Annotated in this window: 85 protein-coding genes and 2 tRNA genes (1 of these 87 only partly in view); 27 read left to right on the top strand and 60 right to left on the bottom strand. The window is 71.1% G+C overall.

Features of this window, described 5'->3' with window-relative positions:
- The 5 genes from QFW77_RS10925 to QFW77_RS10905 form a co-directional block, all read left to right on the top strand.
- Positions 1–2769: type VI secretion system Vgr family protein (locus QFW77_RS10925; protein ID WP_280574693.1), on the top strand; the 2769-nt coding region annotated here is incomplete at its 5' end.
- Positions 2766–4370 (top strand): hypothetical protein, encoded by a 1605-nt coding sequence (locus QFW77_RS10920; RefSeq protein WP_280574692.1) that lies wholly within the window; start codon positions 2766–2768, stop codon positions 4368–4370. The genes QFW77_RS10925 and QFW77_RS10920, both read left to right, overlap by 4 nt.
- Before the next feature lie 5 nt (positions 4371–4375).
- Complete coding sequence (locus tag QFW77_RS10915) at positions 4376–5497, top strand: hypothetical protein (protein WP_280574704.1); 1122 nt, start codon at positions 4376–4378, stop codon at positions 5495–5497.
- Between the two features lie 178 nt (positions 5498–5675).
- On the top strand, positions 5676–6647 hold the full coding sequence (locus QFW77_RS10910) for a hypothetical protein (RefSeq protein ID WP_280574691.1): 972 nt from the start codon (positions 5676–5678) through the stop codon (positions 6645–6647).
- Between the two features lie 212 nt (positions 6648–6859).
- Positions 6860–7663, top strand: a complete 804-nt coding sequence (locus QFW77_RS10905) for an NRDE family protein (RefSeq protein ID WP_280574690.1) — start codon at positions 6860–6862, stop codon at positions 7661–7663.
- 64 nt (positions 7664–7727) lie between these two features.
- On the opposite strand, the gene QFW77_RS10900 is transcribed toward QFW77_RS10905, so the two are convergent.
- Positions 7728–8243, bottom strand: coding sequence for an NADH-quinone oxidoreductase subunit E (locus QFW77_RS10900; protein WP_280574689.1), 516 nt, complete (start codon positions 8241–8243; stop codon positions 7728–7730).
- Between the two features lie 138 nt (positions 8244–8381).
- Here QFW77_RS10900 and QFW77_RS10895 point away from each other — a divergent pair, with 138 nt between their 5' ends.
- Entirely contained in the window at positions 8382–9785 is a 1404-nt protein-coding gene (locus QFW77_RS10895; RefSeq protein ID WP_280574688.1) for an alpha/beta hydrolase family protein, read from the top strand.
- 544 nt (positions 9786–10329) lie between these two features.
- On the opposite strand, the gene QFW77_RS10890 is transcribed toward QFW77_RS10895, so the two are convergent.
- The 6 genes from QFW77_RS10890 to QFW77_RS10865 form a co-directional block, all read right to left on the bottom strand.
- Complete coding sequence (locus QFW77_RS10890) at positions 10330–10782, bottom strand: hypothetical protein (RefSeq protein WP_425603317.1); 453 nt, start codon at positions 10780–10782, stop codon at positions 10330–10332.
- Positions 10778–10972, bottom strand: a complete 195-nt coding sequence (locus tag QFW77_RS10885; RefSeq protein WP_280574687.1) for a PspC domain-containing protein — start codon at positions 10970–10972, stop codon at positions 10778–10780. The genes QFW77_RS10890 and QFW77_RS10885 overlap by 5 nt, the downstream gene beginning before the upstream one ends.
- An 85-nt stretch (positions 10973–11057) precedes the next feature.
- Entirely contained in the window at positions 11058–12128 is a 1071-nt protein-coding gene (locus QFW77_RS10880; RefSeq protein ID WP_280574686.1) for a class III poly(R)-hydroxyalkanoic acid synthase subunit PhaC, read from the bottom strand.
- Between the two features lies 1 nt (position 12129).
- Positions 12130–13257, bottom strand: a complete 1128-nt coding sequence (gene phaE, locus QFW77_RS10875) for a class III poly(R)-hydroxyalkanoic acid synthase subunit PhaE (protein ID WP_280574685.1) — start codon at positions 13255–13257, stop codon at positions 12130–12132.
- A gap of 60 nt (positions 13258–13317) precedes the next feature.
- Complete coding sequence (locus tag QFW77_RS10870) at positions 13318–13935, bottom strand: CDP-alcohol phosphatidyltransferase family protein (RefSeq protein WP_280574684.1); 618 nt, start codon at positions 13933–13935, stop codon at positions 13318–13320.
- Positions 13936–14009: 74 nt separating this feature from the next.
- Positions 14010–15833, bottom strand: coding sequence for a 3-hydroxybutyrate oligomer hydrolase family protein (locus QFW77_RS10865; RefSeq protein ID WP_280574683.1), 1824 nt, complete (start codon positions 15831–15833; stop codon positions 14010–14012).
- 87 nt (positions 15834–15920) lie between these two features.
- Here QFW77_RS10865 and QFW77_RS10860 point away from each other — a divergent pair, with 87 nt between their 5' ends.
- Entirely contained in the window at positions 15921–16586 is a 666-nt protein-coding gene (locus QFW77_RS10860) for a response regulator (RefSeq protein WP_280574682.1), read from the top strand.
- An 11-nt stretch (positions 16587–16597) separates the two neighbouring features.
- Here QFW77_RS10860 and QFW77_RS10855 read toward each other — a convergent pair whose 3' ends face one another.
- From QFW77_RS10855 to QFW77_RS10845, 3 genes are all read right to left on the bottom strand, one after another.
- Positions 16598–17086, bottom strand: a complete 489-nt coding sequence (locus QFW77_RS10855) for an NUDIX hydrolase (protein ID WP_280574681.1) — start codon at positions 17084–17086, stop codon at positions 16598–16600.
- Positions 17087–17151: 65 nt separating this feature from the next.
- Positions 17152–20499: a PAS-domain containing protein gene (locus QFW77_RS10850; protein WP_280574680.1), complete on the bottom strand. Its 3348-nt coding sequence runs from the start codon at positions 20497–20499 to the stop codon at positions 17152–17154.
- A 196-nt stretch (positions 20500–20695) separates the two neighbouring features.
- A complete protein-coding gene (locus tag QFW77_RS10845) occupies positions 20696–22927 on the bottom strand; it encodes a TonB-dependent receptor (protein WP_280574679.1) in 2232 nt (743 codons plus the stop codon).
- A gap of 154 nt (positions 22928–23081) precedes the next feature.
- Here QFW77_RS10845 and QFW77_RS10840 point away from each other — a divergent pair, with 154 nt between their 5' ends.
- The gene (locus tag QFW77_RS10840) at positions 23082–24479 is read left to right on the top strand and encodes a GntP family permease (protein WP_280574678.1); all 1398 of its coding nucleotides are present in this window, start codon (positions 23082–23084) and stop codon (positions 24477–24479) included.
- Positions 24480–24502: 23 nt separating this feature from the next.
- Here the strand turns inward: QFW77_RS10840 and bglX are convergent, their stop codons facing one another.
- From bglX to tpiA, 26 genes are all read right to left on the bottom strand, one after another.
- Positions 24503–26746 (bottom strand): beta-glucosidase BglX, encoded by a 2244-nt coding sequence (gene bglX / locus QFW77_RS10835; protein ID WP_280574676.1) that lies wholly within the window; start codon positions 26744–26746, stop codon positions 24503–24505.
- 257 nt (positions 26747–27003) lie between these two features.
- Positions 27004–29112: a polyribonucleotide nucleotidyltransferase gene (gene pnp / locus QFW77_RS10830; protein ID WP_280574674.1), complete on the bottom strand. Its 2109-nt coding sequence runs from the start codon at positions 29110–29112 to the stop codon at positions 27004–27006.
- A 263-nt stretch (positions 29113–29375) separates the two neighbouring features.
- Positions 29376–29636 (bottom strand): 30S ribosomal protein S15, encoded by a 261-nt coding sequence (gene rpsO / locus QFW77_RS10825; RefSeq protein WP_280574673.1) that lies wholly within the window; start codon positions 29634–29636, stop codon positions 29376–29378.
- A 150-nt stretch (positions 29637–29786) separates the two neighbouring features.
- Positions 29787–30746 (bottom strand): tRNA pseudouridine(55) synthase TruB, encoded by a 960-nt coding sequence (gene truB, locus QFW77_RS10820; protein WP_280574672.1) that lies wholly within the window; start codon positions 30744–30746, stop codon positions 29787–29789.
- 123 nt (positions 30747–30869) lie between these two features.
- The gene (gene rbfA / locus QFW77_RS10815) at positions 30870–31244 is read right to left on the bottom strand and encodes a 30S ribosome-binding factor RbfA (protein WP_280574671.1); all 375 of its coding nucleotides are present in this window, start codon (positions 31242–31244) and stop codon (positions 30870–30872) included.
- Positions 31245–31382: 138 nt separating this feature from the next.
- Positions 31383–33977 (bottom strand): translation initiation factor IF-2, encoded by a 2595-nt coding sequence (gene infB / locus QFW77_RS10810; protein ID WP_280574670.1) that lies wholly within the window; start codon positions 33975–33977, stop codon positions 31383–31385.
- Positions 33978–34111: 134 nt separating this feature from the next.
- Positions 34112–35623, bottom strand: a complete 1512-nt coding sequence (nusA, locus tag QFW77_RS10805; RefSeq protein ID WP_280574668.1) for a transcription termination factor NusA — start codon at positions 35621–35623, stop codon at positions 34112–34114.
- Positions 35624–35630: 7 nt separating this feature from the next.
- Positions 35631–36266, bottom strand: coding sequence for a ribosome maturation factor RimP (gene rimP / locus QFW77_RS10800; protein WP_280574667.1), 636 nt, complete (start codon positions 36264–36266; stop codon positions 35631–35633).
- A 165-nt stretch (positions 36267–36431) separates the two neighbouring features.
- Positions 36432–36508: transfer RNA gene (locus QFW77_RS10795), tRNA-Met, on the bottom strand.
- A 71-nt stretch (positions 36509–36579) separates the two neighbouring features.
- On the bottom strand, positions 36580–38046 hold the full coding sequence (nuoN, locus tag QFW77_RS10790; RefSeq protein ID WP_280574666.1) for an NADH-quinone oxidoreductase subunit NuoN: 1467 nt from the start codon (positions 38044–38046) through the stop codon (positions 36580–36582).
- Positions 38047–38074: 28 nt separating this feature from the next.
- Positions 38075–39586 carry an NADH-quinone oxidoreductase subunit M gene (locus QFW77_RS10785; protein WP_280574664.1) on the bottom strand — a complete coding sequence of 504 codons (1512 nt, stop codon included), beginning with the start codon at positions 39584–39586 and terminating at the stop codon, positions 38075–38077.
- A 13-nt stretch (positions 39587–39599) separates the two neighbouring features.
- Entirely contained in the window at positions 39600–41717 is a 2118-nt protein-coding gene (nuoL, locus tag QFW77_RS10780; RefSeq protein ID WP_280574663.1) for an NADH-quinone oxidoreductase subunit L, read from the bottom strand.
- A 143-nt stretch (positions 41718–41860) separates the two neighbouring features.
- Positions 41861–42184 carry an NADH-quinone oxidoreductase subunit NuoK gene (gene nuoK, locus QFW77_RS10775; protein WP_280574661.1) on the bottom strand — a complete coding sequence of 108 codons (324 nt, stop codon included), beginning with the start codon at positions 42182–42184 and terminating at the stop codon, positions 41861–41863.
- Complete coding sequence (locus QFW77_RS10770; RefSeq protein WP_280574660.1) at positions 42181–42837, bottom strand: NADH-quinone oxidoreductase subunit J; 657 nt, start codon at positions 42835–42837, stop codon at positions 42181–42183. Before QFW77_RS10770 ends, nuoK begins: the two co-directional genes overlap by 4 nt.
- A 3-nt stretch (positions 42838–42840) precedes the next feature.
- Complete coding sequence (gene nuoI, locus QFW77_RS10765) at positions 42841–43329, bottom strand: NADH-quinone oxidoreductase subunit NuoI (RefSeq protein WP_280574659.1); 489 nt, start codon at positions 43327–43329, stop codon at positions 42841–42843.
- The gene (gene nuoH, locus QFW77_RS10760; RefSeq protein WP_280574658.1) at positions 43326–44405 is read right to left on the bottom strand and encodes an NADH-quinone oxidoreductase subunit NuoH; all 1080 of its coding nucleotides are present in this window, start codon (positions 44403–44405) and stop codon (positions 43326–43328) included. Before nuoH ends, nuoI begins: the two co-directional genes overlap by 4 nt.
- Positions 44402–46708 (bottom strand): NADH-quinone oxidoreductase subunit NuoG, encoded by a 2307-nt coding sequence (nuoG, locus tag QFW77_RS10755; RefSeq protein ID WP_280574657.1) that lies wholly within the window; start codon positions 46706–46708, stop codon positions 44402–44404. The genes nuoH and nuoG overlap by 4 nt, the downstream gene beginning before the upstream one ends.
- Positions 46705–48075: an NADH-quinone oxidoreductase subunit NuoF gene (gene nuoF, locus QFW77_RS10750; protein WP_280574702.1), complete on the bottom strand. Its 1371-nt coding sequence runs from the start codon at positions 48073–48075 to the stop codon at positions 46705–46707. Before nuoF ends, nuoG begins: the two co-directional genes overlap by 4 nt.
- Before the next feature lie 14 nt (positions 48076–48089).
- Positions 48090–48617 (bottom strand): NADH-quinone oxidoreductase subunit NuoE, encoded by a 528-nt coding sequence (nuoE, locus tag QFW77_RS10745; RefSeq protein WP_280574656.1) that lies wholly within the window; start codon positions 48615–48617, stop codon positions 48090–48092.
- Between the two features lie 4 nt (positions 48618–48621).
- A complete protein-coding gene (locus tag QFW77_RS10740) occupies positions 48622–49851 on the bottom strand; it encodes an NADH-quinone oxidoreductase subunit D (protein WP_280574701.1) in 1230 nt (409 codons plus the stop codon).
- Positions 49852–49928: 77 nt separating this feature from the next.
- Positions 49929–50690, bottom strand: coding sequence for an NADH-quinone oxidoreductase subunit C (locus tag QFW77_RS10735; RefSeq protein ID WP_280574655.1), 762 nt, complete (start codon positions 50688–50690; stop codon positions 49929–49931).
- A complete protein-coding gene (locus tag QFW77_RS10730; protein ID WP_280574654.1) occupies positions 50687–51271 on the bottom strand; it encodes a NuoB/complex I 20 kDa subunit family protein in 585 nt (194 codons plus the stop codon). The genes QFW77_RS10735 and QFW77_RS10730 overlap by 4 nt, the downstream gene beginning before the upstream one ends.
- Positions 51272–51317: 46 nt before the next feature.
- Entirely contained in the window at positions 51318–51674 is a 357-nt protein-coding gene (locus tag QFW77_RS10725) for an NADH-quinone oxidoreductase subunit A (protein ID WP_280574652.1), read from the bottom strand.
- 341 nt (positions 51675–52015) lie between these two features.
- Positions 52016–52100, bottom strand: a tRNA-Leu gene (locus QFW77_RS10720).
- Positions 52101–52149: 49 nt separating this feature from the next.
- Complete coding sequence (secG, locus tag QFW77_RS10715) at positions 52150–52611, bottom strand: preprotein translocase subunit SecG (RefSeq protein WP_280574651.1); 462 nt, start codon at positions 52609–52611, stop codon at positions 52150–52152.
- A gap of 15 nt (positions 52612–52626) precedes the next feature.
- Complete coding sequence (gene tpiA / locus QFW77_RS10710; protein ID WP_280574650.1) at positions 52627–53379, bottom strand: triose-phosphate isomerase; 753 nt, start codon at positions 53377–53379, stop codon at positions 52627–52629.
- Between the two features lie 357 nt (positions 53380–53736).
- On the opposite strand from tpiA, the gene QFW77_RS10705 reads away from it, so the two are divergent.
- Positions 53737–54930 (top strand): trypsin-like serine peptidase, encoded by a 1194-nt coding sequence (locus QFW77_RS10705; RefSeq protein WP_280574649.1) that lies wholly within the window; start codon positions 53737–53739, stop codon positions 54928–54930.
- 53 nt (positions 54931–54983) lie between these two features.
- On the opposite strand, the gene QFW77_RS10700 is transcribed toward QFW77_RS10705, so the two are convergent.
- The 12 genes from QFW77_RS10700 to prmB form a co-directional block, all read right to left on the bottom strand.
- Complete coding sequence (locus QFW77_RS10700; protein ID WP_280574647.1) at positions 54984–55928, bottom strand: isopenicillin N synthase family dioxygenase; 945 nt, start codon at positions 55926–55928, stop codon at positions 54984–54986.
- A 74-nt stretch (positions 55929–56002) separates the two neighbouring features.
- Entirely contained in the window at positions 56003–57397 is a 1395-nt protein-coding gene (glmM, locus tag QFW77_RS10695) for a phosphoglucosamine mutase (protein ID WP_280574646.1), read from the bottom strand.
- An 83-nt stretch (positions 57398–57480) separates the two neighbouring features.
- The gene (gene accD, locus QFW77_RS10690; protein ID WP_280574645.1) at positions 57481–58371 is read right to left on the bottom strand and encodes an acetyl-CoA carboxylase, carboxyltransferase subunit beta; all 891 of its coding nucleotides are present in this window, start codon (positions 58369–58371) and stop codon (positions 57481–57483) included.
- Between the two features lie 107 nt (positions 58372–58478).
- Positions 58479–59282, bottom strand: a complete 804-nt coding sequence (gene trpA / locus QFW77_RS10685) for a tryptophan synthase subunit alpha (protein WP_280574644.1) — start codon at positions 59280–59282, stop codon at positions 58479–58481.
- Positions 59283–59284: 2 nt separating this feature from the next.
- Entirely contained in the window at positions 59285–60499 is a 1215-nt protein-coding gene (gene trpB / locus QFW77_RS10680) for a tryptophan synthase subunit beta (protein ID WP_280574642.1), read from the bottom strand.
- A complete protein-coding gene (locus QFW77_RS10675; protein ID WP_280574641.1) occupies positions 60486–61166 on the bottom strand; it encodes a phosphoribosylanthranilate isomerase in 681 nt (226 codons plus the stop codon). The genes trpB and QFW77_RS10675 overlap by 14 nt, the downstream gene beginning before the upstream one ends.
- 76 nt (positions 61167–61242) lie before the next feature.
- A complete protein-coding gene (gene truA / locus QFW77_RS10670; protein ID WP_280574639.1) occupies positions 61243–62025 on the bottom strand; it encodes a tRNA pseudouridine(38-40) synthase TruA in 783 nt (260 codons plus the stop codon).
- Positions 62026–62081: 56 nt separating this feature from the next.
- Complete coding sequence (locus tag QFW77_RS10665; RefSeq protein ID WP_280574638.1) at positions 62082–63944, bottom strand: motility hub landmark protein FimV; 1863 nt, start codon at positions 63942–63944, stop codon at positions 62082–62084.
- Positions 63945–64000: 56 nt separating this feature from the next.
- Positions 64001–65026, bottom strand: a complete 1026-nt coding sequence (locus tag QFW77_RS10660; RefSeq protein WP_280574637.1) for an aspartate-semialdehyde dehydrogenase — start codon at positions 65024–65026, stop codon at positions 64001–64003.
- Positions 65027–65194: 168 nt separating this feature from the next.
- Positions 65195–66193 (bottom strand): 2-hydroxyacid dehydrogenase, encoded by a 999-nt coding sequence (locus QFW77_RS10655; protein ID WP_280574636.1) that lies wholly within the window; start codon positions 66191–66193, stop codon positions 65195–65197.
- Complete coding sequence (gene aroC / locus QFW77_RS10650; protein WP_280574634.1) at positions 66186–67304, bottom strand: chorismate synthase; 1119 nt, start codon at positions 67302–67304, stop codon at positions 66186–66188. The genes QFW77_RS10655 and aroC overlap by 8 nt, the downstream gene beginning before the upstream one ends.
- A 5-nt stretch (positions 67305–67309) precedes the next feature.
- Entirely contained in the window at positions 67310–68278 is a 969-nt protein-coding gene (gene prmB / locus QFW77_RS10645) for a 50S ribosomal protein L3 N(5)-glutamine methyltransferase (protein ID WP_280574633.1), read from the bottom strand.
- 101 nt (positions 68279–68379) lie between these two features.
- Between prmB and QFW77_RS10640 the strand changes: the two genes are divergently transcribed.
- From QFW77_RS10640 to QFW77_RS10625, 4 genes are all read left to right on the top strand, one after another.
- Entirely contained in the window at positions 68380–69024 is a 645-nt protein-coding gene (locus QFW77_RS10640; RefSeq protein ID WP_280574700.1) for an SCO family protein, read from the top strand.
- A 21-nt stretch (positions 69025–69045) separates the two neighbouring features.
- On the top strand, positions 69046–69903 hold the full coding sequence (gene asd, locus QFW77_RS10635; RefSeq protein WP_280574631.1) for an archaetidylserine decarboxylase: 858 nt from the start codon (positions 69046–69048) through the stop codon (positions 69901–69903).
- A 308-nt stretch (positions 69904–70211) separates the two neighbouring features.
- Positions 70212–71954 carry a LysM peptidoglycan-binding domain-containing protein gene (locus tag QFW77_RS10630; RefSeq protein WP_280574630.1) on the top strand — a complete coding sequence of 581 codons (1743 nt, stop codon included), beginning with the start codon at positions 70212–70214 and terminating at the stop codon, positions 71952–71954.
- On the top strand, positions 71944–72693 hold the full coding sequence (locus QFW77_RS10625; protein ID WP_280574629.1) for a hypothetical protein: 750 nt from the start codon (positions 71944–71946) through the stop codon (positions 72691–72693). Before QFW77_RS10630 ends, QFW77_RS10625 begins: the two co-directional genes overlap by 11 nt.
- A gap of 7 nt (positions 72694–72700) precedes the next feature.
- Here QFW77_RS10625 and QFW77_RS10620 read toward each other — a convergent pair whose 3' ends face one another.
- The gene (locus QFW77_RS10620) at positions 72701–74212 is read right to left on the bottom strand and encodes a transglycosylase SLT domain-containing protein (protein WP_280574628.1); all 1512 of its coding nucleotides are present in this window, start codon (positions 74210–74212) and stop codon (positions 72701–72703) included.
- Positions 74213–74342: 130 nt separating this feature from the next.
- Between QFW77_RS10620 and QFW77_RS10615 the strand changes: the two genes are divergently transcribed.
- Together QFW77_RS10615 and greB are read left to right on the top strand one after the other, a co-directional pair.
- On the top strand, positions 74343–75845 hold the full coding sequence (locus tag QFW77_RS10615; protein WP_280574627.1) for a helicase HerA-like domain-containing protein: 1503 nt from the start codon (positions 74343–74345) through the stop codon (positions 75843–75845).
- A 12-nt stretch (positions 75846–75857) separates the two neighbouring features.
- Positions 75858–76364 (top strand): transcription elongation factor GreB, encoded by a 507-nt coding sequence (gene greB, locus QFW77_RS10610; RefSeq protein ID WP_280574626.1) that lies wholly within the window; start codon positions 75858–75860, stop codon positions 76362–76364.
- A 12-nt stretch (positions 76365–76376) separates the two neighbouring features.
- Here greB and QFW77_RS10605 read toward each other — a convergent pair whose 3' ends face one another.
- From QFW77_RS10605 to QFW77_RS10590, 4 genes are all read right to left on the bottom strand, one after another.
- Positions 76377–76904: a type 1 glutamine amidotransferase domain-containing protein gene (locus tag QFW77_RS10605; protein ID WP_280574625.1), complete on the bottom strand. Its 528-nt coding sequence runs from the start codon at positions 76902–76904 to the stop codon at positions 76377–76379.
- Positions 76905–77258: 354 nt separating this feature from the next.
- Positions 77259–77693 carry a hypothetical protein gene (locus QFW77_RS10600; protein ID WP_280574624.1) on the bottom strand — a complete coding sequence of 145 codons (435 nt, stop codon included), beginning with the start codon at positions 77691–77693 and terminating at the stop codon, positions 77259–77261.
- Positions 77690–79048, bottom strand: coding sequence for a 30S ribosomal protein S12 methylthiotransferase RimO (gene rimO / locus QFW77_RS10595; RefSeq protein WP_280574623.1), 1359 nt, complete (start codon positions 79046–79048; stop codon positions 77690–77692). The genes QFW77_RS10600 and rimO overlap by 4 nt, the downstream gene beginning before the upstream one ends.
- A 104-nt stretch (positions 79049–79152) precedes the next feature.
- Positions 79153–82020: a S8 family peptidase gene (locus QFW77_RS10590; protein ID WP_280574622.1), complete on the bottom strand. Its 2868-nt coding sequence runs from the start codon at positions 82018–82020 to the stop codon at positions 79153–79155.
- A gap of 255 nt (positions 82021–82275) precedes the next feature.
- Here QFW77_RS10590 and QFW77_RS10585 point away from each other — a divergent pair, with 255 nt between their 5' ends.
- The 5 genes from QFW77_RS10585 to QFW77_RS10565 all read left to right on the top strand — a co-directional run bounded on the left by QFW77_RS10585 (position 82276) and on the right by QFW77_RS10565 (position 86929).
- Positions 82276–83451: a thiolase family protein gene (locus QFW77_RS10585; protein ID WP_280574621.1), complete on the top strand. Its 1176-nt coding sequence runs from the start codon at positions 82276–82278 to the stop codon at positions 83449–83451.
- A gap of 125 nt (positions 83452–83576) precedes the next feature.
- A complete protein-coding gene (locus tag QFW77_RS10580; protein WP_280574620.1) occupies positions 83577–83939 on the top strand; it encodes a hypothetical protein in 363 nt (120 codons plus the stop codon).
- Between the two features lie 213 nt (positions 83940–84152).
- Complete coding sequence (locus QFW77_RS10575; protein WP_280574619.1) at positions 84153–85760, top strand: carboxyl transferase domain-containing protein; 1608 nt, start codon at positions 84153–84155, stop codon at positions 85758–85760.
- Between the two features lie 249 nt (positions 85761–86009).
- Entirely contained in the window at positions 86010–86555 is a 546-nt protein-coding gene (locus QFW77_RS10570; protein ID WP_280574618.1) for a bactofilin family protein, read from the top strand.
- Complete coding sequence (locus QFW77_RS10565) at positions 86552–86929, top strand: hypothetical protein (RefSeq protein ID WP_280574617.1); 378 nt, start codon at positions 86552–86554, stop codon at positions 86927–86929. The genes QFW77_RS10570 and QFW77_RS10565 overlap by 4 nt, the downstream gene beginning before the upstream one ends.
- A gap of 40 nt (positions 86930–86969) precedes the next feature.
- On the opposite strand, the gene QFW77_RS10560 is transcribed toward QFW77_RS10565, so the two are convergent.
- The 3 genes from QFW77_RS10560 to QFW77_RS10550 are packed head-to-tail and all read right to left on the bottom strand — an operon-like array spanning position 86970 to position 89352.
- Positions 86970–87221, bottom strand: coding sequence for a DUF6587 family protein (locus QFW77_RS10560; RefSeq protein WP_280574616.1), 252 nt, complete (start codon positions 87219–87221; stop codon positions 86970–86972).
- A 5-nt stretch (positions 87222–87226) separates the two neighbouring features.
- Complete coding sequence (gene feoB / locus QFW77_RS10555) at positions 87227–89107, bottom strand: ferrous iron transporter B (RefSeq protein ID WP_280574615.1); 1881 nt, start codon at positions 89105–89107, stop codon at positions 87227–87229.
- Positions 89104–89352 (bottom strand): FeoA family protein, encoded by a 249-nt coding sequence (locus QFW77_RS10550; RefSeq protein WP_280574614.1) that lies wholly within the window; start codon positions 89350–89352, stop codon positions 89104–89106. The genes feoB and QFW77_RS10550 overlap by 4 nt, the downstream gene beginning before the upstream one ends.
- A 116-nt stretch (positions 89353–89468) precedes the next feature.
- Here QFW77_RS10550 and QFW77_RS10545 point away from each other — a divergent pair, with 116 nt between their 5' ends.
- From QFW77_RS10545 to rnt, 7 genes are all read left to right on the top strand, one after another.
- Positions 89469–90260 carry an enoyl-CoA hydratase-related protein gene (locus QFW77_RS10545; protein WP_280574613.1) on the top strand — a complete coding sequence of 264 codons (792 nt, stop codon included), beginning with the start codon at positions 89469–89471 and terminating at the stop codon, positions 90258–90260.
- Positions 90261–90364: 104 nt separating this feature from the next.
- Positions 90365–92371 carry an acetyl/propionyl/methylcrotonyl-CoA carboxylase subunit alpha gene (locus QFW77_RS10540; RefSeq protein WP_280574612.1) on the top strand — a complete coding sequence of 669 codons (2007 nt, stop codon included), beginning with the start codon at positions 90365–90367 and terminating at the stop codon, positions 92369–92371.
- 219 nt (positions 92372–92590) lie between these two features.
- The gene (locus QFW77_RS10535) at positions 92591–93526 is read left to right on the top strand and encodes a hydroxymethylglutaryl-CoA lyase (RefSeq protein ID WP_280574610.1); all 936 of its coding nucleotides are present in this window, start codon (positions 92591–92593) and stop codon (positions 93524–93526) included.
- A complete protein-coding gene (locus tag QFW77_RS10530) occupies positions 93523–96111 on the top strand; it encodes a sensor domain-containing protein (protein ID WP_280574609.1) in 2589 nt (862 codons plus the stop codon). Before QFW77_RS10535 ends, QFW77_RS10530 begins: the two co-directional genes overlap by 4 nt.
- 78 nt (positions 96112–96189) lie before the next feature.
- On the top strand, positions 96190–96960 hold the full coding sequence (locus QFW77_RS10525; protein WP_280574608.1) for an SDR family NAD(P)-dependent oxidoreductase: 771 nt from the start codon (positions 96190–96192) through the stop codon (positions 96958–96960).
- Between the two features lie 178 nt (positions 96961–97138).
- Positions 97139–97705 carry an elongation factor P-like protein EfpL gene (gene efpL / locus QFW77_RS10520; protein ID WP_280574607.1) on the top strand — a complete coding sequence of 189 codons (567 nt, stop codon included), beginning with the start codon at positions 97139–97141 and terminating at the stop codon, positions 97703–97705.
- Positions 97706–97760: 55 nt separating this feature from the next.
- Entirely contained in the window at positions 97761–98402 is a 642-nt protein-coding gene (gene rnt, locus QFW77_RS10515) for a ribonuclease T (RefSeq protein WP_280574606.1), read from the top strand.
- A gap of 232 nt (positions 98403–98634) precedes the next feature.
- Here the strand turns inward: rnt and dapE are convergent, their stop codons facing one another.
- From dapE to glnD, 4 genes are all read right to left on the bottom strand, one after another.
- A complete protein-coding gene (gene dapE / locus QFW77_RS10510; protein WP_280574605.1) occupies positions 98635–99765 on the bottom strand; it encodes a succinyl-diaminopimelate desuccinylase in 1131 nt (376 codons plus the stop codon).
- A 31-nt stretch (positions 99766–99796) separates the two neighbouring features.
- The gene (locus tag QFW77_RS10505) at positions 99797–100159 is read right to left on the bottom strand and encodes an arsenate reductase (RefSeq protein WP_280574604.1); all 363 of its coding nucleotides are present in this window, start codon (positions 100157–100159) and stop codon (positions 99797–99799) included.
- A gap of 97 nt (positions 100160–100256) precedes the next feature.
- Complete coding sequence (gene dapD / locus QFW77_RS10500) at positions 100257–101120, bottom strand: 2,3,4,5-tetrahydropyridine-2,6-dicarboxylate N-succinyltransferase (RefSeq protein ID WP_280574603.1); 864 nt, start codon at positions 101118–101120, stop codon at positions 100257–100259.
- A gap of 22 nt (positions 101121–101142) precedes the next feature.
- Positions 101143–103120, bottom strand: the 3' portion of a protein-coding gene (gene glnD / locus QFW77_RS10495; RefSeq protein WP_280574602.1) for a [protein-PII] uridylyltransferase. It continues 644 nt past the right edge of the window; only the last 1978 of its 2622 coding nucleotides appear in the window; its start codon lies off the right edge, out of view; the stop codon is at positions 101143–101145.

Below are 103120 nucleotides of genomic sequence, written 5' to 3'. Positions count from 1 at the left end.
GCGCTCGCCGCGCTCGCGGTACCGTCGCAACATGCGCGCCTGATCCAGCTCGACGCCCCGGTCCCGGGGCTGGTGGTGGAACGGTTCGACGGCAGCGAGGCAGTCTGCGCGCCGTTCCGTTTCGTGATCGACGTGTTTTCCACCTCGGCGTTCGTCGACACCGCCGAGCTGCCCGGACGGCGGCTCGGCCTGCGCCTGCACCGTGCAGAGGGCGGCGAGCGCAGCTGGCACGGCGTGTGCACCGCGGTGGCGCCCCTGGGCGCCGACGGCGGCCTGGCCCGCTACCGGTTGACCATGGAGCCCTGGACCGCGCTGCTGGCGCACCGGCGCAACGCGCTGGTGTTCCAGGACCTCGACGTGCGCGGGGTGCTGGAGCGCGTGTTCGCGGACTACTCGATGGCCGCGTTCCGCTTCGACATCGACGGCGCCCTGCCGGTGCGCGCGATCACCACCCAGTACCGCGAAAGCGACTGGGACTTCGTCACCCGCCTGCTGGCCGAAGCCGGCCTGGCCTGGCGCTACGAGCACGACCAGTCCGCAGGCGAAGACGATGGCGGCGACGACGGCGCCCGCCACACCCTGGTGATCTTCGATGCCCAGGCCGAGGTTCCCGACGCCGGCACGCTGCGCTTCCATCGCAGCGCCGCCACCGAGACCCGCGACGCCATCGGCGCCTTCACCGAGCTGCGCCAGCTGGCGCCCAACCGCAGCCATGCCGCCAGCTGGCACAGCGCGCAGCTGGCGAGCGTTGCCGGGCAGTGCGAAGCCGACGCCGGCGGACTGCCGGCGCTCGAGGTCTTCGTGCAGCCGCGCGCCGGCCGCTTCGAGCAGGGCGGCCAGGCCCAGGCCGAAGCCGCAAGACGCCTGGACGCGCTGCGGCTGCCGGTGGCGCTGCATCACGGCGCGGGCAGCGCGCGCGCCATCGCCGCCGGCAATACGTTCACGCTCAGCCAGCATTCCGGCCACGAGGGCCGGGCGTTCCTGCCGCTGCGGGTGACCCACGTAGCGGCGAACAACCTCGGCAGCGGCATCACCGCCCTGCTCGCCTCGCCCGACCTGGAGCGCGGCAGCTATCGCAACCGTTTCGTCGCGGTGCCCGCCGGCACGCCGGTGGCGCCGCTGCCGCGCGACCGCCCGACCGTGCACGGCCCGCAGACCGCCCGCGTGGTCGGCCTGCCCGAAGCCGCGGTCAGCCCCAGCCGCGACCACCAGGTGCGCATCCAGCTCGCCTGGCAGCGCGGCCCCCGGCCCAACCCGGGCGGGCTGCAGGACAGCGGCAGCGAGCACCCGGGCCACGCCCCCGGCGATGCCACCTCCGGCACCTGGGTACCGGTGGCGGAGTGGGTCGCCGGCCCCAACTGGGGCAGCCACTTCCTGCCGCGGGTGGGCGCCGAGGTGCTGGTGGAGTTCCTGCATGGCGACATCGACCAGCCGCGGGTGACCGGCCAGCTGTACAACGGCGAGGTCGCCCCGCCCTTCGCCGGCGGCATCGATGGCCCGTCCAACCATCCCGGCACCCTGAGCGGGCTGCACAGCCGCGCCCACGACGGCAGCGGCAGCCAGCAGTGGGTGCTCGACGACACCCCGGGCCAGCTGCGCACCCGGCTGCAGACCAGCCTGGCCGACAGCCGCCTGGAGCTGGGCTACCTGGTGCAGCACCAGGACGGCGCGCGCGGCGGCCTGCGCGGCCGGGGCATGGAGCTGGCCAGCGGCGGCTGGGGCAACGTGCATGCCGGCCAGGGCCTGCTGCTGTCCAGCACCGCGCGGGCCGGGGCCGCCTCGACCCAGATGGACATGGCCGAGGCGGTGGCCCAGCTCAAGGGCGCCGAGCGCACCGCCGAGGGCCTGCACGAGACCCTGCTGCAGCAGCAGGTGCCCGGCTTCGACGCCAACCAGCGCCTCACCGCGCTCCGCGAGGCGCTCGATGCCGAGGTGGATGGCCGATACACCGGCAGCGTCGCCGGCCAGCCGGCGATGAAGCCCGCGGGTGACGGGCGCGAACCGGGCGAGGATCCGGTCGAGCGCTTCGCCGACCCCAAGCTGGTCGTCGAATCACCCGAGTCGATCGCGTTCGCGACCCAGAAGAGCTCGGTCGCCTACGCCGGCGGCGCCCTGCACCTCACGGCGCAGGCCGACGTCCAGCTCAGCGCCGGGCAGACCTTTGCCTCGGTCGCCGGCCAGCACGCCGCGCTCTACGCCCACGCCGGACCGATCCGCGCCATTGCCGCCAACGGCCCGCTCAGCCTGCAGGCCCACACCGGCGCGCTGGAGGTCCTCGCCGACCAGTCGGTCACTCTCACCGCCACCGATGAGCGCATCGACGTGCTGGCCAAGGAGAAGATCGTGCTGCAGGCGGGGCAGACACAGGTGACGCTGGAAGGAGGGAACATCACCTTCGCGTGCCCCGGCAACTTCACCGTCAAGGCGGGGGAGCAGCCGTTTCGGGGAGGACAAGCCAACGCAGCGAATCTCTCCAACCTACCCAGCGGCCACACGCAGGCCCAAGAGCCAACGCACTGGATCGCGCTCCAATACCTGGATGTCGATACTGACGTGCCGATGGCGGGCACCGAATACGAGATCCATTTCAAGGAAGGGCCGGTGCTTTCCGGCAAGCTCGATGCGGATGGCAGGGCGCATCACGATGACGTACCCGACAAGTCCGTCGAGAAGGTCGTCTACAAGCCGCGTACGCCCGAGACTGACAGGGAGCCCAGGCCGACAGAGGACCTGCTGGCTCTGGCAGGTAGCGCGGGACGCACGCGATGAGCGTTCCCCAAACCAGCCTGCCCAACCAGGCACCTCCGGTCACTCTCGAGCAGCTTCGCGAAGCACTGGCCTTCGTCACCGAGCAATACGACAAGATCGCCGACAGTACCACCAACGTCTTCGTCTGGTTGTGGGAAGCGATCCAGGGCGACTTCAACGAGGAGCGCACCACCGGCCAGATCATCTTCGACACCGCGATCTCGATGATCCCCGGTGTCGACCAGGTGTGCGACGTCCGCGACATCATCGCCAACTGCAAGCTGATCAACGAGGACAAGACCGACACCTGGGCCTGGGTGGCACTGTGCCTGACCCTGATCGGCCTGTTCCCCACGCTAGGCTCGCTGGTCAAGGGCGTATTGAAGATCTTCTTCCTGTTCGTCCGGCGCAGCGGCGGTGATGCAGTCGTGCGTGCCGTGGAGGAGGCCATGACCTGGGTCATCACCTTTCTGCGCAAGCGCGAGGTGCAGCACTACTGGAAGGCGTTGAAGTGGGACCGTCTCTTCCTCGAACTGGCCAACGGCGTCAAGGCGGTACGCGCCCAGGTCAGTCTGGCCTATCTCCGGCGGGCGTTCGACCGCGGCATCGCGCTCATGCAGAACCTGGTGCGCTACGTGAAGCACGTGCCGTTCGCCGGCGGTCGCGCGGAGGCCGCGTTCGGGATGGTGAGGGGCATCCGTAGCGAGTTCGACCGCTACGCCAGCCGCGCCCTCCGTCCAGTACAGGACATCCTGGACACCATCATCCGCCGCCTGGAGATTGAGGACCTCTACCAGCGCCGGGGCATTCTCGATACCGGCAACATCCATTTCACTGGCGGCCTGCCGGAGGCACAGGCGGTGGCCCTGATGCGCCGAGCTGATCCGGCACCAAGCTGGTTGAGCAAGGGCAAGCCGACAAAGAACAAGTCGCTTGATCCCCGCACGAAGGGCCTTCGAAACAAGATTGATAGAGCTGCTGGCGAGGGTTATCCGAAACTCAGCGACGGCGAGATCAGGAGCTTCACTGTGGGCATGCGCCAGGCTGAACTGGTCGGCCCCATGCGCCTGTACCGGGTGGTGTCGCCTAACAACTCCGCCGCCGGCGCCGACTGGGTGACCGAGGACGTCTGGAACCAGATCATGACCGCGCCCGATCCCAAGGCTGCCTGGCGTAAGCATCTGGCCGTGTGGCCGGACTGGAATCCAGACGGGCAATTCGTCGTGTACGACCTCAAGCCGGGCGAGCGCCTCAAGGTCTGGCGTGGGCCGGCGGCGGCGCAGGTCAAGGAGGAAGTATTGCCGGATCATTTTCTCGAAGGCGGCTGGGAGCAGATCAAATTTCCCGCCAGCGGTCCAAATGGCGGCCTTGGCGACGCGGGGGGCTACTACCGCAGGAGCGCCGACGGCCGGCTCACCCAAGCGGACGACATGGACCGCACGCGCTACCACGGCCTGTCGTCGGAAGAACAAGCGCAGTACCAGTTCCTCCGCGAAAAGATCGAACACCCGAGCATTCTCGGGCCGTTCGATACCGGCTGGGGCTACACGGACTTTGATGCCCAGATGATCGACGCCAGGCTGGGGCTCCCGAGCCTGCCCGGCCAGGTCACCAACCTGTGAGCGATATGCCCATCCAGAGACTCGCACTGCCCCCCTGGCACAAGCGGCAGGCGACCCTGCTGTACCACTACGCCTCGCTGGAGTACCTGAAGGGCTTGCTTTCGCTGATCGACGAGTGGATCGCCTTCACCGACCGCCTCTTGGACGAGCGCAGCGGGCTCGATGCCACGGGGCTGGCGCATGTCAACTGGAAGCCGACGAGCACTGCGGCGCATTTTTCCACGTATGCCTACGCAGCGATGGTGGATTTCCGCGAGAGTGTAGTCCGACAAATCGCGAAACGCTCCTTCGAACGCTACAGTGGTGCCGCGGAGGGCCAATGCGAACGGATGTTGCGAGAATACGCCGGATACCCCGACAGCATGTTGTGGATGACCCATGAACAACAGGCGGAGTTCAAGGAGCGCGCGGAGGAGACGTTCAAGTACGCAGGCGAGATTACGTCGTTCATGCAGCGCCCTTGCAATGTGGATGACGGTGGTTTCTGGGAAAGATGGATGAGCAAGAGGGCGTTGTTCCCACGCTTGCCACGCTTCCGAGTGCGTACAGACGTTGAGGCAGAGACGGACAAACCGCCACCACGCACAGGTGTATATGTGCCCCAAGAGGATCCGTATGCAGCCTTGCAGTTCGCCTGGACCGGCGGCTACGGCGAGCTAGGGCCGGCATGCACTTTTAATGAGATCGGCCGTGACGCGCTGGCAGCGGTAGGGCGTGAAGGGTTGTGGGGCGACGAAGCAGGATTGTTTCGCTTTGCGAATCAGCAGGAATATAAAGGAATCATCACGAGCTTGGGCGATCCGGTCGAAGAAGCTTGGGAGGCTCCCGGCGCCGTAGCGGCCGCATCATTCGAAGAGAAACCGTGCAAGTGGTACTTCGTTGAAATGATCAACGATGAGTACGAAGATCACGACGGGACCTATGCCGGCACTGGCGAGGTCGCTGAACCCAAATCGCGCGTACCTGCCGGCGAGCCGGTGCCGCAATCTGGTTTCTGGCATACGCCAGCTAGGGCCGGTAGTCGTCGTTACTTCAAGCAGGGCGATACCTTCCCGAAGATCGAGGGCAGCGACTACGGTGCCACGTTCTGGATGTGGTCGTCGGATCAGTCCGATCCGAAGCTTTGAGCGACCCGGGCGCGAACCGTCTGATCCCCAACCGCCGCCCCAACCAAGAGCGCTTTCGTAGCGCTTCCCCAGAAGGTAGACACGTCGAAAGCGCAGCTTTCTCGGCCAGCAACTTCGGCGGCTCCGTCAGCATGGTCGGCGTGCCGACGCTGACGAACAACTGGTACGGGAACTGAGCATGCCCACTCCACTTCTTGCGCAAGAAATCCACCTCCTGGAGCGATACAGCTCGAAGGCCTATTTCGGTGCGATGCGCGACGCCTGGGAACGGATGCTGCGCCACGCTGAACGATGTCTCGAGGCGTTCGTCGCCAAGCTCCCGCCCGACTACCGCGACAGGCCGCTTCCCGAGCAGCCGGATATCGTTTGGGGCGAGAGGATTCTGCCCAACTTCAGGAACACGGCGGACAGCCTCAACAATGCCTATATCCGGTTGACCCACGGCGAGATGCAGGCACTCGGTGTCGCCGCCATGGTGAGGAGCGATTTTTCGGGCTTTTCCCGTGACTACAGCTCGGACTGGATGGACGAGCCGCAGGTTCTGGCCAGAGTCGACGGTGGAGGTGCCGCATTTTGGCGGTGGCTCGCACTTGCTTCGCAATACGCCTCAAACATCGAATTTACCGAAGGCGCGTACTGGACCCAGGGAGCCCTGACCCATCGGTACAACCCGGACGCGCGGGGCCCCCTGGACCCTCCTTCACTGTGGCGCAGGTACGTGCTCTCTGCGACGCAGACGGCCCAGACCGGCGAACCCGTCACCAGGACAGGCATCTATCTTCCGCGGGTCGACGACAGCTGCGCGGCGTTCATGATCGAAGGCCTGCCCGCCCCCCCTGCGAGCATCGGCTACGACCCCGAGACGATGCAGAACACCTCCGAGGCGGAGTGCAGCTGGAGGCTGGTCGAAGGGGCCGAGGAAGGATCGATCGAAGACGGACTTGCCGACCTCCTGTCCTCGACGGCTGCGGCAGGCCAAGGGCGGATGGAAGCTGGGCAGACCTGCCCCAGATCGGGTTGGTGGTACTCGCCCGCCAAATCCGGAGCGCGGCGCCACTTCAATCGCGGCGACACGTTTCCGAGCGTCGACAGCGACTATGGCGGCACCTTCTGGCTGTGGGCACAGGACCAATCCCCGCCCTCGCTCTAAGCCCCGGAAACCCGCGCGGAGTTCAATGCCGTCACTGACGGCCAAGCCGATGGGATCGGCAGCTTGGCGGTGGCGAGGACAACGGCCTGACGGTTAGCACATCCGTGCAGGAGGGCTGAGCCGATCGGCCGGAACGGAGCGCGGCGAACGATCGGAAGCGGGCGCCGCTTCCGCCGCGGCCCTTCCGCCGCCTGTGGGCTAGGATGTCGCGCATGTGCCTGATCGCCCTCGCCTGGAAGACCCATCCACGGTACCCGCTGGCGCTGATCGCCAATCGCGACGAGTTCCACGCGCGCCCGACCGCCGCCGCTGGGCCGGATCCGGATGCGTCGGATGTGTACGGCGGGCGCGATCTGGTGCAGGGCGGCGGCTGGCTGCAGGTCGCACGTCGGGGGCGTCTGGCGGCGGTGACCAACGTGCGCTGCGGCATTGCGCAGGAGCCGACCCGGCACTCGCGCGGGTGGCTGGTGCGCGACTTCGTGCGAAACGAGGACGCCGCTGCCACCTATGTCGAAGATCTGCAATCGCGCGCAGACGACTATGGGCGCTTCAACCTGCTGGTCTGGGACGGCGGCGAACTCGCCTTCGCCAGCAACCATCCGCGGCCGGCACATCGGCAGGTGTGCCCCGGCGTGCATGCGATGTCCAACGGCGCCTTCGATGCGCCATGGCCGAAGAGCACGCATGCGACGAAGGCGCTGGAAGCCTGGCTGGGTGCCCTGCCCCCGCACGGCGACCCATTCTCCGACCATGGTGTCCTGGTGCCGCTGTTCGACGCCCTGGCCGATTGCGCACCTGCCCCGGATGCCGCCCTGCCGGATACCGGCGTGGGACTCGCACTGGAACGGGCGCTGTCGCCGCCGTTCGTCACAGGGGCCGAGTACGGCACCCGTTGCAGCAGCGTGGTGCTGGTGGAGGCTTCGAGGATTCTGTTCGCAGAGCGTCGCTTCGCCCCCGGCGGTGCGACCATTGGGGAATCGGTCGAGACGCTGCGCGTCACCCGCGAATCGCCGTAGGCAGGAGGCGCGCAGCCGGGCGCGTCCAGGCGATCCGCGGGAGCCGCGTCTGCGGCCCAGCCCCTCAGGGCGACGACGCAGTACAGCGCACCGGCGCGTCGTTCTCCAAGGCCTGCTCCCAGCCGTTGCCGCTGCGGTAGGCCACGGTACCGTTGATGCAGGCGGCCTCGGCCTCGTCGCGCCTGGCGCTGAGCGGCCCTGGCAGCTGGTCGGGGGCGGATGGCTGGACGGCGGGCATCGCGCCGGCCTCGTCGGGAGGGTTCTGGCCGGCTCCCGGAACCGTCGGCCCGACCGGGGCGTCTTCGGTCGCGTCGCCGGATTCCTCCATCTCCGCGCCGGGCGCCTCCGCTACCGCGGCGCCCGCCGGCATCTCGGCCATCGGGGCCGGCTGCGGCGTCCGCTCCGCGGGCTCGATGGGAGGGCTGGGCCGGGGCAGATCGGCGCGTTCGGCGGAGTCGTCCGCCAGCACTGTTTTCACCGCATAGCGGATCGCATCGGCGGCCAGCACGCCGACGATCACCGCCAGCGTCACCGGGATGAAGAAGGACCAGGGTGGTGCGTCGTCGCGGAACCCGCTCATGCTTCGGCCTCCCCGTGGGTTTGCCCGAGCCTAGCGCATCCGGTGACCTTCGGCACCCGTGAATGCACACTTCCGGCATGCGCTGCCCGCTCAGGCGCTCCTGTAGGCTCGTGGATCGCTTCTCGAACGGACCCGCCAATGCACCCGGCCCGCCCTGCCCGTTTTCTGGTCGCCATCCCGCTGTTGCTGTCCGTATTGCTGGCGGGCTGCTCCACCGACGAGGCGCCGCCACCCCTCCCCGCAGAGCTGGCCTGCCAGGCCGGCGCCTGGCGCATGGACAGCGGAGAACTGCTCGCGCTCTCGCCGGTCACCGGTGGGCTGCGCTATCGCCTGATCGACGGCCGCAGCGGCGTGTTCGCGCCGCCGGGCAGCGGGGCCGTCTTCACCGCCCGCGAGGGCTGGCGCGACGAGGACAGCCCGCCAGTTGCGACGGCGACGTTCGAGCCGTGCCCTGCGGGGAGGATGCAGTTCGCCCTCGAGGGCGGGCCATCCGGCGGCGCGCGCCGGATCGCGCTGGAGGCGCACGACACCAGCTTCCGCAGCGGCGACGTCACGTTGCGCGGCCGCCTGGTGCTGCCGGAGGGGGCCGCAGGGCCGGTGCCGCTGGCGGTGCTGCTGCACGGCTCGGAGGACTATTCCGCGGTCGACATCTACCCCACGCAGTACCTGCTGCCGGCGCAGGGGGTGGCGGTGCTGGTCTACGACAAGCGCGGCACCGGCGGTTCCGAGGGCGAATACACCCAGGACTTCCACGTGCTGGCCGACGACGCCGTGGCCGCCCTGGGCGAGGCGCGGCGCCTGCGGCCGGCCGGGTTTTCGCGGGCGGGCTTCGTCGGCGGCAGCCAGGGCGGCTGGATCGCGCCGCTGGCGGCGTCGAAGGTCGACGTCGACTACGTGGCGGCGCTGTTCGGCATGGCCGAAGGCGCACTGGCCGAGGACCGCGAGCAGGTGATGGACGACCTGCGCGCGGCGGGGCACGGGCCCGAGGTGCTCGAGCGCGCGCGCGAAATCACCGATGCCACCGCGCGGGTGATGGCATCCGGCTTCACCGAGGGCTACGAACAGCTCGCCGCGGTGCAGGAGGTCTACGGCGACGAGCCGTGGTTCGCCGACATCCAGGGCGAATTCAGCGGGCGGGTGCTGGAGATCCCCAGCTGGTCGCCGCAGTGGCTGGTGCGCAGCATCGCCATGCGCTCGGTGCAGGGCACCAGCTGGGACTACGAGCCGCTGCCGGTGCTCGCCGCACTCGAGGTGCCACAGCTGTGGGTGATCGCCGCCGAGGACCGCGAGGCGCCGAACGTCGAAACCCTGCGCCGGCTGCGCGCGCTGCAGGCACAGGGTCGGCCGGTGGACCTGGTGGTGTTCCCGGGCACCGACCACGGGATCTACCAATTCGTCGAGGAAGATGGCGAGCGGGTCATGCTGCGCCACCCGGAAGGCTACCTGCGGCTGCTCGCCGAGTGGATCGCCGAGCCGGAATTGCGCGGCCCCTACGGCGATGCCCTGGTCGAACCGCGCCGTGACGGTCCGCCGTCATCGTAAGCCCGCGCGACGGTGCGATCGGCGGCTGTCGGCGAGCAGCCCCCCCGCGACGGCCAGCTCCGTTCCGACCTGGCATCGAGGCGTTGGCCTGCCAGGCAATGCGGTCGGGTCCGTACGCAAGGTCAGCGCACTAGCGGGAAAACGTCAGGCCCGATGGCAGGTCGCTGCTGCAAGTTGCTGATGCCTCGACCGGGCCAGCGTTTGAAACCCCACTTGGCTGTCCCATAGGAGCGGCCCATGCCGCGAAGGCCGCGGGTAGGGCCTGAGGATGCGGCGATCCACGGTTTCGGCCAAGGGCACCGGCTTTCGCGTAAATGCCACACCCCTCGGGGGCGCTCGCAATATACCGACTCGTCGGGACGGGGCCCGCGTCCAAAAGCAGAAGGCCCAGTCTTTCGGGTATGACCCCGATCGGCTGAGCCTTCCTTGTCGAAGCGATTGCGTCCGGCTTTCGCCTTTCGCTTTTTCTTCGACGTGCGCAGGTTAGCGCGGGCGCCGTTAGCGGAATGTCAAAACCGCCCAGCCGTTCGTCGGCAAGGCCGCATCACCCCCAGGGCCACCAGCCGCGGCCGGTGCGCGCATAGCGGTCGGCAGCGCGCTCGAAGCGGTTGCGAACGCTGATCCCGCCGCTCAGCAGGTACAGCGGCAGGAACAGCGGCCCCAGCGCCATGTACTGCAGTACATGGGCGCGCTCATGGTCGCCGATGCGGACCGCCGGCTCCACGCAATGCCCGGCACGGTGCGCGTAGGTGAAGCACGGGGCATCCAGCGACTCGGCGGTATGCAGGATCACGTTGCCCAGGGTCATGGCGCCGCCCGGCCCCCAAGGCCAGCGCTGGAAGACGATCGCGAGCTCTCGGCGGTCGAGCCGGGCCGTCGCCCCGAACGCCAGCCCGGCGGCGCCGGCGGCGAGGCCGAGCACCGTATTGGGCAACGTCCACAGCGCGCCGACCATGCACAGCGGCCAGGCGGGAGCCCCGCTCACGGCCGGCTCAATCGCCTTCCGGCATCACCAGCCACAGCACCAGATACACCAGGATCCCGGGGAAGGCCGCGGACAGGATCGACACCACCACGAACAGCACCCGCACCACGGTGGAACTCCAGCCGAAGCGCCGGGCGATGCCGCCCATCACGCCGGCGATGACGCGATCGTTGATCGAACGGGACAGGGTTGGATGGCTCATGGCGCACGCTCGCGGAAACCGAGTTGCGGCAAGTCTAGCGCGTGTCCCGCACGCCGGCGTGGAGAGCGGCGCGGGGCCGCGGCGTTCAGGCCGAGCGCGCCGCCAGCCACTCGTGGATCGCCGTGGGGACTTCCTTCTGCGCGCGCCCCGAGACGTAGATGCCGATGTGGCCGCCGCGGAACGACAGCTCGGAATAGTCCTCCGTGCCCACCAGGCCCCGCAGCGCCCGCGATGCCGCGGGCGGCACCAGGTGGTCCTGCTCGGCGAAGATGTTCAGCACCGGCATCTCCACCATGCCCAGGTGCACCTCGCGCCGGCCGATCACGATGCCGCCGTTGATGAAGCCGTTGCCCTGGTAGAACTGCTTGATGAACTGGCGGAACGCCTCGCCCGCCTGGTCCGGGGAATCGAAGATCCACTTCTCCATGCGCAGGAAGTCCTCCACCGAGCGGCGATCGTCGAGGATGTCCACCAGGCCGACGTACTTCTGCACGAACAGCCGCCACGGCTTCAGCGTGAGGTAGCAGAAGTTCATCATGTCGGCCGGCACGTTGCCGAGGGTGTCGACGAACAGGTCGACGTCCATCTCGCGGGTCCAGTTCGACAGCATGTTGTCCGGGGTGTGGAAATCCACCGGCGTGACCATGGTGATCAGGTTGCGGATCCGTTCGGGGTGCAGCGCGGCATAGCACAGCGAAAACGCGCCGCCCTGGCAGATGCCGAGCAGGTTGACCGCCTCCAGCCCGTGCGCGTCGCGCAGGTGGTCGACCGCCCCGCCGAGGAAGCGCTCGATGTAGTCCTCGAGCTCGAGGAATCGGTCCGAGCGGTCGGGATAGCCCCAGTCGATGATGTACACGTCCTCGCCCCTGGCCAGCAGGTTCCTGACGATCGAGCGGTCCGACTGCAGGTCGACCATGTAGGGCCGGTTCACCAGCGCGTAGCAGATCAGCAGCGGGACCTTCGCGGTGGGCGCCTTGTCGCCGATGAATCGGTAGAGCACGGTCTTGCCGTCTCGCCACACTTCCTGCTTCTGGGTCGCGCCGTAGTCGACATCGTCCACCTCGCGCAGCGTGTCCAGGCCGGCGCCGAGCTTCTGCTGGAAGCGCACCGCCTCCTCGGCGATGCGGGCCGGGCTGATGTTGAGCGGACCGGTCATTTCAGCGCCCTCCCTTGCCGGTGGCGGACTTGCGTACCGCCGTCCTGCTGGCTGCGCCAGCCGACTTGCCGGTGGTCTTGTTCGCGGCCCTGGGCGGGGCCTGTTTCGTGCGCTTCTTCGAGGTCTTCCGCGCGGCCTTCCCGGCAGAACTCACGGCGCCCCTGGAAGCGGGCTTCTTCGGTGCCGCCACCCGCCCGGCGGAGCGCTCCGCCGGTGCCGGCGCCGGCCGCGCTTGGTCGCGCATGCGCCTGACCGCGCGTTCCAGCTCGACGATCTTGCGGTGCGCCCCATCCAGCTCGCTGCGCGTCGGCATGCCGAACATGGCGCTGACCTGTTCGACCTCGCGCTGGATCCCCGCGCGCAGCCGCATCTGTGCATTCACCAGGCGACCGTACACGGCGCGGAACTCTTCGGACAGCGCGATCTCGGCGTAGGCCTCTTCCGCGGCGTCGATCCACAGGTCGAACAGCGCCCGCGGCGATTCGATCTGGCGCCCCGGTTCCTCGCGCTCGAGCAGGCGGCCCTCGAAGATCTCGAATGCCGACTGCGACGCCTTGAGCATCAGCGCGTTGTAGGCGTTGTTGTGCTCCTGGTAGTCGGCCTGCGCCTGGGCCAGCGCCTGCAGCCGCTCCTGGTGCTCCCGGCCGGGACCGAACGCGGGCATGCGCAGCCACGAGGCGCTCTCCCGGCGCCAGGCGTCCAGGTACGGCGAGGCGTCGTCGATCCACTGGTCCAGGCCCTGCAGCCCGTGCCCGCGCATGGCCCGGAACATCTCCGGGAACGGGTTCTCGCCGCTCGCCCCGAGCGCCTCCCGCCACGCCTTGGCGACGTCCGCGGCACTGCCCTGCTGCCCCGCGAACCGGGCCGCGACCTGCTGCATCTGCCCGAACCAGCCGTGCGCCTGCTGCTGGAAGCGCGCGACCGCATCGTTGACCCCGGCGCGGTTGCCATGGACGGACTTCGTCCACCAGTCGATCGCATCGTGCCATGCCTGCATGCCCGCCTGGCCAGGCCCCGCGGAGGCAGCCGCCGGCGCCGCGGCGCGCATCGCCTCGCCCCAGGCGCTCCAGTACTGCTGCGCCAGCTTCTCGAAACCTCCCATCGCCTCGTCCGTCGCGCCGTTGCCCATCGCTGCCTCCAGATCCTGCGGCGATCATAGCAACGCGACGTTTACGCTGCCGTGCACGGCTCAGAACTTGGGAATGCGCAGGGTCTTGCTGATCATCAGCGTGCCGGACAGGGCGAAGACCAGGACCAGGGGATGCAGCTGCCAGGGCCCCAGTTGCCACTGCCCCAGCCACAGCGCATCGCCGATCCGGCCGTACCAGACCAGCACCGCCAGCAGCACCACGATCGCCAGGCTGGTCGGGATCGGCGTGCCTTCGAAATGCCTGACCTTGTCGCCGCCGCCGGAGAGCGATTCGGCGGTGACGTTGTAGCGCGCCAGCCGGCTGACCCCGCAGCCGACGAAGTAGCTCAGCACGATCCAGTCCCAGCCGCCCTGCAGGCCACAGGCATAGCCCAGCGCCGCCGGCGCCACGCCGAAGGAGATCACGTCCGCCAGCGAGTCCAGCTCGCGCCCGAGCGTCGAGGCCACCTTGCGCCACCGCGCGACACGCCCGTCGAGCGCATCGAACACGAACGCCAGCGGGATCAGCGCCATGCCGGCGAGCAGATCGCGCACCCCGCCCTCCTGCAGGTAGCGCATCGCGGCGAACACCGCGCCGGTCCCGCAGAACGCGTTGGCCAGGGTGAACCAGTCGGCGAGGTGGAACTGGCGCAGCATCGAGAAATGGCGGTGCGGCATCGGCGGCCTCCGGGCTGGCTGGCCCCAAGCCTGCCAGAGCGCGCGTGAAGCGGCACGCAGCGCGCCAGATGCGCTCAGTGCGGCAGCGCCAGGGACTCCGCGTCGAGGGCGCCGCCGGCCGCTCGCGGCGCCGGCGAGATCGTCGCGTCGGCCGGCATGGCGGCGGCGCCATCGAGGTGCGCGTCGATCCGGTCCAGCGCCGCATACAGGTAGGGCAGCAGCGGGACGTAGCGCGCGGCGTAGTCCGGCAGGCCGAGGAAGGCATCGAAATGCTGGGCGTTGCGGACCTGCCAGAAGCTCACCTCGCGGCCGGCGGCGCGCGCGGCGGCCACATAAGGCGCGCTGCTGAAGGCCACGGGGATCAGGCCGTCGTCGAGGCCGTGCACCACCAGCAGCGGCAGGCCGCGGCGCGGCGCACCCGCGCGCGTCGCCTCGACCCCGGCGCGCACCCGCGCCGCATCCGCGCCGGCGCCGTCCCAGAGCGCCCGCAGGCAGCGCAGCCCGGGCAGCGCCGGATCGGGAGCCGCCGCTCGCGGGTCGACGATGCCGACGCCGCCACCCGGCGGGATGCCGCTGCCGTCGCTCCACCACGCGGCCCGCTCGGCGGCGGTGGCCGGGCGCGGTGCGAAATCCGGTTGCTGCGCGGCGAAGCCGTAGCCGCAGGGATGCTCGCCGGCCCGGTAGCGACCGTAGGCGGAGGCATAGGTCACCGCCACCGCGCGCCACAGGTCGAAGTCCACCGACAGCGCGCCGGCCTGCAGGGCTTCCTCGGTCCAGCCCTGTGCGCGCAGCCGCTCCCAGGCCGAGCGCGCCCGGGCGGGCGTGTCCTCACCCTCCACCAGGCCGGCCTCGGCCAGCGCCGCGCATCGCGGGGCGCGCTGCCCGGCGGCGAGCGCGCTCAGCGGCGACTTCGGCAGCGCCGCCGGATGCGCCAGCGCGCACGGCATCAGCAGCGCGGCCTCGGTGGTGTAGTCGTAGAGCGCCCGGGCGCCCTCCCCCGCAGCCAGCACGTTGGGCGCGCCGGCGACCGCCGCATCGAGCCATTCGCCCTCCAGTTCCGCGGCGCGCAGCACCGCGCCGCCGCCGTTGGACAGGCCCACGGCGATGACCCGGGTGTTGTCGAAGGTGAACGGCGCCGCCTGGGGCAGCGCCTCGTCGAGCGTGCGCAGCGCGAACTCCGCCGCCTGGCGCAGGTGGCGGCCCCAGTCGGCTTCGGGATTGTCCTGCGAATGCGCATGTTTGACGGCGACACCGGTGGCCGCTTCCGCGGCATCCGGTGCGAACGCGGCCTGGGCCGCCGCCGCCACGCCGCCGTCGGCGTCGACGCCGAGCCCGCCATCGAGGTCGAAGTAGTCGGTGCCCGCGCCCTTGTCGGTGTAGGCCACCGCGCAGCCGCGCGGCAGGCCCCAGGCGCCGGCCACCGCGATCGAGCCGTACACCCCGCGCGAGCCGGAGGAGGCCGTGACCACCAGGCAACGACGCTCCTGGTCGAAGCCGTCGGGCAGCTGCAGCATCACCCGGTGTGGATGGCGCGCGCCGGGCAGCGTCGCCATGGCATGGAACTCGCGGCCGGGCACCGGCGCCAGGCTGCCGTAGACCTCGCCATAGCCGCCTCCGGGGGCCAGGTCCGCGATGCCGCGCCAGTTGCTCCACAGCGCCCGGCGGCGCCGCTCGGCGCGGGTCGGGTTTTCCGGGTCGGCGAACGGCGGCGGCGCCATCGCCCGCAGGCCGTCCGGGCCGAGGCCGGCGCTGAGCAGGTCGTCGGCGCCGCGGTGTTCGCTGGCGCGTGGCTCGGTGAACATGGCCGGCTCCATGGCCGGGCGCCGCGGCCCGGCGGCACAGGCTACCAGCAGCAGGGCCGCTGCCAGGACGGGGACGCGCGGGAGGGGGCTGCTCATCCGCCGACCCTAGCAGCGGCGCCCGGCGCCGGCATCGTACTTTGGTACCACGGCGGCCGCGGCCGCGCGCTCGCCTACAATCGCGCAATGCCGGTCCTGCTGATCGCCGACGACCACCCGCTGTTCCGTGCCGCGCTGCGCGGCGCCGCCGTGGATGCCGCGCCGGATACCAGGGTCTGCGAGGCCGACACCTTCGAGACCGTGCTCGGCACCCTGGAAGCGCGCAGCGACATCGACCTGGTGCTGCTGGACCTGCACATGCCCGGCAACCACGGGTTGGCGGGGCTGGCGGCGATCCGCGCGCAGTTCCCGGCGGTCGCGGTGGCGCTGGTCTCGGCCAACGAGGATCCGCAGGTGATCCGCCGCGCGCTCGACCACGGCGCGGCCGGGTACATCCCCAAGAGCGCCGGATTGGAGGAGATGCGGCAGGCGATCCGCAGCGTGCTGGCCTGCGAGCAGTGGCTGCCGCCGGCGCTGCGCGGGCCGGTGCAGCGCGCCGGCTCGCTGCCGCAGGACCGCGACCTCGCCGGGCGGCTGGCCAGCCTTACCGCACAGCAGTTCCGGGTGCTCGCCCTGGTCGCGCAGGGGCTGTTGAACAAGCAGATCGCCGATCGCCTGGACGTGCAGGAGCGCACCGTCAAGGCGCACCTGTCGGCGATCTTCGAGAAGCTCGGCGCGCGCAACCGCACCCACGCGGGGGTGATCCTGCGCGAGCTGGAGATCGGCGATCCGGCGCGACGGCTCGAGCGCTGAAGCGCCGCGCATCAGAGGCGCGAGCAGCTCCAGGACACCATCCGGCCGTTCCGATAGGGCATCACCCCGTGGAATGCGCGCGGGTCGGCATCGAACACCAGCGGCAGGAACCGCCGATCGCCGTCCCACAGCGGCAGCTCCATGATCCGGTCGACCGGCACCCACTCCAGGTTGCCTTCGGGGTTGCTGTCGAACGGCGTGCCGGCATAGCGGGTGATCAGGAACACGAACCCCAGCCAGTCCTCGCCGGCCTTGCCGAAGCCGGGCCAGCTGATGGTGCCGCGCAGCTGCATCTGTTCGCAGGCGATCCCGGCCTCCTCCATGATCTCGCGGCGCATGCCGGCCACCACGTCTTCGTCGGGCTCCAGCTTGCCGCCCAGGCCGTTGTACTTGCCCAGGTGATGGTCGTCGTCGCGGGCGTTGCGGTGGATCAGCAGGACCCGGTCGCGCTCCGGCGAGAGCACGTACCCAAGGGTGGCGACGATCGGCGTGTACGGCATGCGCGGCGCGGCTCCGGCGAAAGCGCGATTGTAGGCGAGTGCGGGAAGCGCCCGCCGCCGGGCGCTCACCCGCGGCTGGCGAGCAGGCGATCGAGCACGGACTTGAGCGCCAGCGGCCGCAGCGGCTTTCCCAGCAGCGCCAGCCCGGTGTCGAGCACGTCGCGGCGCACCTCGCCGCCATCGTCGGCGCTCAGAATCAGGGTGGGCCGGACACCGAAGCGCGCCGCCAGCCGCGCATGCAGCGCGACTCCGGTATCGCCGCCGTCGAGGTGGTAGTCGAACAGCCAGAGGAAGGCGGAACGATGGGCCAGGGCGGTCTCCGCCGCCGCGCCGTCGGCAACCGCCACCACCTCGCAGCCCCAGCCCTGCAGCAGGGTCGCCAGCGCCTCGAGCGCCAGCGGGTCGTTGTCCACCAGCAATGCGCGGGCGCCGGCCAGGCCGCCGCGGCCGCCGTCCCCGCGCGGCACTTCGGCAGGCGCGAGCGACGGCAGCAGCAGCGAGAACACCGTGCCCCGGCCGACCTCGCTGCGCAGGCCCAGCGGCGCTCCGAGCAGCCCGGCGACGCGCTCGGCGATCGCCAGACCCAGCCCGAGCCCCTGGCCGGCGGCGCCCTCGCCTCGCCGAAACTCCTCGAAGATCAGCCGGCGCTGCGGCGCGGCGATGCCCGGGCCGGTGTCGTGCACCTCGATCCGCAGCCCGCCTTCGCAGCGGCGGACGCCGAGCAGCACAGCACCCGTGCGGGTGTAGCGCACCGCGTTGGCGAGGAAGTTCTGCAGGATCCGCCGCAGCAGCTGCGGGTCGCTGCGGGTCCAGGCGCCGGTGGGGCGGTGGCGGAAAACGAGGCCGCGCTCGGCGGCCAGCGCGGCGAACTCCGAGGCCAGCGGATCGAGCACCTCCGCCAACGGGAACGGCCGCGGCTGCGGCACCAGCCCGCCCGCCTCCAGCCGCGACATGTCGAACAGTCCGGTCAACAGGTCGCCGGTGGAGTCGAGCGCGCCGCGCAGCTGTCGCAGCTGGCCCAGCTGCGCGGCATCGCCGATCTGCTGCGCCAGCGCGTCGGCGAACAGCTGCGCCGCATGCAGCGGCTGCAGCAGGTCGTGCCCGACCGCCGCCAGGAAGCGGCTCTTCGCGTCGTTGGCGCGTTCGGCCTCGCGCCTGGCCTGGTCGAGGCTGGCGGTGCGTTCGGCCACGCGCTGCTCCAGCGTCTCGTTGGCGGTGCGCAGCGCGCGCTCGGTGCTGCGGAACGCGGTGACATCGGTGAAGGTGGCGACGAAGCCGCCGCCCGGCATCGGGTTGCCGCGGATCTCCACGGTCATGTCCGCCGTGACGGCGCCGCCGCCGGCGCGCCGCCGCGGGAACCTGCGCTCGGCGATGTAGGGCGTGCCGGCGCGCATGTGCCGCAGCCGCTTGCCGACCTCCTCGTCCACCGCCACCGCACCCAGCAACCCGCCGGCGAGGTTGAATCGCACCAGTGCCTCCACCGGTACTCCGACGCGCAGCAGTTCCGGCGGAAATCCGAACAGTTCGGCGTAGCGCGCGTTCCAGGCCACCAGCCGCAGCTCCGCGTCGACCACGCTGATGCCCTGGCTCATGTTCTCCAGCGCCGCCTCCAGCACCCGCTGGTTGAACCGCAGGTCCTGCGAGGCCTCGCCGACGATCGCCGCCACCGTCTCCAGATCGGGGCCGGATTCGCGCCTGGCCGCGTCCAGCAACAGCCGTGCCGAGGCGCTGCCGAGCACCGCCGACAGTTCGCGCTCCATCCGCGACTCCAGCCGCGCCGGCACCGGGCCCTCGGCGGGCGCGTCGCGCAGCAGCGACTCCACCAGCCCCTGCGCGAGGAAGCGGCGCCCGGCGTTGCCCAGGGCCCGGCGATCGATGCCGCGAAGCGGACCGCCGCGCTCGCGCCGGTCCAGCATCGCCGCCAGCACCGTCGCCAGGGTGCCGACGAACAGCGTCGCACCCACCGCGCGCCCCAGCCGGCTCCAGCCGGTCAGCCCGAACAGCGCGTCGGGCGCCAGCCAGGCGAGCCCGAACGGCCCTTCGCCCACCCAGGCCATGCGCGGCGGAGCGAACGCCGGCACCAGCGTCACCCAGGCCCAGACCGCGAACGCCGCCAGCACCCCCGCGGTGGCCGCGCGCGCCGGAGTCTGCGGCCGCCACACCGCGAACGCCAGCGCCGGCGCCAGCGTCGCCAGCGCCGAGAACGACACCGCGCCGATGTCCGCCAGCGCGTCGCTGTCGCCCACCAGCCGGCTGTAGGCCCAGGCCAGCAGCATGATCGCGACGATGCCGGCGCGGCGCAGCAGCAGCAGGCCGCCGCGGTGGTCGTCGCCCTGGCCGCGCGACCAGGCCCCACGCAGCAGCCCCGGCGCGAACCAGTGGTTGCCGATCATCAGGCTCAACGTGAGCGTGCTGACGATCACCATGCCGGTGGCGGCGCTCAGGCCGCCCAGGAACGCGAACAGCGCGACCCCCTCGCCGCCCTGCGCCAGCGGCACCGCCAGCGCGTACATGTCGGAGGGCACCTCGTCGCCCAGCAGCGCCATCCCCGCCCGGGCCAGCGGCAGGCCGGGGATGGCGATCAGCAGCAGGTACAGCGGAAATTGCCAGCGCGCGGTGCGCACGTGGCGTTCGTCGCGGCACTCCACCACCGCCATGTGGAACTGGTGCGGCAGGATGAACATCGCCAGCCCGCCCAGCAGCACCAGCGGCACGAAGCCGCCCACGTCCTGCGCCGGCGGCACCGGCACCTCGGGCAGCGGCTCCAGCGCGAACCACACGAAGGCACCGAGCGCCAGCATCGCCGCGAGCTTGAACAGCGATTCGAACGCCATCGCCAGCACCAGACCGCGGTTGTGCTCGGCAGCGCTGGCGCGGCGGGTGCCGAACAGCATGGTGAACAGGGCCATCGCCAACGCCACGTACAACGCGCTGTCGCGCCACGGCGGCACCTCGCCCAGGCCGCTGGCGGGGGTGCCGGTAAGGGTGGCGAAGCTCATCGCGACGGCCTTGAGCTGCAGCGCGATGTAGGGGATCAGCCCGAGCGCCGCGACCAGGGTGATGGTCGCGGCCAGCCACGCGTCCTTGCCCAGGCGGGTGGCGATGAGATCGGCCAGCGAGGTGGCGTTGCTCTCGCGGGCCAGCCGCATCAGCCGCACCATGAACGCGAACGCGACCGTGTAGAACACGATCGCGCCGAGGAAGGTCGGCGGCAGCGGCCAGCCGTAGCGCGCGGCCTGGGTCACGGTGCCGTAGAACGTCCACGAGGTGCAGTGCACCGCCAGCGACAGCGCGTAGACGTGGCGCCAGTGCCGCGAGAGCGCGGCCGGGTGCCGTTCGCCGAACAGCGCCGCGGCGAACATCAGCCCCAGCCACAGCGCCGCGGCCAGCACCACCGCGCCGACGCTCAGCATCGGCGCCCAGGCCCGCGCTCGGCGCCCTGCCCCATGTGCTCCCCGCCCGCGGCCGTCACGCGGGCGAGCATAGCGCAACGGCCCCGCTCCAACCCCCGTGCGCACCCTGCGGGAACGACGGAAGCCGCGACGGCTTCATCGGGTGCGGGCCGCGACTTCCGTCGCTCCCACCCGATGCCGACCTCACGCGAGCTGGTCAGAAGTCGTAGCGGGCGCTCAGGCTGTACTGGCGCGGCGGACCGTAGAACCCGGTCAGCACGCCGTAGGCGCCGATGTTGTAGCCGGTGGTGCGGTACTCGCGATCGGCCAGGTTGCTTCCCTGCAGCGACAGCGACCAGGCGTCGTCGATGCGCCAGATCACGCCGGCGCCGAGCAGTCCGTAGCCGCCCTGCCTGATCGCCGGGCTGAGGTCCGTGGTGGGCCAGACCTCCGACTGGTAGCTGTACCCCACCCGGGCCGAGAGGTTGCCGCCGTTGGCCAGGTCGGTGCGGTACTCGACGTTCAACGCGCCCGAGAACTCCGGGGCGTTGGTGAATTCCTGGGTGTCGGCGATATCGACCCCGCCGCTGAGAAACTCGTCGTACTTCGCGTCCAGCCAGGCCAGGTTGCCGCTGATCAGCCAGTTCGGCGTGGGCAGGAACTGGTACTCCGCCTCGATGCCCTGCACGGTGCCCCGGCCGGCGTTGGTGAAGTCGCCGAAGAAGCTGCTGCTGCCGTCGGGCAGCGTGTACGAGGTGAATACCGACAGCTGGATGTCCTTGTACCTGTTGTGGAAGTAGGCCAGGTTGAGGAACAGGCGCTGGTCGAGCAGCGCCATCTTGCCGCCGATCTCGTAGCTGTCGACCCGCTCGTCGTCGAACGGCTCGCCGGACCGCGGGACCGCCGTGGTGTTGGCGCGGATGTTGAAGCCGCCGGACTTGAAGCCCCGCGAGGCGAGTGCGTACACCATGATGTCCGGCGCGATCTGGTAGTCCAGGGAGATCTTCGGCGAGACGTTCTTGAAGTTCACCGTCCTGTCGAAGTTGGCGGCCGTGCCCCACGAGGTAGCGTAGGTGGCGTCGGTATAGAAGCGGTTGAGCGCGACCGCGTGCTTGTCCTCGTCGGTGTAGCGGGCGCCCACATCGAGCTTCAGGCGCTCGCCCAGATCGAAGGTCCAGTCGGCATACAGCGCGTAGCTCTCGGTGAAGACCCGCCCCTGGGTGTCGCCGAACAGCGGATTGGTCAGCGAGGGCGGCAGCAGCGGGTTCTCGAACCGGTTCAGCACCTGGCCGCCGGCCTCGCCGTCGAAATGGTAGAAACCCATCACCCCGCGCGCCCGGCCGCCGCCGTCGAAGTTGGCCTGCAGCTCGTGGCTGACCTGGCTGTCTTCGTAGAAGGCGAGCACGTCTACCAGCTGCAGGGGCGTCTCGTCGAAGTCGATGTTGGTCTCGGTGTCGGACTCGCGCTTGGCGATCACGTACTTGAACGCCCAGTCCAGGTTGGGACGCCAGTTGACGGTCGCCGAGGCCCCCTTCATCTCGGTGTCGTTGACGTTCGGCATGCCGCTGCGGATGTCGTAGCGGTCGTCGAGCGGCGGGTAGTCCGGCGCGAGCGGATTGGGCGCCAGCAGCCTGGCCCCGCGCACGCCCGACTGGTCGTCCATGTAGTCGAGCGCGAACTGCACGTCGAAGCGCTCGCTGGCGAAGGCGCCGAGCTGGAAACGCGCGGCGTTGATCTCCTTGTCGCTCACTTCCTGGCCGCTCTCCAGGTTGGTCCCGAAACCGTCCCGATTCATGCTCGCCAGCGACAGCCGGGCGCGCAGCGCCTCGCTGCCGCCGATCGGGCCGCCGATGCCGCCCTTGACGTCGAGCTGGTTGTGGCTGCCCACCGTGACCTGGGCGAAGCCGTCCAGCTCGCGCGGCAGTTCTCGGCCGACGTACTTGATCGCCCCGCCGATGGTGTTCTTGCCGTACAGCGTGCCCTGCGGCCCACGCAGCACTTCGATGCGGCCGACGTCGAAGACGTCGAGCAGCGCGCCCTGCGGGCGGGCGATGTAGACGTCGTCGAGGTAGATGCCCACGCCCGGGTCGACGCCCCACAGCGGATCGGCCTGGCCGACGCCGCGGATGTAGGCCGTGGCGGTGCTGGTGGAGCCGCGCGCGGCGTAGATGGTCAGGTTCGGCACCTGCGCGTCCAGGTCGCCGATGTCCTGCACGTTGAGCTTGTCCAGCGTCTCCGGGGTGAACGCGGTCACCGCCACCGGCACGTCCTGCAGGGTTTCCTCGCGCTTGCGCGCGGTCACCGTGATGGCGTCCAGCGTGGTCGGCTCGGCGCTGCGCGCGCTTGCCGCCGCGGGCTCCTGTGCGGGTTCCTGGGCCAGGACGGGCGATGAAAGCCCAACGGCGATCGCGATGCTCAAGGCGGTGTGCTGGATCGTGGCGCGCTTCATCGGGTCCCCTCGCGATAATGGCAATGCGTGCGGCCGGTCGCCGCCAGGCAAGCGTAGGGAAAGGCCACGGGGCGGGCATCGTACCTTCGGACAATGGGCCGTCCCCGGCCCCCCTTCCACACTGGCCGCCGGCATTTCCGGACCGGGACCCGCAATGGCCCTGCTGATCGTGCTCGGCGCGCTGAGCTTCCTCATGTTCGTGGCCTATCGCGGCCATAGCGTGATCCTGTTCGCACCGGTGGCGGCGATGGGCGCGGTGCTGCTGACCGACCCGGAGCTGGTGGCGCCGATGTTCACCGGGCTGTTCATGGACAGGATGGTCGGCTTCCTGAAGCTGTACTTTCCGGTATTCCTGCTGGGGGCGGTGTTCGGCAAGCTGATCGAGCTGTCCGGCTTCTCCAAGTCGATCGTCGCGGCGACCATCCGCCTGTTCGGCCCCGAGCGTGCGCTGCTGTCGATCGTCACGGTCTGCGCCCTGCTCACCTACGGCGGGGTGTCGCTGTTCGTGGTGGTGTTCGCGGTCTATCCGTTCGCCGCCGAACTGTTCCGCCAGAGCGATATCCCCAAGCGCCTGATCCCCGGGACCATCGCCCTGGGCGCCTTCACCTTCACCATGATGGCGCTGCCGGGCTCGCCGCAGATCCAGAACATCATCCCGACCGCCTTCTTCGGCACCGATTCGTGGGCGGCGCCGGTGCTCGGCACGGCCGGCTCGGTGCTGATCTTCGCCCTCGGCATGCTGTACCTGGAATGGCGCCGCCGCCGCGCCGCCGTCGCGGCCGAAGGCTACGGAACCGACCTGCGCAACGAGCCCGAGGCGTTCACCGGCGGGCGCCTCGCCCATCCGCTGGTGGCGCTGCTGCCGCTGGTCCTGGTGGGCATCGCCAACAAGGTCTTCACCCTGCTGATCCCACGCCTGTACGGCGACAGCCACAGCTTCGAGCCGGCGGTCATGGGCGAGGCGGCGCCGGTCGTGCAGGAGATCTCGCGGGTCGCCGCGATCTGGGCGGTCCAGGGCGCGCTGCTGGTCGGCATTCTCAGCGTGCTGCTGCTGGCCTGGCGCCCGGTCTGCCGGCGCTTCGCCGAGGGCACCCGCGCGGCGATCGGCGGCGCCCTGCTGGCGTCGATGAACACCGCCTCCGAATACGGCTTCGGCGCGGTCATCGCCGCGCTGCCCGGGTTCCTGCTGGTGGCCAACGCCCTCAACGGCATCCCCGATCCGCTGGTCAACGAGGCGGTGACGGTGAACGCGCTGGCGGGGATCACCGGTTCGGCCTCGGGCGGGATGAGCATCGCGCTGGCGGCGATGTCAGACAGCTTCATCGCCAATGCCCAGGCCGCCGGCATCCCGATGGAGGTGCTGCACCGGGTGGCGGCGATGGCCTCGGGCGGCATGGACACGCTGCCCCACAACGGCGCGGTGATCACCCTGCTGGCGGTCACCGGGCTGACCCACCGCCAGTCCTATGCCGACATCTTCGCCATCACCCTGATCAGCACGCTCACCGTGTTCCTGGTGATCGGGCTGCACTACCTGACCGGCTGGGTGTAGTTCCGCGCCCGGCCGCTGCGCCGTCAGTCCTCCACCACCTCGAAGCTGGCCTCGATGGTGTCGGCCGAGCTGCCGCCGGCGAACACGGTGAAGCTGCCGGGCTCGACCACCGGCCGCAGCTCGGCGTCGAGCACCGCCAGGGCGTCCGGCTCCAGGCGGAACGCCACGGTCCGGCTTTCGCCCGGCTGCAGGGTCACGCGGCGGAAACCGCGCAATTCCTTGACCGGCCGGGTCACGCTGGCCACGTCGTCGCGCAGGTACAGCTGCACGACCTCGTCGCCGGCGCGGCGGCCGGTGTTGGTGACCGTGACCTCCACGTCCACCGGATCGCCGCGGCCGATGCGCGCCGCGCCGACGCGCAGGTCCTGGTAGCGGAACGTGGTGTAGCCGAGGCCGTGGCCGAACGGGTACAGCGGCGTCCAGGCGACGTCCAGGTACTTCGAGGTGTACTTGTCCTTGGCGTCCGGCGGGCGGCCGGTGTTCTTGTGGTTGTAGTGGATCGGCACCTGGCCGACGTTGCGCGGAAAGGTCACCGGCAGCTTTCCGCTCGGGGCATGGTCGCCGAACAGCACGTCGGCCAGCGCATTGCCCGCCTCCACGCCCGGGAACCACGCCATCAGGATCGACGGCACGTTCTGGTCGAGCCAGTTCACCGACAGCGGGCGGCCGCCGAACAGCACCGCCACCACCGGCTTGCCGGTCGCGTGCACCGCCTGGGCCAGCCGCCGCTGCGCGCCGGGCAGGTCCAGACTGGTGCGGTTGTTGGCCTCGGCGCTCATTTCGTGGTCCTCGCCGAGCATCAGGATCACCACGTCGGCCTGGCGCGCCAGGTGCACCGCGGCGGCGATGCCGGACGTGTCGCCGTTGCGGATCCCGGTGCCCTGCGCATGCAGCACCCGCACCTCCGGCCCGAGCGCGGCGCGGATACCGTCGAGCGGTGTGACCGCGTCCGCGGCGCGGCCGGCCGCGACCCAGTTGCCGAGCATCTGCCGGGGGTCGTCGGCAAGCGGCCCGATCACCGCCACGGTGCCCTGCCGCTTCGACAGCGGCAGGGTGTCGCCCTCGTTCTTCAGCAGCACGAAGGACTTGCGCGCCAGGTCGCGGGCGGCCTCGCGGTGCGCCGCGGTGAGCGTCAGCGCCGCCTCGCGGCGGGGATCGCTGTACCGGTACGGATCGTCGAACAGGCCGAGCCGGTACTTGGCGCGCAGCACCCGGCGGACCGAGGCGTCGACGAAGGCTTCGTCCAGGCGGGCCCCGCGGACGGCACCGGGGACGTCGTCGAGATAGATGCCGCTCACCATGTCGACGTCCACGCCGGCCTCGAGGCCGAGGATGCCGGCGTCGGTGCGGGTCGCGGCGACGCCATGGGGCATCAGCTCCTGGATCGCGTTGTAGTCGCTGACCAGCAGGCCGTCGAAACCCCACTGGCCGCGCAGCAGGTCCTCGATCAGCCGGCGGTGCGCGTGCATCGGCACGCCGGCGACTTCATTGAAGGCCGGCATGATCGACTGCACCCCGGCCTCCACCGCAGCCTCGAAGGGCGGCAGGTAGATCTCGTGCAGGGTGCGCTCGGAGACGTCGACGGTGTTGTAGTCGCGGCCGCCCTCGGCGCCGCCGTAGGCGACGAAATGCTTGGCGGTGGCGAGCACCGTGTCCGGCGCGGCGAGGTCGGTGCCCTGGAAGCCGCGCACCCGCGCCGCCGCCAGCACCGAGCCGAGATGGGGATCCTCTCCGGCGCCTTCGACGATCCGGCCCCAGCGCGGGTCGCGCGCGATGTCGACCATGGGCGCGAAGGTCCAGTGCAGGCCGTGCGCGCTCGCCTCCACGGCGGCGATGCGCGCCGCACGCTCCACCGCCGCGACGTCGAAGCTGGCGGCCTCGCCGAGCGGCACCGGGAAAATGGTGCGGAAGCCGTGGATCACGTCGTGCGCGAACAGCAGCGGGATGCCGAGCCGCGATTCCTCCACGGCCACCTGCTGCATCCGCCGGCTGTACTCGGCGCCGTACACGCCCAGGAACGATCCGACCTGGCCGGCGCGGATCTGCGCCTCTCCGCCCTCGGGAACCCGCGGGCCGGTCTCGCTGCCGCGGCCCCGGTACTGGGTCAGCTGGCCCAGCTTCTCCTCGAGGGTCATCCGCGCCAGCAGTGCCTCGACCGCCGCCTCCTCGCCGGCGGCCGGATTCGGTGGCCGCGCCACCGCGGCGGCGGCCAAGGAGAGCAGCAACAGCGCCCCGAACAACGACTTGAACGGCATCGGTCTGGCCATCCTCGGATCCTGGAAAACCGGCGCCCATGCTAGCAGTAAACGTTTTCATGGCCAGCCGATCCGCTCTGGAGCAGGCCGCGAGCCGGCAGTGGTGGCCCATGGTCTCAAGGCCCGGCGCGACGCCGCTTGTGGGACCGTCCACGCGGGCCGGGGGCGGGTCGCGGCCTGAGCTCCGCCGGGGCGCGGGTTCTCCGGGGCCCGGAGCAGAAAAAAGGCGGGCCGAAGCCCGCCTTTCTCGGAGCGCTGCGTGGGCCGAGTCAGGCCGCCGGGGCGTCCTCGCCTTCCTCGACCGCCTTCATCGACAGGCGGATGCGGCCCTGCTTGTCGACTTCCAGCACCTTGACCTTGACCACGTCGCCCTCGGTCAGCTTGTCGGAGACCTTCTCGACCCGCTCGCTGGAGATCTGCGAGACGTGCACCAGGCCGTCCTTGCCCGGCAGGATGGTGACGAAGGCGCCGAAGTCCATGATCTTGACCACCTTGCCCTCGTAGATCCGGCCCGGCTCGACGTCCGAGGTGATCTGCTCGATGCGGTCCTTGGCGGCCTGCGCGGCGGCGGCGTTGACCGAGGCGATGACGATGGTGCCGTCGTCCTGGATATCGATCTGGGTGCCGGTCTCCTTGGTGATGGCCTGGATCGTGGAGCCGCCCTTGCCGATCACCTCGCGGATCTTGTCGGGGTGGATCTTCAGGGTGAGCAGGCGCGGGGCGTACTCGCTCAGCTCGCCGCGGGGCTCGGTCAGCGCGTTGCCCATCTCCTTGAGGATGAACTGGCGGCCCTGGTTGGCCTGCGCCAGCGCGACCTTCATGATCTCCTCGGTGATGCCCTGGATCTTGATGTCCATCTGCAGCGCCGAGATGCCCTTGGCGGTCCCGGCCACCTTGAAGTCCATGTCGCCCAGATGATCCTCGTCGCCGAGGATGTCCGACAGCACCACGAACTGGTCGCCCTCCTTCACCAGGCCCATCGCGATGCCCGCGACCGGAGCCTTGATCGGCACGCCCGCGTCCATCAGCGCCAGCGAGCTGCCGCAGACCGAGGCCATCGAGGAGGAACCGTTCGACTCGGTGATCTCCGAGACCACGCGGATGGTGTAGGGGAACTCCTCCATCGACGGCATCACCGCCAGCACGCCGCGCTTGGCGAGCCGGCCATGGCCGATCTCGCGGCGCTTCGGGCCCATCATGCGGCCCGCCTCGCCGACCGAGTAGGGCGGGAAGTTGTAGTGGAACAGGAAATGCTCCTTGTACTCGCCGCCGACCGCATCGATGATCTGGCCGTCGCGCGCGGTGCCGAGCGTGGTCACCACGATCGCCTGGGTCTCGCCGCGGGTGAACAGCGCCGAGCCGTGGGTGCGCGGCAGGATGCCGACCTTGGAGCTGATCGGGCGCACGGTGTCCAGGGCGCGGCCGTCGATGCGGACCTTGGTGCTGAGCACCGCGTTGCGCAGGGTCTGGTACTCGAGCTCGCCGAACTCCTTCGAAAGCGCGGCCGGATCCCAGCCGTTGGCCTCGATCTGCGCGGCCAGCGACTCGGTCGTCTCCTTCTTCAGCGCGGAGATCGCCTCGCGACGCTTGAGCTTGTCGCGGATCTGGAACGCCTGGTCGAGACGGTCGCCGATCGCGGCCTTCAGCGCCGCCACCATCGCCTCGTCGCGCGCCTCCGGCTGCCAGTCCCACTTCGGCTTGCCGGCCTCGGCGACCAGTTCGTTGATCGCGTCGATCGCGCCCTGCATCTGCTGGTGGCCGTACATCACCGCTCCCAGCATCACGTCCTCGGACAGCTCCTTGGCTTCCGACTCGACCATCAGCACCGCGTCCCGGGTACCGGCCACCACCAGTTCCAGGTCGCTGTCCTGCAGCTCGCTGGTGGTGGGGTTGAGCAGGTACTGGCCGTTGCGGTAGCCGACCTTGGCGGCGCCGATCGGCCCGTCGAACGGGCACCCGGTCAGTGACAGCGCGGCGGACGCGCCGATCAGCGCCGGGATGTCGGCGTCGACCTCGGGATTGAGCGACATCACCGTGGCGACGATCTGCACCTCGTTCCTGAAGTCTTCCGGGAACAGCGGGCGGATCGGCCGGTCGATCAGGCGCGAGATCAGGGTCTCCTTCTCGGTCAGGCGGCCCTCGCGCTTGAAGAAGCCGCCCGGAATACGGCCGCCGGCATAGAACTTCTCCTGGTAGTCGACGGTCAACGGGAAGAAGTTCTGACCCTCGCGCGCGGTGCGGGCGGCGACCGCCGCGACCAGCAGCGTGGTCCCGTCGACCGACACGATGACCGCGCCGCCGGCCTGGCGGGCGATCTCGCCGGTCTCGAGGGTCATGGTGCGACTGCCGTACTGGAAGCTCTTGGTAACTTTCGACACGTTTGGTTTCCCTGGATCTGGATTTCGATGAACCGGCGGGACCCCTGTCCCGACCGGCTGGCCGCTGCGCGGCGCAGGAAGGTGGCTGATCGAACCGGCTTCCAGCCCGCTCCAGCCCTTGACGCTGCAGACCTCGTCCGACTCCGCGGAAGCGGTCGCGTTACAACCGGTCGGCGCGCGGCATCCGTGCTGCACGATGCCGGCGACGACCGAACCGGCAAAACAAAACCGCGGCGCATCGCTGCGCCGCGGCGGGGTATGGATTATCGGCGCAGACCGAGCTTCTCGATCAGGGCCTTGTAGCGCTCGGCATCCTTGCGATGCAGGTAGTCGAGCAGGCTGCGGCGCTGGTTGACCATCTGCAGCAGGCCGCGCCGGCTGTGATGATCCTTCTTGTGGATCTTGAAGTGCTCGGTGAGATGCGCGATGCGCGCGGTCAGCAGGGCCACCTGGACTTCCGGGGAGCCGGTGTCGTTGTCGGCGCGCTTGTGCTCGTTGATGATTTCGCTGGTATCGATGGACATATCCGCCTCGTGATGCGCGGCCCGCAGGAACGCCGCACCGTGCGCGGGGCACGAGCGAGGCACCGCATGGCCCGCCGCTTGCTGATGAATGCGTAAACGCATGGGAAAAAGCAGCGGAATTGTAACCGCCGCCAGGGTCGGCAACAAGGCTCAGGCGCGCGCCGGCGGCTGGCTGCAGGCCCAGCTGAACAGCCGTTGCGGGCGCAGGCACCCCGCCGCGTCCACCTCTCCCAGCCCCAGCGCCCTGCCGTCCTGGTCGATGATCGCGACCGGGCCGCGCGTGGCGAAGCTCCCCTCGACGCGCTGTCCATGGGACAGCCGCGCCGCCTGCGCCGGACTGACGGCCAGCTGCGGCCACGAGGCCATGCCGGCCTCCACCGGCAGCAGGCAGGCGTCCAGGCAATGCCGGCCACGCGCCGCCAGCGCCTCCAGGTCCCCGGGGGTCCACAGCCGCGGATCCCTGAACGGGTCGACCCAGAGCCGCCGCAGCTCGGCGACGTGCGCGCCGCAGCCCAGCGCCTCGCCCAGGTCCCGCACCAGGCTGCGCACGTACGTGCCGGACCCGCACTCCACGTGCAGCCGCAGCAGCGGCTCGCCGCCGTCGAGCAGGTCGGCGGCCGACTGCAGTTCGAAGGCGTGCACGTCGACCTCGCGCGGCTCGACCTCGATGAACTCGCCGCGGCGCGCCTTGGCGTAGAGCGGTTCGCCGCCGCGCTTGAGCGCCGAATACACCGGCGGCCGCTGCCGGATCCGGCCGGTGAGGGCCCGCAGCGCGGCGTCGATCGTCGCCAGGTCCAGCGCCGGCACGGGGCGCTCGCGCAACGGCTGGCCCTCGGCATCGTCGGTATCGGTCACCACCCCGAGCCGGGCCACCGTGTCGTAGGCCTTGCGGGCGCCGAGCAGGCCGCCGGCGATCTTGGTGGCCTCGCCGAAGCAGACCGGCAACAGGCCGGTGGCGAGCGGATCCAGGCTGCCGGTATGGCCTGCCTTCTCGGCTTCGAACAGGCGCCGCACCCGCTGCAGGGCCTGGTTCGAACTGAGCCCGGGCGGCTTGTCGAGCAGCAGGATGCCGTCCAAGCTCCGGAACCGGTTGCGACGCTGCCGCGACATCAGCGCGCGGCCCCGGCGGCCGCGGCGCGACGCCCCATGCCGCCGCCCGCCGGCAGTCGCCTGCAGGGCGGTCGACCGGCCGACCGGCCCCCGCGCGCCGCGGCCCGCGTCGCCGTCACCGCCTCAGTCCGTCCCGTCGCCCGTGGCGCCTTCGGTGTCGGGCAGGTCGCGCAGCAGGTTGTCGATGCGCTCGCCGCGATCGACCGAATCGTCGTAGTGAAAATGAAGTTCGGGAACGTGACGCAGCTTCACCGCGCGCGCCAGTCGGAAACGGATCTCCGCCGCCAGGGCACGCAGCCCCTTGAGCGCCTCGCCGGAACGCTCGGCCTGAAGCGCGGTCACGAAAACCTTCGCGTGGGCAAGGTCGCGGCTGACCTCGACGTCGGACACGCTCACCGACGGGAGCCCGTGCTCCTGCACCGCCGCGCGCACCAGCGCGCCCAGCTCCCGGCGGAGCTGCGCGGAGACGCGGTCGGTGCGGTTGAATGACTTCGCCATTGGGTGGGTCGCGATTGGTGATTGGTGATTCGACAACGGCAACGGCGAGGCGCGGCCGATTCAGGGCCCGCGCCGTGACCCGCGCCTGCGGATCACGAATCGCCAATCCCGAATCACGCGCCTTGCAGGGCTTGGGCCCTACAAGGTCCGCTGCACCTCGATCCGCTCGAAGCACTCGATCTTGTCGCCCGGCTTGACGTCGTTGTAGGCCTTCACGCCGATGCCGCATTCGGTGTTGACGCGCACCTCGTCGACGTTCTCCTTGAAGCGGCGCAGCGATTCCAGCTCGCCCTCGAAGATCACCGTGTCGTCGCGCAGCACCCGGATCGGCTTGTTGCGCTTGACCACGCCCTCGACCACCATGCAGCCGGCCACGGCGCCGAACTTGGAGCTGCGGAACACGTCGCGGACCTCGGCGGTGCCGATGATCTCCTCGCGGATCTCCATGCCGAGGATGCCCGAAGCGACCTGCTTCACCTGGTCGATGACGTCGTAGATGATCGAGAAGTAGCGCAGGTCCAGGCCGTTGCTCTCGATCACCTTTCGCGCCGAGGCATCGGCACGGACGTTGAAGCCGATGATGGTGGCCTTGGCCGCCGCCGCGGAATTCGCGTCCGACTCGGTGATGCCGCCGACCCCGGAGACGATGATGTTGACCCGGATCTGCTCGTTGGACAGCGCGGTCAGGGCCTGGCGCAGCGCCTCCGCCGAGCCCTGCACGTCGGCCTTGACGACCAGGTTGAGCGACAGCTGCTGCTCGGCCTGGCCCATCTGCGCCATGATGTCTTCCATGCGGTTGCCCGCCGCCTGCACCAGGCGGGTCTCGCGGCGCTTGTGCTCGCGCTGCTGGGCGACCTCCTTGGCCAGGCGCTCGTCGTCGACGACCACGAAATCGTCGCCGGCATCCGGCACGCCCGACAGCCCCAGCACCTGAACCGGGATCGAGGGGCCGGCACCGTCGACCGGGTTGCTGTTCTCGTCGAACAGCGCCCGCACGCGGCCGTACTGGACGCCGCAGACCAGGTAGTCGCCCTTGGCCAGCCGGCCCTGCTGCACCAGCACGGTGGCGACCGGGCCGCGGCCCTTGTCCAGCGAGGATTCGATGACGGTGCCGGTGGCACGGCCCTCGGGCAGCGCCTTGAGCTCGAGCACCTCGGATTGCAGCAGGATCGCGTCGAGCAGGTCGTCGATGCCGTCGCCGGTCTTGGCGGACAGCTCGACCATCTGGATGTCGCCGCCGAACTGCTCGGCCACGACCTCGTGCTCGAGCAGCTCGTTCCTGATCCGGTTCGGGTCGGCGTCGGACTTGTCGATCTTGTTGATCGCCACGATCAGCGGGACGCCGGCGGCGCGGGCGTGCTGGATCGCCTCGATCGTCTGCGGCATCACCCCGTCGTCGGCGGCGACCACCAGCACCACGATGTCGGTGAGCTTGGCGCCACGCGCGCGCATCGAGGTGAAGGCCGCATGGCCCGGCGTATCGAGGAAGCTGACCACGCCGCGGTCGGTTTCCACGTGGTAGGCGCCGATGTGCTGGGTGATCCCGCCGGCCTCGCCCGAGGCCACCTTGGTGCGGCGGATGTGGTCGAGCAGCGAGGTCTTGCCGTGGTCGACATGGCCCATGATCGTGACCACCGGCGGACGCGGCTCGCCCTCGCCCTGCCCGGTCGCGACGTGGGCGATCAGCTCGCTCTCGGCATCCTCGCTCTCGGCGCGCACCGGCCGATGGCCGAGCTCCTCGGTGATCAGCGCGGCGGTGTCGTGATCGATGGTCTGGGTGATGGTGGCCATGACCCCCATCTTGAACAGCGCCTTGACCACGTCGCCGCCCTTCATCGCCAGCTTCTGAGCCAGATCGGCCACCGTGATCGCCTCGCCGATCGGCACTTCGCGTACCACCGGTGCGGTGGGACGGGCGAAACCGTGCTGTCCGCCGCCGGTACGCGCCTGCTCCAGCTGGCGCCGCGGCTTCGGCTTGCGCGCGGTGGAGCGGCGCGCGCGCTCGGTCGGGCTGAGGTGCAGCTGGCCGGCGAACCGCGCTGCGGCCCCGTCGTCGTCCTCCACGCCGGCGACCATCGCGTGCGAGCCGCGGTGGTGCTTCTGCTTGTGGCCGCCACGTTCCTCGCGCGCCGCGGGCGGTTTGGGGTGGCCATGGCCGTGCCCGGCCTTGCGCGCGGCGGCGGCGGCCGGCTCGTCCTCGGCCGGCACCGCGGCAGCGGCGGCGGCCAGGGCCTCCTGGCGCAGGCGTTCGGCCTCCGCCTCTTCCTGGCGCTTGCGCTCGGCGGCTTCATCGGCGCGGCGCTTGTCCTCCTCGGCCAGGCGCTGCTGCTCGGTGAGATTGCGCTGGCGCGACTCTTCGAGCTTGCGCAGGATCTCGGCGCGCTCGTCGTCCTCGCTCACCCCGCCGCCGTCTTCCGACGGCTTGACCAGGGTGACCTTCTTGCGCACCAGGACATCGACCGTGGTGCGGTTCTTGCCGCCGCCGACCGTCAGCTCCTGCTTGCGGCTGCGGTTGAGGGTGATCTTCTTCGGCGCAACCGCTTCGTCGGCGGCCTTCTCGGCCTTGCCGTGGGTACGCCGCAGGAAGCCGAGGAGCTTCACCTTCTCGGTGCTGGTCACGACCTGGTCGGGATCGCTGAACGGCATGCCGGCCTCGGCCAGTTGCTCCAGCAGTTTCTCGACCGGCGTGTTCACCAGTGCGGCCAGCTTGCGGATCGTGGTTTGTTGCGACATTCGGGTTCCGGTTCCTTGGGCGTCGGCGCGATCGCCGCGCTGTGGATTGAGCATTGTACCGTCTGCTGGCGGACGCTTCGGGCCGGGGCCGGGAGGCGTTCGCCCCCGGGGCTCAACCCGCGTTTTCCGCCATCTCAGGCCTCCCGCTCGAGGCGGGCGATCTCCTCGGCGCGGGCGGCCAGGATCAGCGCCGCGGCGCGCGCCTCGTCGATCCCCTCGACGCCGAGCTCGAGCAGTTCGTCGGTGCCGAGGTCCGAGAGGTCCTCGCTGCTGCGCACCCCGTGACCGGCCAGCGCGTAGGCGATGGTGTCGTCCATGCCCTCGAGCGCCAGCAGGTCCTCGGCCGGCGCGTTCTCGTCCAGCTCCTCCTCCTCGGCGAGCGCGTCGTTGAGCAGGGCATCGCGGGCGCGGGCGCGCAGTTCCTCGACGATGTCCTCGTCGAAGCCCTCCACCGCCAGCAGCTCGCCGACCGGCACGTACGCGATCTCCTCGACCGTGCTGAAGCCCTCGGCCACCAGAATGCCGGCGATTTCCTCGTCGACCTCGAGCTTCTCCTGGAACAGCTCCCGCGCCGCGGTCTGCTCGGCCTCGGACTTGGCGGTCACCTGGTCCTGGGTCATCACGTTGAGCTGCCAGCCGGTCATGCGGCTGGCCAGGCGCACGTTCTGCCCGCCCTTGCCGATCGCCTTGGCCAGCAGTTCCTCGGCCACGGCCAGGTCCATGGAGTGCTTCTCCTCGTCGACGATGATCGACTGCACCTCGGCCGGCGCCATCGCGTTGATGACGAACTGCGCCGGGTTGTCCGACCACAGCACGATGTCGACGCGCTCGCCGTTCAGTTCGTTCGACACCGCCTGCACGCGCGAGCCGCGCATGCCGATGCAGGCGCCGATCGGATCGGTGCGGTTGTCGTAGGCCACCACCGCGATCTTGGCGCGGTCGCCTGGATCGCGCGCGCAGGCCTTGATCTCGACCAGGCCCTGGCCGACCTCCGGCACCTCGAGCTTGAACAGCTCCATCATGAACTCCGGCGCGGCGCGGCTGATGAACAGCTGCGGCCCGCGCGGCTCGCTGCGCACGTCGTAGAGGTAGCCGCGGATGCGGTCGCCGGCGCGGACCACGTCGCGCGGAATCGCCTTGTCCTTGGGAATGAAGGCCTCCGCGTTGCCGCCGAGGTCGACGAAGACGTTGCCGCGCTCGACCCGCTTGACGATGCCGGTGACCAGCTCGCCGACGCGATCCTTCCAGGCGTCGACCACCTGGGCGCGCTCGGCCTCGCGCACGCGCTGCACGATCACCTGCTTGGCGGCCTGCGCGGCGATGCGGCCGAACTCCGCGTTCTCGATCTGCTCCTCGATGTAGTCGCCGACCTCGACGCCCTCGGCCTCGTCGACGGCGTCCATCAGCCGGATCTGTCGATCGGGCGATTCCATCACCACGTCGTCGGCCACCACTTCCCAGCGGCGGAAGGTCTCGTAGGTACCGTCCTTGGGGTCGATCGCGACGCGCGTGAGCACGTCCTCCTCCGCGTAGCGCTTCTTGGCCGCGGTGGCCAGGGCGGCCTCGATGGCTTCGAGGATCACCGACTCCGGCACGCCCTTCTCGTTGGCGACCGCGTCGACGACCATCAACAGTTCCTTGCTCATTTCTGGATCACTCCGAACTCGACGGCCCATCGGCCGCGCGATTGGTGGCTTGTGGCTGGTTGCCCTGCGTGTCCGGGCGCTGCTTGCGCCCCGACGGTTTCTTCTGCTTGCCCGGGCGCGCATCGCGGCCCGAGGCGTCCCTGGCCGGGGCCAGGCCCAGCGCGGCCCAGTCCGGGACCAGGCGCGCCCTGTCGATGTTGTCGAACGCCACCGCCAGCGGCCGGCCGTCGACTTCGAAGGAGACGGTGCCGCCCTCGACCGCGACGATCCTTCCCTGCAGCCTGCGGCGCCCGTCCTGCGGCAGCTTCAACCCGACCTTGGCGGTCTCGCCGGCGAAGCGCGCGAACTGCGCGGGCGCGAACAGCGGGCGGTCCACGCCCGGCGACGACACCTCCAGGGTGTAGTGGCCGCTGATCGGATCCTCCACGTCGAGCCGTGCGGAGACCTCGCGGCTCACCGCCTCGCAGTCCTCGATGGTCACGCCCTGCTCGCCCGCCGCCGGGTCGGCCCCGGGCCGGTCGATATACAGGCGCAACACCGCGCTGCCCGGCGTCGGCAGGTACTCGGCGCCCAGCAGCTCCAGGCCCAGCGCCTCGACGGTCGGGGCCAGCAGTTCCGTGATTGTGCTTGCCTTGTCGGCCAAGTCGCGCTCCTCGGTTGCCGGAAAAGACAAGGGGCCCGGCGGGCCCCTTGTCCATACCACTGGATTTCGGCGCCGGAACGCCTGGTCGCGCGTTCCGGCTCAGCCCGATCCGCGGCCGGGAAACAAAAAAGCCTCCGTGGAGGCTTTTCGTCGACCGCGAAAAGCTGGTAGCGGGGGCAGGATTTGAACCTGCGACCTTCGGGTTATGAGCCCGACGAGCTGCCAGACTGCTCCACCCCGCAGCAGATTCGCAATTATGCAGGCGCGGCCGCGCCTTTGCAAGAGCCGGGCCGCGGCCGGCGGGCCTGGCGCCCTACCCGGCGAACGCCTGCTGGCACCAGGCCATCAGCGGGCTCCAGAACAGCCCCAGCGCCAGCAGCGACAGCGCGTTGACCGCGAACATCGCCCGCAGCGCCCCGCCCGGGCGCGCCTGCAGCGGCTCCCCGGCGGGCTCGTCGAAATACATCACCTTGATCACCCGCAGATAGTAGTAGGCGCCGATCACCGCGAACACGATGCCGACGATCGCCAGCCACAGCAGCTCGCCCTCCAGCGCCGCGCGCAGCACCGCCAGCTTGGCCCAGAACCCCAGGAACGGCGGCACCCCGGCCAGCGACGCCATGATCACCAGCACCAGCGCCGCCATCCACGGGCTGCGCGCGTTGAGGCCGCGGAAGTCGTCGATGCGGTCGGCCTCGAAGCCCTTGCGCGAGAGCATCACGATCGCGCCGAAAGCGGCCGCCGACATGATCGCGTAGCTGATCGCGTAGAACATCGCCGCGGCGAACCCGCCGGCGCCGCCGCCGGCCAGGCCGAGGAACAGGAAGCCGACGTGCGACACCGTCGAATAGGCCAGCATGCGCTTGAGGTTGCTCTGCGCGATCGCCACCACGTTGCCGATCGCCAGCGACAGCGCCGCCAGCAACGCCAGCAGCAGCTGCCACTGTTCCTGCAGCGGCCCCAGCCCGATCTCGAACAGGCGCCAGGCCATGCCGAACGCCGCGAGCTTCGGCGCCGAGCCGATGAACAGGGTGATCGGGGTCGGCGCGCCGTGATAGGTATCGGGCAGCCACATGTGGAACGGCGCGGCACCGAACTTGAACGCCACGCCCACCACCACGAACACCATGCCGGTCAGCAGCAGCACCCGATCCTCTCCGGCGGCGTCGGCGGCGGCCGCGCTGATCGCGTCCAGGTACAGGGTGCCGGTGGCGCCGTACACCAGCGACAGGCCGTACAGCAACAGCCCCGAGGCCAGCGAACCGAGCACGAAGTACTTCATGCCGGCCTCCGAGGCCAGCGGATTGTCGCGGTCGATCGCCACCAGGGCGTAGGAGCACAGCGCCAGCAGTTCCAGCCCGAGATACACCATGGTCAGGTTGCCGGCCGACACCAGCAGCATCATTCCCACCACGGCGAACAGGATCAGCACCGCGATCTCGCCCTTGTAGAGCCCGCGCTCGCGCAGGTACGGCCAGCTGTAGCCCAGCGCCATCGCCGAGACCACCAGGGTGACGAACTTGAGCACGTCGGCGGCGGTGTCGCGCACGAACAGGCCCTCCATGACCACGCCGTGGCCGCCGACGCCGGCGGCGATCATCGCCGCGGCCGCGAGCAGCGTGGCGATCGCGAGCGCGTGGGTGATCACCCGGCGGCGCTCGTCCAGGAACAGGTCCAGCATCAGCAGCGCGAACGCGCCGAAGATCACCGCCAGCTCGGGCAGCAGCGGCGCGAACTCGGCGAAGGTGCGGACGGGTGGCGTCATGGCGGCGACGGTCATTGCGGCCTGCCTCTCATCGGGTCGGTCATTACAGCTTGGAGGCGGAAAGCAGTTCCGCCAGGTGCGCAATGGAAGGTTCCATCAGGTCGGTCAACGGCCGGGGATACACGCCCAGCGCCAGCACGCCGGCGGCGAACACCCCCAGGACCAGCGCTTCGCGCCAGTTGATGTCCTGCAGCGCCGCGACGTGGGCGTTGCCGATCTCGCCGTACAGCACCCGTTTCACCAGCCACAGGGTGTAGGCGGCGCCGATCACCAGGGTCATCGCCGCGACGAAGGCGATCAGCGGGTGGCTCTGGAACGCCGCCAAGATCACCATGAACTCGCCGACGAAGCCCGAGGTTCCCGGCAGGCCGGCGTTGGCCATCGAGAACAGCACCATGAACGCCGCGAACCAGGGCATCACGTTGGCGACCCCGCCGTAGTCGGCGATCTGGCGGCTGTGCATGCGGTCGTAGAGCACGCCCACGCAGGAGAACATCGCGCCCGAGATGAAACCGTGGCTGACCATCTGCACCATCGCGCCCTGCAGGCCCAGGCGCGCGGCGTCGGCGTTGCCGGTGTCGCGCAGCAGCGCGAAGGCGATGAAGGTGCCCAGGGTCACGAAACCCATGTGCGAGACCGACGAATAGGCGATCAGCTTCTTCATGTCGGATTGCGCCAGCGCCACCAGGCCGACATAGACCACCGCGATCAGCGACAGCAGGATCACCAGCCAGGCCCATTCGTGGCCGGCGTCGGGAACGATCGGCAGGCTGAAGCGAAGGAAGCCGTAGCCGCCGATCTTCAGCATGATCGCCGCCAGGATCACCGAGCCGCCGGTCGGCGCCTCGACGTGGGCGTCGGGCAGCCAGGTGTGCACCGGGAACATCGGCACCTTGACCGCGAACGCCGCCAGGAAGGCGAAGAACAGCCACATCTGTTCGGTGGCCGTCAGCGGCAGGGCGTACAGGTCGGGCAGTTGCCAGCTGCCGCCCTTCAGGTACAGGTAGATCAGCCCGACCAGCATGAAGATCGAGCCGAGGAAGGTGTAGAGGAAGAACTTGACCGAGGCGTAGACCCGCCGCGGCCCGCCCCACAGCCCGATGATGATGAACATCGGGATCAGCATCGCCTCGAAGAAGACGTAGAACAACAGCGCGTCCACGGCCGCGAACACCCCCACCATCAGGCCTTCCAGGACCAGGAACGCGGCGTAGTACTGGCTCACCCGCTTGTCGATCGAGCCCCAGGCGCCGATCAGCACCAGCGCCGTGGTCAGCGTGGTCAGCACGATCAGCGCCACCGAGATGCCGTCGACGCCGAGGTGGTACTGGATGTCGTAGGCCGGAATCCATTCGCGCCGCTCGACGAACTGCATAGCGGTGGCGGCGAAGTCGAAACCCGTCAGCAGCGGCAGGCTGACCACGAAGGTCAGCAGGGCGACCGCCAGTGCCACCCAGCGCGCCAGCCGCGGCCGCGCATTGCCGCAGGCGAGCGTGAGGGCGCCACCGAGGATCGGGAGCCAGATCAGCAGACTGAGTAGGGGCCAGTTCGACACGTATGGTTTTCCGTCAGCGCCAGTAGCGGATCAGCACGGCCAGCAGCACGATCAGGCCGACGATCATCGCGAAAGCGTAGTGATAGAGGTAGCCGGACTGGACCCGGCGCGCGAGACCCGAGGCCAGGTCGACCACGCGCGCCGTGCCGTTGACGATCAGCCCGTCGATCAGCTTCTCGTCGCCCTTGCGCGAGACCCTGCCCAGCAGCAGCCCGCCGCCGGCGAAACCGCCGATCCACAGATCGTCGGCCCAGTACTTCTTCTCCAGCACCCGCACCGGCAACGCGAAGGCGCGCCGCGCCCGGGCCGCCAGCTCCGGCTTCCACCAGTACATCGCCGTGGCCAGCACGAAGCCCGCCGCCGCCAGCCAGAACGCCGGGGTCAGGAAGCCGTGCAGCGCGAACGCCACCGGCCCGTGCCACAGTTCCTGCGCCAGCGCCGCCAGGGTGTCGCGCGCCGGCGCTAGGTCGATGGCACCGAAGAAGAATGGCGCCTGCTCCGCGTGCCCCTGCCAATCGGTCCCGAACAGCATGGGCCCGGCGGTGAAGAAGCCGATCAGGATCGACGGGATCGCCAGCAGCACCAGCGGCACGGTGACCACCCAGGGAGACTCGCGGGGCTCGTGCGGGCCGTGGTGGCCGTGGTCGTCGTGGTGGCCATGCCCATCGTCGTGAAGCGGCTCGTGCTTCGTATGCTGGCCGTGCTCGTCGTGGGCCGCCACCGGATGCGACGGCGCGGCGTCGCGGAAGCGCTCGGCGCCGAAGAAGGTCATGTACAGCAGCCGGAAGCTGTAGAAGCTGGTCACGAACGCGCCCAGCAGCACCGCCCAGTAGCCGTACTGGGCGACCCAGCCGCCCTCGCCCGCCGCGTGCTTCGCGGCCTCGATGATCACGTCCTTGGAGTAGTAGCCGCTGAAGAACGGCGTCGCCACCAGCGCCAGGGTCCCGATCAGCATGGTCCAGAACGTCACCGGCATGTACTTGCGCAGGCCGCCCATCTTGCGCATGTCCTGCTCGTGGTGCATCGCGATGATCACCGAGCCGGCGCCGAGGAACAGCAGCGCCTTGAAGAAGGCGTGGGTCATCAGATGGAACACCGCCGCCGAGTACGCCGAGACGCCCAGCGCCACGGTCATGTAGCCCAGCTGCGACAGCGTGGAATAGGCGACCACGCGCTTGATGTCGTTCTGGACGATGCCGATCAGCCCGGTGAAGAACGCGGTGGTGGCGCCGATGAACAGCACGAAGGCCAGGGCGGTGTCGCTGAGCTCGAACAGCGGCGACATCCGCGCCACCATGAAGATGCCGGCCGTGACCATCGTCGCCGCGTGGATCAGCGCCGAGATCGGGGTCGGGCCCTCCATCGAGTCAGGCAGCCAGACGTGCAGCGGGACCTGCGCCGACTTGCCCATCGCGCCGATGAACAGGCAGATGCAGATGATCGTCGCCACCGACCAGGCCTGGCCCGGCAGGATTTCCACCACCAGACCTCCGCCCGCCTTCAGGGTGGCGTTGGCGAAGACCGTGGCGTAGTCCAGGGTGCCGAACCAGTACAGCACCGCGGCGATGCCGAGCAGGAAGCCGAAGTCCCCGACCCGGTTGACCAGGAAGGCCTTGAGGTTGGCGAAGATCGCGCTCGGCTTCTTGAACCAGAACCCGATCAGCAGATAGGACACCAGGCCGACCGCCTCCCAGCCGAAGAACAGCTGCAGGAAATTGTTGCTCATCACCAGCATCAGCATGCTGAAGGTGAACAGCGAGATGTAGCTGAAGAAGCGCTGGTAGCCCGGATCCTCGGCCATGTAGCCGATGGTGTAGACGTGCACCAGCAGCGACACGAACGTCACCACCACCATCATCATCGCGGTGAGGCGGTCGATCATGAAGCCGACGTGCGCCGAGTAGTTGCCGACCTCGAAGAAGGTGTACAGGTTCTGGTTGTAAGGCGCCGCACCCTGCGCCACCAGCTGCCAGAGCACGTAGCAGGAGAAGGCGCAGCTGAGGCCGACGCCCAGGATGGTGACCGTGTGCGCGCCCGCACGGCCCACCTGGCGGCCGAACAGGCCGGCCACGACCGAGCCCAGCAGCGGCGCCAGCACGATGATCAGCAGGTGGGTTGTCGAGATTGCCATCGTTTTTTTGGTTATCCAGAAGCGGCGCCGTTGTCACTGCAGCCATCCATGGCGGTACTGCATCTGCTCCGGGGCGCCCGGCCCGGCCATCCGTGGCCGGTCGTTCGCGAAGGCGCGAGCCAGTGGCTCGCAAGCGCCTTCGCTCACCCCTTCAGCGAGTCGATGTCGCCTACGTTGATCGTGCCGCGGTTGCGGAACAGCGTGACCAGGATCGCCAGGCCGATCGCCGCTTCTGCGGCGGCCACGGTCAGGATGAAGAACACGAACACCTGGCCGGTGGCGTCGCCGAAATGACGCGAGAAGGCGATGAAGTTGACGTTGACCGCGAGCAGCATCAGCTCGATCGACATCAGCAGCACGATCACGTTCTTTCGGTTGAGGAAAATGCCGGCCACGCTGATGCAGAACAGCGCGGCGCCGAGCGCCAGGTAGTGGCCCAGGGCCAGGCCCTCGCCGAAGAAATTCATGCCTTGCCCTCCCCTTCCGGCGCCTGGCCGTCGGGCGGCGGCGCCTGGGTGCTCCGCGGCGGCTCCGAGGCCATCTTCACCAGGCGGAAGCGATCCGCGGCCCGCACCGCCGACTGCGCGCCCGGGCTCTGGTGCTTGGTGCCCTCGCGGCGGCGAAGCGCGAGCATCACCGCGGCGATCACCGCCACGGTGAGGATCAGCGCCGCGACCTCGAACGGCAGCAGGTAATCCGTGAACAGGCGATGGGCCACCCAGGCCGTGTTGGAGAGGCCCGCCGCCTCGGCCACATCGGGCCCGAACGGCGCCGTGCGCGAGCGGATGCCGATCAGGGTCAGCATCTCGGCCAGCATCACCCCCGCCACCAGCAGTCCGACCGGCAGATAGCGCACATAGCCTTCCCGCAGCGGCGCCACGTCGATGTCCAGCATCATCACCACGAACAGGAACAGCACCATCACCGCGCCCACGTAGACCAGGATCAGCGCCACGCCGAGGAACTCGGCGCCGGCGAGGATCCAGGTGCAGGCCACGGTGAAGAACGTCAGCACCAGGAACAGCGCCGCGTGCACCGGATTGCGCACGCTGATCACCGCGACCGCGGAGACCACGGTGACCGCGGCGAAGACCAGGAAGGCGAGCAGAGTGAATTCCATGGCTTACCTGTAGGCGGCGTCGGCGGCACGACGTTCGGCGATCTCCGCCTCGAGGCGGTCGCCGATGGCCAGCAGCTGCGACTTGTTGACGATGTTCTCGCCGCGGTTCTCGAAGTGGTATTCGTGCACGTGGGTCTCGACGATCGAGTCCACCGGGCAGGATTCCTCGCAGAACCCGCAGTAGATGCACTTGAACAGGTCGATGTCGTAGCGCGTGGTGCGGCGGGTGCCGTCGGCGCGCTGCTCCGAATCGATGGTGATCGCCAGCGCCGGGCACACCGCCTCGCACAGCTTGCAGGCGATGCAGCGCTCCTCGCCGTTGGGATAGCGGCGCAGCGCATGCAGGCCGCGGAAGCGGGGCGACTGCGGCGTCTTTTCCATCGGGTACATCAGCGTGTACTTCGGACGCCACAGGTACTTGAACGTCAGCCACAGGCCGCCGATCAGTTCGAGCAGCAGCAGGCTGCGGAACCAGTTGTAGACGCGGCTCATCGCTGTACTCCTTCGAGCACGCCATAGTAGGCCATCAGCGCGACCACGCAGATCCAGAAGATGCTGATCGGAATGAACACCTTCCAGCCCAGGCGCATGATCTGGTCGTAGCGGTAGCGCGGGAACGAAGCGCGGAACCAGACGTAGAAGCTGGCGAAGAAGAACACCTTCGCGAACAGCCACCACCAGCCGTCGACCGACAGCAGCGGGATGCCCCAGCCGTGGAACGGCGACAGCCAGCCGCCCATGAAGAAGATCGCCGCCAGGAAGCTGATCAGGATCATGTTGGCGTACTCGGCCAGGAAGAACAGCGCGAACGCCGACCCCGAGTACTCCACCATGTGCCCGGCCACGATCTCCGACTCGCCCTCGACAACGTCGAACGGCGCACGGTTGGTCTCGGCCACGCCGGATACGAAATACACCACGAACAGCGGCAGCAGCGGCAGCCAGAACCAGCTCAGGAAGCCCGAGTCGCCGGCCTGCGCCATCACGATGTCGCTCAGGTTGAGGCTGCCCGCGGCGATCAGTACGCCGACCAGGGCGAAGCCCATCGCGATCTCGTAGCTCACCACCTGCGCGGCCGAGCGCATCGCGCCGAGAAACGCGTACTTGGAGTTGGAGGCCCAGCCGGCCAGGATGATCCCGTACACGCCCAGCGAGGTCATCGCCAGCAGATACAGCAGCCCGGCGTTGGCGTTGGAGAGCACCAACTGCGCATCGAACGGCACCACCGCCCAGGCGGCGAACGCCGGAGCCAGGGTGATCAGCGGCGCCAGCAGGTACAGCGAGCGCTGCGCCTTGGTCGGCTGGATGACTTCCTTGAACAGCAGCTTGAACACGTCGGCGAACGCCTGGAACACGCCCATGCCGACGTACATCGGCCCGTGGCGCACGTGCATCCAGCCGATCAGCTTGCGCTCCCAGACCACGTAGAACGCCACCGCCAGGATCACCGGGACGGCGATCGCGAGGATCTTCAGCACGATCCAGACGAGCGTGCCGAGCGGGCCGAGCCCATGCAGCCATTCCTGCAGCGGCCCGGTCAGCTGGGTCAGCAGTTCCGCGGTGCTCATGCCGCCACCACCTTCACCAGGCCGGCGCCCAGCGCCGCGGTGGGGCCATAGCCGCTCTCGGCCCAGGCGGCGCCGCGCGCCACCCGGTCGCTGACCGTGACCTGCAGGGTCGCCACCCCGGCGGCGTTGGACACCTTGGCCATACCCTCCTCGGCCACGCCGATGTCGGCCGCGTCCTGCGGGTGCAGCGCGATGCGCGGCCCGAGCGTCAGCGGATGCGCCTGCAGCGCCGCCGCGCGGCGCACGACCGCGTCGCTGCGGTAGAGGGCCGGGGCGACCGCCAGCTCGAGGCCGCTCGATGCCTCCCCGTCGGCGCGCTCAAAATCGCCACGCGCGTCGGCCGACGCGGGGTCGCGGCTCTCGTCGCTCGCAACCGTGTCAGGGCTCGCGGCGCGCCCCGGTACCCCGTGGTCCCGTGGCGTCATCGCGGCACGCAGCTGCGCCAGCTCGGTGAATTCGAAACCCGGCAGCTGCAGCTGCCCGCCGAGCGCGCGCAGTACCCGCCAGCCGGCGCGCGCGTCGCCCGGCAGCCGGCCGGCGGCCACGCTGCGCTGCACCCGGCCCTCGAGGTTGGTCATGGTGGCGTCGACTTCCGGCAGCGCGCCGATCGGCAGGATCACGTCGGCCACCGCGCGTGTCGATTCGCAGGCGAAATGGCTGAACGCCACCACCTCGGCGCCACCCAGGGCCTTCAGCGCAGCCGCCTGGCCGGCGAAATCCAGTCCCGGCTCGATGCCGTAGAGCAGGTACGCCGAACGCGGCTCGGCGAGCATCGCGGCAGCGTCGCGCGAGGCCGGCAGCACGCCCTGGCGCGCGAGCCCGACGGCGTTGGCGCCCTGCGGGATGCGGCATAGCGCCGCCCCGTGGCGACGGGCGAGCCCGGCCGCAGCGGCGCGGATGGCCGCGGCGTGCGGGCCGCACTCGGCGACCGCGCCGACCAGCACCACCGCGCGCTCGGCGCCACCGAGCGCCGCGGCCAGCGCCTCCCCGGCCAGCGCCTCGGCGATCCGCGAGGGTGCCAGGACATGGCAGCCGGCCAGGTCGAAGGTGAACTCGAAATCGACCGGGTTGACCACGTGCACCCGCGCGCCCTTGCGCCAGGCCTGGCGCACGCGCTGGTGCAGCAGCGGCACCTCGTGGCGCAGGTTGCTGCCTACGATCACCACCACGTCGGCGCGGGCGATGTCCGCGACCGGCATCGCGAATGGTTCGGCGGCGGCGCCGTCGGAAAGGTCGGACTGGGCGATGCGGTGGTCGAGGTTGCCGGTGCCCAGGCCCTCGGCCAGGCGCGCCAGCAGGGCGCCCTCCTCGTCCGAGGTGCCCGGGTGGACCAGCACGCCGAGGTCGTCGGCGGGGTTGTCGCGCAGGATCCGCGCGGCGCGCTCGAGCGCCTCGTCCCAACCGGCCTCGCGCCACTCGCCGCCCTCGCGCAACAGCGGCCGCACCGCGCGGTCGGCGGCCGCCAGGCCCTGGTGCGAATAGCGGTCGCGGTCGGACAGCCAGCATTCGTTGACCGCTTCGTTGTCGCGCGGCACCGCCCGCAGCACCTCGCCGCGGCGCACGTGCAGGAACAGGTTGCTGCCCAGCGCGTCGTGATAGCCCAGAGACTCCTTGGCGATCAGCTCCCACGGCCGGGCGCGGAAGCGGAACACCTTGTTGGTCAGCGCGCCCACCGGGCAGACGTCGATGACGTTGCCGGACAGCTCCGTGGTCAGCGGCTTGCCGTCGTAGGTGCCGATCTGCAGGTTCTCGCCGCGCTGCATCCCGCCCAGCTCGTAGGTGCCGGCGATTTCCGCGGTGAAGCGGATGCAGCGGGTGCACTGGATGCAGCGGGTCATCTCGGTGGCGACCAGCGGACCCATGTCCTCGTCGGCGACCACGCGCTTGCGCTCGGCGAAACGGCTGACCGAGCGCCCGTAGCCGAGCGACAGGTCCTGCAGTTCGCACTCGCCGCCCTGGTCGCAGATCGGACAGTCGAGCGGGTGGTTGATCAGCAGGAACTCCATCACGTTGCGCTGCGACTTCAGCGCCTTGTCGCTGCGGGTGCTGACCTTCATGCCGTCCATCACCGGCGTGGCGCAGGCCGGCGCCGGCTTCGGCATCTTCTCCACTTCGACCAGACACATGCGGCAGTTCGCAGCGATCGCCAGCTTGTCGTGGTAGCAGAACCGCGGGATCGCGATCCCGGCGCGGTCGGCCGCCTGGATGATCATCGAGCCCTTGGGCGCGGCCAGCTCGACCCCGTCGATGAAGACGGTGACGTGATCCGGCGGCAGCTTCGGATTGACCGGCTGCGCGCTCATGCAGCCACCGCCTTCGGCGCCACCGTGCCGTCGCGCTGGTCGTCGACCAGGAAGCGGCGGTTGACGACGGCGTACTCGAACTCGTCCCAGTAGTGGCGCAGGAACCCCTGCACCGGCCACGCCGCGGCCTCGCCGAACGCGCAGATGGTGTGCCCCTCGATCTGGCCGGCGGCGGCCCGGAGCATGTACAGGTCGTCCGTGGTGGCCTGGCCGTCGACGATGCGGGTGAGCATGCGGTACATCCAACCGGTGCCCTCGCGGCATGGGGTGCACTGCCCGCAGCTCTCGGCGTAGTAGAAGCGCGCGATGCGCTGGCAGGCGCGCACCATGCAGGTGGTGTCGTCCATCACGATGACGGCTCCCGAGCCGAGCCCGGAGCCCGCCTTCTGGATGCTGTCGTAGTCCATGGTCAGGCCCAGCATGGTCTGGCCGGGCAATACCGGCATCGACGAGCCACCGGGGATCACCCCCTTGATGGTGCGCCCGGCGCGCATGCCGCCGGCCATCTCAAGCAGCTCGGAAAACGGCGTGCCGAGGCGGATCTCGTAGTTGCCCGGACGCGCCACGTGGCCCGAGACCGAGAAGATCTTGGGCCCGCCGTTGTTGGGCTTGCCCAGGTTGAGGAACCACTCCGCGCCGTTGCGCACGATCGCCGGCACCGAGGCGAAGGTCTCGGTGTTGTTGATGGTCGTGGGCTTGCCGTACAGGCCGAAGTTGGCCGGGAACGGCGGCTTGTAGCGCGGCTGGCCCTTCTTGCCCTCCAGCGACTCCATCAGCGCGGTTTCCTCCCCGCAGATGTAGGCGCCGGCGCCGAGGGCGTTGTGGATGTCGATGTCGATGCCGCTGCCGAGGACGTTCTTGCCCAGCCAGCCGTTGGCATAGGCCTCGGCGGTGGCCTCCTCGAGGTGCTCGAAGGGTTCGTGGTGGAACTCGCCGCGCAGGTAGTTGTAGCCGACGCTGGCTCCGGTGGCATAGCAGGCGATCGCCATGCCCTCGATCACCGCGTGCGGGTTGTAGCGCAGGATGTCGCGGTCCTTGGCGGTGCCGGGCTCGGACTCGTCGGAGTTGCAGAGGATGTACTTCTGCATGCCCGAATCCTTGGGCATGAAGCTCCACTTCAGCCCGGTCGGGAAGCCCGCGCCGCCGCGGCCGCGCAGGCCGGACTGCTTGACCATCTCGATCACGTCCGCCGGCGCGATCTTCTGCTCGAGGATCCTCCGCAGCGCGCTGTAGCCGCCGGTCTTGAGGTAGTTCTCGTACGACCACGGCTTGTCGAAGTGCAGCGTCGTGTAGACCGCCTGGTGATCCTTCGGCGCGGGGCCGACGGGGCCGTAACCCGGCGATGGATGGGGAGTGTGGTGCGCCATGGTCTCGGGTCGCCTCACTTCAGTCCGTCGAGCAGCTCGTCCACCTTCTCGGCGGTGAGCTTCTCGTGGTAATGGCCATTGATCACGACCACGGGCGCACCGCAGCAGGCGGCCACGCATTCTTCTTCGCGCTTGAGGTAGACGCGCCCGTCGGCGGTCGACTCGCCCAGCCTGCAGCCGAGCTTCTTCTCCGCGTGCGCGACCAGGTCCTCCGCGCCGTTCAACCAGCAGCTGATGTTGGTGCAGAAGGCGACGTTGTTGCGGCCCACCTCGCGGGTCTCGAACATCGAATAGAACGTCGCCACCTCGTAGGCCCACACCGGCGGCAGGCCGAGGTACTTGGCCACCGCGGCGATAAGCTCGTCGGTGAGCCAGCCGCCGTTCTGTTCCTGCGCAGCGTGCAGCCCCTGCAGCACCGCCGAGCGCTTGCGGTCCGGCGGGAACTTGCCCAGCCAATGGTCGATATGCGCGCGCGTGTGCTCGCTGAGCGCGACCATCGGGTCGACGTTGCGGGCATTCTCGAAGTTTCCGGTCGCTCTCATCGCCCTACCTGTCGATTTCGCCGAACACGATGTCGTAGGTGCCGATCATCGCCACCACGTCGGCCAGCATGTGCCCCTTCACCACCGCGTCCATCGACGAGAGGTGGGCGAAGCCGGGAGCGCGCAGGTGCACCCGGAACGGCTTGTTGGCGCCGTCGGACACCAGGTAGCAGCCGAACTCCCCCTTCGGCGCCTCGACCGCCTGGTAGGTCTCGCCCGCCGGCACGCAATAACCCTCGGTGAACAGCTTGAAGTGGTGGATCAGCGCTTCCATGTCGTCCTTCATCTCCTCGCGGGAGGGGGGCGACACCTTGTAGTTGTCGATCATCACCGGGCCGGGGTTGGCCTTCAGCCAGGCCACGCATTGCTCGATGATGCGCACCGACTGGCGCATCTCGGCCACGCGCACCAGATAGCGGTCGTAGCAATCGCCCTCGACCCCCACCGGGATGTCGAAATCGACCTCGGCGTACTTCGCGTACGGCTGCTTCTTGCGCAGGTCCCAGGCCACCCCGGAGCCGCGCAGCATCGGCCCGGTCATGCCCCAGGCCAGTGCCTTCTCCGGCGGGATCACGCCGATGCCGACGGTACGCTGCTTCCAGATCCGGTTGTCGGTGAGCAGGGTCTCGTACTCGTCGATGCGCGCCGGGAAGTCCTTTGCGAACGCCTCCAGGTAGTCGAGCATGGAACCTTCGCGCCAGGCGTTGAAGCGCTTGAGCTTCTCGCCCTTGCGCCACGGCGACTCGCGGTAGCGCGACATGCGGTCGGGGAGATCGCGGTAGACACCGCCGGGGCGATAGTAGGTCGCGTGCATGCGCGCGCCGCTGACCGCCTCGTAGACGTCCATCAGCTCCTCGCGTTCCCGGAACGCGTACAGGAACACCGCCATCGCGCCCAGGTCGAGCGCGTTGGAACCCAGCCACATCAGGTGGTTGAGGATCCGGGTGACCTCGTCGAACAGGGTGCGGATCCACTGCGCGCGCTCGGGCGCCTCGATTCCCATCAGGGTCTCGATGGCGCGCACGTAGGCGTGCTCGTTGCACATCATCGAGACGTAATCGAGCCGGTCCATGTAGCCGATCGACTGGTTGAACGGCTTGGACTCTGCGAGTTTCTCGGTGCCGCGATGGAGCAGGCCGACGTGCGGATCGGCGCGCACCACGGTCTCGCCGTCCATCTCGAGGATCAGGCGAAGCACGCCGTGCGCGGCCGGATGCTGCGGCCCGAAGTTCATGGTGTAGTTGCGGATCTCCTGGCGCAGCAGCGCGGCGTTGCCGGCGCCGGCCTGGAGCGGCTGGTCGAGCGGAACGCTCACTTCGCATCCTCCGTCCTGCGCGCCATCTGCTCGCCGGCGGCGGTGGCGTAGCGGGCGTCGTCGCGGATCACCCGCGGCACGCCCACGCGCGGCTCGACCGAGGTCACCGGCTCGTAGATCACCCGCTTGCGCTCCGCGTCGTAGCGGACTTCGACGTTGCCGATCAACGGGAAGTCCTTGCGGAACGGGTGGCCGACGAACCCGTAGTCGGTGAGGATCCGCCGCAGATCGGGGTGACCGGCGAAGACGATGCCGAACAGGTCGAAGGCCTCGCGCTCGAACCAGTTGGCCACCGGCCAGATGCCGGTCAGCGAGTCGACGATCGGCAGCGCGTCGTCGGGCGCGTAGCAGGTCACGCGCAACCGCTGGTTGTGCCGCACCGAGAGCAGCTGCGCCACCGCGGCGAAACGGCGTGCCGGCATCGGGATCGCGCCCTCGCCGTCGGGCTGCTGCAGCTGCCGGCTGGTGGTCTGGCCGAAGCCGAACCGTCCGGGGCCGCGCCCCTCGACGCCCCGGCTGAAGCCCTCCGAGGAGACCTCGGTGTCCCATTCGTCGCTGCCGTAGCTCAGGTGGTCGACCCCGCAGACGTCGATCAGCTGCTCGAAGCCGAACTCGTCGCGCAGGACCAGGCAGCCGTCGTGCCAGGCGCCCGCCTCGAATACGATGCCGACCTCGCCGCGCGGCGCGGCCACCGACACTTCCGCGCCGTCGAAGCGTGCGCGCAGGCGCTCGGCGAACTCCATCACCGTGCCGTTCATTCGCGCAGCCCCGTGCGGGTCTGGCCGAAGTTGGTGGCGCGGCGGATCTTGCGCTGCAGCTGCAGGATGCCGTAGACCAGCGCCTCGGCGGTCGGCGGGCAGCCGGGCACATAGATGTCGACCGGCACGATGCGGTCGCAGCCGCGCACCACCGAGTACGAATAGTGGTAGTACCCGCCGCCGTTGGCGCAGCTTCCCATCGAGATGACCCACTTGGGGTCGGGCATCTGGTCGTAGACCTTGCGCAGCGCCGGGGCCATCTTGTTGACCAGGGTGCCGGCGACGATCATCACGTCCGACTGTCGCGGCGAGGGGCGGAACACCACGCCGTAGCGGTCCAGGTCCAGGCGTGCGGCGCCGGCATGCATCATTTCCACCGCGCAGCAGGCCAGGCCGAAGGTCATCGGCCACATCGAGCCGGTGCGCGCCCAGTTGAGCAGGATGTCCGAGCTGGTGGTGACGAAGCCGCGCTCGAGCAGCGGGTTGCCCCCCTGCGGGCGCAGGATGTCGTCGAGCCGGCCTTCGGGCAGCGGATTGCTGGCGAAGTCGGCCGCCTTCTGGATGGTGTCGGTCAGGCCCATCGGCGATGGCCCCCGCGGCACGGCGGCCGCACTGCGGATGCCGGCATCATTCCCATTCCAGCGCTCCCTTCTTCCACACGTAGATGAAGCCGAGCAGCAGCATGCCGGCGAAGATGCCCATCTCCACCAGGCCGACCACGCCCAGATCGCGGAACACGGTGGCCCAGGGCACGATGAAGATGATCTCCAGGTCGAAGATGATGAACTGGATGGCGATCAGGTAATAGCGCACATCGAACTGCATGCGCGCGTCCTCGAACGCGGCGAAACCGCACTCGTAGGGAGCCAGCTTCTCGGCCGACGGGCGCTTCGGCCCGAGCAGGTTGCCGACGATCAGCAGGGCGATGCCGATGCCGGTGGCAACGATCAGGAACAGCAGGGTGGGCAGGTATTCGGCCAGCACGCGTTGTTCTCTCGGCTACTTGCCGCCCGGGCGGCCATTGCTCGACGCCAAAGCGCCGGTCGCGGCGTGCCGCGACACGAAGGATGCGCGGGCCATTGCCACCGGCCCGCACGGCTTGCACCTTCCCTGGTGCCGGTGCGCTCCACGGCATTCCTGCCCCGCGCACGAACCGGTGAATTGTAGCGGTTCGTAAACTCGCGAGTAAACGATTCCGCGGCGACGCGCGGCATCCGCGGTCACCCGTGAAGGGGCCGTGACGCGTCGCGCGAACACCGCCAAAAAAGGAAAACCCCGCGCGGCGGGGTTCTCGGCGACGCGCAGCGTATGCCGCGCGCTGGATATGGTGCCCAAGAGGGGACTCGAACCCCTACGACTCTCGTCGCTACCACCTCAAGGTAGTGCGTCTACCAATTCCGCCACCTGGGCCTGTTCGGGATCGCCGTGCGATCCGGCGATCGAGCGCGCATTGTAAGCGCTATGGATCTTCCTGCGGAGCAGGATCCGCCGCCGGCGGCTGCGCGCTGTCCTGGGTCGCCGGCGGCGCGGCGGGCACGGCCTGCTCCCCGGCGGCGGGGGGCGCGGCAGGCACTGCGGCATCGTCCTGCTGCTGCGGCGCGGCGGGCACCGAAGCGGCACCCTCGCCCGCCGGCGCCTGGGGCACCGACATCACCCCGAGGTCCTGCTGCACTTCGGCCGGCGCGGCCTGGCGGGTCGCGTGCCAGGCCATGAAGAGCGTGATCGCGAAGAACGCGATCGCCAGCCACTTGGTGGCCTTGGAAAGGAAGTTCGAGGAGCCGCGCGCGCCGAACACCGTCGCCGAGGCGCCGCCGCCGAATCCCGAGCCGGCGGCCGCGCCGGAGCCGCGCTGCATGAGGATCAGCGCGACCATCGAGATCGCGATCAGGACGAACAGGACGTTGAGGACGAGCAACAGCATCGGACCGGATCCGTATCAGGGCGCCGCAGCGGCGATGATGGCGAGGAAATCGGCGGCGACCAGGGAGGCCCCGCCGATCAGCCCGCCATCCACGTCCGGCTGCGAGAACAGCGCGGGAGCATTGTCTGGCTTGCAACTGCCGCCGTACAGGATCGGCAGCAAGCCGGCGATTGTAGCATCGCGCCGGGCCGCCTCGCCACGGAGGAAGGCATGGACCGCCTGGGCCTGCTCCGGGGTCGCGGTCCGGCCGGTGCCGATCGCCCAGACCGGCTCGTAGGCGAGTACCGCCCGTTCCAGCGCCTGCGCCCCGCTCGCTTCGAATACCGCCGCCAGCTGCGCCGCGATCACCGCCTCGGTGCTGCCCGCCTCGCGCTCCTCCAGGGTCTCGCCCAGGCACAGGATCGGCACCAGCCCGCTGGCCCGGGCGGCGGCGAACTTGCGCGCCACCAGCCCGTTGTCCTCGCCATGGAACTGGCGCCGCTCGGAGTGCCCGACCAGGGTGTAGCGGGCGCCGACCTCGGCCAGCATCGCCGCCGCGGCCTCGCCGGTATGGGCACCGCCGGCGTGTTCGCTCACGTCCTGCGCGCCGAACGCGAGCCCGGCCCCGCCGTAGCGCCCGGCCAGCTCCGCCAGATAGGGCAGCGGCGGCAGCACCACCCGCTCCACGCCGGCCGGCGCAGGGGCTGCGGAGATCGCGTCGAGCAGCTTCGCGGCCGAGCCGCGATCTCCGTTCAGCTTCCAGTTCCCGGCAACGATCCTGCGGCGCATGACGACTCCAGCCGATGACGATCGTGAAGTCTAGCGCAGCCGCCGGCTCGCCTTCCTCGACCCGGGGCGCTTTCCCCCGGGCACGCACCGTCCGTCGGCCGCTCGGGGGAGCGTGGCCGCCATCCGCTGCCGCGCCCGTAGTCCAGGTCAGAGGCACGAAGGGATTCGCACGGGCGCGCCGGAACAGGCGCGAGAACGAGCTTCGTACCCGCCTCCCCGGCATCCGCCGAACGCGCGCCCCCGCGCTTCCCTTCGCCCTCGACGCCGGCCCGCGCCCGGGTCGAGACGCGCGGCCGGCCCCGATCCGATCGACCCGCTGTTCCGCATCACGGAGCACCACCCCTGAAGGAGTCAGCCATGGAAGTCCGTCACCACATCCGAATCGCGGGCCGCGCCCGCGCCCCCCGCCCCGTTGGCACCGTGGTTCGCCTGCTGGGCCGCTCGATCCTGGTCGGCGCCCTCGCCCTGGCGCCGTTCGCCGCGCCCGCGCTGGCGGGCGAGAAGCCGCTCAGACTGCCCGGCGGCGACGTCGTGAAGATCGACGCCGCCGATGTCGCGCAGCAGCGGCCCAAGGCCGGGGCCCACCCGTTCGCCACCCGCGAGCAGCGTGCCGCGGTCAGGCCGATGCGCTGGAGCGGGGCTGAATCCGCGCCGCCCCGCGCCCAGGCCGCGCCCGCCCGGGTCCCGGCCGGACCGGCCGGCGCCGCGGACGGCGGCGGGGCGCCTCCGTTCGCCGAATACCTGGCCCGGAGCCACTTTCCGGACGCCTGGGAGGCGCTGGACGCCGCCGCGAAGGCGGCCGGTGAACCGGCCGCCGAGCCGGCCGGCGAGAAGGACGGCGCGCACCACCCCTACGTGCGCTTCCCCGGCAACTACTACACCTCGCGCTGGCAGCTGGCGCCCTGGAACAAGATCGGCAAGCTGTACTTCACCACGCCGTCGGGCGGCAGCTCCTACTGCACCGCCAACGTCGCCAGCGGCAATTCGGTGATCATCACCGCCGCGCACTGCGTCTACACCCGCGGCCAGGGCTTCAACTCCAACTTCGTGTTCGTGCCGGCCGACCGCTACGGGGTCGCCCCGTACGGCAGCTTCGGCTGGAGTTCGGCCTCGGTGATGGGCAACTGGATCAACCAGGGCGGCAGGCGCTGGGACGTCGCGGTGGTCAAGCTCGCCGGCGAAGCGTCCACCGGCGTGCCGGTCACCAGCTACGTCGGATGGCTGGGTCGCAGCTGGAACCAGCCCTATTCCGAATTCCACTATTCGATCGGCTACGCGAGCAACTTCAGCACCCAGTACACCACCGTCTGCGCCGGCCAGACCTACAGCTCGCCGGCCGAAGGCGACAACGTGCTGGTGCAGGGTTGCGACATGACCTACGGCAGCAGCGGCGGGGGCTGGTTGCGGCAGTTCGCCCACGATTCGCACGGCGGCAACTACGTCAACGCGGTGGTCAGCGGACCGCACATCGGCGACTTCGGCCAGAGCTATGTCGGGCCGCGCTTCGCGAGCGACAACATCGTCCCGCTCTGCAACGCGATCGGCTGCTGAGCGGCGGCACCTCCGGACGGGCCCACCCGGCCCGTCCGAACCTCGCCCGCCCGCTATTTCAGCTTGATCTCGCGGAGCCGTTCCTCCAGGTAGCCCTGCGCGGTGATCGGCTCGGGATACCGGTTCGGATTGTCGGCGCTCACGGTGCCCGGCAGCACCTCGATGAGGAAATCCGGGTTCGGGTGCAGGAAGAACGGGGTGGAATAGCGTGGCTCGCGCGCCTCTTCGCCCCGTGGATTGACCACCCGGTGGGTGGTGGAGGGGTACACGTGGTTGGTCAGGCGCTGCAGCATGTCGCCGATGTTGACCACGATGGTGTCCGCATCGGCGGTGAACGGCACCCAGTCGCCGCTTCTCGACCGCACCTCAAGCCCGGCGGCGCTGGCGCCCACCAGCAGGGTGATCAGGTTGATGTCCTCGTGCGCCCCGGCGCGCTCGTTGGGCACGTCGGTACCGGTGATCGGCGGATAGTGGATCGGCCGCAGGATCGAATTGCCGAAGTCGGTCTTGTCGGCGAACCAGTCGCCGGGCAGGCCGATGTGCAGGGCCAGCGCGGAAAGCACGCGCGCGCCCAGGCCGTCCAGGGCCTGGTACAGGCCATAGCCGTGCTCGCGAAAGCCGGGCACTTCCTCCGGCCACAGGTTCGGCGGCATCGCCTCGCGATACTTCGAATCGTCCGGGATCTCTCGGCCGATGTGCCAGAACTCCTTCAGGTCGAAGTGGCTGGCGCCCTTGGCGGTCTCGACCCCGAACGGCGTGTAGCCACGGGCCCCGCCGCTGCCGGGCACGTGGTACTTCATCTTCACCGCCTCGGGAAGGGCGAAGAACGCGACGAAGGCGTCGTAGGCGGCGTCGATGTCGGCCTGGGGGATGCCGTGGCCGTTGATCCCGGCGAAGCCCCATTCGCGGTAGGCGGCACCAAGCTCGGCCACGAAGGCATCGCGGTCGCCGGGGTCTTCGAAGCGGCGGATGTCGAGGGTCGGGATGCGGGAAGTCATCGTGGGTCCTGATCGATCGGTTCGTTGCCGCCCCGGCCCGGGAAAGCCTGCGGCCATGGGGCGAACCCGGGAGTCTACCCGGCGGCCGTGCGCACGGTGCCGGCGAGGTCGTCGAGAGTGCGCTGCATCAGCGCGGCGTCGTCGGCTTCCACCGTCACCCGCACCACCGGTTCGGTGCCCGAAGGCCGCAGGAACGCGCGGCCCCTGCCCTCCACCGCGGCCTGCGCCCGGGCCAGCGCCGCCTGGACTTCGGGGGCTTCCGCCGGCCGCGCGCCGTTGCCGTAGCGCACATTGACGGTCTGCTGCGGCAGCTTCCGCAGGCCTTGCAGGGCCTCCTCCAGGGTGATGCCGCGACGCTTGAGCACTTCCAGCACCTGCAGCGCGCTGACGATGCCGTCGCCGGTGCCGGCGCGGTCCAGGCACAGCAGGTGGCCCGAGGTCTCGCCGCCCAGCACGCCGCCGTGTGCGAGCAGCGCCTGGTGGACGTAGCGGTCGCCCACCTTGGCGCGGACCAGGCCGATGCCCCGCGCGCCGAGCGCCTGCTCCAGCCCGTAGTTGGTCATCACCGTGCCCACCACCGGGCCCTGCAGCCGCCCGCTGTCGAACCAGTCGTTGGCGAGGACGTACAGCAGGTCGTCGCCATCGGCGATCCTGCCGCCGGCGGTGACCATCATCACCCGGTCGCCGTCGCCGTCGAAGGCGATGCCCAGCTCGGCCCCGCAGTCGCGCACGTGCGCCACCAGCGCCTGCGGATGGGTGGTCCCGACCCCGTCGTTGATGTTGAGTCCGTCCGGATCGTCGCCGATGGCGTCGACGCGGGCGCCGAGCTCGCGCAGCACCAGCGGTCCGATCTGGTAGGTGGCGCCGTTGGCGCAGTCCATCGCCACGCGCATGCCCTCCAGGTCGAATCCGCGCGGCAGCGAGTTCTTGCAGGCCTCGAGATAGCGCCCCACCGCGTCGCGGGTGCGCACGGCCTTGCCGAGCTTGTCCGAGGGGACGGTGCGGAACGGGTGCTCGAGCGCGCCCTCGATCGCCAGCTCGGTGGCATCGTCGAGTTTCTCGCCGCTGGCGGAGAAGAACTTGATGCCGTTGTCGTGGTGGGGATTGTGCGAAGCCGAGATCACGATGCCGCCGTCGGCGCGCAGCGAACGGGTCAGATGCGCCACCGCCGGGGTCGGCATCGGCCCCATCAGCTCGACGTCGACGCCGGCCGCCACCAGCCCGGCTTCCAGCGCCGCCTCGAACATGTAGTTGGAGATGCGGGTGTCCTTGCCGATCACCACGAACGGCTTGCGCCAGCCATCGCCCTCCTCGTGGCGCAGGGCGTGGCCGTAGGCGTTGCCCAGGCGCAGCACGAAATCGGCCGAGATCGGCGACTCGCCGACCCGGCCGCGGATGCCGTCGGTACCGAAGTAGCGCCGCTTCGCGGCGCTACCGGAACTGGTGACTGGTGATTGGTGACTGGTCATGCGTCTTGGCCGGGAAAGTGAGGCATAGGCTGCTGGAGGCTGGCTTTTTCGAATCTCGAATCACCGATCACCAATCACGGCCTTCATGCCGCCACCTCCACGTCGTCCTCCGGCTGCGGCTGCCGCATCAGCAGGGCCAGCAGACGGGCGATGCGCTCGCGCAGTTCGCGGCGGTCGCAGATCTGGTCGATGGCGCCATGCGCGAGCAGGAACTCCGAGCGCTGGAAGCCCTCGGGCAGGGTCTCGCGAACGGTCTGTTCGATCACCCGCGGCCCGGCGAAGCCGATCAGCGCTTCGGGCTCGGCCAGGTTGATGTCGCCGAGCATCGCGAACGAGGCCGACACGCCACCGGTGGTCGGATGGGTCATGACCGAGATGTAGGGCAGGCCGGCCGCGCGCAGCCGGCCCAGCGCGGCCGAGGTCTTGGCCATCTGCAGCAGCGAGAACAGGCTCTCCTGCATGCGCGCGCCGCCGCTGGCCGAGAAGCACACGAACGGGCAGCGCAGCTCCAGCGCCCGCTCCGCGCCCAGCGCGAATCGCTCGCCGACCACCGAGCCCATCGACCCCCCCATGAAGGCGAAGTCGAACGCGCAGGCCACGATGGCCCGGCCCTTGAGCGCGCCTTCCATCGCGACCAGGGCGTCGCGTTCGCCGGTCGCCTTCTGCGCCGCCCGGATGCGGTCGGCGTAGCGCTTCTGGTCCCTGAACCGGAGCACGTCGGTGGGGCCCAGCCCGGCGCCGAGCTCGGTGCCGGTGTCGCGGTCGAGGAACCCGCGCAACCGCGCGCGGGCACGGATCGCGCGGTGGAAGCCGCACTTGGGGCAGACCTCCAGGTGCTCCTCAAGCTCCGGCCGGTACAGCACCGCGCCGCAGCGGTCGCATTTCTCCCACAGCCCTTCCGGGACGCTGCGCTTGCGCGGCGCGCTGCCCTCGGTGCGGATGCTCGCGGGCATCAGTTTTTTCAGCCAGCTCAAGTCGGATTCACCTTTGGTGTCGGTGGCGGCGCGCGCGGCACGCGGCACGGGTCCGCCGGGTGCACGAAGTCTAGCGCGCGGCGCGGCGGGGTGCCTGCGCGCCGGGTTCAGGTGTCCAGGGCGGCGCGCAGCGGCGCCAGGAACGCCCGCGCGCGGTCCGCCGCCGCGGCGGGGTCTCCCGCGCCCGCCAGGGCGGCGACCAGGGCGCTGCCCACCACCACGCCGTCGGCATCCACGGCCATCGCCGCGGCTCCGGCGGCGTCGCGGATCCCGAACCCGGCCACCACCGGCACCGCCGTGCGGGCCCGGATCTGGCGCAGCCGCGCGCCGGCCGCCGCGGTGTCGAGCAGTTCGGAGGCGCCGGTCACCCCGGCGAAGCTGACGTAGTACAGATACCCTTCGGCCTCCTCGCACAGCCGCCGTAGCCGCTGCTGGTCGGTGGTGGGCGAGGCCAGCAGGATCAGCGCGATCCCGTGCGCCGCGAACGCGGCGCGAAAGCCCGCCGCCTCCTCCGGCGGCAGGTCGACCAGCAGCACGCCGTCGACGCCGGCGGCGGCCGCGGCCTCGGCGAACCGCCCGGCGCCGCGGATCTCGACCGGATTCAGATAGCCCATCAGCACCACCGGCGTGTCGGCATCGCGCTCGCGGAAGCCGCGCACCGCCTCCAGCACGAACGACAGACCGGCCCCGCGCGCCAGCGCGCGTTCGGAGCTGCGCTGGATGGTGGGGCCGTCGGCCATCGGGTCGGAGAACGGCACGCCCAGTTCGATCACGTCGGCCCCCGCCTCCACCAGCGCGTGCATCACCGGCACGGTCGCTTCCAGCGAAGGATCGCCGGCGGTGAGGAATGGCACCAGGGCCTTGCGGCCACTGCTCGCCAGCAGGCCGAAACGGTGCGCGATGCGGCCCATGCTCAGACCTCCACGCCTTCGCGCGCGGCGATGGTGTGGACGTCCTTGTCGCCGCGGCCGGAGAGGTTGCAGAGCACCAGGGCATCCTTCGGCAGGTCGCGGGCGAGCTTGACGGCCTGGGCGATGGCGTGGCTGGACTCGAGCGCGGCGAGGATGCCCTCGGTCCTGGCCAGCAGGTGGAACGCCGCCAGCGCCTCGTCGTCGGTGACGCCGACGTACTCGGCGCGCCCGGTCTCGGCGAGGAACGCGTGCTCGGGACCCACGCCCGGGTAGTCGAGCCCGGCGGAAACCGAATGAGTCTCGGTGATCTGGCCGTCGTCGTCGCAGAGCACGTAGGTGCGGTTGCCGTGCAGCACCCCGGGCCGGCCCGCCGCGATCGAGGCGGCGTGGCGACCGCTGGCGATGCCCTCGCCCGCGGCCTCGGCGCCGACGATGCGCACCGCGCGGTCGTTCAGGAACGCGTGGAACAGCCCGATCGCGTTGCTGCCGCCGCCCACGCAGGCGGTCACGGCGTCCGGCAGGCGGCCGTATTCCCCCAGCATCTGCGCCCGGGCCTCGCGCCCGACCACGGCGTTGAAATCGCGCACCATGCGCGGATACGGGTCCGGCCCGGCGACGGTGCCGATGATGTAGAACGTGCCGGCGACGTTGGTCACCCAGTCGCGCATCGCCTCGTTCAGCGCGTCCTTCAGGGTGGCCGAACCCGAGGTCACCGGCACCACCCGGGCGCCGAGCAGCTGCATGCGGTAGACGTTGATCTTCTGCCGCTCGATGTCGGTGGCGCCCATGTAGACCACGCATTCCAGCCCCAGCCTGGCCGCGACCGTGGCGCTGGCCACGCCGTGCTGGCCGGCGCCGGTCTCGGCGATGATCCGGGTCTTGCCCATGCGGCTGGCCAGCAGCGCCTGGCCGATGGTGTTGTTGATCTTGTGCGCGCCGGTGTGGTTGAGGTCCTCGCGCTTGAGCAGGATGCGCGCGCCGCCGGTCTCCTCGCTGAGACGGCGGGCTTCGTAGATCGGGCTGGGCCGGCCGACGTAGTGCGCCAGATCGTCCTCGAACGCGGCCACGAAGGCGGGATCGGCGCGCGCGGCGTCGTACGCGGCGGCCAGCTCCTCGAGCGGGCCGATCAGGGTCTCGGCGACGAAGCGCCCGCCGAACCTGCCGAAGTGCCCGGCCGCGTCGGGCCAGGCGTGGAAGTCGATCTCAGCCCTGGTCATCGGCCCTGTCTTCCGAGAGTTCGTGGCAATCCGAGCGCCGCACTTCCTCGACGAAGCGGCGCATCCGGTCTCCGTCCTTGATCCCCGGGGCGCTTTCGATGCCGCTGGAGGCGTCCACGCCCCAGGGCAGCGTCGCCAGCGCCGCGGCGTACACGTTGTCCGGGGTCAGCCCGCCCGCGACGAAGAACGGCACGTCGAAGCCCGGCGGGATCAGGCTCCAGTCGAACACCGCGCCGGCGCCCGGCTCGCTGCCGCCGCCGTGGCTGTCGAACAGGAACCCGGTGGCGGCCGGATAGGCCAGCCGCAGGCCGATCACGTCGAGCGCGCCGGTATCATGCATCGGCACCGCCTTGATGTAGGGAACGCCGAAACTGCGGCAGAACCCGTCCTCCTCGTCGCCGTGGAACTGCAGCAGCGAGGGCCGCACCTGGCGCACCACCTCGCGCACCGATTCGCCGTCGTTGTCGCGGAACACCGCGACCGCGTTGACCAGCGGCGCGAGCGCGGTGCGCATCGCCCGGGCCTCCTCCGGCTCCACCCGGCGCGGGCTGCCCGCCGCGAACACGAACCCGACCGCGTCCACGCCCAGTTCGCCGGCCAGGCGCACGTCGCCGGCGCGGGTCATGCCGCAGAACTTGATGCGGGTGCGGAACAGGGTGCGCTTCATGAGCGGATCCGGGAACGTCGTGTCGACAGCGCGACAGCGTAACTTTTTCCGCGCCGGCCTGCCGGCCCGAAGCGCCTCAGCGCGAAACCTCGGCCGGCAGCGCGCAGCTGCCCGGATACAGCGGGCCAACGAACAACAGGCCCGCGGCCGGCGCGGTGGCGCCGGCCAGGGCGCGGTCGCGGGCCGCCAGCAACTCGGCGATCCAGGCCTCGGGCCGATCTCCGGCGCCGACCTCGAGCAGCGAGCCGACGATGTTGCGGACCATGTGGTGCAGGAACGCGTTGGCCTGGACCTCCACCACCACCTCGTCGCCGTCCCGGGCCACCGCGATGCGCTGCAGTTCGCGGCGCGCGTGCGGCGCCTGGCAGTGCACGGTGCGGAAGCTGGAGAAGTCGTTCTCGCCCAGCAGCGCCTGGGCCGCGCGGTGCATCGCCGCGGCGTCGAGCGGACGGCGGCACCAGGCCAGGTACTGGCGCGCCAGCGCCGGGCGCACCGGGCGGTTGAGGATGCGGTAGCGGTAGCGTCGCGCGAGCGCGCCGAAGCGCGCGTGGAAATCGCCGGCCACCGGCACGCACCAGCGCACCGCCACCGCCGGCGGCAGCCGCGAGGTGGCGCCGAGCATCCAGCCGCGCGGCTCGCGCGCGGCGTCGCTGTCGAAGTGCACCACCTGGCAGCGCGCATGCACACCGGCGTCGGTGCGGCCCGCGCACACCGTGGCCACCGGCGCATCGGCCACCTGGCCGAGCGCGTGTTCCAGGACGGCCTGCACCGTCGGCGGGCCCGGCTCGCCCGGCTGGCTCAGCCGCTGCCAGCCGGAAAACCCGCTGCCGTCGTACTCGACGCCGAGTGCATAGCGCATGCGTGTCGGTCCTGGGGTCTGCAATGCGGCCTGCCGGCGACGCCGGCAGGCCGGGCTCAGCCCAGCTCGCGGAGCATCCGTTCGGCCTCGCTGCGCTCGCCGGGCCCGCCGCTGCCGGCGACTTCCCGCAGCAGGCCGCGCGCGGTCTCGACGTCGCCGAGGTCGATATAGGCGCGGGCGAGTTCGATCCGCTCTTGCTCTTGCCCTTGTCCTTGCTCCTGCTCGGCCGCGGCGGCCGGTGCGGCCGGTGCGGCGGCGGCGCTCGCACCGCCGCCCGCCGGTCCCGCCTCCGTTCCGGGCTCCGCTGGCGCGTCCGCGGGGTCGGCCGTGGTTCCGGCCGGCGCGGCGGCCGGGGGCCCGTCACCGCTGTGCCAGGTCGGCAGCGCCGCGCCGGAAACCGGCCGCGCCGCGGACATTCCCGCGGACTCCATCCCGGCCACCGCGGCGCGGGTGCCGGGCCGGTTCGGCGCCGGCACCGGCGAAGCCGTGGCGGCGCGGAAGCTGCGGACCGGCCGCTCGCGGTTGCGCCGCGACCACAGCCAGGCGCCGGCCGCGGCCAGCAACAGCGCGACCGCGAGCACCGGCCACAGCCAGCCCAGGCCGCCGCTGGAAGCGGCATCGGCGCCGGCCGCCTGCTGCCGGTTGGACTCGGCCAGGGTCTGCTGCGCCGCCGCCAGTTCGCCATCCTTCAGCGCCAGCAGCCGCTGCTGCTGTTGTTGCAGCGCTTCCAGCTCCGCCACCCGCGCCTGGAGTTCCTCGACCTCGGCCTCGCGCGCCGCCAGCGTTTCCCGGGTTTCCTGCATGTCCTGTCGAAGCATCTCGCCCTCGCCGCCGGCGGTGATGCCGGACCGTGTTCCCGCCTGCTGCCCGCCATCGGTCGACGGCGGCACGATCTCCAGCCGCGCCTGTGCGCCGGCTGCCGCGACTTCCCCGCCCTCCGCCGTGCCGGCGCCGGCGCCGGCGCCGGCGCCTTCGTCCTGCGCCACCGCCGCGTCCGGCTGCGGCGCGGGGGCGGAAAGCTCGCGCCAGCGCGCCACCTGGGCGCGTACCTCGGCGGTGGCCTCGGTGGCGCTGAGACTGGTGGCATCCTCGCGCGGCGGGATCCGCAGCACCGCACCCTGGCGCACCAGGTTGACGTTGCCGCCGATGAAGGCCTCCGGGTTGGCGCGCAGCAGCGCCAGCATCATCTGGTTCTGGGTGACGCCGTCGTTCGGTCCGATCCGCTGCACGATCTGGCTCAGGGTGTCGCCGGCCTGCACCGGCCCGTACTCGCCCGGTACCGACATCGCGGTCGCCGCCGGTGCCGGGGCCGGTGGCGGCGCAGGCACCGGCGCTGCCGCGGGTTCGGGCTCGGAGGCGGTGGCCGCGCCCGCTTCGGCTTCGGCTTCCGCCGGCGCCGGCTCCGTGGCGGCGACCGGTTCGGCCGGTTCCGCGGCCGGCGGCGCTTCGGGCGGACGCACGATGGTCCCGGCGGGGGCCGCCGCGGGCGCCTGGATCGGCGGCTGCGCGGGCGCCGCGACGGTATCGGGCGCGTCGACCAGGGCCGAGTACTCGCGCACCAGCCGCCCCTGGCCCCAGTCGACCTCCACCAGGAAGGTCAGCAGCGGCTGCTCCACCGGGGCGACGCTGGTCACCCGCACCACCGGCCGGCCCGAGGCGTCGAGCGCCACCGTGAACTGCAGGTCGGAGACCACGCCCTGCGGGGGCTCCAGCCCGATCCGGGCGAAGGTATCGGGCGATGCGAGCCGCGCGCGCAGCTGCTGCAGTTCGGCCGGGTCGCTGGACACGATCGGGATCTCGGCCAGGAACGGCTCGCCGTACTGCGAGCGCACCTGGATCTGGCCGAGCCCGAGCGCGGCCGCCGGCCCGGCGACCAGCGCCAGCACCAGGATCAACGCGTATCGCCACTTCAACAGCATGCTTCTCCCCCTTTGCGGGACGACTCTAGCCGGCCGCGCCGCCGCTCCGCAACGCTTCAGCCTTCGGCGGCGACCAGTTCGGCGATCTGCACCGCGTTCAGCGCGGCGCCCTTGCGGATGTTGTCGGAGACGATCCACAGGTCGAGTCCGCGCGGATGCGAGATGTCCTCGCGGATGCGGCCGACGTAGACCGCATCGCGGCCGGATGCGTGGGTGACGGGAGTCGGGTAGCCGCCGGCGACCGGATCGTCCACCACCTCCACGCCGGGCGCCGCCGCCAGCAGCTCGCGCGCGCGCGCGGCGCCGATCTTGTCGCGGGTCTCGATGTGCACCGCCTCGGAATGGCCGTAGAACACCGGCACCCGCACCGCGGTGGGGTTCACCTGGATCGACGCGTCGCCGAGGATCTTGCGGGTTTCCCAGACCAGCTTCATCTCCTCGCGGGTGAAGCCGTTGTCCATGAACTCGTCGATCTGCGGGATCAGGTTGAAGGCGATCTGCACCGGGAAACGCTGCGGATCGGCGTCCTGGAAGTTCAGCAGCGCGCCGGTCTGGCGGCCCAGTTCCTCCATCGCGGCGCGCCCGGCGCCCGAGACGGACTGGTAGGTCGCCACGTTGATCCGCACGATCCCGGCCTCGCGGTGGATCGGCGCCAGCGCCACCAGCATCTGCATGGTCGAGCAGTTGGGGTTGGCGATGATCCCGCGCGGTCGCCGCTTCGCGGCCTCCGGGTTGACCTCGCTGACCACCAGGGGCACCTCGTCGTCGTAGCGGAACGCCGAGCTGTTGTCGATCACCACCGCACCTGCGGCCGCGAACTTCGGGGCGTACTCCTTGGACACCGAACCGCCGGCCGAGAACAGCGCGATCTCGACGCCTGCCGGATCGAAGCCGGCCAGGTCGCGCACCAGCACTTCGTCGTTGCCCCAGTCCACGCTGCCGCCGGCGGAACGCTCGCTGGCCAGCGCGACCAGTTCCGACACGGGGAACTTCCGCTCGGCGAGGATCGACAGCATCGCCTCGCCGACCGCGCCGGTGGCGCCGACCACGGCGACCTTGAATCGTCTTGGGGAATCGCTCATCGGGAGATACTCGAATCGGAATGATGGAGGGGCGTGGATCTGCCGGTGCAGGCGTGGCGGTCGCCGCCGGCCGGCGCAGGCGGGGGCGCGGCCGGAGGGCGTTTCCGCGACAGCTTCGCATGCCGTTGCGTTGCGGGGTGCGGGAACCGCGCCGGCGGGCGCGGCTCCCTATCGTTTCAGCGCATCCGGGTCGACCGGCGTGGGCGGCCGGCCGGCGTCCGGGCCGCGGCCGAGCGCGGCCACCAGGTTGTCGACCGCCAGCGCCACCATCGCGCGGCGCGTGGCCAGGCTGGCGCTGGCGATGTGCGGGGTGAGCACCACGTTGTCCAGCGCCAGCAGCTCGGGCCGCACCGCCGGTTCGCCCTCGTAGACGTCCAGCCCGGCGGCGCCGAGGCGGCCGCCGGCCAGTGCCGCGACCAGCGCCGTCTCGTCGACGATGCCGCCGCGGGCGATATTGACCAGGGTGGCGGCGGGCTTCATCCGCGCCAGCGCAGCGGCGTCGATCAGATGGTGGGTGGCGGGGGAATGCGGCAGCGTCAGCACCAGATGATCGGAGCGCTGCAGCAACGCCTCGAACGTGACGTACTGCGCGCGGCACCCGCGTTCCACGGACTGCGGGAGCCGGTGGCGGTTGTGATAGAGCACCGGCATCCCGAAGCCGGCGCCGCGCCTGGCGATGCCCTGCCCGATCCGGCCCATGCCGAGGATGCCGAGGGTGCTGCCGTGCAGGTCCGCGCCGAGCAGGGTGTCGAACGACCAGCGGCCCCAGTGGCCGGCGCGCAGCCAGCGCTCGGCCTCGCCCAGGCGCCGCGCCGCGGCCATCAGCAGCGCGAAGCCGAAGTCGGCGGTGGTGTCGGTGAGCACGTCGGGGGTGTTGGTCACCAGCACCCCGGCGGCGCCCAGCGCCGCGATGTCGAGATTGTCGTGGCCCACGCCGACGTTGGCGACCGCGCGCAGCCGCGCGGCCCCGGCGATCTCGGCGGCGCCGATCCGCTCGACCAGGGTCACCAGCGCGCCGTCGACGTCGCGCAGCCGCGCGGCGATCTCGTCGCTGGCGTAGCGGTCCTCGACCGCGCTGCGGACCACCTCGAAGTGCTGGTCGAGCCGCCCGGTGATGTCCTCGAACAGCGGCCGCGCCAGCCAGACCCGCGGGCGCGGCTCAGCCATGCCCCTCGTCCCCATCCGGCGCGGCGGCCGCGATCCGCGGGGCCACCTCGCCGACGTCGCCGCACTGCGCGCGGTGGCGCAGCGCCTGGTCGATCAGCACCAGCGCCAGCATCGCCTCGCAGATCGGCGTGGCGCGGATGCCGACACAGGGATCGTGACGGCCGGTCGTCACCACTTCGACGGCGTTGCCGTCCAGGTCCAGGCCGGGGCCCGGCAGCCGCAGGCTGGAAGTCGGCTTGAACGCCACCGACACCACCAGCCGCTGTCCGCTGGAGATGCCGCCGAGGATGCCGCCGGCGTGGTTGGACAGGAAGCCGTCCGGCCCCATGCCGTCGCGGTGTTCGGTCCCCCGCTGGGCGACGCTGGCGAAGCCGTCGCCGATCTCCACGCCCTTGACCGCGTTGATCGACATCATCGCCGCGGCCAGTTCGGCATCGAGCTTGCCGTAGACCGGCTCGCCCCAGCCCGGCGGCACGCCATCGGCGACCACCGTGACCCGCGCGCCGACCGAGTCGCCGGACTTGCGCAGCGCATCCATGTAGGCCTCGAGCTCGGCGAGCTGGCCCGGGTCCGGCCAGAAGAACGGATTCTCCTCCACCGCCGCCCAGTCGTGGGCAGCCGGCGCGATCGCGCCGATCTGCGCCAGGTGTCCACGGACCCGCACCCCGTGCCGTTCCGCCAGCCACTTCTTGGCCACCACCGCCGCGGCGACCCGCATGGTGGTCTCGCGCGCCGACGAGCGACCGCCGCCGCGCGGATCGCGGATCCCGTACTTCTGCCAGTAGGTGTAGTCGGCGTGGCCGGGGCGGAACTGGCGGGCGATCCGCTCGTAGTCCTTGCTCCGCGCATCGGTATTGCGCACCAGCAGCGCCAGCGGGGTGCCGGTGGTGCGCCCTTCGTACACGCCCGAGAGGATCTCCACCGCGTCGCTCTCGCGCCGCGCCGAAGTGTGCCGGGTACGGCCGGTGGCGCGCCGCTCCAGGTCGGCGGCGAACTCCTCCGCGGCCAGGGCGATGCCGGGCGGGCAGCCGTCGATCACGCAACCGATCGCCGGCCCGTGCGACTCGCCGAACGTGGTGACCCGGAACAGCTGGCCGGTGGTGTTGCCCACGCCGCTCAGAACAACCCGGCCGGGGTGGGATCGGTGGCCGCACCCGGCGCGGCCGCGGGTTCGCGCGCCGCCGCGAGCGCGGCGATGCGCGCGTTGTGCGCGACCAGGTCGTGGCACTCGGCCACGAACACCCCCATTTGCCCGACCTTGAACTCCGCCCACACCAGCGGCAGATCGGGCAACAGCGCGCTCAGCGCGCGCTCGGATTCGCCCACCTCGCAGACCAGCAGACCGTCCTCGCGCAGGTGCAGCGGCGCGTCGCGCAGGATCCTCAGCGCCAGATCCAGCCCGTCGTCGCCGGCGCGCAGGCCCAGCTCGGGCTCGTGCGAATACTCGCGCGGCAGCGCGTCGGTTTCGTCGTTGGTGACGTACGGCGGATTGGTCACGATCAGGTCGTAGTGCTCGCCCTGCAGCGCCGAGAACAGGTCCGAACGCAGGAACCGCGCGTTCTCGACCCCCAGCCGCGCCTGGTTCTCGCGCGCCAGCGCCAGCGCGTCGTCGCTCAGGTCGGCGCCGTCCACGTGCCAGCCGGGGTTGTAGTGCGCCATCGCCAGGGCGATGCAGCCCGAACCGGTGCACAGGTCCAGGGCCCTGCGCACTTCGCGCCCGCCCAGCCACGGCTCGAAGCCGGCCTCGATCAGTTCGGCGATCGGCGAACGCGGCACCAGCGCGCGCGGATCGGCGCGGAAGCTGAGCCCGGCGAACCAGGCCTCGCCGGTCAGGTAGGCGGCCGGGATCCGCTCCTCGATGCGGCGCAGGAACAACCCCAGCACCTCCTCCTTCTCGGCCAGGGTGACCCGGGCCTGGCCGTAGGCCGGCGGCAGGTCGTGGGGCAGGTGCAGGGCGTGCAGGGTGAGCTGGGTGGCCTCGTCCAGGGCGTTGTCGTAGCTGTGTCCGAACGTCAGCCCGGCCGCGCTGAAGCGGCTGGCGCCGTAGCGGATCAGGTCGATGATCGTCTGCAGTTCGTCGGTCATGGCGCGCGCCGGGCCCTGGCGGCTGGAAGCCTGCCGCGTGGTGGACCGGGAAGTATATCGGCCACGCGGGTATCATGGTCGAACTTCAAGTGGATCCTGAGATGTTCAACCGCGCCACGCTCGTCGTGCTGATCGTCGCCCTGGCCGCCGGCCTCGGCCTGCTGGCCGCACAGCGACTGCTCCCCGACCGGGCCGCACCGGGCACGCAGACCCGTGCGGTCACGCTGTTCCCGCAGCCGCGCGAACTGCCGCCGTTCGCGCTGCAGCAGTCCGACGGCACCCAGCTGGTGCCCGGCGAGCTGCACGGCCACTGGACCGTCGTCTTCATCGGCTTCACCTTCTGTCCGGACGTCTGCCCGACCACCCTGGCGGAACTGGCCCTGGCGCAGAAGCAGTGGGAAGACATCCCGGACACACTGCGCCCGCGGGTGCTGTTCGTCTCGGTCGATCCCGAACGCGACAGCCCGGACCGGGTCGGCGAGTACGCCGGCGGTTTCCACCGCGACACCCTGGGCGCGACCGCCGACCTGCCCGCGCTGGAGGCGTTCACCCGCTCGCTGTCCTTGGTGTTCATGAAGGTGCCGCCGCCGGACGGCGCACCCGCCGGCCAGTACACCATCGACCATTCGGCGGCGATGGCCGTGCTCGACCCGCAGGGACGCATGGCCGGGGTGATCCAGCCGCCGCTCGATCCGGCGGCGATCGCCGCCGACCTGCGCATGCTCACCGAAGCCTCGCGCGACTGAGCGGTCTCCGGGCCCGACACCATGAGCCTCGTCACCACCCTCACCCATGCGCTGCCGCACCGCCTGCTGTCCTCGCTGGCGCGGCGGCTGGCGTATTCGCGCCATCCGGCGCTCAGCCGCTGGCTGATCGACACGGTGACCCGGCGCTTCGGCGTCGACCTCGAGGAGGCCGCCGACCCCGACCCGCGCGCCTACCCGAGCTTCAACGCCTTCTTCACCCGCGCGCTGCGCCCCGGCGTGCGCGGCGCCGATCCGGACCCGCGCGCCCTGCTGATGCCGGCCGACGGCCGGATCAGCCAGTGCGGGGCGATCGGCCACCCCGACGAGCGCGGCCGCATCTTCCAGGCCAAGGGCCGCTCGTTCACCGCCGCCGAGCTGCTCGGCGACGGCAGCGACGCCGAGCCGTTCGACGGCGGCGTGTTCGCCACGGTGTACCTGTCGCCGAAGGACTATCACCGCGTGCACATGCCGTGGACCGGCACCCTGCGCGAAACCGTGCACGTGCCCGGCAGGCTGTTCAGCGTCGGCCCGGCGGCGGTGCAGCGGATTCCGCGCCTGTTCGCCCGCAACGAGCGCCTGGTCTGCCATTTCGACACCGACTTCGGACCGATGGCGGTGGTGATGGTCGGCGCGCTGCTGGTGTCCGGGGTGGAGACGGTCTGGAGCGGCGAGGAGATCCCGCGCTACGGCGACCGCATCACCCGCAAGGACTATCGCGGCCGCGGCATCGTGCTGGAGCGCTTCGCCGAGATGGCGCGCTTCAACTACGGCTCCACGGTGATCGTGCTGCTGCCGCCCGGCGTCGCGGACCTCGCTCCCGGGCTATGCGGCGAGGCGCCGGTCCGGCTGGGCCAGCGGCTGGCGACCAGGCGCGGCTGAGCCGGCATGGATGGATTCACGGCGTGTCCCGCACCGGGGCGCCGTGCCGGCCCGCCCGCGGAGGCGCCGCCGCCTGCCACGGAATCCGGCTCCGGTATCGCGCGTCGGTGTCGCGACTTCCGTCGCCCCCCGCAGGGGTCTGGCGCCGATCTCGCGTCGATGCGCGTCTTCGGTCGCAGGTCAAGCAGCGATCGCCGTCACAGAACGGGGGGCCGGGCTTCGTTCGCTGGGGTTTGCCCCAGCTTGGTGCTCGGGCGTTCGCCCACCACCCTGTCCGCAGGAGCGTAATTTCCGGAGAGAGGGTGACCATGACCGAGGTCCAGCTGCGCAACGAGACGTCCACCACCGGCCACACCGGCGGCCACGACGCCGTCCATACCATCGCCCGCGGCGAGACCCTCGGCGCCCTGGCGCAGCGTTACGGGGTCGGCGTGGACGCGCTGTTGCAGAGCAACCCGCAGATCCGCAATCCGGACCTGATCTACGCCGGGGACCGGCTGTCGATTCCGGACGGCGGCCAGCAGAGCTACCAGGTGCGCTCCGGGGACACCCTGGGCGCGATCGCCCGCACCCATGGCACCACGGTCGAGGCGCTGGCGGCGGCCAACAACATCCGCAACCCCGACCTCATCTTCCCTGGCGACCGCCTGGTGGTGCCGGCGGCGCAGCCCTCGCCCGAGCCGGCGCCGCCGGTGTCCGGGCCCGCGCCGGAGGCGCCGCCGGTCCAGGGACCGGCGCCCGGGACCGGCGCCCCTCCGCCAGCGGAGGGGCCGTTCGACTACGAGGGCATCGTCGGGGTGCGCGGCAACCCCAACGTGACCCCGGAGTTCATCGCCGGCGTGGAAGCCATGGCCGAACGCCTCGGCGCCCAGCCCGAGCACCTGCTGGCGGTGATGAGCTTCGAGACCGGCGGCAGCTTCGATCCGGGCCAGCGCAACATGGCCGGTTCCGGGGCCACCGGCCTGATCCAGTTCATGCCTGCCACCGCGCGCGGCCTCGGCACCACCACCGCCGAACTGGCGGCGATGGGGCCGGTCCAGCAACTCGAGTACGTGGAGCGCTACTTCGCCCAGTACCCCGGCCAGCTGGACACCCTGGAAGGGGTCTACACCTCGGTGCTGTCCGGGCGGGCCACGCCCGATCCGGATGCCACCCTGCGCACACCCGCCGGCCGCGAGTTCGTGCAGGGCAACCCGGAATACACCCAGAACTCGGGTCTGGACTTCGATCGCGACGGGCGCATCACCGCCGGCGAGGCCACCCAGGCGGTGGCAGCGCGCCTGTACGGCGGCGTCTCCGCGGTCCAGCAGCAGCTGCTCGACGCCGGCGTGGTGCCCGCGGCGCTGCGCGACGGCTTCGTCGACGGAGAGTTCGGCCGCAATACCTCGGCCGCGGTGCGCGCCTTCCAGGACGCCCACGGCCTGCCCGCCACCGGCCTGCTCGACGCCGCCACCGGCGCGGCGTTGTCCGGTGGCGCCGCGCCGCCGGCCGAGGCGCCCGCACCCGCCGGCGACCTGCAGCTCAGCCAGCCGGTGCACGAGCGCGGTACCCCGGGGAGGCAGACCATCACCTCGCCGGTGCTCGGCGAGTTCATCCTGACCGAGGGCTTCATGGCGCGCGGCGGGCCGCACAGCGCCAAGCGCGAGGCCCTGGCCGTCTATTCCGACAACCCCGGCGTGGCCGAGCGGGTGCCGGCGGGGGTCTACAACCTCGGCATCGACTATGTCGCCACCGACGGCCGGATCCGTTCCTGGTTCGACGGCACCGTGCAGGAGATCCGCCACGACGCCGGCGGCTACGGCAACTACGTGATCACCCGTACCGACGCGACCTTCGAGTACCAGGGCCGCGACTACCCCGTCCATGCGCACTACGCCCATGCCGACAGCTTCGACGTGCGCCCGGGCGACCGGATCCGGGCCGGGCAGGACATCGGCCCCCAGGGCAGCACCGGCGGCAGCACCGGCGACCACGTCGACTTCCTCGCCTGGATCAACGTCGACGGCCAGCGCGTCTTCCTGTCGCCGAACCTGCTCGCCGGTGCCCGCTGACCGCGCGGCGCACGGCCCGATCGCCGCTGGCTGGCTGCTCGCAGGGTTGCTCGCCGGCTGCAGCGCCGGCGATGCCTCGCGGCCGGAAGCGATCGGCGCGCCCCGCGCGACCGCCTCGGCGGACGCGCCGGCCCCCGCCGGCGACGTCCTGCTGGATCTGCGCGTACCCGCGTCCGGGTTCGAGGCGACCGCGGAGGAGACCCGGCGCGTGGTTGCCGCGGTGTACGGAGACGGCGCACCCGGCGATCTGACCCCGACCTCGCGCGTCGAGGGCGCGTTCACCGCCGCCGGCGCGCGGCAGACCGCCTACACCCTGCGGCGCGGCGGCGCGATGACCGGCCCGGAGCGGGCGCCCACGATGCTGGCGGTCCTGGACGCCGACGGCCGCGTGGCGGCGCAGTTCGTCGTGGACCACGACCGCATCGCCGCGGCCGCGGACATCCAGGGCGACGGCACCGACGAGCTGTTCCTCGCCACCGACGGCTACCAGATGGGACAGGCATATACCGGGCTGGAACTGGTCTCGCTGGCCGGCGGCCAGCGCCGCAGCCTGGCCGAGTACCCGCAGGCATGGCTCGACGCCTGCGCCAATCCGGTGGGGGAACGGCATGTCGAGGCCGCGGTGATCGTGCGCGGCGCGAACCGGCCGGAACTGCGCCGCTACCGCGCCGGCTGCGGCGGGGACCAGCCGCCCGCCGTCGAGGCCTACCGGCCGGTGGGGGCGCAAGCGCCGGCCTGACCCCGCCTCAGCGCGCGCAGCCCTGCAATCGCAGGCGCTGGCCCTGGCGCAGCGGATAGCGCGGCGCGCGAAGCTGGTTGGCCTCGGCCAGCTCGCGCAGGCTGCAGCCGTAGCGCTCGGCGATGCGGCCCAGCGATTCGCCGCGGGCGACCCGATGTTCGCCCACCGCCGCGGCCGCCGGGGCGGCGACCGCAGGCAGCGCCTCGGCCGGCCCGGAACGCACGATCGCCCCCCCGGGATCGCTGGCGACCAGTTCGCGGGCGAGCTCGGCCCGGGCGCCGCGGGTGCACCAGCGGTCGTACAGGCCGGCCACCCGGGCGGTGGCGTTGAGCTCGGTACCGGCCGGGATGACGTCGTCGGCCTGGTAGCGCGGATTGAGGTTGCGCAGCATCCGCATGTAGCCGTAACGGCTGCCGCTGCTGCCCAGGCAGATGGTCAGTTCGTAGATCGAGGCCGGCCGCTCCAGCACCAGGCTCGCCGGCCGTGCATCCACCTTGGGAAAGGTCAGGCCGTACTTCTTCGGGTGCAGGAACAGCCAGGCGGCGGCGATCACCATCGGTACGTAGTCGCGGGTCTCGGGCGGGAACTGGCTGTAGACCGACTCGTCCCAGAAACTGCGGCCGCCGCTGGCGTTGAATACCCGCAGGGCCCTGCCCTCGCCGCCGTTATAGGCGGCCAGGGCGAGTTCGATGCTGCGGTTGAGCTCGGCCATGCGTTCGTTGAGATAGGCGGCGCTGGCCTGCGCCGACGCGTAGGGATCGTAGCGGGTGTCGAAACCGGTGGCGTCCGGGCCCAGGCCGAAGCGGCGCCCGGTGGCGTACATGAACTGCATCGGCCCGGCGGCGCCGGCGCGCGAGGTGGAATGCACGCGGCCGGTCGATTCCTTGGCCATGATTCCGAACAGCAGCGCCTCCGGCAGCGCCGAACGTTGGTAGTGCGGCCACATCAGGTGGCGCATGTACTGGTAGTTCTCGTGGCTGACGATCAGCGAATGGCGCATATCGGTGAGCCAGCGGCGGATCGCCTCCTGCACCGCCGGGTTGTACTGCACCATTTCGACGAAACGGCGGCCGTCGCTCAGCAGCGCCGCGGCGCGCGCCGCCTCCGGCACGTCGGCGGCGATGCCCCCGGCCATTCCGTCGGGGTCGGTATCGAAAGGATCGATCTGTTCCTCTTCCTCGACGCCGGCCGCGGCCGCGTCGGCATCGGCCTTGAGCAGGCGCTTGAAGACGCTCATATGGCGGACCGGATCGCAGTTGCGCAGCCCGCCGCACTCGACCATCACGTCCTCCATGTCCTCCAGCGCCGCGTCGCCCTGCGCCACCGCGTCGGGCTCGTTGTTGCGCACCCGCACCATCGCCTCGCGGTAGCGGGCCTCGGCCTGCTCCATTCGCTGGTCAAGCGCCTCGATCGCGGCGCGTTCGCGGCGCGACTGCGCCTGCGCGGGCGCGGCCAGGACCAGCGCGGCCAGCGCCGCCATGAGCGGCAGCGGGCGGAGGAAACGACGGATTGGAGACATGGGAACGGCGGCCGGACTGCGGGGCCGGCAGGGTAGCCGCCGCCGCGCCGGACTGGCAAATCAGCGCCCGCCGCGCAGGCCCCGTGGCGCCGATCGCATAGAATCTGCGCACCTCAGCCCGGGCCGCGCCATGCAATCGATCCTTCTGGGAAAAGCGCTTCCGCCGTCCGCCGGGCGCCAGGTGCATCTGCTGCCGCGCTACGGCAACCGTCACGGCCTGGTGGCCGGCGCCACCGGCACCGGCAAGACCGTCACCCTGATGACCCTGGCGGAGGGTTTCTCCCGGATCGGCGTGCCGGTGTTCATGGCCGACGTGAAGGGCGACGTCGCCGGCCTGGCCGTGGCCGGGGAAACCAGCGACCGCATCGGCGAGCGGCTGCGCGCGATCGGCATCGACGACTACCGCAACGAGGGCAGCCCGACGGTATTCTGGGACTTGTACGGCAGGCTCGGCCATCCGCTGCGGACCACCGTCAGCGAGATGGGCCCGACCCTGCTGTCGCGCATCCTCGAGCTCAACGACACCCAGGCCGGGGTGCTCGACATCGTCTTCAGGCTCGCCGACGACCGCGGCCTGCTGCTCCTGGACCTGGCCGACCTGCGCGCCCTGCTCGGCCTGGTGGCCGCCGAACGCAAGGCGGTATCGACCGAGTACGGGCTGGTCAACGCGCAGTCGATCGGCGCGATCCAGCGCGCGCTGCTGCGACTCGAACAGGACGGTGCCGTGCAGTTCTTCGGCGAGCCGGCCCTGGAGCTGGCCGACCTGATGCGCACCACGCCGGACGGACGCGGGGTGATCGGCATCCTCGCCGCCGACCAGCTGGTGCTGCGGCCGCGGCTGTATTCGAGCTTCCTGCTGTGGCTGCTGTCGGAACTGTTCGAGGCCCTCCCCGAGGTCGGCGATCTGGACAGGCCGAAACTCGCGTTCGTGTTCGACGAGGCGCATCTGCTGTTCAAGGACGCGCCCGCCGCGCTGCGCCAGCGGATCGAGCAGGTGGTCCGGATCATCCGTTCCAAGGGCGTGGGCGTGTACTTCTGCTCGCAATACCCGGACGACGTGCCGGACGACGTCCTCGGCCAGCTCGGCAACCGGGTGCAGCACGCGCTGCGCGCCTACACCCCGCGCGACCAGAAGGCGGTGCGCGCGGCGGCCGAGACCTTCGTCGCCAATCCCGCGCTGGACGTGCCCAGCGTCATCGGCGTGCTCGGGACCGGCGAGGCGCTGGTCTCGACCCTCGGCGACAAGGGCATCCCGGCGCCGGTCGAACACACCCTGGTCGCCCCGCCGCGCTGCCGGATGGGCGCGATCAGCGAGGCCGAACGCGCCCGGGTGCGCGCCGGCAGCCCGCTAGGCGCCAAGTACGACGCGCCGGTCGACCGCGAATCGGCCGCGGAGCTGCTGGCCCGCCGCGCCGAAGCGGCGAGCCAACAGGCCGGCGCACCAGCGACGAAGCGTGCCCCCGACGAAGGGGAACGCGGCCTCGGGCGGACCATGAAGGACGCGGTCTTCGGCACCGACCGCCGCCAGGGCATGCTGGAAACGATGGGCAAGCAGGCCGCACGTACCCTGGGCAACCAGATCGGCAGGCAGATCCTACGCGGCGTGCTCGGCGTGTTCGGCGGCAAGCGCTGAGGCGGCCGCCGGATGGGACGCTGGCGACCGCCGGGCGAGAAGAGCACCGCGCTGATCACGGCGCAGGGGCATGCACGGCTGAAGGCCGAACTCGACGACCTCTGGCGGGTGCAGCGGCCGGAGGTGGTGCGCGCGCTGGCCGCCGCCGCCGCCGAGGGCGACCGCTCGGAGAACGCCGAGTACACCTACCGCAAGAAGCAGCTCGGCGGCATCGACCGGCGTGTGCGCTACCTGTCCGCGCGGCTGGAGGCGTTGCGGGTGGTCGACGCTCCGCCGGCGGACCGGGGCGCGGTGTACTTCGGCGCCTGGGTCGGGGTCGAGGAAACCGCCGGCGGCGCGATCCACCGCTACCGGATCGTCGGGCCGGACGAGACCGATGCCCGGCAGGGCTGGATCAGCATCGACTCGCCGCTGGCGCGGGCGATGCTGAAGAAGCGCGCCGACGACGAGTTCGAGGCGGAACTGCCGGCCGGCAGGATGCGGATGACGATCCTCGAGGTCGCCTATCCCGACGACTGACCGCCCGCAGCTTCAGGACACCGCGTCGATCACCGCCCTGGTGAACGCCGGAATGTCGTCCGGCTTGCGGCTGGTGATCAGGTGGCCGTCGGTGACCACCTCGGCATCCTTCCAGCGCGCCCCGGCGTTCTCCAGGTCGGTACGAACCGACGGCCACGACGTCACTTCCCTGCCCTTGGCCGCACCCGACTCGACCAGCAGCCAGGGCCCGTGGCAGATCGCCGCCAGCGGCTTTCCGGCGCGATCGAACGCGCGCACGAACTCGACCGCCTTCTCCTCGCGGCGCAGGTTGTCGGGGTTGATCACGCCGCCGGGCAGCACCAGCGCGGCGTAGTCGTCGGCGTTGGCCTGCTCCAGGCTGCGGTCGACCGGGACGCTGTCGCCCCAGTCCTTGCCCTTCCAGCCGCGGATCTCGCCCGCCGAGGGTGCGATCACATCGACCTCGAAGCCGGCCTCGCGCAGCTTGGCGCGCGGCTCCATCAACTCGGACTGCTCGAAACCGTCGGTGGCGAGGATCGCGATGCGCTTGCTGTCGGCCATGGTGCACTCCTGACGAAACGGGGGAGCAGGCACGCTAGCGCCGCCGCGGTGGCAGCACCGTGAACCACGACCGCAGGCTGCGGCCGATGGCCCGGCGCCGCCGCAGGAATGCGCCATGCACCCGATAGCCGTCGCCGCAGGAAAGACCGGCAATCGCCGCCACGGCAACCGGAGCCCCGCGGCCTTCGCGGCCATGGGCCGCTACCCACGGAAGACACCCCGGCCCTGCCGTCGTAGGAGCGTGCCACGCACGCGAAAGCCGGCGCGGCAGCCGAAGCCGCGGATCGCCGCCCCACCCACCGAAGCCACCCGCGGCCTGCGCGGCCATGGACCGCTCCTACGGGAGGAAGCCCGTCAACGGCCGGTGCCGTCCCCTCCGCCGGCGCCGTCCACCCGCTCCAGCTCGAACAGGCCGGCATCGGCCAGCACCGAGAAATATCCGCTGCCGGACTGGAATCCGTCGCGCGGGAAGTAGGTGCCCGGCTCGACCCGGCACAGCAGGAAGGCCGCCGACAGGCCGCATTCCAGACCCCGGCCTGCGCCGACCCCCGGAAACAGGCCCGCCATCTGGTCCGGCGTGGCGCGGACCAGTTCCAGCGGCTGCCCGCGGAACCAGGCCCGCCAGCCGCCGCCCGGGATCGGCTCGACCCGGAGTTGTCCGGCCTCTCCGGCCGGCGCGCTGGGGTCGCCGAGCGGCCTGTAGCGGCCGCTGAGGCGGTCGGAAGCCGATGCCGACGGCAGCGCGATGCAGGCGATGACCGCCAGCGCCAGGACCCCTGCGCGGGTCACCGCGCCACCTCGCCGTAAAGATCGTGCTCGTCGCTGCCCATGATCCGCACCTCGACGAACTGGCCCGGCTGGAGCCCGGCCGCAGCGCCGTCCTGGATCTGCACCAGGCCGTCGATCTCCGGCGCGTCGGCCGGCGAGCGCGCGATCGCCAGCTCGCCGTCGATGGCATCCACCAGGCAGCGCTGCAGGCTGCCCACGCGCGCCTCCAGCCGCGCCGCCGAGATCGCCGCCTGGCGTTCCATGAAGCGCGCCAGGCGCTCCTGCTTCAGCGCCTCGGGGACCGGGTCGGGCAGCGCATTGGCGCCGGCCCCTTCCACCGGCGAGTAGGCGAAGGCGCCGACCCGGTCCAGCTGTGCCTCGTCGAGGAACGCCAACAGCTCCTCGAACTCGGCTTCGCTTTCGCCCGGAAAGCCGACGATGAACGTCGAGCGGATCGTGAGTTCAGGGCATCCCGCACGCCAGCCGCGAATGCGCTCCAGGGTGCGCTCCACCGCCCCGGGCCGCTTCATCAACCGGAGGATGCGGGGGCTGGCGTGCTGGAAAGGAATGTCGAGGTACGGCAGCAGCCGGCCCTCGGCCATCAGCGGGATGATCCGGTCGACGTGCGGATAGGGGTAGACGTAGTGCAGCCGCGTCCACACACCCAGCTCCGCCAGTCCTTCGCACAGCGCCCGCATCCTCGTTTCATAGCGCCTGCCGCGCCACTCGCGCTCGGCATAGCGCAGGTCCACGCCATAGGCCGAGGTGTCCTGCGAGACGACCAGCAGTTCGCGCACGCCGCCGCGAACCAGGCGTTCGGCCTCGCGCAGCACCTCGTCGACCGGCCGCGACACCAGATCGCCGCGCATCGACGGGATGATGCAGAAGCTGCAGCGGTGGTTGCAGCCTTCGGAAATCTTCAGGTAGGCATAGTGCCGCGGCGTGAGCTTGACGCCGATCTCGTCTTCGCTGGCCCGGCGCGGCACCAGGTCGATGAACGGATCGTGCCTCGGCGGCAGCGCGGTGTGCACCGCGCGCATCACGCTGGCGTAGTCCTGCGGGCCGCTGATCGACAGCACTCCGGGGTGCGCCTGCCGGATCACCTCCTCGCGCTTGCCCAGGCATCCGGTGACGATGACCTTGCCATTCTCGGCGATCGCCTCGCCGATCGCCTCCAGCGATTCCTCCACTGCGGCATCGATGAAGCCGCAGGTGTTGACCACCACCACGTCGGCGTCGTCGTAGCGCTGCACCAGCTCGTAGCCCTCGACCTTCAGCTGGCTGAGGATTCGTTCGGAATCGACCAGCGCCTTGGGGCAGCCGAGGCTGACGAAGCCGACGCGCGGGGCGGCGGTCCTGGCGGGAATGGCGGACATGCTGGGGCCGGACGGGGCGGCCGGCGATTATAGCGCCCGCGGCCCCTTCCCCCACCGGGCGCCGCCCGCGCGGCCCCTCCCCGTGAGGGCGAGGCCGCGTTGCCTCAGAACCCGAGCGCGTAGCGCAGCGAGACCATGCGGGCGTCGCCGCGCGGGCCGAAGCGCTGGTCCCAGCCCAGCGTGACCAGCCCGCTGCGGCCCACCCAGGCGTCCAGGCCCAGCCCGAACAGCCCGCCCGAACGACCGGGCTGCAGCCCGCCCAGCGACGACCAGGCGTCGGCGCCGGTGAAGGCGGCATCGACGTCCAGGCCGCTCGCACCCAGCGTGTGCTGCCATTCCGCGTAGCCGTGCAGGGTCAGCCCACGCCAGCCGCGCTCGGCCCGAAGCCCGGCGATGGCCTGGCTGCGGCTCGAGGTCCACGGATCGGCGCGCAGGCCGAACCCGTCCGCGCCCGGCTCGAAGAAACCGTCGCTGTCGATGCGGGTGTACTCGGCGCCCACGTACGGCGTCACCGCCGCAGCGCGATCGCCGAAGCGGTAGCCGCTTTCGAGGTTGACGGTGAAGAAGTCGCCCGCGTAGGCGGTCGCCACGCCGGTCGACTGCCGCCCCGTGAACAGGTGGCGTTCCAGCTGCCGGTCGAAGCGCCCGAAACCGGCCTGGCCCAGGGTGTAGCCGTTGCCGTGCAGGCGGCCGGCGTACAGCTGCGCCTGCGCCTGGCGGTCGCGCCCGCGGTCGCGGCTGCCGTCGCGGCGGCTGTCGGCATGGGTCTCGCCGAATGCGAAGCCGGCCACCCCGTTGCCGCCGAAACGATGCTCGCGGCCGATCATCCAGCCGTCCACGGCGAATTCGCTGCCGGAGAACCCGCCCTGCCCGCCACCGCCAAGTTGCCGCTGCCAGACCCGCGCCCCCCGCGCAGCCTGCCCGGGGGCAGCCTGCCCGAACTGCGCCGTCAGCGCCCGCCGGCTCATGTCGATGGCGTCGAACGTGGCCGAGGACGCCAGCGCGTGGAGTTCGCCCGACAAGCTGGCCAGCGAAGCCGCGGCGGTGGCCTCGTCCGGGATCGACTGGAACTCGCCGGCGGTGCGGATGAAGCCGTCGGCGATGAGGCCCTGGCCGGCTTCGCGCTGGCCGTCGATCTGACGGAACGCGTTCTCCACGCGTTCCGCCGCCGACAGCGAGGCCGCGGTCGCGGACCCGAATGCGGAGGCGGTGGCGAACACGTCGAGACGATCGATCTCCAGCAGCACCCGCCCGAAGATGTAGTCGTGCACCAGCTCGCCCTCGAAGAACACCGCGTCGTCGTCGAAGGTGTACTCGTCGAACGCGCCGCTCAGGGTGCCTTCGGTGCGCAGCACTTCTTCCTCGCGGCGGGTGGTGTAGCCGTCGATCACGCCGGCCACGTGCACCGTGCCTCCCTCGATGGCGGCGTCGCCGCCGACCTGCAGCGCGCCGGCGCCGAACAGCAGCGCCAGCTGCGCGCCATCGCGGTGCCGGTAGTCGCCGCCGACGGTCAGCGCGGTGTCGCCGTCGCCGGCGTCGAGGAACACCGTGCCGGCATTGTCGACGCTGCCGGCGATCGCGCCGGCGCCGCTGAGCACACCGTTGCCCGTGATCGACACCGCCGAGTTGTTCAGCGCGCCGCTGAGGCGCAGCACGCCGTCCTCCACCCGGGTCTCGCCGCGGTAGTCGTTGTCGCCGGACAGCTCCAGCAAGCCGGTGCCGCGCTTGGTCAGCCCACCGCTGCCGGCGATATCGTTCGACCACTCCGAGCTCATGCCGTCGAAGTCGGCGGTGACCCGGCCCCAGTCGAAGCGCCCCGGGCCCTGCACGGCCCGGCCGACGTCGAGCAGCCCATAGCCGAAGACCTCGTCGACGCCGGGATCGCCGATGTCGGCAGCGGTACCGAGGAGGGTCTGGCGCACCAGGTCGTTGTCGAACCACGGGAACGCTTCCCAGACGAGGGCGGCGGCGCCGGAGACCTGCGGGGCCGCGAAGGAGGTGCCCGCCCAGCCGTAGTAATCGGGCGCGTCGGGGGCGTCGTCGGTGCCGGTGACGACGACCGTCCCCGGGGCGGCGAGACAGTAGTTCATGGCCACACCACAGGCGTTCGGATAGACAGTGCCGTCGTCGAGCGAGTCCAGCTGGTGGACATCGTCCGGATCGATCGCCGTCACCGCCAGCCACCCGCGCTCCAGGTCCGCCGCCGGGGTGGTGCCGTTCGGCCCCGGCTGGCTCGGCAGGGCCGCCATGTCGGTCGGATCCGCGTCCTCGAGATTGCCGGTGGCGAACACCACCAGCCCGTCGTTGTCGAAGATGAAGTCCCGGTACTCGTCGGCGATCAGCGCGGTCGCGGCCGGATCGTCCCAGTACAGCCCGCCCCAGGAATTGTTGAGGATGCGCACTCCGCGATCGATCATGTCCTGGTGGATCGGCTCGAGACCGAGCGGGCCGTCCACCTCGTTGCCGTCGCCGCTGCCGTCGTCGTCCGGCGGCTCGTCGTTGATGATGCGCGCGGAGACGATCTCGGCACCGGGGGCGATCCCGCCCGGCCATTCCCCGAACGGGGTCCCGGCGAGAATCTGTGCCACCGCGGTGCCGTGGCCATCGACGTCGTCGACCGAGAGATCGTTGTCGGCGCCATCCACGTAGACCAGGTTGTCCACCACCCGCCCGGCGAGTGCCGGATGGTCGCGGTTGACCCCGGTGTCCAGCACGCCGATGCGCACCCCTTCGCCGCTCAGCCCGGCATCGTGGGCCTCGTAGGTATTGGTCAGCGCGAGATGCTCGCTGTAGTCCGGATTCGGCGGTTCGACCGTGGTCGGCGGCGGCGGCGGGCGCTCGGTGGGCGGGGGATCGGGACGATTGTCGCCGCCGCCGCCGCCGCAGGCGCTCAGCGCCAGGCCGACCGCGAGGGCCAGCAGCGAAAGCTTGCAGGACGGCGCCGCAACGGCGCGGGGAGTCTGTTCCGCCATGGGATGGGTTCCTTCTCTTCGATTGTCCGGGCGACGCGGGCGTCGCCGCATCGTCGCGCGCGGCACCGGCCGCCGCTGGGTGTTCGCCGCACCATCTATACCCGCAAACCACAGGGCGCACCAGCGCAAAACCGTGACGCGGCGCCGCCCTGCGGCAATCGCCTCCACTGAATGGGCCCGCGTTTGCCGCCCCATCCGCGCGGCGCGATAATCGGCGGCTTCCCGGGCCCCCCCGCCCTTGCCGGAGCAAGCTTCATGAGCGACGTCGTCATCGTCGGTGCCAAACGCACCGCCATCGGTTCCTTTCTCGGCCAGTTCACCGGCGTGCCGTCCCCGACGCTCGGCGCCTCCGCGATCACCGGCGCACTGCAGCACGCCGGACTGGCCGCCGATCAGGTCGACGAGGTGATCATGGGCTGCGTGCTGCCGGCCGGACTGGGCCAGGCGCCGGCGCGGCAGGCGTCGCGCGCGGCGGGGATTCCCGACGCCGCCGGCTGTACCACGATCAACAAGGTGTGCGGTTCGGGGATGAAGGCGATCATGCTGGCACACGACATCATCCGCGCCGGCTCGTCCTCGGTGGTGGTGGCCGGCGGCATGGAGTCGATGACCAATGCACCGCATCTGCTGAACGGCTCGCGCACCGGCATCCGCTACGGCAGCGCCGAGTTCCTCGACCACATGGCCTGGGACGGGCTGACCAACCCCTACGACGGCAAGGCGATGGGCGTGTTCGGCGACATCACCTGCGAAAAGTACGAGCTGAGCCGGGAGCAGCTGGACGCGTTCTCGGCGGAAAGCGCGACGCGCGCGCAGGCGGCGATCTCCGGCGGCGCCTTCGCCGACGAGATCGTCCCGGTCGCGGTGCGCACCCGCAAGGGCGAGCATACGGTCGACACCGACGAGGAGCCGGGCCGGATCGATACCGCGAAGATCCCGACCCTGCGCCCGGCCTTCGGCAAGGAGGGCCGGCTGACCGCAGCGTCCTCTTCGAAAATCTCCGACGGCGCCGCGGCCACGCTGCTGATGTCGGCCGACGAGGCGGGGCGCCGCGGGCTGCAGCCGCTGGCCCGGATCGTCGCGCACGCGGGCCATGCCCAGGCGCCGGAGTGGTTCACCACCGCGCCGGTGAAGGCGATCGGCAACGTGCTCGAGCGCGCCGGCTGGAAAGTGGAGGACGTCGATCTGTTCGAGATCAATGAGGCCTTCGCCTGCGTGGCGATGGCGCCGATGAAGGACCTGGGCATCGTCCACGAGCGGCTGAACGTGAACGGCGGCGCCTGCGCGCTCGGCCATCCGATCGGCGCCAGCGGCGCCCGGCTCGTGGTCACCCTGATCCACGCCCTGCGTGCCCGAGGGGGACGGCGGGGCGTGGCCTCGCTGTGCATCGGGGGCGGCGAAGCCACCGCGATCGCGGTGGAACTGGCCTAGCCGGTTAACGCCATTTTTACGAAAAAAATCAAACACCTACTTGACACCCAACGGCGGCTTGTCATGATGTCCCCCGGCGCGCCTACCTGCGCGTTCTGACTCACCACACGACGAGGAAATACCAAATGTCCATCAACAAGGCTCTGCTTGCCCTGGCCATGGGTTTTGCCCTGGCTGCCTGCTCGAACCAGGACGCCGCCCAGGACGCGGCTGCCGATGCCGCTGACGCCGCCGCCGAGGCCCAGGCCCAGGCCGACGCCGCCTACGGCAACGAGAGCGCCCAGGCCGCTGCCGACACCGCCGACATGGCTGCCGACAACGCCGCCGACGCCGCTGCCGACGCTTCGGCCGCCACCACCGACGAAGCCGCCGACGCCGCTGCCGACGCCGCCGAGGACGCTGCCGACGTCGCCGAGGAAGCCGCCGATACCGCGGACGAGGCTCAGGACGGCGCCGAAGACGCCGCCCAGGACGACATGCAGCACTGAGTTTCGCCTGGCCCCGTCCGGGGCCTTGCGACACCATTCGCATGGGAAAGGCCGCCGGTTCTCCGGCGGCCTTTTTTTTTGACCCTTCTCCGACACCTGGACCGGTGTTCGGAGTAGCGGACGTACACGACTCCGGCGCACGCCGCGCTCCCGTCCGGAGCGAACCGGGGCCACGGCGGGTATCCTGATGGGCTCGTCACGCCGGACCCGCCGATGCCCGCACTGAGTTCGAGCCTGGACCCGCGCTCGCAGGAGTTCACCGACAACGCCGCCTACCATCGCGCCCTGGTCGCCGAGCTCGACCGCAGGCTGGCGCGCGCCGCGGAGGGCGGCGGCGAGGCAGCGCGCGAACGCCATACCGCACGCGGCAAGCTGCTGCCTCGCGAGCGGGTGAGCGCGCTGCTGGATCCGGGCTCGCCGTTCCTGGAGATCGCGCCGCTCGCCGCCGAGGACATGTACGACGGCGCCGCCCCGGCCGCCGGCATGGTCTGCGGCATCGGCCGGGTCATGGGCCAGGAGGTGGTGATCGTGGCCAACGACGCCACGGTCAAGGGCGGCACCTATTTCCCGATCACGGTGAAGAAACACCTGCGCGCGCAGCAGGTGGCCGCCGAGAACCGCCTGCCCTGCATCTACCTGGTCGACTCCGGGGGTGCCTACCTGCCGCTGCAGGACGAGGTGTTCCCGGACCGCGAGCACTTCGGCAGGATCTTCTACAACCAGGCGCGCATGAGCGCGGAGAACATCCCCCAGATCGCGGTCGTCATGGGCTCTTGCACGGCCGGCGGCGCATACGTGCCGGCGATGTGCGACGAATCGGTGATCGTCAAGGAGCAGGGTACGATCTTCCTCGGCGGCCCGCCGCTGGTGAAGGCCGCCACCGGCGAGGTCGTGGACGCGGAGGCCCTCGGCGGCGCCGAGGTGCACACCGGCGTCTCCGGCGTGGCCGACCATTTCGCCGAGGACGACCGCCACGCCCTGCAGATCGCCCGCGACATCGTCGGCAACCTCAACCGGAGCAAGACCGTGCCGGTGGCGCTGCGCGAGGCGCGCGAGCCGCTGTACCCGGCCGAGGAGCTGTACGGCATCGTGCCCAAGGACACCCGCCGCCCGTTCGACGTCCGCGAGGTGGTCGCGCGGATCGTCGACGGCAGCGAATTCCAGGAGTTCAAGGCCCGCTACGGCAAGACCCTGGTGACCGGCTTCGCGCACCTGCACGGCTATCCCGTCGGCATCGTCGCCAACAACGGCATCCTGTTCGCCGAATCGGCGCTCAAGGGCGCGCACTTCATCGAGCTGTGCAACCAGCGCGGCATCCCCCTGGTGTTCCTGCAGAACATCACCGGCTTCATGGTCGGCCGCAAGTACGAGAACGCGGGCATCGCCAAGGACGGCGCCAAGATGGTCACCGCGGTGGCCTGCTCCAGCGTTCCCAAGTTCACCGTGGTGATCGGCGGCAGCTTCGGCGCCGGCAACTACGCCATGTGCGGGCGCGCCTACGGCGCGCGCTTCCTGTGGATGTGGCCGAACGCGCGCATCAGCGTGATGGGCGGGGAGCAGGCCGCGAGCGTGCTCGCCACGGTCAGGCGCGACGGCATCGAGGCGCGCGGCGGCAGCTGGAGCGCGGAGGAGGAGGAAGCCTTCAAGGCGCCGGTCCGCGACCAGTACGAGACCCAGGGCAGCCCGTGGTACGCCACCGCCCGGCTGTGGGACGACGGCATCGTCGATCCGGCGGACACCCGCCGGGTGCTGGGGCTCGGCATCTCCACCGCGCTCAACGCTCCGGTCGAACCGGCCCGGTTCGGGGTGTTCCGGATGTGACCCGCGGCGGCGGTGCGCCGCCCGTCGCGGGGCGTCCACCCCGGGCGCGGTGTGGAGACTGCGTGGAGGCTTCGCACGCCTGCCTCAACAAGGTCGTGTAACGCCCTGCCCGATCTCGGATTCGGTGAGCGTGGTCACATTCGGACGCGGGTGGGCACATGCTAGTCTCGCGGCACGACCCCCTGTCGTTGCGTGGCTGCCGCCGGCAGCCGACGCGCCTGTCCCTGTCCGCCCATGAGGAATTCCGTGATGGCCATCTTCAACCAGCCGAGCTCCGCCAAGAAGGACACGCCCTCCTTCGCGCCGGACCCCACCCCCTCCCCCGCACCGGCCCGTGAGCCGCAGCCGGCCGTCGCCGACTTCAATCCCACCCAGACCGCCCCGCCGCGCCGGCCCGCGACCCCCGAGGTGAAGGAGTCGCTGATCGCCGCCAACCTCACCATCGAGGGCAAGATCGAGGGCACCGGCCACGTCCGCATCGCCGGCAAGTTCAAGGGCGACGTCAACGTGCAGGGCGACCTGACCATCGAGAAGGGCGCCAAGCTCAACGGCGGGGTGCGCGCCGACAAGGTGATCGTCGCCGGCGAGCTCGAAGGCAACATCGACGCCGCCGCGCGGGTGGAACTGCTCGATACCGCGGTGATGAACGGCGATCTGAAGGCCGGTTCGCTCACCGTCGCCGCCGGCTCGCGGATCCGCGGCCACGTCGAGTGCGGCTGGGAGAACAAGGACGCCAAGGCCGGCGCGAAGTCCGAAACCAGGGCCGACAAGGCGGATCTCGAACTCGCCTCGTGAGCACGCCCCGGCCTGGCGCGGCGGGTGCCACGCGCACCTGCCCGCACTGCAAGACCACGATCCTGCAGAGCGCCAGCATCTGCCCGTCGTGCCGGCACTATCTCCGTTTCGATTCGGCGGCCGCCACCGGCGCCGCCGCCTCGACCACGGCGTTGAACGTCGAGGGCACCATCCGGCACCCGGCCGAGGGCGGCGCCTGGGAGTATTCGGTGGTGCTGGTGGTGCGCGACGACGAGGGCAACGAGATCAACCGCCAGGTCGTGGGGGTGGGCGCGCTGCATGCGGGCCAGGAACGCAGCTTCAGCCTGTCGGTCGAGGTCTTTCCCACCAGCGACATGCGCAAGCCCGCCAAGCGCGCCAGCACCCGGCACTAGGCTTCATTTCACGATTCCAGCACGGCGGTGCGGCGCCGCCTCAGCGCGTCGCGTCGCCCGGCCCGCAGCCGTCGCAACCGCCGCAGGCGTCGCCGGCCCGACCGGCCGCCGGGGCGATGCGCCGGCCCAGCGCCCGCGACCAGGGCGCGCCACTGCGGCGCAGCAGCGCCAACGCGGCCGCGGTCCGCAGGCGACGCGCGGTGCCCGGTGCCTGCTTCGCCAGCACCACCCAGGCGCTGATCGCGACCGCCAGCCCGACCACGGCGTACTGCAGGGCGGTCGACGCGTCCATCGCGGCTAGCCCGCCCCCAGCAGCACCGCCACCTGGTAGGTGACCAGCGACGCCAGATAGGCGAGCGCGAACAGGTAGCCGGCGCTGATCGCCATCGTCCGCCAGGAGTTCGTTTCGCGCCGGATCGTGGCCCAGGTGGAAATGCATTGCGGCGCGTATACGAACCACACCAGTAGCGAGAGCGCGGTGGCCAGCGACCAGCCGTCGCTGATCAGCGGGGTCAACGCCTGCGCGGCGGCATCGTCGTCGGCGGCGGAGAGCGCGTAGACGGTGGCGAGCGAGGAGACCGCCACCTCGCGCGCGGCAAGTCCGGGGATCAGCGCGATGCAGATCTGCCAGTTGAAGCCCAGCGGCGCGAACAGGCCCGTCATGGCGTGTCCGAGGCGGCCGGCGAAGCTGTAGTCGATCGCCGGACCGGTGGCACCCTCCGGCGCGCCCGGGAACGAGAGCAGGAACCACAGCAGCACGGTCAGCGCGAGGATGATGCCGCCGACCCGGCGCAGGAAGATCATCCCGCGCTCGTACAGCCCGATCAGCAGGTCGCGCGGATGCGGCAGCCGGTACGACGGCAGCTCCAGCATCAGCATGTGCTCGCCGCCGTCGCGGCGCCATTTCTTCATCACGAACGAGACCGCCAGGGCGCTGAGGATGCCGGCCATGTACAGCGCGAACAGCACCAGGCCCTGCAGGTTGAAGACCCCCGCAATCTGCTGTCGCGGGATGAAGGCGCCGATCAGCAGCGCGTACACCGGCAGCCGCGCCGAACAGGTCATCAGCGGCGCCACCATGATCGTGGCCAGGCGGTCGCGCGGATCCTGGATCGAACGCGTCGCCATGATCCCGGGGATGGCGCAGGCGAAGCTCGACAGCAGCGGAATGAAGGAGCGCCCCGAAAGCCCGGCCGCGGACATCATCCGGTCGAGCAGGAACGCGGCGCGCGGCAGGTAGCCGGACTCCTCCAGCGCCAGGATGAAGGCGAACAGGATCAGGATCTGCGGCAGGAAGATCACCACGCTCCCGAGCCCGGCGATGATGCCGTCGGCCAGCAGGCTCGCCAGCGGACCTTCCGGCAGCGTGGCCGAGACCTGCGCGGCCAGCCAGCCGGTCCCGGCGTCGATCGCGTCCATCATCGGCGTGGCCCAGGCGTAGACCGCCTGGAAGATCAGGAACATCACCACCGCGAGCGTCAGCAGCCCGGCCACCGGGTGCAGCAGCCAGCGGTCGAGCGCGTCGTCGATCCGGTCGGTGTTCGAGGGCATCCGCACCGCCGCATCGATCAGGCGCCGGGCCTCGGCGTGCAGGGCGTCGTCGTCGCCGGCCGTGGGGGCATCCGCCGCAGCGGCCGGGGCCGCGCCCGCGGTCGCGCTGGACAGCGCCTCGATCCGCTCCACCAGGGCCTGGGCGCCGTGGCGGCGTACCGCGACCGTTTCCACCACCGGCACGCCCAGTTCCCGCTCCAGCCGCTCGCGGTCGATGCGGATGCCGCGCCGCGCCGCCACGTCGGCCATGTTGAGCGCCACCACCATCGGCCGCCCCAGCCGCCGCAGTTCGAGTGCGAACCGCAGGTGCAGGCGCAGGTTGGTGGCGTCGACCACACAGACCAGCAAGTCGGGCGCGGGTTCGCCCGGATAGTGCCCGCGGCACAGGTCGCGGGTGATCGCCTCGTCCAGGCTGGAGGGGGTGAGGCTGTAGGCGCCTGGGAGGTCGAGCAGCGCGTAGCGCCTGCCCGACGGCGCCGTGAGCAGTCCTTCCTTGCGCTCGACCGTGACCCCCGCGTAGTTGGCCACCTTCTGGCGGCTGCCGGTCAGGCGGTTGAATAGCGCGGTCTTGCCGCAGTTCGGGCTGCCGACCAGGGCCAGGCGCGGCACCTCGAGCCGTGCGCTCATGCCGCCCGCTCCTCCGCGGCCAGCAGCACCCGCGCCGCTTCGGCACGGCGCAGCGCGAAGCGGGTGAACCCCACCTGCACCAGCAGCGGTTCGGCACCCAGCGGCCCGGCCGCGGTGATCCGCACCGGTTCGCCGGCGATGAAGCCGAGCTCGCGCAACCGCCGCGCGACCGGATCCCCGGGCACCCGATCCTCCACCCTGGCGACGCGGGCGGATCCGCCTCGCGGCAACTCTGAAAGTCTCACGGCACCGACCTGAATGCTAATTGTTCTCATTCTACCCGGACCGCGCCGAGGTGTATGCCCCTGATGCGCCCGGGGCAGCCGCTATCATGCGGGGCCCGTTCACCGGAACCGATGCGATGACCGACGCCCTCCTGCAGCTGTACCGCGACGGCGCCGTCGCGCGCCTGTGCATGGACCGCCCGAGAGTGCACAACGCGTTCGACGCCGACCTGATCGCCGCGCTCGGGGCGCGCCTGGCGGAACTCGGCGACGACCCCGAGGTGCGCGTCGTGGTGCTCGAGGGCGCCGGCCCCTCGTTCTCGGCGGGCGCCGATCTCAACTGGATGCGCTCGATGGCCGCTGCCGGCGCCGACGAGAACCGCGAGGACGCGCTCGCCCTGGCCCGGCTGATGCGCACCCTCGACCAGCTCCCCAAGCCCACCATCGCGCGGGTGCACGGCGCCGCCTTCGGCGGCGGCGTCGGCCTGGTCGCCTGCTGCGACGTGGCGATCGCCGCCGAGGGCGCGGAGTTCGGACTCACCGAGGCGCGGCTGGGCCTGTTGCCGGCGGCGATCTCGCCCTACGTGATCGCGGCCATCGGCGCGCGCGCCGCCCGCCGCTACTTCGCCACCGGCGAGACCTTCGGCGCCGCCGAGGCGCTGCGCATCGGCCTGGTCCACGAGGTGGTGGCCGCCGACGCCCTGGACGCCGCGGTCGAGCGCCAGGTCGCGCTGCTGCTGCGGGCCGGGCCGGTGGCGTCGGCGCAGGCCAAGGCGCTGGTGCGCGCGGTGGTGCCGCAGGGCGACCGCGAAGCCCTGGAGCGTGCCACCGCCGACCTGATCGCGGCGATGCGGGCCTCGCCCGAAGGCCGCGAAGGCCTGGCCGCGTTCCTCGACAAGCGACCGCCGGCCTGGGCACCGGCCCGATGAGCGGCGGTTGGGGTCCCAGCCGCCCTCGCCTTCACGACGGCGGGCCTGGTCCCGGCCGGGACCACGCCACCGCAGCCACCCCCCGCGTACCGGAGTAGCCACGGATGTTCGCGAAGATCCTCATCGCCAACCGCGGGGAGATCGCCTGCCGGGTGATCCGTACCGCCCGCCGCCTCGGCATCGCCACGGTGGCGGTGTTTTCCGAGGCCGACGCCGGGGCGCAACACGTGCGCCTCGCCGACGAGGCCTGGCCGATCGGCGGCCCACGGCCGCAGGACAGCTACCTGCGCGGCGAGGCGATCATCGAGGCGGCCCGGCGCTCCGGCGCGACCGCGATCCACCCCGGCTACGGCTTCCTCAGCGAGAACGCCGAGTTCGCCGAGGCGGTCGAGGCGGCCGGGCTCGCCTTCATCGGCCCGTCCGCGGCATCGATGCGGAAAATGGGCAGCAAGGCGGGGGCCAAGGAGCTGATGCACGCCGCCGGCGTGCCGGTGGTGCCCGGCTATACCGGTGCCGAACAGGCGCCGGAAACGCTGCTGCGCGAGGCCGCGCGCATCGGCTACCCGCTGATGATCAAGGCCGCCCACGGCGGCGGCGGCAAGGGCATGCGCGTGGTGCGCGCCGAAAAGGAGTTCCTGCCCGCGCTGGAAAGCTGCCAGCGCGAGGCGGGCAGCGCCTTCGGCCGCGACCGGGTGCTGCTGGAGCGCTACATCGAGCGGCCGCGCCACATCGAGATCCAGGTGTTCGGAGACCGCCACGGCAACGTCATCCACCTCAACGAGCGCGAGTGCTCGGCCCAGCGCCGCTACCAGAAGGTGCTGGAGGAGTCGCCGTCGCCCTTCCTCACCGCCGAGCTGCGCGCGCGCATGGGCGAGGCGGCGGTGCTGGCGGCGCGCGCCATCGACTACGCCAACGCCGGGACCGTGGAGTTCATCGTCGATCCGGACGGCGCCTTCTACTTCATGGAGATCAACACCCGGCTGCAGGTGGAGCATCCGGTCACCGAGATGGTGACCGGGCTCGACCTGGTGGAGTGGCAGGTGCGGGTGGCGGCCGGCGAGGCGCTGCCGCTGGCCCAGGCACAGGTGCGGCAGCAGGGCCACGCGATCGAAGTGCGGCTCTACGCCGAGGATCCGGATGCCGGCTTCCTGCCCGGCTCCGGGCGGCTGCGAAGGCTGCGGCTGCCGCCGCCCTCGGCGCACGTCCGGGTCGACTCCGGGGTGGTCGAGGGCGACACGGTGACGATCTTCTACGATCCCATGCTCGCCAAGCTGATCGTCCACGACGCCGACCGCCCGCGCGCCCTCGCCCGCCTGCGCGAGGCGCTGGCGGGGTGCGTCATCGTCGGGCCGAAATCCAACATCGGTTTCCTCGAACGGTTGGTGCGCCACCCCGAGGTCGTCGAGGGACGTATCGACACCGGCTACCTCGATCGCCATCTCGACCAGGTGCTGGCACCGCCGGCACCGGCGGGGGAGATGGAGATGGCCGCCGCTGCGGCCGCCACCCTGCTGCACGAGGAAGCCCGCGCCTGCGCCCGGGCGGCGGCGTCCGCGGATCCGCATTCGCCGTGGTCGATCGCCGACGGCTGGCGCCTGGGTCACGCCGGCGAGCGCCTGCTGGTCCTGGAGCGCGACGGCGAGCGCCTGGAACTGCACGCCTCCGGGACCTCCGGCGACTACCTGCTCCGCGGCACCGGACCGGCGCCGCTGCGGATCGAGGGCGCCCGGCTGGAGGGCGAGCTGCTCACGCTGCGCGTCGACGGGCGCGGCCGGCGGCTGCGCACCCAGGTCGACGGCGACCGCGTGACCATCCACGACGGGGACCGCCGCTTCGGCTTCGAGCGGCTGCCGGCCTTCCGTTTCGAGGCCGGCGAGGCCGCCGGCGGCAGCGACCGGATCACCGCGCCGATGCCGGGGCGGGTGGTGCTGGTGGAGGCGGCGGCGGGCGCGGTGGTCGACGAAGGTCAGACCCTGCTGGTGATGGAGGCGATGAAGATGGAGCTGACCCTGCGCGCGCCGCGCGCGGGCACCATCGCCGAGGTGCGCGCCAGCACCGGCGAGTTCGTCGAAGGCGACGCGGTGCTGGTGACCCTGCAGCCGGACGGATGAACCCGGGCACGGCCGGTGGCGCTGCCGTCTCGCGTTGGTTCCAGTCCGGCAGCGGCGCGGGGGCAGCGAGGGCGGGCGAGGCCCGCGCAGCCGGGCGGGCCGGTACCGGCGCCCGGTTCAGGACCGGCGCCACTGAAATCGCCGGCAGGGAACCGGTACCCTCGGAGGCCCCGGGTCCGGCATCCGGCCCCGATCTCCTTTCGATCAACGCAGGATGCCATGAGCCAGTTTCCCGCCGAGGTGCGCATCGTCGAGGTCGGCCCGCGCGACGGGCTGCAGAACGAGCGCTCGCCGATCGCCACCGCCGACAAGATCGCCCTCATAGACCGGCTGTCGGAGACCGGGCTGCGGACGGTCGAGGCGACCAGCTTCGTCAGCCCCAAATGGGTCCCGCAACTGGCCGATGCCGCCGAGGTCTATGCGGGGATCGCCCGCCGCCCCGGCGTGGCCTACCCGGTGCTGGTGCCCAACGAGCAGGGCTACGAGCGCGCGCGCGCGGCGGGCGTGGAGGAGATCGCGGTGTTCACCGCGGCGTCAGAGGCCTTCGCCCGCCGCAACATCAATGCATCGATCGACGAATCGCTGCGGCGCTTCGCGCCGGTGCTCGAGCGCGCGGCCGGCGACGGCGTGCGGGTGCGCGGCTACGTCTCCACGGTGCTGGGCTGCCCGTACCAGGGCGCGGTCGCGGTGGCCGACGTGGTGCGGGTGGCGCGCCGGCTGCACGCGCTGGGCTGCTATGAGATCTCCCTCGGCGACACCATCGGCGTCGGCACCCCCATCAAGGCGCGGGAGATGCTGCGCGCGGTCGCCGGCGAAGTGCCGATGGCGGCGCTGGCGGTGCATTTTCACGACACCTACGGCCAGGCCCTGGCCAACCTGCTCGCCTGCCTGGAGGAAGGGGTGGCCGTGGTCGACGCCGCGGTGGCCGGCACCGGCGGATGCCCCTATGCGCGCGGCGCGAGCGGCAACGTCGCCACCGAGGACGTGGTGTACATGCTGCATGGCCTGGGTGTGCGTACCGGGGTCGACCTGGACGCTCTGGCCGGCACCGGGCGCTGGCTGGCGGCCCTGCTCGGCCGCGAGACCGGCAGCAGGGTCGGCCGGGCCACCGCGCCGGCGCCGGCGCCGGACCCGGCCGAAGCGGACGCGGGATGAACCGCGGGCGCGCAGCGGCGCACGCCGCGGAGGCCGCGGGCGACCCGATCGCCCTCGCCGCAGCGCTGGAAGCGGCGGCCGGCGACGCCACCCTGCCCTCCGCCACACGGCGTCTGCTCGCCGACGCGGGCGACGCGCTGCGCGCGGCCGCCTCCGACGCCGAATCCTCGCAGCTGCGCTACCGCGCGCTGTTCGACGCCGTCCCCGATCCGGTGAGCATCCTCGACGAGCGCGGCATCGTGCTCGATCTGAACCGTGCCGGCATGGCGGCCTATCGCCGCAGCCGCGACGAGATCGTCGGCCAGCCGATCGAGGTGCTCAACCCCGACCTGCCCGAAAACCATCTCCAGCCGGTGCTGGAAACGCTGCGCCGCGGCGGCACCTACGTGATCGAGGTGACCAACATGCGCGGCGACGGCAGCAGGTTCCCGGTGGAGGTGCATTCGGCCGGCTTCGTCCACGAGGGAAGCCGCTGCATCGTCGCGGTGGCGCGGGACCTCAGCGCGCGACGCGAGGCGGAATCCCGCTACGGGCAGCTGCTGGAGGTGATCGACAAGGGCGTGCTGGTGCAGGACGCCGAGGACCGCCCGCTGCAGGTCAACGCCGCGGCGATGCGCATCCTCGGCGTCGAGGACGAGCACAGCCTGGAGGCCTACCTGGCCCCGGAGAAATGGACGATCCTCGACGAGACCGGCCGCCGGGTGCCTCCCGAAGAACTGCCGGCGCGGCGCACGCTGCGCAGCGGCCAGGCCACCCAGAGCACCGTGCTCGGGCTCTACCACAAGCCCGAAAGGCGCCTGCGCTGGCTTTCGGTGACCACCGTGCCGCTGTTCGCGCCCGGCAGCCGCCGACCCCACCAGGTGATCTCGTTCTTCAGCGACGTGACCCGGCTCAAGCGCGACAGCGCGCTGTTCAGCCGCGCCCAGGCGCTCGCCCGCATCGGCGGGTGGGAGTGGGAGGCCGGGCGCGACGTGCTCTACCTGACCGGCGAGGCGACGCGGATCCTCGACCAGCCGCTGCCTCCGACGACCATGGAGGGGCTGCTGCACTGCCTGCGCCAGGGCGACCGCGCCCGCTTCGGCCACGCGCTGCAGCAGGCGCTGCACCGGCAGCAGCCGATCGACCTGGAGCTGCAGGGCCGGCGCAGCGACGGCCGCATGCTGTGGATGCGCATCATCGGCGAGCCGGAGAGCGACGAGTCCGCCAACGTCAGCATCACCGGCACCCTGCAGGACATCAGCGAACGCAAGCAGGCCGAGGAGACCCTGCGGGTGCAGGCGCGCACCGACCCGCTGACCGGGCTGCTCAACCGCGACGCGATCCTGGCCGAGATGGGCGCGCGCATGGACGATGCCGCGCAGTCGCGCCTGGCGGTGCTGTACCTGGACCTGGACCGCTTCAAGATGGTCAACGACGTGCTCGGCCACGGCGCCGGCGACGAGCTGCTGCGCCACGCGGCGCAGCGGATCGCCGAGGCCACCGGCCCGGAGGGGCTGATCGCGCGCTTCGGCGGCGACGAGTTCCTGGTGGTGTGCGCCCTGGCCGACGACCCGGAGCGCCCGGAACGCATCGCCCGGCGCATCCTCGAGGCCTTCGAGGGCAGCTTCCGCTACGAGGGCGAGGAATTCGACGTCACCGCCAGCATCGGCATCGCCCGCGCGCCCGAGGACGGCGAGCGCCCGCAGACGGTCATCCAGAGCGCCGACGCCGCCATGTACGACAGCAAGCGCCGGGTACGCAACGGCTGGCAGGCCTACAGCCCGGCGCTGGCGCAGTCGCGCGAGGACCGCCTGCGGATGGAGACGCACCTGCGCCGCGCGGTCGACAACGGCGAGTTCCACCTCGTCTACCAGCCCCAGGTCGACATGCGCAAGGGCAGCATCGTCGCCGCCGAGGCGTTGATCCGCTGGAAGAACCACCAGCTCGGCGAGATGCGCCCGGATCACTTCATCGGCCACGCCGAGACCACCGGCGACATCGTCAGGATCGGCCGCTGGGTCCTCAGCGAGGCCTGCCAGCAGGTGGCGGCCTGGCGCGATGCCGGGCTCGGCATCGTCCGGGTCGCCGTCAACGTCTCCTATCGCCAGTTCCTCGGCGACGACCTCGCAGGCACCGTGCGCGGGGTGCTCGACGAATTCCGCCTGCCCGGCGCGGCGCTGGAGCTGGAGTTCACCGAGCGTGCGCTGATCGAGGACGCTCCCGATACCCTGCGCACCTTCGCCGCGCTGCGCGAGATGGGCGTGGTGCTCACCATCGACGACTTCGGCGAGGGCTACAGCGCGCTCAACTACCTGCGCCGGCTGCCGATCCACGGCATGAAACTCAGCCAGCTGTTCGTCGAGGGGGTCCCGCGCAACCATTCCGACGTCGCGGTGTGCCAGGCGGTGGCCGGCATCGCCCGCAGCCTCGGGCTGGGCCTGGTGGCCGAGGGCGTGGAGTCCGAGCCGCAGCGCCAGTTCCTGCTGGAGCTGGGAGTGCCGGTGGGCCAAGGCTTCCTGTTCGCGCCGGGGCTGTCGGCCGACGAGTTCGCACACCAGATAGGCGCCGGGCTCGCGCGCGGCGCCGCCCTGCGACAGGCGCGCTGAGCCGGCGGCCGCGGCTCCCGGCGGTGCGATGCGCCGCTCGCGGTTAGAATGCCGGGCCCCGCATTCCTGGAGCCCACCATGCTCGTTTCCGACATCCGCGCCATCGTCACCGGCGGCGTCTCCGGCCTGGGCCTCGCGGTGGCCCGGCATCTGGCGGCCGGCGGCGGCCGGGTCGCGCTGTTCGACGTCGACGACGCCAAGGGCGCCGCCGCGGTGGAGGAACTCGGCGCAGGGCGGGCCCGCTTCTTTCGCACCGACGTGACCGACGAGGCCGGGGTGGTCGCCAGCGTCGAAGCCGCACGCGGGTTCCTCGGCGGGCTGGACGCCGCGGTCAACTGCGCCGGCATCCTCGGCGCCGGCCGGGTGCTCGGCCGCGAGGCGCCGATGCCGCTCAAGCAGTTCTCGACCACGGTCATGGTCAACCTGGTCGGCAGCTTCAACGTCGCCAAGGCCGCGGCCGCGGTGATGCAGCACAACGACCCGGGCGAGGACGGCGAGCGCGGCGCTATCGTCAATACCGCCTCGGTGGCGGCGTACGAAGGCCAGATCGGCCAGGCCGCCTACTCCGCCTCCAAGGCCGGCGTGGTCGGCATGACCCTGCCGATGGCGCGCGAACTGGCCCGCTTCGGGATCCGCGTCAACACGATCGCCCCGGGGATCTTCTGGACCCCGATGGTCGACGCCATGCCGGAGGACGTGCAGACGTCGCTGTCCGCCTCGATCCCGTTTCCCTCGCGCCTCGGCCGCCCGGAGGAGTTCGCGGACCTGGTCGCCTGCATCCTCGGCAACCGCTATCTCAACGGCGAGACCATCCGCCTCGACGGCGCGGTGCGGCTGGCGCCGAAGTGATCGGGATTCGTGATTCGGGACTCGTGACGGGTGATTCGCAACAGCGGGTCATCGGCGAGATCGGCCGGCAGGAGACGCCGGCCCAGCAATCCTGGAACGGGCGGTCACCATCCCCAATCGCGAATGACGAATCACCGATCACCACCCACCAATCATCAATCAACAACCACGGTCCCCAATGAAAGCCAGCGACATCAAGAAGGGCAACGTCATCGAACACAACGGCGGCGTGTACCAGGTCCGCGACATCGAGCGCAGCGCGCCCCAGGGGCGCGGCGGCAACGTCAAGTTCCGCTTCACCCTGTACGCGGTGCCCGGCGGTGGCAAGCTGGACCTGAGCGCCGGCGCCGACGAGGATTTCCGCGAAGTCGAACTCTCGCGCCGCCAGGCGAGCTTCTCCTACAAGGACGGCGAGGCGTTCGTGTTCCTCGACGACGAGGACTACACCCCCTACACCCTGGATGCCGACGTGGTCGGCGGGGACGCCGGCTATGTGCACGACGGCCTGACCGGCTGCTACGTGCAGATCATCGACGAGGCCCCGGTCGGCCTGCAGCTGCCGCAGACGGTCGCGCTCGAGGTCGTGGAGACTCCGCCGGAGCTCAAGGGCGGCACCGCCACCAAGCGCCCCAAGCCGGCGCGGCTGAGCACCGGCATCGAGATCCAGGTGCCCGAATACATCGGCAACGGCGAGCGCGTCCTGGTCAACACCACCAGCGGCGAGTTCGCCGGCCGCGCCGATTGAACCCCCGGCGCGGGCGCGGCACGGCCCGCGGCCGCGGGCCTGCTAGGCTGGAGCCATGAACCAGACCCCTCCCGCCGCGACGCCCGCCAGCCCGATGGCGAAGCGCTTCCGCGGCTACCTGCCGGTGGTGGTGGACGTGGAAACCGGCGGCTTCGACTGGACCCGGCACGCACTGCTGGAGATCGCGGTGGTGCCGATCGACCTCGACGCCGGCGGCCGCTACGTGCTCGGCGAGACCGCCAGCGCCCACGTGGTGCCGGCCGACGGCACCGAGATCGATCCGCAGTCGCTGGAGATCACCGGCATCGATCTCGACCACCCCTTCCGGCTCGCCAAGCCCGAGCGCGAGGCGTTGAACCACGTGTTCGCGCCGATCCGCACCGCGGTGAAGAAGCACGGCTGCCAGCGCGCGATCCTGGTCGGCCACAACGCCCACTTCGACCTGAATTTCCTCAACGCCACGGTGGCGCGCTGCGGCCACAAGCGCAATCCGTTCCATCCGTTCAGCGTGTTCGACACGGTGACCCTCGGCGGCGTTGCCTACGGCCAGACGGTGCTGGCGCGCGCGGTCCAGGCCGCGGGCTTCACCTGGGACAGCGCCGAGGCGCATTCGGCCGTGTACGACGCGGAACAGACCGCGCGCCTGTTCTGCGCGGTGGTCAACGCCTGGCCGCCGCCGCCCTCGCCCGCCCCGTAGGCGCGGCCCCGCGGAAGCCGCGGGCGGTTCCGGCCGGGTCGGCGGCCATCCCAGGGCACCGCCGACCGCGCCGGCATTCGCGTGCATGGCACGCGCCTGCGAGGAGGCGGCCCCACGTGGGAGCGGCCCATGGCCGCGAAGGCCGCGGGCGGACCCGCCGCGCCGGCCGTCATCCCAGGCGTTGGCGCCCGCAGCGGCTGTCGCGCGGACGGCGCATCCGACCGCGGGACGATCATCGCGCCAGCAACCGCTCTATCAATGCCAGGTACACCCCCGGCAAAGCCTCCAGATCGGCGACGCGCACGTGCTCGTCGACCTGGTGGATGCTGGCGTTCACCGGCCCCAGCTCGATGCACTGCGCGCCCAGCGGGGCGATGAAGCGCGCATCCGAGGTGCCGCCGCCGGTGCTTTCCTCCGGGGCGTTCCCGGTGAGCGCGGTCAGCACCTCCCGCGCGGCCGCGCGAAGCGGCCCCTCCGGGGTGTGGAACGGCTCGCCGCTGCGGTGCCAGCCCAGGGTGTAGTCCAGCCCGTGCGCGTCCAGCGTCTCCGCCACCGCGGACTCGAGCCGCGGCGCGTCCCAGTGGGGGTTGTAGCGCAGGTTGAACCGCACCCGCAGTTCGCCCGGGATGACGTTGCTGGCGCCGGTGCCGGCGTGGAGGTCGGAGAGCTGCAGGCTGGTGGGGGGAAAGCTTTCCCAGCCGTGGTCCCAGCGCCGCGACACCAGCGCCTGCAGCGCCGGCAGCGCGAGGTGCACCGGGTTGCGGGCCTGCTCCGGATAGGCGACGTGGCCCTGCACGCCATGCACCGTCAGCGATGCGGACAGCGAGCCCCGCCTGCCGACCCGCAGCAGGTCGCCGAGCCGGACCTTGGAGGAGGGTTCGCCGGTGATGCACCAGTCGATGCGCCGGCCCCGCTCGCGAAATTCCCGCGCCACCCGGCGCACCCCGTCGATGGCATCGCCTTCCTCGTCCGAGGTCAGCAGCAGCGCCAGGGTGCCGGCATGCCGCGGGTTGGCGGCGACGAACCGCTCGGCGGCGACCACGAACGCCGCCACGCCGCTCTTCATGTCGGCCGCGCCGCGGCCATACAGCATGCCGTCGCGTTCCTCCGGCACGAACGGGTCGCTGGCCCAGGCCTCGCGCGGGCCGGGCGGCACCACGTCGGTATGCCCCAGCAGCACCAGCACAGGGCCACCCCCGCCATGGGTCGCCCAGAGATTGTCGACCTCGCCGTAGCGCAGGTGCTCGAGCGCGAAGCCGGCGCGCGCCAGCCGCGCGGCGATCAGCGCCTGGCAGCCCGCATCGTCCGGGGTGACCGAGGCGCGGCCGATCAGATCGCGGGCGAGCTGGAGGACATCGGACATGGGCGGCGGATCCGTGTTGCGGCCGCTCAGCCTAGCAAGGCCCCTTCCCGAACCGCTTCTTGAAGCCGTTGTCGGTGAAGCCCTGGGTCGTGATCCCGTCGCCGGTGACCACGACCGGGCGCCGGATCAGCTGCGGATACTCGCGCAGCAGCAGCTTCCACTCCGCCTCCGAGCCCGGCGCCTTGCGGGCCGGCGGCAGGTTGCGCCAGGTGGTGGAGGACTTGTTGACCAGCGCGTCCCAACCACCGGCCTGCGCCGCCCAGCCGGCCAGCGTCTGGGCGTCCTGCGGGGTCTGGCGGTAGTCGACGAATTCGTGGGCGACGCCGAAGCGGTCGAGCCACTTGCGCGCCTTCGCGCAGGTATCGCAGTTCTTCAGTCCGTACAGCGTGGTCATTCGATCTCCCGGAATTGGCGCCGGCATGGCGATGCGGCGCGCCCTTGGTACCCGAAGGCGCCGGTGCGGTGGCGCCGGGGCCGGCCGGCGACGACGGTCATGCCAGCCCGCGCAGCAATTCGTTGACCGAGGTCTTGGCGCGGGTGCGCTCGTCCACCCGCTTGACGATCACCGCGCAGTAGAGCGAGTGGCTGCCGTCGGCCGCCGGCAACGCGCCGGCCACCACCACGCTGCCCGGCGGCACGTGCCCGTAGCTGGTCTGGCCGGTGGCGCGGTCGTAGATGCGGGTGCTCTGGCCGAGAAACACGCCCATGCCGATCACGCTGTGGTGGCCCACGACCACGCCCTCCACCACCTCTGAGCGGGCGCCGATGAAGCAGTGGTCTTCGATGATCGTCGGCGCGGCCTGCAGCGGCTCGAGCACGCCGCCGATGCCCGCACCGCCGGAGATGTGGCAGTGGCTGCCGACCTGCGCGCACGAACCGACGGTGGCCCAGGTGTCGACCATGGTGCCGGCGCCCACGTACGCGCCGATGTTGACGAAGCTCGGCATCAGCACCACGTCGCGGCCGAGGTGGCTGCCGCGACGGGCAACGGCGCCGGGCACCACGCGCACGCCGAGCGCGCGGAAAGCGGCTTCGTCGTGCCCGGCGAAGCGCGCCTCGACCTTGTCCCAGAACGGCGCCGGCCGGGCGTCTACCACCGCCATGTCGTTGACCCGGAAGTACAGCAGCACCGCCTTCTTCAGCCAGGCGTTGACCCGCCAGCCGCCGCGACCGTCCGGCTCGGCCACGCGCAGCACCCCGGCCTCCAGCCCGAGCATGGCCTGTTCCACGGCCGGCCGCACGGCGCCGGAGATCTCCTCCGGGGTCAGCGCAGCGCGCCGCTCGAAGGCGCTGTCGATGGTCGTCTCCAGCAGGTCGAGGGCGGAGCGGTCGGCAACGAAGGCGGGGGCGGTCATCGGCGGGATCGTCTCGTGGGGGTCATCGTGGGGCATCGCCGTCGATCGTCGCCAGCAGCGCCTCGCGCAGCGAGTCCTGGCGCGCGGCGTCCAACGCGCGGTTGCCGGCATCGGCCAGGCGGAACACGTCCTCGACGCGCTCGCCGTAGGTGGCGACGCGCGCATCCTGCACGCGCAGGCCCTGCAGGCGCATCACATGGGCGACGTCCGCCAGCAATCCCGGGCGATCGGTGCAGACCAGGCTGAAGACGGTGTGGCGGCCGTCGGCGCTGTCGCTGAAGGCGATCTGCGGCACCACCCGGAAGTGGCGCAGGTGCCGCGGCTGGGCGCGTCGCGCCGGGCGCACGTCGAGCGAGCCGGCCAGTACCGTCAGCAGCTTGCGTTCGATCGCTCCCAGGTCGGGAGCGTGACGCGGGTCGGCAGGCAACACCTGGAAGATGTCGAAGATGGTGCCGCCGGGGCCGTCGATGGCGCGCGCCTGCTGGATCGCCAGGCCGCTGCGGTCGAGGGTGATGGCGATCGCGGTGAACAGGCCGTCGCGATCGCGCGCGTGCACGAACACCTCGAGCGCCTGCGCCCCGGCGGCCAGCTGCCGCACCCGCACCACGCTGTCGCCCGGGGCGCTGCCGCGCAGGGCCAGGACCTGCCAGGCGATCTGATCGGCGCGGCCGCGCAGGAACAGCGGCTCGGGCATCCGCGCGAACAGCGCATCGGCCTCGTCGTCGCCGACTCCGTGGGCGGTGAGCAGCCCGCGAGCGCGGTCGCGGGTCTCGGCGATGCGTTCGACCGCCGCCACCGGGTTCTCCAGCCCGCGGCGCATCGCCAGGCGGGTGGCGGTGCGCAGGTCGGTGAGCAGGCGGTCCTTCCAGGCGTTCCACAGCTTCGGCGAGGTGCCGGCGATGTCCGCGCAGGTCAGCAGGTAGAGATAGTCCAGCCGTTCGCGGTCCGCGACCTCGCTGGCGAAGCGGTGGATCACCGCCGGGTCGGAGATGTCCAGCTTCTGCGCGGTGGTCGACATCAGCAGGTGCTTGCGCACCAGCCATTCCACCAGCGCGGTGTCGGCCTCCCCCAGTCCGTGGCCCTCGCAGAACTCGCGCGCGTCGACCGCACCGAGTTCCGAATGGTCGCCGCCGCGGCCCTTGGCGATGTCGTGGAACAGCCCGGCCAGCAGCAGCAGTTCGGGCTTGCGCAACTGCGGCCAGACCTCGTGGGCGGTGGAGAAGCGCGCGTCCGGCGCCTCCATCGAGAAACTGGCGATGTTGCGCAGCACCGCCAGGGTGTGCTGGTCGACCGTGAACACGTGGAACAGGTCGAACTGCATCCGCCCGGATACCTGCGCGAACTCCGGGATCCAGACCCCGAGCACGCCCATCCGTGACATCCGCTCCAGCGTGCGCACCGGGGTCGGGCCGCGCAGCAGCGCCAGGAACTGGGTGCGCAGCTCGGCGCCGGCATCGCGCCACGAGGGCAGCGCGTGCAGCGACTCGGCCAGCGCCCGTGCGGTCTGCGAGTGCAGGCCGCGGATCTCCGGGCGCTCGGCCCAGATCGCGAACAGGTCGAACACGCGGCCGATGTCGCCGCCCGGCCAGACCTCGTCGCGGGCGACGAGGTAGCCGCGGCGGGTGGCGAAATCGGCGTCCATCGGCACCAGTTCGCCCTCGCCTTCGATCTGCTCCTCGAACCGCTGCAGCAGCCGGTCGTTGATCCGCAGCACCACCGAGGCGCTGCGGTAGAACTCCTGCATCATCCGCTCGACCATGGCGTTGTCCGCCTCGGCGACGTGGGCCATGCGCGCGGCCAGCGCCTTCTGGTGGTCGAATCGCAACCGTTCCTCGGCCTTGCCGGCCACCAGGTGCAACCCGAAGCGCAGCCGCGACAGGGTCCGGCGCTCGCGCTCGAGGGTGGCGTATTCGTCCACCCCCAGCAGCCCCAGGGTGATCAGCTGCTCGAGCCCGTAGGCATCCAGGACCCGCCGCGCCATCCAGCGCAGGGTGTGGACG

The sequence above is a fragment of the Luteimonas endophytica genome (assembly GCF_029887875.1).
Classification (GTDB): Bacteria; Pseudomonadota; Gammaproteobacteria; order Xanthomonadales; family Xanthomonadaceae; genus Luteimonas; species Luteimonas endophytica.
This window is presented reverse-complemented; position numbering and strand designations above follow the sequence as displayed.

Excerpts from the sequence above, each read along its gene's own strand:
- QFW77_RS10920 (WP_280574692.1), top strand. The coding sequence starts at position 2,766 with ATGAGCGTTCCCCAAACCAGCCTGCCCAACCAGGCACCTCCGGTCACT.
- QFW77_RS10915 (WP_280574704.1), top strand. The coding sequence starts at position 4,376 with ATGCCCATCCAGAGACTCGCACTGCCCCCCTGGCACAAGCGGCAGGCG.
- QFW77_RS10910 (WP_280574691.1), top strand. The coding sequence starts at position 5,676 with ATGCCCACTCCACTTCTTGCGCAAGAAATCCACCTCCTGGAGCGATAC.
- QFW77_RS10905 (WP_280574690.1), top strand. The coding sequence starts at position 6,860 with ATGTGCCTGATCGCCCTCGCCTGGAAGACCCATCCACGGTACCCGCTG.
- QFW77_RS10900 (WP_280574689.1), bottom strand. The coding sequence starts at position 8,243 with ATGAGCGGGTTCCGCGACGACGCACCACCCTGGTCCTTCTTCATCCCG.
- QFW77_RS10895 (WP_280574688.1), top strand. The coding sequence starts at position 8,382 with ATGCACCCGGCCCGCCCTGCCCGTTTTCTGGTCGCCATCCCGCTGTTG.
- QFW77_RS10885 (WP_280574687.1), bottom strand. The coding sequence starts at position 10,972 with ATGAGCCATCCAACCCTGTCCCGTTCGATCAACGATCGCGTCATCGCC.
- QFW77_RS10880 (WP_280574686.1), bottom strand. The coding sequence starts at position 12,128 with ATGACCGGTCCGCTCAACATCAGCCCGGCCCGCATCGCCGAGGAGGCG.
- phaE (WP_280574685.1), bottom strand. The coding sequence starts at position 13,257 with ATGGGCAACGGCGCGACGGACGAGGCGATGGGAGGTTTCGAGAAGCTG.
- QFW77_RS10870 (WP_280574684.1), bottom strand. The coding sequence starts at position 13,935 with ATGCCGCACCGCCATTTCTCGATGCTGCGCCAGTTCCACCTCGCCGAC.
- QFW77_RS10865 (WP_280574683.1), bottom strand. The coding sequence starts at position 15,833 with ATGAGCAGCCCCCTCCCGCGCGTCCCCGTCCTGGCAGCGGCCCTGCTG.
- QFW77_RS10860 (WP_280574682.1), top strand. The coding sequence starts at position 15,921 with ATGCCGGTCCTGCTGATCGCCGACGACCACCCGCTGTTCCGTGCCGCG.
- QFW77_RS10855 (WP_280574681.1), bottom strand. The coding sequence starts at position 17,086 with ATGCCGTACACGCCGATCGTCGCCACCCTTGGGTACGTGCTCTCGCCG.
- QFW77_RS10850 (WP_280574680.1), bottom strand. The coding sequence starts at position 20,499 with ATGCTGAGCGTCGGCGCGGTGGTGCTGGCCGCGGCGCTGTGGCTGGGG.
- QFW77_RS10845 (WP_280574679.1), bottom strand. The coding sequence starts at position 22,927 with ATGAAGCGCGCCACGATCCAGCACACCGCCTTGAGCATCGCGATCGCC.
- QFW77_RS10840 (WP_280574678.1), top strand. The coding sequence starts at position 23,082 with ATGGCCCTGCTGATCGTGCTCGGCGCGCTGAGCTTCCTCATGTTCGTG.
- bglX (WP_280574676.1), bottom strand. The coding sequence starts at position 26,746 with ATGGCCAGACCGATGCCGTTCAAGTCGTTGTTCGGGGCGCTGTTGCTG.
- rpsO (WP_280574673.1), bottom strand. The coding sequence starts at position 29,636 with ATGTCCATCGATACCAGCGAAATCATCAACGAGCACAAGCGCGCCGAC.
- truB (WP_280574672.1), bottom strand. The coding sequence starts at position 30,746 with ATGTCGCGGCAGCGTCGCAACCGGTTCCGGAGCTTGGACGGCATCCTG.
- rbfA (WP_280574671.1), bottom strand. The coding sequence starts at position 31,244 with ATGGCGAAGTCATTCAACCGCACCGACCGCGTCTCCGCGCAGCTCCGC.
- infB (WP_280574670.1), bottom strand. The coding sequence starts at position 33,977 with ATGTCGCAACAAACCACGATCCGCAAGCTGGCCGCACTGGTGAACACG.
- nusA (WP_280574668.1), bottom strand. The coding sequence starts at position 35,623 with ATGAGCAAGGAACTGTTGATGGTCGTCGACGCGGTCGCCAACGAGAAG.
- nuoN (WP_280574666.1), bottom strand. The coding sequence starts at position 38,046 with ATGACCGTCGCCGCCATGACGCCACCCGTCCGCACCTTCGCCGAGTTC.
- nuoL (WP_280574663.1), bottom strand. The coding sequence starts at position 41,717 with ATGGCAATCTCGACAACCCACCTGCTGATCATCGTGCTGGCGCCGCTG.
- nuoK (WP_280574661.1), bottom strand. The coding sequence starts at position 42,184 with ATGAATTTCTTCGGCGAGGGCCTGGCCCTGGGCCACTACCTGGCGCTC.
- QFW77_RS10770 (WP_280574660.1), bottom strand. The coding sequence starts at position 42,837 with ATGGAATTCACTCTGCTCGCCTTCCTGGTCTTCGCCGCGGTCACCGTG.
- nuoI (WP_280574659.1), bottom strand. The coding sequence starts at position 43,329 with ATGAGCCGCGTCTACAACTGGTTCCGCAGCCTGCTGCTGCTCGAACTG.
- nuoH (WP_280574658.1), bottom strand. The coding sequence starts at position 44,405 with ATGAGCACCGCGGAACTGCTGACCCAGCTGACCGGGCCGCTGCAGGAA.
- nuoG (WP_280574657.1), bottom strand. The coding sequence starts at position 46,708 with ATGAGCGCGCAGCCGGTCAATCCGAAGCTGCCGCCGGATCACGTCACC.
- nuoF (WP_280574702.1), bottom strand. The coding sequence starts at position 48,075 with ATGGCGCACCACACTCCCCATCCATCGCCGGGTTACGGCCCCGTCGGC.
- nuoE (WP_280574656.1), bottom strand. The coding sequence starts at position 48,617 with ATGAGAGCGACCGGAAACTTCGAGAATGCCCGCAACGTCGACCCGATG.
- QFW77_RS10740 (WP_280574701.1), bottom strand. The coding sequence starts at position 49,851 with ATGAACTTCGGGCCGCAGCATCCGGCCGCGCACGGCGTGCTTCGCCTG.
- QFW77_RS10735 (WP_280574655.1), bottom strand. The coding sequence starts at position 50,690 with ATGAACGGCACGGTGATGGAGTTCGCCGAGCGCCTGCGCGCACGCTTC.
- QFW77_RS10730 (WP_280574654.1), bottom strand. The coding sequence starts at position 51,271 with ATGGGCCTGACCGACACCATCCAGAAGGCGGCCGACTTCGCCAGCAAT.
- secG (WP_280574651.1), bottom strand. The coding sequence starts at position 52,611 with ATGCTGTTGCTCGTCCTCAACGTCCTGTTCGTCCTGATCGCGATCTCG.
- tpiA (WP_280574650.1), bottom strand. The coding sequence starts at position 53,379 with ATGCGCCGCAGGATCGTTGCCGGGAACTGGAAGCTGAACGGAGATCGC.
- QFW77_RS10705 (WP_280574649.1), top strand. The coding sequence starts at position 53,737 with ATGGAAGTCCGTCACCACATCCGAATCGCGGGCCGCGCCCGCGCCCCC.
- QFW77_RS10700 (WP_280574647.1), bottom strand. The coding sequence starts at position 55,928 with ATGACTTCCCGCATCCCGACCCTCGACATCCGCCGCTTCGAAGACCCC.
- glmM (WP_280574646.1), bottom strand. The coding sequence starts at position 57,397 with ATGACCAGTCACCAATCACCAGTCACCAGTTCCGGTAGCGCCGCGAAG.
- trpA (WP_280574644.1), bottom strand. The coding sequence starts at position 59,282 with ATGGGCCGCATCGCGCACCGTTTCGGCCTGCTGGCGAGCAGTGGCCGC.
- trpB (WP_280574642.1), bottom strand. The coding sequence starts at position 60,499 with ATGACCAGGGCTGAGATCGACTTCCACGCCTGGCCCGACGCGGCCGGG.
- QFW77_RS10675 (WP_280574641.1), bottom strand. The coding sequence starts at position 61,166 with ATGAAGCGCACCCTGTTCCGCACCCGCATCAAGTTCTGCGGCATGACC.
- truA (WP_280574639.1), bottom strand. The coding sequence starts at position 62,025 with ATGCGCTATGCACTCGGCGTCGAGTACGACGGCAGCGGGTTTTCCGGC.
- QFW77_RS10665 (WP_280574638.1), bottom strand. The coding sequence starts at position 63,944 with ATGCTGTTGAAGTGGCGATACGCGTTGATCCTGGTGCTGGCGCTGGTC.
- QFW77_RS10660 (WP_280574637.1), bottom strand. The coding sequence starts at position 65,026 with ATGAGCGATTCCCCAAGACGATTCAAGGTCGCCGTGGTCGGCGCCACC.
- QFW77_RS10655 (WP_280574636.1), bottom strand. The coding sequence starts at position 66,193 with ATGGCTGAGCCGCGCCCGCGGGTCTGGCTGGCGCGGCCGCTGTTCGAG.
- prmB (WP_280574633.1), bottom strand. The coding sequence starts at position 68,278 with ATGACCGACGAACTGCAGACGATCATCGACCTGATCCGCTACGGCGCC.
- QFW77_RS10640 (WP_280574700.1), top strand. The coding sequence starts at position 68,380 with ATGTTCAACCGCGCCACGCTCGTCGTGCTGATCGTCGCCCTGGCCGCC.
- asd (WP_280574631.1), top strand. The coding sequence starts at position 69,046 with ATGAGCCTCGTCACCACCCTCACCCATGCGCTGCCGCACCGCCTGCTG.
- QFW77_RS10630 (WP_280574630.1), top strand. The coding sequence starts at position 70,212 with ATGACCGAGGTCCAGCTGCGCAACGAGACGTCCACCACCGGCCACACC.
- QFW77_RS10620 (WP_280574628.1), bottom strand. The coding sequence starts at position 74,212 with ATGTCTCCAATCCGTCGTTTCCTCCGCCCGCTGCCGCTCATGGCGGCG.
- QFW77_RS10615 (WP_280574627.1), top strand. The coding sequence starts at position 74,343 with ATGCAATCGATCCTTCTGGGAAAAGCGCTTCCGCCGTCCGCCGGGCGC.
- greB (WP_280574626.1), top strand. The coding sequence starts at position 75,858 with ATGGGACGCTGGCGACCGCCGGGCGAGAAGAGCACCGCGCTGATCACG.
- QFW77_RS10605 (WP_280574625.1), bottom strand. The coding sequence starts at position 76,904 with ATGGCCGACAGCAAGCGCATCGCGATCCTCGCCACCGACGGTTTCGAG.
- rimO (WP_280574623.1), bottom strand. The coding sequence starts at position 79,048 with ATGTCCGCCATTCCCGCCAGGACCGCCGCCCCGCGCGTCGGCTTCGTC.
- QFW77_RS10590 (WP_280574622.1), bottom strand. The coding sequence starts at position 82,020 with ATGGCGGAACAGACTCCCCGCGCCGTTGCGGCGCCGTCCTGCAAGCTT.
- QFW77_RS10585 (WP_280574621.1), top strand. The coding sequence starts at position 82,276 with ATGAGCGACGTCGTCATCGTCGGTGCCAAACGCACCGCCATCGGTTCC.
- QFW77_RS10580 (WP_280574620.1), top strand. The coding sequence starts at position 83,577 with ATGTCCATCAACAAGGCTCTGCTTGCCCTGGCCATGGGTTTTGCCCTG.
- QFW77_RS10575 (WP_280574619.1), top strand. The coding sequence starts at position 84,153 with ATGCCCGCACTGAGTTCGAGCCTGGACCCGCGCTCGCAGGAGTTCACC.
- QFW77_RS10570 (WP_280574618.1), top strand. The coding sequence starts at position 86,010 with ATGGCCATCTTCAACCAGCCGAGCTCCGCCAAGAAGGACACGCCCTCC.
- QFW77_RS10560 (WP_280574616.1), bottom strand. The coding sequence starts at position 87,221 with ATGGACGCGTCGACCGCCCTGCAGTACGCCGTGGTCGGGCTGGCGGTC.
- feoB (WP_280574615.1), bottom strand. The coding sequence starts at position 89,107 with ATGAGCGCACGGCTCGAGGTGCCGCGCCTGGCCCTGGTCGGCAGCCCG.
- QFW77_RS10545 (WP_280574613.1), top strand. The coding sequence starts at position 89,469 with ATGACCGACGCCCTCCTGCAGCTGTACCGCGACGGCGCCGTCGCGCGC.
- QFW77_RS10540 (WP_280574612.1), top strand. The coding sequence starts at position 90,365 with ATGTTCGCGAAGATCCTCATCGCCAACCGCGGGGAGATCGCCTGCCGG.
- QFW77_RS10535 (WP_280574610.1), top strand. The coding sequence starts at position 92,591 with ATGAGCCAGTTTCCCGCCGAGGTGCGCATCGTCGAGGTCGGCCCGCGC.
- QFW77_RS10530 (WP_280574609.1), top strand. The coding sequence starts at position 93,523 with ATGAACCGCGGGCGCGCAGCGGCGCACGCCGCGGAGGCCGCGGGCGAC.
- QFW77_RS10525 (WP_280574608.1), top strand. The coding sequence starts at position 96,190 with ATGCTCGTTTCCGACATCCGCGCCATCGTCACCGGCGGCGTCTCCGGC.
- efpL (WP_280574607.1), top strand. The coding sequence starts at position 97,139 with ATGAAAGCCAGCGACATCAAGAAGGGCAACGTCATCGAACACAACGGC.
- rnt (WP_280574606.1), top strand. The coding sequence starts at position 97,761 with ATGAACCAGACCCCTCCCGCCGCGACGCCCGCCAGCCCGATGGCGAAG.
- dapE (WP_280574605.1), bottom strand. The coding sequence starts at position 99,765 with ATGTCCGATGTCCTCCAGCTCGCCCGCGATCTGATCGGCCGCGCCTCG.
- QFW77_RS10505 (WP_280574604.1), bottom strand. The coding sequence starts at position 100,159 with ATGACCACGCTGTACGGACTGAAGAACTGCGATACCTGCGCGAAGGCG.
- dapD (WP_280574603.1), bottom strand. The coding sequence starts at position 101,120 with ATGACCGCCCCCGCCTTCGTTGCCGACCGCTCCGCCCTCGACCTGCTG.